Source organism: Budvicia diplopodorum, from assembly GCF_009800925.1.
GTDB classification, from domain to species: Bacteria; Pseudomonadota; Gammaproteobacteria; order Enterobacterales; family Enterobacteriaceae; genus Budvicia; species Budvicia diplopodorum.
Genome location: NZ_WOYF01000006.1, coordinates 1 through 115,343, shown reverse-complemented (window position 1 = coordinate 115,343; position 115,343 = coordinate 1). Strand labels below are relative to the sequence as shown.

Below are 115,343 nucleotides of genomic sequence, written 5' to 3'. Positions count from 1 at the left end.
CAAGGCTGCGTCAGCGTACCGGTTTGCCGGTATTTATTCAGCAAGACGTTTGCGCCTGGACCATCAGCGAAGCGCTATATGGCGCTTCTCAGGGCTGCCAGAACGTGATTCAGATAGTGATTGATGACGTAGTCGGCGCGTCGGTTATTAGCGGTGGTCGGGTGCTTCATATTGATTCCAGCAGCCGCATTGAAATCGGCCACACCCAGATCGATCCTAACGGTAAACCCTGTTATTGCGGTAATCATGGCTGCCTCGAAACGATCGCCAGCATCGGTAGCATTCTTGAGCGCGCCCAGCAACAGCTGCCGCTATACCCGAAATCACTGATGCATTACCGTGCCGTCACCATAGAAAATTTATGCGATGCCGCCAACAAAGGCGACATTTTGGCGCAGAATATCATCAACCATGTTGGTACTAGCGTAGGGCAAATCGTTGCCGTCATGGTCAATATTTTCAACCCTGAAAAAATTCTGATTGGCTCACCGCTAAATGCGTCAGCGGCGATCCTCTACCCGGCGATTGAAAAGTGTATTCACCAACAGTCGCTGCCCCAGTACAGCAGCCCGATTCATATAGAACCCACCCGATTTATGAATAAAGGCACCATTCCCGGCGCTGCATTAGTCAAAATGGCTTTATATAACGGTTCGCTATTAGTGAAATTACTTCAGGGATAATCTGTTTTAGCTCGGTCAAACAGTCCAAACACTGCGTATCTATATAACGTATTGTTTTTAAGAATTTTATTTATCTGTTTTAGTAAAAATTGAGCTAACGCAATCTATTGAACTGAGGCATAGCCTAGACTTTTGCTATTAGGACTGCCTCTGTTAGTCCATTCACCCCTGAAACGTTGATTTAAACCCCGTGGATTATTTTCATCAACCGTTTCGATTAAAGGTTCCGGAGCAATTCTTTTTATGCAGAATCGATTTTTTGTTACCGGTACGTGTACTGAAGTAGGTAAAACGGTCGTTTCCCGAGCCTTGCTACAGTCACTGATTAAGCAGGGTAAGCGCGCCATTGGCTATAAGCCTATTGCCATTGTTGCCTCACACCACACTGATGATGGCAGCCGCAATCGTGATGCGACGATCCTTCAGGCATCATCATCCGTCAATGTACCTTATAAAGACATTAACCCAATCGTGATTAAAGATCATGCCGCGCTGACCTATAGCGAGCATCCGCTGGACTATTCCCACTTATCATCAGGGTTACATAAACTACAGGCACAGTCAGACTGCGTTGTGGTTGAAGGCATTGGCGGCTGGCGTTTTTTACTCAACGGTATGCGGCCCATTTCAGAGTGGGTGATTGAAGAGCAAATACCGGTTATTCTGGTCGTGGGTATTCAACATGGCTGTATTAATCACGCCATACTGACGGCAGAAGCTATCGCTCACGACGGGCTGAATATTGCCGGTTGGGTTGCTAATCGAATTAACCCGGGTTTGTCGTATTACGCAGAAACAATTAGTGCATTGAAACAAAATATACGGGCACCGCTACTCGGTGAGCTTCCTTATATTTGCCGTCCTGAAGAGCGAGATCTCAGCCAGTTTATCGATTTAAACCTGATTAAGCGATCGTAGCGGATATGGGTTAGCTACCGGTATAGCCTATTCTCAAATCGTTTATTTTTTATTTCACCATCGGGTAATGCATTGGCTATAGTAGTTTTCTGTTGAAAATAGAACTTATCCAAAATACAAACGGGAGAAAACAGCATGATTGTTTTGGTTACCGGCGCGTCAGCCGGATTCGGTACCGCCATCGTCAGAAAATTTATTGCTCAGGGGCATCGGGTTATTGGTGCAGCGCGTCGTTTAGATCGTCTGCAGCAGTTAAAAAGTGAGCTAGGCGATAATTTTCTGCCCGTCGAGCTGGACGTTAGCGACCGTGAAAAAGTGCTGAGCGTACTGAAAAATCTCCCTGCTGAATTCAAACAAATCGATTTACTGGTGAACAATGCAGGGCTGGCCTTGGGCCTTGAGACGGCAGATAAGGCCAATTTTGACGACTGGATGACCATGATTAATACCAACGCTATCGGTCTGGCCTCGGTCACCCACGCGATTCTGCCGATAATGACCGCCCAGAACCGCGGCCACGTTATCAATATTGGCTCCGTGGCCGGAAGTTACGCGTATCCGGGCGGCAATGTATACGGTGCCACTAAAGCCTTTGTGAAGCAGTTTAGCCTGAATTTACGCGCTGATCTTGCCGGTACGGCTATTCGGGTAACCGACGTAGAGCCCGGCCTGTGCGGCACGACCGAATTTTCCAACGTACGCTTTAAAGGCGATGACGATAAAGCCGCCAAGGTTTATGAGAATGTTCAAGCGTTAACCGCCGATGACATTGCTGAAACCGTATTCTGGATCGCTACCCAGCCAGCTCACGTGAATATCAACCGCATTGAGATGATGCCGGTGGCACAAAGCTTTGGCCCAATGAACGTGTCGAGAGCGAAGTAAGCTACAACACACGATTTAATCGCAAAACGGGGCCTTGCTATCAGATTCGGCAGGCGCTCTGTATCTTTTATACGCTGCAATATTGGGTTTTAGATAACGCTCAGACTTCGAGCCGAGAGGCCTGAGCGTTATTAGCGTTGAAAACACCTCTAGTGACAATGTCACAAAATTGCGTTAACGCTTCATATTCACCGCTACGGCCATTGGTCAACGCATCGCCCATAGATTTGCGGTGGTTATTTGGCGCTTTCACGACTAATCTACTAATTTAATATTTCGCTGAACAACTTCTCTGAACCGTGATGAAGTTCCGCCGCAGGCGGCCCAAAGCTAAGAGGTAGCAATCGATGAGTGACAGCATTCGCGTAGGGTTAATCGGTTATGGCTATGCCAGTAAAACGTTCCATGCTCCGCTAATTTCAGGCACACCGGGAATGACGCTGGCGGTGGTATCCAGCAGTGATGCCGCCAAAGTCCATACGGACTGGCCCGAGGTGCAGGTTTGTTCTGACCCGGATGATATTTTTAACGATCCTACGATCGATCTGGTTGTGATCCCAACGCCGAACGACAGCCATTTTCCGCTGGCAAAAGCGGCGCTGAACGCCGGTAAACACGCGGTGGTTGATAAACCATTTACCGTGACCTTAGCGCAGGCGCGTGAGCTTGATGCACTGGCGAAGGAGAAAAAACGGCTACTTTCGGTATTTCATAACCGCCGTTGGGACAGCGACTTCCTGACGCTTAACGCGTTATTACAGCAGGGATCACTCGGCGATATTGTCTATTTTGAATCGCATTTTGATCGCTATCGCCCGCAGGTACAAAAGCGCTGGCGTGAACAGGCCGGCAAAGGAAGCGGCATCTGGTACGATATTGGCCCACATTTGGTCGATCAGGCCATTAGGCTTTTTGGTTTGCCACAAAGCCTTACCGTTGATTTGGCCCGGCTGCGCCCCGGTGCTGAAACCAGTGATTATTTCCATGCCGTACTGGCTTATCCTCAACGTCGGGTGGTGCTTCACGGCACCATGATGGCGGCGGCGGAATCAGCGCGTTACATCGTTCACGGCACTCAAGGTAGCTACGTGAAATACGGTCTCGACCCGCAGGAAGATCGGTTGAAGTCAGGAGTACGCTTGCCGCAAAAAGGCTGGGGCGAAGATACGCGCGACGGAATACTGACCCTAAACCAAGGTGATGCGATGACCCAACGGTCACTCAAAACGGCGGACGGAAACTACCCGGCATATTATGCCGCTATTCGCGATGCAGTAATGGGTAAGGGTGACAACCCCGTCACGGCTAACGAAGCGATTCAGGTAATGGCGTTGATTGAGCTGGGGTTAGAGTCGGCAAAGCTGCAGGCTACGATGAACGTTGTTTGAATAAATAACGACGTACGTTTGGTTCGAGAAGGGCTGAAAATGAGGGGAAGGGCTAAAGTCCCTTAATCAAGGGACCTTAGATTAGCGGCTTAACGGATTATTGTACCGGCTGAGGCTGTAAATCTGGATGTTCGGTATCGTCTACCTTAGGTCCATGGGCCGGAGTTGTTGCGCTATTTTCACTACCAGCACCGTGACGAACATACACTACCCGCTGGGTGCCGCTATCACAGCTTCCAACCACTTTCCCTTGAGTTTGTGCTGCCTCAGATTCAGGAACAATCGTTAATTCAAATCCGGATTCAGGTACGCCGTTATTGATAATTTTCGCCGCGATGTCAGCCTTAACGGCATCGCAGGTTGACTCAGCGGCAAAGCTCATTAACGGTACAGAGGTCAAAAGGGCGGCGATAGACAAGGTTAAAATTTTCTTCATTTCTATTTTCCTCAACGTAATAAGATCAAACGATATTTTAGTTAATTCAGCAACAATACAGAAAGAAAATGCGGCCAGTCAGCCCCATCAATGTTGTACCCCGTCGTCATCCCAGCGAAAGCCGGGACCCAGGTTTTCGCTAACAATTAGCGCTTGGCTTAAAGGCTAGACCCGGTTTGCACCGGGGTGACGATGGGGAGGGGCGATGATAATCGAGCTGATTATCATCGCCTTTTTACAAAGCTAACGTTTTTAACGCACTGAGCAAGGCTATCGATGCGCCAGTTCGCCTTCATCTTCCGATTCAAAAATCTGCTTATCCGTTTGTTTCAGAATTTGGCTAGTAATAGTACCTGCCGTCATTGAACCGCTAACGTTTAGCGCTGTGCGGCCCATATCGATTAATGGCTCAACGGAGATGAGCAGGGCAACCAGCGTGACCGGCAAGCCCATTGTCGGTAACACGATCAGGGCGGCAAACGTTGCACCACCGCCGACACCGGCAACGCCGGCAGAACTGACGGTGACGATGGCTATCAGCGTAGCAATCCATAACGGATCAAACGGGTTGATACCTACGGTCGGGGCAACCATAACCGCCAACATGGCAGGATAAATACCCGCACAGCCATTCTGACCAATCGTTGCGCCAAAGGATGCCGAGAACCCGGCGATGGTCTCAGGTACGCCTAAACGTCGGGTTTGGGCTTCAACGTTTAACGGAATGCTGGCGGCGCTTGAGCGGCTGGTAAAGGCGAAAGTTAATACCGGTAAGACTTTCTTAAAGAACTTAAGCGCATTAATACCGCTAAAGGTCAGCAGAATACCGTGTACCACAAACATCAGGCCCAGCGCGATATAAGAGGCAACGATAAAGCTGCCTAGCTTAATCAGGTCTTGAATATTTGAACCGGCAACCACCTTAGTCATCAGCGCCAGAACGCCGTATGGCGTTAGCTTAATCACTAAGCGAACCAGCTTCATTACCCATGATTGCAGGGTATCAATCGCGGTAAGAACTCGTTTACCCTTTGCTTCGTCATCTCTAAGCAGATGCAGTGAAGCAACGCCCAAGAATGCGGCAAAAATCACCACGCTGACAATCGACGTTGGGTTAGCCCCGGTCAAGTCGGCAAACGGATTTTTAGGAATAAACGAAAGGATCAGCTGTGGAGTGGTTAAGTTCGCCACTTTTCCGACATAGGTAGATTCAATCGCGCCTAAACGAGCGGTTTCTTGAGCACCCTGAACTAAACCTTCAGCGGTAAGACCAAAGGCCAGAGTAATCATCACGCCGATAAAAGCGGCAATCATGGTAGTAAACAGCAGAGTACCGATGGTTAAAAAGCTGATTTTTCCCAGAGAGGAAGCGTTATGCAGCTTAGCTACGGCACTCAATATAGATACAAACACTAACGGCATAACGATCATTTGTAACAGCTGAACGTAGCCATTACCAACGATGTTAAACCAGGATACTGACTCTTTAAGCACTGAACTGTCAGCGCCGTAAATAAACTGTAATCCTAGCCCAAACACCACGCCAATCACCAAACCCAGCAAAACCTTTTTAGCCAGGCTCCATTGGGTATGGCGCGTTTGCGCTAATAGAAATAACAGCGCAATAAATACCAGCACATTAATAATAAGCGGTAGATTCATTCCCAAGACCTCAGTAATAGTTTTTTATTCTGTAGATATAGTGAGCAATAACAATTGCATTGCCATATTGTAACAGCGATGCAATGCATTCCTTATAACAAAGTTATCTTGTTTATTCCGTTTAATTGTAGACAAAAATGGAAAGTTCTTTTGACTTTATAACCCGAGGTGTATTTTGGTGATAAAACCGTCTCAATGATTAGGATTTACACATAAATAGCCTGAAAATGCGCTTCACGGCAGATGAGCTAATTTTGGCTAAACTTACCTTATTGAGTGTGCTAACAAAAAGCAGGGTAACAACATGCTAACAGTCTGGGGCAGAAAAAATTCATCTAACGTTCAGGCGTTGATGTGGTGTATTGGGGAGATGGGCTTAGCCTATAAGCGCATTGATATTGGCCACAAATATGGCGGTAACGATACGCCAGAATTTTTAGCCATGAATCCTAACGGTACCGTTCCCGTTCTTCAGGACGGCCAAAGCGACTATCTTTGGGAAACCGGCGCTATTTTGCGATATCTTTCGGGCCGATACGGCAATAGCCATTTTTGGCCCGCAGAACTAGGGCTGAGAACGCAGGTTGATATGTGGGCTGAATGGTCAAAACTGAATATCACTCTCAATTTTTCTGGGCCGATTTTCTGGCAGGTCATCAGAACCGCACCGCAGGATCGCCAATCCGAAAAAATAGCCGAAGCCATTAAGGTATTAACCCATAAATTGACCATTGCAGAGCGCCGGTTAGAGCAGCATCGGTTTATGGTTGGTGACTATTTTACGCTGGCAGACATTCAGTTTGGTCATTTGCTTTATCGCTATTTTGATATTGATATCGAACGCCCGAACTTGCCCTGTTTAAAGAAATACTATGACAATCTCTGCCAGCGCTCAGCATATAAAGAACATGTAATGGTCTCTTATGAGGATTTAAAGGTTACATTGTAACGTGATTAAGCCAAATGTTTTACAACCAAGACCGAAGAATAGGGGTAAAATGCGTGAATATTCTTCTAATTAACCAGAGATTACATGAAATTACTCAATGCGCCACTGGCGCTTATGCTTGCCATGTTTCTGTTACCCACGACGGTATCAGCTACAACCACCCTTAGATATACCGATCACGAACCGTTGGGCGGCATGCGTACCCGTTTTATTAAAGACGTTTTTTTTACAGCCATTGAGAAACAGTCCAACGGACGCCTGAAGATAGAAGAACATTGGAACGGCGGTCTGGCGGTAGGCTATGACGCCTTGCGAGTGATTGGCGACGGTTCCGCGGCCGACATGGGTATCGTCGTGCCGGAATATACCGCCGACAAACTGCCGCTGCACCAGATTTTTAAAAGCTTTCCGGTTGGGCCATCGGGCGATAAGCAGATTGAGTTCTTCAAACGTGTTTACGCCGAAATTCCTGCTTTCCCGGCAGAGCTAAAAAAAGAAAATGTGGTGAACATCTTTTTCGGTACCGGATACCCAGTGGCATTCTTCGGCACCCGGCCCCTGAAAAATCTGGAAGATATAAAAGGAACCAAGTGGCGATCGGCGAGTTTCTGGCATCAAGATTTCCTGCGAAATGCCGGTGCAACACCGTTAACGATGCCTTGGGGACCAGAAACGGTTAACGCTTTTAAGAGCGGTGCGCTGGACGGCATCATGGTGAACATCGACAGCGGGTATGACCTTAAAGTTCAGGAGATGGCGCCAAACGTTTTAGTTTCTAACGAGCTATGGCTCGGGCACGTTTATCTTCTGGTGATGAATAAAGAAACGTGGGATAAGCTGGCACAAGAGGATAAAGAAGCCATTCAGCGCGCGGCCAAAATCGCCTATAAAACCGCTGGCTCAGTGATGGATAACGCCTTAGTGCAACAAATAGACACGCTTCGTAAAAGCGGCGCGAAAGTTCGCGCTTTGCAACACAAAGAAGTGGAACACTGGCAAGACGTGACGCGCTATCAGGAAATTCAAGCCAAATGGGTGAAAAAACAGGAAGCCTTGAACGTTAAAGATGTGTCACCAACGATGGAAAAAGTTAGTAATATTATGAGTGATGTAATGAAATAAAATAGCCAATCACTGTACGCCTGACTGACCATTTACTTATTATTTTGAAAAGGCAGCTGCGGGAATTGATTCCACGACTGCCTGATTAGCATAAACTGTATTACACACACCGCATTATTTCTTTTCTAAACTCGGAATTCCAGCAAGTAATTTGCCAGCATCGCTATGCTTAGTATTTGGAGGCAGGTGACTTTGCAATAGCTTCCTGTTTGCTTCAGTTTCACGGTAACCATGCTTACTTAGAAGATCGTTCAGTTCATAGTCTTGGCTCTTATTAACGAAATCGCGATCGGATTTTGGCATTTTGTAACCCCAGATATTATTTACGGATATTTTATCCAGTTAGGCTGGATAATCTCAGCCCTGAGTAGGCAATTCGGACAAACTAAATCACCATAAATTATATATGGGTTCTGATTCCTACAATTCAAGTTACTTTTATATTAAAATCAATTGGTTAATGCATTCAATGTATTGTCTTTTTGGCTTTGTAGTAGCCAGCTTGGCTGCATGATAGTGACGTAGGATAGGGAGCCTCTTTACCTCAGCCTCCGCCAGCATGATGCACAAGGTCGGCTCATGAACTACTTTATGAAGACAGCAAAATTGTCGTGATTTATGTGATAAGAATTGGATAAGTGATTATCCAGGAATAAGATTTTGCAGATCGTATGGTCTCAAAACACAAGTGCGTAAGCTGTTATACATAACCGTGATGCCGATGGAATTGCATTTTTGGTCAGCAATAAACCGTTCATATATTGATAGCGAATTTTTTACGCATGAAAATATATGCACGATCACCAGAAATCATTTATTCACTTTTTGCTTTTGATTGTAATACCGGTCAGTAGCAAAACTTGTTTTGTTGTTTTGGCCAAACCACAGCGGTCAATTTAAAAAGAACTGATATTGAATGATCGTTGACAATGAATGAGCCTCAGACTGTTTAGATATGGGCCATAACAGGCAATCCTTAGAACATCAGACAGCATAAGATTAGCCACAGAACGCCAGAATCCTTCAAATAACACATAGGTGCGCATAATGTATATTATGTTAAATATGCTGCTACAGTAAACATGACGACCTTCCTCGGTGGCGCAGGAAATGAATTTATACGTGAGCAAACATAGATCCTGACTGAACAACCCTAACCTTTGAATCTAATAAAGCCTCAAGGTACGCATTAGTTCTGGGGTAATGTACAATTTAAATGTACACTTATCTTGTACATATCAGGAGAGATCCATGCAAACCTACACCTCCACACAGGCCAGAGCCAATATTTCCACCGTACTGGATACCGCGTTAAATGGTGAGCCGGTTGAGATCACACGCCGTGACGGCAGCGCCGCCGTGCTTATCAGCAAAGCCGCATTTGAGGCCTATCAAAACGCCAAACTGGACACGGAATTTGATGCCATTATGCAACGTCATGAACATACCATCAAGGCGCTGACTGACCGATGATTTGGTATACCGTTTATAGCGGCTACACCCTTTCCCCGCTCAGCTCAACAACAACTTATTCTGCTGATAAACCTCATTCAAACTACGGCTAATCATTTTTGTCGTCGCCGGTGAAATATTTAGCTCTTTAGCAATTTCCGTCCAATTACTCAATGCTGCCACAATTTCTTCAATTGCCGCTTGTGCTGAAGCCCAGCTATCAAAATTTGCCTGTTCGGCTAATCGTTGGATTGCCTTGATCGGCGGTGCTTTACCATAACCATTAAACGCAGTGGTATGTTCACCATACGGATTGGGACTGTATGTCACATCGTAAAATGGTGAAGGCGTCCAGTTACCGCGATCGTCCTGTAGGAACGCCCAGTTCTTGGTATGGTCATCTTGGTTGAGTGAAAATAAGTTAAACATTGCACGTGAGAACTGTAATTGCCCTACTGCCGGGCTTTTGCACAGCACCTGAGAAGCCTTGATCAAGGTTTCATAGTCAATGGATGGCGCACGGAAATCTGCATCTAAAAGGCCGCATAGGCTATGCAAATGATATCGACCATGTTGTTCGGTACAGTCAAAACGCTTCATGGCTAACCATGCGATCGCCTGTGAGCCTTGCGGAGGAGAAATCAGCTTCCATTCAGGAACCTTCAGCCCTGCTCGCCCCGCCATTCGTAGATATGCCGCTTCACACAGGCCTTCTTCATGTTGAAGCTGAAGGGACTTCGAGGTAAATTTAACTAACCAGGGCGAATATCCGGGAGTGGCTATTGTGCTGGCCTGATTAGGGTTATCAGGGCTGATATAAATCAGTGACTTTGGCCGGGCCCCGCCCGATCCGCCAGCGTTGGCCAACTGCGCTAATACCACCTCCGTTTGACCTTCAAAAAGAGAGCAGGCTTCCTCTGCTAAGGTTGCAATATCAATGGTATCAGGGGGGAACGTGAGGCGATAATCGGACGTTGGCGTATATTCAAGCGCACCGGATCCTTGGCTACCCACATAGGCCAAACGGTCCATTGCCGTTAGTAAGGTCGGCGAAACACCCTGCTGCCGAAATACCCGGTCCATCAGTAATAGGCCCCAACCGTCAGGCAATGAGTCAGCAAAGGTACCAAATAGTCCACCGTGAATCGGTGATGTCGCCTGTTGGAGCTGGGCGTTAAACGCAAGTTTGAAGGGCGATAAGCTGGAAAAATGGCTGATATATTCATCACTATACTGGAAATAGATTCCTCTGGCGTTCTGTGCCAGAGTACCAACCAAAACCCTTTGACCATCGCTCATGCGCCGATGTACATCAAGTCGCCGAACCGGATGAAATACATTCATGAATTGATCACCTCTTCAATCGAGGTTGGTCGGCTTAGCTTCGGCTTGGTCAGGTCATATAACGAGTCTAATGAATCAAGGCTTTGCCACAGCAATAGGAATTGGCGTAACGAGATCTGCCCGGTAGTTTCAAACTTTTTGATGGTTGATTCAGGAACAGTGCTGCGCTTGGCTAAATCGCCTCGGGAAAGCTTGGCGGTTTTTCTACGCGACTGTAAATAGTCAGCTAGCCTTTTTTGTACGTCGTTAGCACTGAGCAAAGAGAGTAAGTCCATAGCCGCACCCCTGATTTATAATAGATATAATTATATCCAATTTTGCCAAAAAAAGCCATTTTTAGACACAACTGTATCTATTTGATGTTTTGGTCTGATGCGTATCAAAGCCGCTAATTTGATAACTAATAACAACGGGATTGCCGGTGAGCAGCAATTGCCCTCCTCGCCCGCTTTTTTTGATGATGGGCATTCCCGTCACATTTCGAATTGTTCGTTATTGATAATTCTCGACGAAAAATATACCCTGCTTAAAATACAACCACATTTTTTATTATCAATAAGTTAGAGGGATTGCGTAATGAGACATACCAAAATCGCACTGTTAACGGCTGTCGTACTCTCGGCCAGCTTTTATTGCGCTGCTGCACCGACAGCAACGCAACCAACTCAGGTCATAACGTTTAACTATCAGACCAGTAATACCCAGCGTGACGAAGTGCATAATCTGCTAAATCAGGCACATCAGGCGTACGTTGTCTGGGATATGCCAAAGCTTGAGAAGAGCCTGAAAGCCGCATATCAACTCGCTCCGACCCGACTGGATATTCTGTACAGTATCGCCGCCACTCAGGTATGGGCAAGCCGGATGGACGAGGCCATGGCCACCTACGATCAAATTCTCAAACTGGCGCCAAACGATGCTGATGCGTTAACCTACCAAGCGTTATACACCCACGCTCAGGGTAAAAAAGATGGCCCCGCTTTATTTGCGTTGAAAAAAATCCATCCGGCACGCGCCAATGACATTGCCAAAATTTTTACTACCGTTGACAGCGTACTGCGAGCCCCAGTTGTTGACCAGCTCCCCGCTTCGTTCAAAGCGGATACGCCGGCCGTGATTGTGACGCTGGGCTATGCTCTGCAAGATAACGGTACCATGGCGCAAACGCTGATTGACCGTCTCAATAAAACCCTTGAAGTGGCGAAAGCCCTTCCCAACGCCAAAATTATCGTTACCGGCGGCGTGCCGAAGAGTGGCCAAAACGAAGGGATTGAAATGAAGCGTTGGCTGATTGAAAAAGGCATCGATTCAACGCGGATTATTGACGAGAACTACGCCCGCGACACCGTCGAGAATATGATTTATTCCAACTATATTATCAATGAGTTAGCTATAAAAAACGTGGTGCTAATCAGTTCCGGTACCCATGTCCGCCGCGGCCGTGCCATTTTAGAAGTTCTGGGCTGGAGTACCGGGGCCAAATTTAACGTGCAGATGGTAGCCGCTCCTGATAAGCCGCTGCCAGAACTACAGGATGAAGGCACCAGAAAATTGGGTATTTATCGCGATGCACTGCGCGCCTATGGGCTGTATATGATGCGCTCAGCACCAGAATTACTGGAAATCTGAGTTAATGGTTATCGTAGGCCGCTTCTGTCAGCGGCCTACGTAGAGCGAGTTAATTAATGTTTAAGGCGTAGCAAAACGCAGCCCCAGTACGTTACCGATTGGCCTCAGTCGGGGTTGCCCTTCATGAAGATCGCCCGGAACCGTACAGTACAGATCGGGGCGATCGCTACATTGAGTCACTGCGCTACCGCCCGACGTTGGCGTTTGATTTGAAACCAGCTGGCTAGATCCTGAACCATCCAATAAGAACACATCGGTGGCGCCATATTGACTCATCAGAAAATAGGCCGCCTCTGCGGTATTGAGGCCCTGACCGGAAGTCCGCCCCCCTTGCACTACCACCATCACCATGCTTTGCTGCTGATTTGCGCTGTCATAGCTAAGCCCAACCACGGTTCGTGCTGCCTGTTTATCAGGGCTGGCACTGGTGGGCACACAGCCCGTTGTCACCGAACTTGAACACGGTGGATAGATTAATCCGTCTTTGGCGATCAGTAATCCTGATAATGCCCATTTAGCCCCGTTTGCTATCAGCGTTTGAGTATCCATACTCGGGTTTGACGGATTGTATTTTTTCGGGTTCTCGGCAATGCTTACCTGATAATAATTCACCTTATTTTCATAGGTTGTGTGGAGGGTTGAAAACACCAGTGAATCCAGATAAGAACGGGCTTCCCCAGATGAATCATAATCACGGTCATCGGGGCTAGACAGCTGAGTGCCATTGGCATATTGCCAACCGAAAAGTCGGGTACAGGGTTCCGTGTACATAACTGCAGGCTGTTCCGGCGGGTAATTAGCTCCGCGTAAATCGTACCAACTGCCGTTTATCATGTAGTTGAAATTCTGATCTGACATGGTATTGAACATCTGTTCAACGGTATACATCGGTTGATTGATATACCGATAGTTGTCGCCGGTTCCCACGCCATTTGGGTACAGAGTGCTACAGGTTGCCTTCGCTTCGCGACAGCTCTCCGGTGTCCATCCGGGGACAACATCGCTGGTTGCTACATCGCAATTTGCGGGTATTGTCTGCGTGTCGGGCGTTGCCGGGTAGATGTACTTGGTATCACCAAGCCTGACGGCATAGCCCTGGAGGTTACTCAGAGTAGCGTCTTCGGTCGGAAAATAGAACGATGCCGGAATAGTGGTAAAGGCCGCATTGCTGGGGCGATGGCCGGGTACCACTGAGCCGCTGACTTGCCAGTTTGAGTAACTACTAGTGCAATCGCTGCCGTATGAAGTATAAGCCAGCCCATAGGCCTGCCCATACCATAAGCCAGTGTAGCCAAAGGTGACGCATTCATTTTCATTAGCGCTGTAGAGAAGCGTAAAATCAGCATTGTTATTGCTGTATAAATACCACTTTTGGCTCAGACTGCTGTTGCAGCTTCGAAGCTTTAAGTTGGCATTGCTTCCGGTGGAAGTGACGCACATTTGATCATAGCCAATGGGCGTAATTGTTCCATCAGCATGAAAATTGAAATCGACGTACCCTTCCGAACCGTCACAGGCATAAGAGAATATGGTGTCATCAGACGGATAGTTATGGCGAAGGCATACATATCCTCCCCACGATCCCGCGCTAGGAACATTGTTCCAGGCCCAAAATTGGGTCTGACTGACCTCATCAGATTTGGCTTGTGAATCCGCGCTGGTTTTTAATAGATCTTTTGGAAAAGGTACCGATTCTTTTGGTGTGGCTTTATTAATCGAAGTGCCTGACGGTGGCGATTGCTGCCCCGCCGATCTAGCCGAGGGTTGATCTCCTTTTACATCGCGAGAATAGCCGCTGGGAGATAAAACTATCGATAGTAGTAATATAACGAAGTATATGATTTTCATATAGAACCTCACGTATTTTCAATGAAATGAGCTATTTGAATACCGCTACACGAGCTTACTTCCGAGAAATGGATACAGTTTCCATAATGTGGCGTACTTCCTTTCAACAACTGCCACCTGTGATTTCTGGTTATTGTGTCATGTAGCGTCGGCTACAATCGTTAGATATGGTTTATGAAAATTAATATTATCTACTGCTAAATAACGATGAAATTGAAGTTTTGCTTCAGTGATAACGCCAATAGATAAAATCTTCTGGACTATTTAATCAGAAAATTAGCAGTGTACACTGTTGAAAAATTCAATATTGGGTGAGGATTATTTGATAGGAAAAACCAAGCGATTACAGCTAGCATAATTACTAGAAAATTCCGGTTTCGGTTTTATAAGTGTGATCTGAATCACGGTGTCTAATTTCCTGCAGGGAATGGGTACAGAGCGTTGCGGTGTTATGGTCGATGACGACTCATTTTCCAGCCCTCACGCGCCAATATTAAGTAACCGGTTCTGATGAACGGAAAGCGCAATACCATCAGGCAATGTTTCGGACGTCCTCCCGCCCTGAATGAAGAACAAAAACAGGCAGCGATTAAACGCCTTAATGCAGGTTTTAGCGTCAACACAGTTGCTCGTGACGGCAAACCATTCTCAGGGTGAAAGCTGCACATTCAACACCTGAGAATGATTCTTCAGGTTCTATTTGATTCGTTTACCTTTTTCATCAGTGACTTTTTCACCATCTTCTTTTGTGAATGCTCCTTTCTGTGACTCCGGAAGAATATCCAGCACGACTTCGGAAGGTCGACACAGCCGGGTTCCCATAGGGGTCACGACGATGGGACGGTTAATCAGGATTGGGTGCTGGAGCATAAAGCCAATCAGCTGTTCGTCAGTTAACTGCTCATCGGCAAGGGTAAGCTGCTCATAAGGCTCAACGTTCTTACGCAGCAACGCCCGCACGGTAATCCCCATATCTGCAATAAGTTTAACCAGCTCATCATGCGACGGCGGTGTGTCGAGATAGTAAATAATTGTCGGCTCATTGCCGCTATTGCGGATCATCTCCAGCGTGTTGCGTGAAGTGCCGCAGGCCGGGTTGTGATAGATAATAATGTTGCTCATATCGGTATCCCATTACAAAGTGACAGAGAGCCGCAACGCCAGCGCGGCCAGAGTGACAAACAGCACAGGCAGGGTCATGATGATGCCTGTGCGGAAGTAGTATCCCCAGGAGATCGTCATGTTTTTCTGCGAAAGCACATGCAACCACAGCAGTGTCGCCAGACTGCCAATAGGGGTGATTTTAGGGCCTAAATCGCAGCCAATGACGTTAGCATAAATCATCGCCTCTTTAACGACGCCGGAAGCCGTGCTCCCGTCAATGGACAATGCGCCAATCAGCACTGTAGGCATATTGTTCATGATGGAGGATAGAAATGCCGTTAGAACGCCGGTGCCAAAAGTTGCAGACCATAATCCTTTATCCGCCAGCACATTCAGTACACCAGAAAGGTATTCCGTCAGTCCGGCGTTGCGCAGACCGTAGACTACTAGGTACATTCCCAGCGAAAAGATGACGATCTGCCACGGAGCGCCCCGCAATACTTTCCCGGTGTCAATAGCATGACCTTTCTTCGCCACCGCAAACAGGACAACAGCCCCCGTTGCTGCTATCACACTGACAGGGATACCCTGCGGCTCAAGAACAAAGAAACCCGCGAGCAGCAGCACAAGGACAATCCAGCCTGCCCTAAATGTTGCCGGGTCCTTTATCGCGCTGGCAGGTAATTTTAGCAGTGCAACGTCATACGTCGCCGGAATATCCCTGCGAAAGAAGATATGCAGCATGCCCAGCGTGGCTGCGATGGCTGCAATATCAACGGGGATCATAACGGAAGCATATTCAGTAAAGCCCAAACTGAAGTAATCGGCAGAGACAATGTTCACCAGATTGGACACGATAAGTGGCAGGCTGGCGGTATCGGCAATAAACCCGGCGGCCATAACAAAGGCAAGCGTAGTACCCTTGCTGAACCCCAGCGCGAGTAACATGGCAATCACTATCGGGGTCAGGATCAGCGCGGCACCGTCGTTGGCAAACAACGCAGCGACAGCTGCGCCAAGCAATACAATCAAGGTGAACAGCAAGCGCCCGCGCCCGTTGCCCCAGCGGGAAACATATAGCGCAGCCCATTCGAAAAAGCCCGACTCATCAAGCAGTAAGCTGATGATGATCACCGCGATAAACGTCGCTGTCGCGTTCCAGACGATATTCCAAACAACCGGAATGTCACTTGGATGAATGACGCCGAAAATCAGCGCCAGCACTGCGCCAATACTCGCACTCCAGCCAATGCTGAGGCCCCTAGGTTGCCAGATCACCAGGATCAGAGTCAGTAAAAAAATACTCCCCGCCAGTAACATCTCAGACTCCATTATATATGATTTTAAGAATATGTATGCGTGTCAGTTAACAGGACAACGACGCAGACTTTGCCAGCCATTTGCGGACATCCTCCCGCAGGCATAGCCAGGCCGTGGTGATAGATTCAGCGGCCCAAGCCGGCATATGCGGGGACAACCGATAGTGGATCCATTTCCCTTCACGACGGTCAAGAACCAGCCCTGACTCGCGCAAAATTGCCATGTGGCGGGATATTTTAGGCTGTGACTGTGAGGTGGCCCCGCAGATATCACAGACGCATAGTTCACCGGACTCCCTAAGAAGCATAATGATGGCCAGCCGGGTTTCATCCGACAGAATTTTGAAAAGCTGAACAGGCTGTAGCATTTTTTCGCCCAATGAACTCAGAATATACATATGATAAAGCATATGTGTTTTTTTGAGAATCATAGATCTTTAAAGAAGGAACAAAAATGGAACGATTTCCAACCCTGAGAGCCGAATGTTTTGATCACGGAGTGGCTAAGCAGCTACAGGAACCGCCACGGATTCTTATCCTTTACGGTTCCGTTTATACAGCCGTTTTGCAGCTGAAGAAGCTGGCCGCTTACTGACTTCGATGGACCAGTCAGCTAAAGCAGGCATCATCATGTCAGTTGTACAAAAAACAGTCTTAGCGTGGAATAACTTCCGTTTTCCAAGCGGCCCTCTCCCCCTAAACTAACGCCTCAACGGAACGGCGGTTCGTTAAAGGTGCGTAGCTTACGGGAATGCAGCTTGTCGCCTTCTGCACGCAGTAAATCAATCGCCCGGATACCGATTTGCAAATGCTCTGAAATCGCCCCTTCGTAAAAATGGTTAGCCTGCCCCGGGAGCTTAATTTCACCGTGCAGCGGTTTATCCGATACGCACAGCAGCGTGCCGTAAGGTACGCGAAAACGATAGCCCTGAGCGGCAATGGTGGCGCTTTCCATATCTACCGCAACCGCACGGCTAAGGCTAAAACGCATGGCGGAAGCGGAAAAGCGTAGCTCCCAGTTACGATCGTCTGAGGTGACTACCGTGCCGGTGCGCAGCCGCTGTTTTACCTCTTCGCCCGGCATACCGCTCACCGCTTTGGTTGCGTCGTAAAGTGCGCGCTGAACTTCTGCAATGCTTGGAATGGGAATATCTGGCGGAAGAACGGCATCCAGTACGTGGTCGTCACGCAAATAGGCGTGAGCCAGCACATAGTCACCGATGGCCTGACTTTCACGCAGCCCGCCGCAGTGGCCAATCATCAGCCAGACGTGCGGGCGAAGCACCGCCAGATGGTCACAAATGGTTTTGGCATTCGATGGCCCCACGCCAATATTGACCAGCGTGATTCCCTGCCCGTTTTTCGCAATCAGGTGATAAGCCGGCATCTGGTGCTTTTTCCACGCCAGATCGGAGGTAGTCTTTTGCGGATCGGCATTCTCTGCCGTGATGTAGCCACCACCGGCACAGGAAAGCGCCTGATAAGGACTGTCAGGATCCAGTATTTGCTCACAGGCCCAGCTGACAAACTCATCAACATAGCGGCTATAGTTGGTAAACATAATGTAGGGCTGAACGTCTTCAACCGGCGTGCCGGTATAGTGTTTTAGCCTGGCGAGGGAGAAATCGGTGCGCAGTGCATCAAAATGGGATAGCGGAAAACTGTCGATAGAATTATCAATGCCGTCGGTGATGCCATCGCCTATTTTGGCTAAATCCGTGGTGGGGAAATGCCGGGCAAGATCGGCAGTCATTGAACGGTTAAGTATCAGGTCTGAGCCATCAATCACAAACGGATAAGGCATTTCTTGTAGTGACGGTGTCACTTGAAACGTGGCGTCATACTCGTTTTCCAGCAAAGCCAGCTGTTCTGATAGGTAACGCCGGAACAGCGATGGGCGGGTAACGGTGGTGCTGTACTGCCCGATGCGAACAAAGCGGCCAAAGGAGCGGCTCCGATGGTGGTCTTGATATTCACCGTTCCAGATCACGCTGAGCTGCGGGTAAGCAAATAGCCCTTCTGCTCTGGCCTGTGGGTTAGGCAGCGTACCGTCTTTAATAAAATTGCTGATAGCATCGCGCAGCGCAGATAATGCCGCTTGGTATAAAACTTCAAGTCTATCAATAGCCTCAGCGGCAGTAAGGTGACGTGTTGCGGGTTGTTGAATCAAAATATTTCCTTTATTCAGAACGGGCAGCCGTGTTAATAAGCAGTCGTAGCAATAATAGCCTATTCACAGAATAAGCTTGAATAAATATCAACCGGTTAGCCGATTAGAACATTGTTGGGCTTATAGAACTCATGTAAGCCGACGCTCTGTCGCCATTCTTACTCTATGTCGTCATCCCGGCGAAAGCCGGGACCCAGGTTTTAGCTAACAAGTCAGCACTTAGCCTAAAGGGCGAAGATGACAATTTGACGATAATTGAGCTGTCTCGTTGCTATTACGCCGCCGCTCGCTCAACGGCGCATTTATTGATAGCCATCATGCAGATTAGTATTATGATCCGGCATAATAATCGGGTGATTTCATTCCACATCCTATCCTGTTGGCGTAGATGGGGATAAACAACGTCAACAATGGGAGTGGTATGAGTACCAAAGACAGGCTGTTAGCCCTTTGCGTGGTGATCGTTTGGGGCGTGAACTTTGTGGTGATCCGATTTGGTTTAGACGGTATCCCTCCGTTCTTACTAGGCGGGCTACGGTTTCTATTCGTACTGTTTCCCGCCCTGTTTCTGGTTCCGATACCGAAAGCCCCGCTCAGATTACTGGTGATGTATGGGCTAATGATAAATTTCGGCCAGTTTGCCTTTCTGTTTAGCGCAATCAAACTGGGGATGCCGGCAGGATTAGCCTCACTGGTTTTGCAGGCTCAGGCCTTTTTCACCCTACTGCTATGCGCGCTGTTTTTCCGTGAAAAAATCAGAATCAATCATCTTTTGGGCATCACCATTGCCGGTGCGGGCATTGTGGTATTGGCCATGGGTCAGGCACCGACCGCTAACATCACCGCCATTGGATTTATTCTGACGCTGTTCGCCGCGCTGTCGTGGGCCAGCGGTAATATAGTCAATAAACGCATTGCCAGCGTCTCACCGGAAGACAATATCCTGAGTGTGGTGGTATGGAGCGCTGCGATCCCGATCCTGCCATTTTTCCTGTGTTCGTTTTTGTTTGAAGGACCGGCCGCGATCGTTGATAGCCTGACAAATATCAATGCGAAAGGCGTTCTGTCTATTGCCTACCTTTCCATCATTAGTACCATTTTTGGCTACTCTGTCTGGGGGCAGCTGCTGTCTCGCTATGAAACGTGGCGGGTTGCCCCGCTAACGCTATTGGTTCCGGTGGTTGGCATGACCGCTGCTTGGCTGGTATTAGATGAAACCCTGTCAATGGTTCAGATTATCGGTGCCGCGATGGTGATGTTCGGCCTGCTGATTAACGTATTTGGCTCGCTGGTTAACCGGCTCAGAACGCCACGGGCTTCAGGTGGTGAGAAGTAGCATCGAAATGGGCGGATTAATGCGTGGGGCCTGTCAGTCAAGGGTAATCAATATACTTGAAATGGTAATCTGCTTGATTATCCTCAGCTCTTCTCCGTCGCCACAGGGGTGACGATATGATAGGGCCACATTATGTAAGAATGCTTAGCTGACGCGCATTAATTCGCCCATTGGGACCAATTTAAACGCTACTTCTCCATCATCTCTTGGATATCCTCAGATTTGACCTGATGCTGGTCGCCAGCCTTGTCGGTATAGCTAATCATGCCGGTCTCTTCATCCATCACCGGTTTATCTTTTGAAATAAGCATTTCGCCACTCTTAGTGGTGATAACGTATCCACTTGAACAGGCAGAAAGCACGCTTACCATTGCCAGCGCGGCTGTCAGTATGGCTAATTTTTTCATCATGGTTGTTTTCCTCGGATAGATAAACGGAATAAAGACGGGGAACGGCTAAAACTCATCACTAGCGGCAAAAGTAGCACCTCGGGTTACTCTTCTCGCTTGGCTGAATAGACAACAGGCTGATGGTCATCGCCGTGGCGCTAATCTTTTGTCCGGGCAAAAGCCGTGAGTGAATGAGTTCGATTACCGAGGCCAATAAGCATGGCCGACGTTCCCCGATAGTGACTGCTACAACAAGTATAGACAGCGTTATCCGCTCTTGCCCTTCCTTGGCTATTTCTGCTTGGCTGCGATGTCTACAGGGATCTGTTCCAGTTCGTTCAAGGCGCGGCGAATATTGGCTTGTATTTCGCGACCGGCCAGCGTGAGAACCAGCCCGTGCGGAGAACGTTCCAATAGCGGCGTTCCGGTTCCTTCTTCCAGCACGTTTAACGCTGCGCTAACGGCGGGCTGGCTGAGGCCTAACTGATTGGCAACGGTTTGCATGTGCCCTGTTTCACTCAGGTAAACAAAAATTTGCAGCCGACGAACGTTATACAAATAGATTGGCTCCGCATCGTTTCGCGGGTGCCCCGGCCGGGCCAAAAGCTTATTTAACAGCGGCGGGATTTGATGAAGTTCGTCAAGGGCGCGGGTTACTCTGGGTAAGATGCATGCGCCGAAATCGGTGATCAGCATGCCGTTGGCCTGGCGCTGAAACAGCGAAACGCCAAGCGCCTGTTCTAAATCCCGAATGGAACGGGTGATGGCTGACTGGGTTCTGAATAGCTGTTCTGCTGCCTTTGAAACACTCCCCTGAGCAACAACCTGACTGAACGCTCTGATTTGAATCAGGTTACTCAGATTTTCTTCTTTGTATTTCATCGCTAATCTCCCAGCCTCTGACCAATAAATATGCATACAAGATAAATAAAACTCATATCTACTGCAATCAAATGAAGCATTGAGATGTGAATGAAATGGCCAGGCGGTAGCGACGGTGCTTTGCATCAATGGCCACCGCTACTTCACAACAACTTCATCCAGCCCGCGTATTGTCTCGCGCTATACCACCCTCTATTTTTTACAGCGGTTAATCATGGATTACGATATTGCGATTGTTGGATTAGGCCCGGCCGGTTCCACCTTAGCCCGGCTACTTAACCCTGACCTCAAGGTTATTGCTTTTGATAAGAAACAGCCGAGCGGTGAAGACGGGTTTCAAAAGCCCTGCGGCGGCCTGCTGGCTACCGATTCCCAGCGATCTTTTGTGCGTTCTAATCTCAACTTACCGGTCTCGGTGCTGGCTAATCCGCAAATATTTAGCGTGAAAACCTTCGATCTGCAAACCTCGATGATTCGTAACTATCAGCGCACTTACGTCAATATCAATCGCCATCGTTTCGACCTTTGGCTCAAAAGCTTAATCCCCGCCACGGTGGATGTCCTCCACGACACGCTGTGCAAGCAAATCGTCAGGCAAGGTGACGGATACCAAATTACCTTCGTTGAGAACGGAATACAGCGGCAGGTTTCAGCCCGCTATGTGGTCGGTGCCGACGGCGCTAATTCGATAATCAGGCGTAGTCTGTATCCTGAGCGTCAAATTCGTAAATATCTGTCTATTCAGCAATGGTTTGAAGACCGACACCCGGTACCGTTCTACTCCTGCATTTTCGATAGCGAAGTAACCGACTGTTACGCGTGGAGCATATCTAAAGACGGCTATTTTATTATCGGTGGCGCGTTTGACATGAAAAATGCTAACCAGCGCTTTGAGCGGCTAAAACAGAAACTGCTGCCCTATTCATTTAGCTTCAATCAGGTACTCAAGACTGAGAAATGCGTGGTGCTGTGCCCTTCTAAATTCAGCGATTTTTGCTGCGGCAAAGACAATATGTTTCTGATTGGCGAAGCCGCCGGCTTTATCAGCGCCAGTTCGTTGGAAGGGATAAGCTATGCGCTGGACAGCGCTGAGATACTCAGTAAAGTGCTTAACGCCAGAGACACAATCCCAAATCATACTTACCGTTGCCGCACGCGAAAGCTAAGAATCAAGCTGTTTAGCAAAATTGTAAAAGCCGCCATTCTGACAACGCCGTGGCTCCGAAAATGGATCATGAAAAGCAAGATATCCCATATTCCGGTAGAGCATCCGCTCGGTAAATAAACGAGGCCCAGCCTTTAAGCTCAGTGCTAATTTGTCGATCCCGGCTTTCGCCGGGATGACGAAGTCTTGGTTTGTCACCAAGAGACTGTGCTTAATCACCAATATGCACAGAAAACCCGGTTTTCCCCGGCAAAATATCGGGGCGTAATACCAGCTCAGGAATAGCATAATCCCCCGCATTTTGTTGACGATAGGCTATCGGCGGCGTCAAGCTTAGGGTATCAAGGCGTTCACCCAGCCGCTCCGTCAGTTGATTAAACCCCGCTTCATCAACTTTGTGGGTCTGATAGACCACAAACGGCGGTAATACATCGAAGCCGGGGTAATACAAGATCCCGTGCTGAATTGGAAAGAGAAGATCGTCAATAGGCCCGTTAATCCCTCTGGGCTTATAGTGCGACTCCCAGCCACCGGCGGTAACAACCAGCATGGCCCGCTTTCCGGCCAACGTTCCTTCACCGTAGCGGTCACCCCAATGTCTGTCTGAGTGTTCTCCAACGCCATAGGCAAAACCGCTGGCATAGACTCGCTCTATCCAGCCTTTTAAGATGGCCGGCATGGAAAACCACCACAGGGGAAACTGCAAAATCACCGTATCGGCCCAGCGTAGTTTATCCTGTTCGGCGGCGATATCTTGGCTCTGTAGCCCATTAGCAAACGCGTGCTGAGATTCGAGATACGGGTCAAACCGCTGGCTATCTAAAGGCTCCCGACTGTCACTGGCATCTATGGTGGTTTTCCATTTCATGGCGTATAAATCGGATACCTGAACGCGGTGCCCGCTATCTTCCAGCCGTTTTACCGTAAAGTTTTTAATTGAACCGTTGAGTGACTTGGGCTCAGGGTGCGCATAAACCAAAAGAATATTCATTGCTTCTCTCTTTGATTATTGATCAGAGCGGGCAAGATAATCACTTCTCAGGTATATTAAAAATGAATAATAAATATAGCAGGTATTACTATGAATAATCTCAGGCGGCTGGACCTCAATCTATTAGTGACGCTTGACGTGCTTCTGGCAGAACAAAACGTGACCAAGGCAGCCCGGCGGTTAAACTTCTCTCAGCCTTCCGTTAGCGTTCATCTGGCCAAACTAAGGGATATTTTTGACGATCCATTATTACTACCCGGGCCACGGGGAATGCGGCCCACCTCTCGGGCTGAAGAACTTCGTGAACCATTGAGGCAGGTTCTTGAAGCCCTTGGCCGAGTGGTATCACCGGCCAGCCCGTTTGACCCGGCGCAGGCTACCAATACTTGGCACATATCTGCCTTTGATTACGGTGAATCGACCATTGTGCTACCGGCGCTGGCGGGGCTGCGTGCCGCCGCGCCGGGAACCCGGCTGGCGGTGGTTGAAGTGACGCCGTCACGGTTACCCCGGCTCGCCGAACGGGGCGATATCGATCTGGCATTTCATACCGCAGAAGGCGCTCCGCCCGGCCTCCATCGCCGAATCCTTTTTTCTGAAAGCTACGTTTTGGTGGGCCGTCAGGGGCATCCGGCGTTAAGCAACCGGCTTACCCTTGAACAGTTTTGCCAGCTTGAGCACGTATTGGTATCGCCGGAAGGCGGTGGGTTTCACGGCGTCACCGATCGCATATTGGCCGAGGCTGGTATGAAGCGCAACGTGGTGCTTTCGGTTCCGCACTTTCTGTTTGTCAGAGAGGCGATACGGGCTACCGATTTGGTGGCCATGTTACCTTCACGCTTGGTGCGTAACGCGGATGGGCTGCAAATTTGCCCGGCTCCGGTCGAGGTACCCAGCTATGAAATGGCGATGCTATGGCATGAACGATGTCATCGCGATCCGGCCCACCGCTGGCTGCGCGAGTTTATTGCTAACTCAGTATAGGCATTGCTAGAGTTGCATTTCAGGCAGCAGATACCAAAAGCGGGCGGGCATATGCTGTCGTTGCTGGCGCAGGTTCTTTCTCTCTTTAATGGTTATCGCCTTGAAATACCCTTTCCATAGCGTTTGAAACAGCGCTTCATCGGCGGCAAGCAGCGCGGGATTAAGCCTACCGGCTATCAGGCTATCGTGGTCGGGCAAGGTTATCTGTTCGACCTTATGTAGATCGTAATAAAAGCCATAGCCTCGCCGGGTGTCATACAGCGCCCACTGTTGATCGGAAAAACGCTCGGTAAAATGGCGAATAGCCAACGGCAGCACGTTGGAATCCGGTGCAACCACGGAGAAAAAAATGTTCTGTTTGGTTTTCTGAAAGCGGACAAACTCAATCAGATACATCTGATCTTTGCTGACCTTCTTCGCCAGCTTGAGCATCGCCATTACGTCATCGTCGCTAAAATGGGTTTCGATCGGCTGGGGTGAGTCGATAGCTTTGCGGATATAGCGAAACAATAGTGAATCAGCGCCCCGTTGTTCCGACTGCCAAACGTACATCATATGGTTCAGCGCCTGCTTTGACAGCTTCTTCTGCAACGCCTTCCATACGCGATCGGACTTATGAAAGTCCGTCACCGTGGTGTGAAGCCGCTGCATAAACATCGGCTCAATGTCGCCCTCTGTCAGTAACAGCTCGGGGAAGAGCTTGAGCTTATAGGCATCAAACACCACGCTGAGCAAGCCGTCAAAGGTCTTATCGTAGTAGAAGATCGACATAACGCGCGCTAAAAGCCCAATGAAAGCTGCTGTGCAGCATAGGGTTGAGGGCTGGGATCGCGCAATACCTGCCTCACATACTCCGGCGTGGCTTCATGAATGGTGTGTAGCGGCAGCTCGTTGTTAGTAATGAAATACTGCGCCCGCTTCAATACTACCCCGATCTTTTTCAGCCCGGCTAGGCTAAGTCGCCCGTGCTTTCTGGCCGCGACGATCAGATTAGCCGATTTAATACCAATGCCCGGCACCCGCAAAATAGCGGCATAGCTGGCGGTATTAACGTCTATGGGAAAACGCTCCGGATGCCGGATAGCCCAGGCCAGCTTTGGATCCATATCCAGATCGAGATACGGCGAGCGGTCGTCCAGAATTTCATTGGCGCTGAACTGGTAAAAACGCATTAGCCAGTCTGCTTGATATAGACGGTTTTCTCGCTTTAACGGAGTTTCAACCGTGGCTGGCAAACGTTTGTCGTAAGCGTTGACCGGAATATAGCCAGAATAGTAAACGCGTTTCATGCTTTGGCGCTGATAAAGCGCCGATGATAGCTGAAGAATGTCTTTATCATTATCGTTGGCCGCACCCACAATCAGCTGAGTGCTTTGCCCGGCGGGAACAAAACGCGGGGCTGAACGATATTTCCGCCGATCCTCAAGGCTTTGTATCATTCCCTGTTGAATAAAATTCATTGGCTTATACACGCTTTGATGATCTTTTTCCGGCGCCAGCAGCTTCAGATCGGCTTCAATGGGGACTTCCAGATTGACGCTTAAGCGATCGGCATAAAGCCCGGCTTGATAAACCAGTTCCTGACTGGCACCGGGAATGGTTTTCATATGAATATAGCCATTGAAATGGTGCACGGTTCGCAGCTCTTTAATCACCCTGATCATTTTTTCCATGGTGTGATCGGGGCTTTTAATCACGCCAGAGCTGAGAAACAGCCCTTCTATATAGTTACGTCGGTAAAATTCAACGGTGAGTTCAGCCAGCTCTTTTGGCGTAAACGCTACGCGTTCCACATCGTTACTGCGGCGGTTAATGCAATAGGCGCAGTCATACTGGCAAAAGTTGGTCAGTAAGATTTTCAATAAAGAGACACAGCGCCCGTCTTCGGTGAAGCTATGGCATATTCCCCACCCGCTAGTACTGCCGATGCTACCGGCTTTCTTGCCACGGGTGGTACCGCTGGACGAACAGGACACATCATACTTTGCCGATTCGGCCAGAATCGTCAGCTTATGCAGTACGCTCTCTTTCATTTGTTATCTCTCCGAATCACCGTTTTCATATACATCCGTATAATACTGTATGTTTGTACAGTTAATCAACGATTCTGATACGAAATGAGATCCGGAGCTAAAAAATGGAATTCGCTTATCGGACGCTTGGGATTAACGTTTGAGCATTCAGCTTGAGTTTAAACATTGAAATAGTGATTGACTGCGGGGCGGAGGCATCATGGTCAAAGGGCCGGGGTCGGTCGCTTTGACCATTTTTTTAGCTACTTATTAACTACTTATGGGGGTACGTCATGACTGTTGTTCTTCACATCCTTTGAGTATTTTATATAACTCGTCTTTCAACCGAAGTTTCTCTTTCTTCATCAACATAATGTCGTTGTCATACATGGCTCCCGGCTGCTGTTCAGCCCGCCGAATGTCATGATCCAACTGGTTATGTCGTTGAAACAGTGTGCAGAACCGTGGATTATCCGTTTTTAACTGGGTAATCAAATCTCGATATTCTGGAAACACAGCGTCTTCTCCTATTGGTTGCTACGGTCATCACCAGACTATCACGACCAGAAACGTATAGAAATTGATCATAATAAGAATATTTTTCAATCAATAAGAAGCTTGATTTGGCTAATAATTATTGGCGGTTGGCTAAACCTCGCAGGCGTTTGATTATTATAGCTATGCCGTAGATTATACCCGCCGATTTACTGTATCCTGTTGAGATTATTTTTATTAAACCACTCTGCTATCCGGCTTTTCCGGTGTTTATATTTGGGTATAAAAATGAAATTGAAATTGCCATTGAAGGTATTAGCGCTGGCGCTACTTTTTAGCTCAACCTCGGCGTTAGCCACCACGATAACCATGCATAAATCCGCTACCTGCGGCTGTTGCTCCAAGTGGGCGAAAAAAATGGAAGAAAGCGGATTTACCGTAGAAACCGTTATCGCTAACGATAGTGAGTTTTATCAGTTCAAGCAAAGCCACAAGATCCCAATGGAATATATGTCTTGCCATACCGCGTTGGTTGACGGCTATGTGATTGAAGGGCACGTTCCGGCCGAAGATATTAAGCGCCTGTTGAAGGAACGCCCGAATATCATTGGTTTGAGCACGCCGGGCATGCCTGTCGGTAGCCCGGGAATGGAACAAGGTGATGAGAAAGAGGCTTATTCAGTCATGACCTTTGACGCACAGGGTAAGCGCACGGTTTATAGCTCGCATTAAGCCTGTGAGCGCCGCTGCCCGGCTTTTTCTAAGCTATCATTTACTCGTCCGTTAGCGGTTCTACAATCACAATTTTTAATCATCGTTATCGCATGTTAGCGGCTAATTAGCCCATCAAAAGCAGGCTCTTGCGCAAATAAAAATCATTAAATGCAAGATTTTTACGAAAAATGTATAGTGCACATCGTTTTTTTATTTTTTATGCGTTTACTGTGCTCAAAATTTTTTGAGCAATCCTGTTTTGGAGATAATCAGATATGCTAGAAGTTCCTTATACCGTCAATTTGTTGATCGGAGCAATTATCGCAGTAGCCGTTGGTTACTACATTATGAAAGGCTACTCAGCCACTGGCGTACTGATGATTGGCGGTATTGCTCTGTTGCTGATTAGCATTAGTCTTGGCCGCCCGGTTATTGCCGCTAAAGACACTACCGGCATTCTACTGCTCGACGTGTTTGAATTTATGAAAGGATTGCTCAGTAACCGAGCCGCTGACCTCGGTATGATGATCATGATTTTATGCGGTTTTGCCGCGTATATGTCCCATATCGGCGCTAACGATATGGTAGTTAAACTGGCCGCTCATCCGCTTAAATACATTAACTCGCCTTATATTCTGATGATCGCCGCCTACTTTGTGGCCTGTCTGATGTCCCTTGCGGTTTCATCGGCAACCGGTCTGGGCGTGCTGTTAATGGCAACGCTGTTTCCGGTCATGGTCAACGTGGGAATTAGCCGGGGCGCGGCAACGGCAATTTGTGCTTCACCGGCCGCCATTATTTTATCGCCAACGTCCGGCGATGTGATTGTCGCGGCAGAAGCCTCTAAAATGGGCGGACCCAAGCTGATTGAGTTTGCTTTTCACACCACGCTGCCGATTTCAATTATGGCTATTGTGGCCATCGCCATTGCCCATTTCTTCTGGCAGCGTTATTTAGACAAAAAGCAGAATGCGGTCAGCGAAAAGCTGGACGTTTCGCACATTGTTACCCGCGTACCGGTGTTCTACGCCATTTTACCGTTCCTGCCAATTATTGGCGTACTGATCTTTTCCGGTAAAATCAGCCTGCCGTTCGCTAATGCTGCGGGCGTGAAGCAAGTGATTCCGAGTTTGAACATCATCACCATTATTATTATCTGTATGGTGTTAACCGCGCTGATCGAATTTATTCGTTCCTTTAAGGCCAAGCAGGTATTTGACGGTCTGGACTCAGCGTATAAAGCGATGGGCGAAGCCTTTTTCTCGGTGGTTATGCTGCTGGTTGCCGCGGGAATTTTTGCCCAAGGCCTGAGCACTATCGGCTTTATCTCTGGGCTGATCCACTTGGCCGAAACCTCAGGCGGTGGCACTATCGTGATGATGTTAGTACTGGTTGTGATCACCATGCTGGCAGCCATTGCGACCGGTTCCGGCAATGCGCCGTTTTATGCCTTCGTGGAGTTTATTCCTAAACTGGCCGATCAGATGGGCATTAACCCGACCTACCTGGTTATCCCGATGCTGCAAGCGTCTAACCTTGGCCGCTCGATGTCACCGGTTTCCGGCGTTGTCGTTGCGACGTCGGGTATGGCAAAAATATCGCCGTTTGAAGTGGTTAAGCGCACCTCCGTGCCGATGCTGGTTGGCCTGGCGGTCGTGATTATCGCTTCCCATATGATGGTTCCGGTGCATACTCAAGAGCAGCTTGAGCAACAGCGCGTTGCTCAGCAGGCCCCGACGGCGCCGTAAATTTAGCGTTTATTGCACGATAGAAAATCCCGCCGAATGGCGGGATTTTTATTTCTAACCATCCCCAATTTTGAGGTGTCTACCAACCCTGATTAAAACAGTTTTCCGTTTTTAACCAACGGGCGTATCATCCTTGACCAATCCCTTATTACCGTAGCCAGTGGCCCATGCGCATGTTCTCCGTTTCATTCAGAAAAATGGCCGATGTCACCTCACTGGCCTTTCTGTTTATTGCGTTTCTGACCGGCATGGCTTCAGCCCTTCAGACCCCCACTCTTAGCCTGTTTTTAACCACTGAGGTACAAACACGGCCGTTCCTGGTCGGGCTGTTTTATACCAGCAGCGCCATTATTGGTATTGTTATTAGCCAAATAATCGCCAGCTATTCGGATCGCTCCGGCGATCGAAAAAAGCTGATTATTCAATGCTGCCTGATAGGCGCTTTGGGTTGTATTCTCTATGCCTTTAATCGCAACTATTTTGTGCTGTTAACCATCGGCGTGGTGTTTTTGACCTTTGGTTCAACCGCCACGCCACAGCTGTTTGCCCTTGCCAGAGAGCATGCCGACAAGAACGGGCGTGAAGCGGTGATGTTCAGTTCAATATTACGGGCTCAAATTTCACTTGCATGGGTGGTTGGCCCACCGCTGGCTTTTGTTTTAGCGCTCGAATATGGCTTTACCATCATGTACATCGCCGCGGCTGCCAGCTTCGCTATTTGCGCACTGATAGTCTGGCATACCCTACCGGCCATGCCGAAGATCAAAACCGCTAACGCTTCATCGGTTCAGGCTCCCCGTCAGCATCGCCGCGATATTCTATTGCTGTTTGTCGTTTGCTCCCTCATGTGGACCTGTAACGGCATGTATTTCATCAATATGCCGCTGTATTTAATCCAAGAGCTGCAGCTTCCCAAAAAGCTGGTCGGTATCATGATGGGCGCCGCCGCCGGGTTGGAAATTCCGGTGATGCTGATTGCCGGTTATTACGCTAAACGTTTTGGAAAACGCTTTCTGATGGGGCTGGCTATTGCGTCGGGCCTGATATTTTACCTCGGGCTGATGGTATTTACCCACACCGGGCTACTGTTGGGGCTACAGCTTTTGAACGCCGTCTTTATTGGTATTTTAGCCAGTATTGGAATGCTCTATTTTCAGGATCTAATGCCGGGTCAGGCAGGTTCAGCCACCACGCTGTTTACCAATACCGTGCGCGTTGGCTGGATTATTGGCGGTTTAGTGGCGGGACTAGTCACTGAAGTATGGCAATATCATTCCGTTTTTTACATTGCCGCACTGATGTGCATTGTGGCCATCGTCAGCCTGTTTAGAATCAAATACCCCTGAAATGGGTGACTAAGTCACCGTCAAAATAAACTTATCGGCTTCGCCAATGCTGTCTATAAAACCATTTATTCAGGCTACGGATTAACCGCAAAATGTTTGATATGTAATCACGCTTAACGTGAATAAGAATTATTATCAAATGCATTGATTAATAAGCACTTTTTTCTTGGACACTCCACGCATTGGTGATAGCATTTCGCGGTCATTGGGGAGTAGCCGGCTTTCGTTATTGCAACGCAAGCGCCCGTATCAACATACTCGCATGAACCGGATAAGTTCAGCGTGGTGCGGGCAACCAATTAGGTAGGCGAGACCATAGACATGTGCAGCGCCCAATAGTCCGGGTGATGTGAATGCATGTTATGGGATCATCCCTGCCGGAGATATAAAACACCGTGAACCTTTCAGCTACGCTTATTCTTGCCTTTGGTATGTCGATGGACGCGTTTGCCGCGTCAATCGGTAAAGGGGCAATACTCCACAAACCTCGTTTTCGTGAAGCGTTCCGTACTGGGCTAATTTTCGGCTGCATTGAAGCCATTACGCCCCTGATTGGCTGGGCTATGGGCCTCATGGCCAGCCAGTACATTATGGAATGGGACCACTGGGTAGCCTTTAGCCTATTGCTGGTTTTAGGTTGCCGAATGATCGTCGAAGGTTTCAAACAGCCGGATCAAGATGCGCCAAAGTTACAACGTCACTCATTCATGATGTTGGCAACGACGGCGATAGCAACCAGTCTGGACGCGATGGCGGTTGGCGTTGGTTTGGCTATATTGCAGGTTAATATTATTCATACCGCGATGGCTATTGGCATGGCGACCATGATAATGGCAACGCTGGGGATGCTACTCGGTCGCTATATCGGCCCTATTCTGGGCAAACGGGCTGAAATCATCGGCGGCGTTATTCTGATTGGCATCGGGTTTAATATTCTGGCGGAGCACTTAGGTTGGATAAGCTGAGAGCCTTCTGGCTCTCAGTTGGACAGAAATCGAAACCGTCTATTGTTTTTGCTGTTCTGCGTCAGCCTTAGCCTGATTCAAAATTGCTTTAGCCATCCACTGGCTAATAGACTGAACCTGATCGTTGTCTAACTGCCAGATGTCTTTAAACACCATAAACATTTCAGAACCGTACACCAGTGACAGTGAATGGATCACTCTTTCATGCACCTCGGCAGGAAGCTGCTCCTTCAGCGGTTCGGTCACCAGCGACAGAATCTGCTTTCTGTGCCCTCGAATCAGCTTTTCATTTATTACGGCTCCCGGCTTAGCGTTAGTCTCCTGCGAGCGTTTTTCAGCCCACTGCTGTAAAGACAGTAACAGCGCGGCCCGCAGTGCGCCCTCATGCTTGAACATTTGCGGATAGGCAAACTTGAGCAATTCCTCAACCCTCTCATCGGCATCGGTTTGTAGAGGCCGCCAAGAGATAATTGGTTGAAGAATTTCATCAACGACGATAGAAATCAGCGCGCTTTGCGTTGGAAAATACCGATATGCGGTTGCCCTTGATACTTCAGCCTCAAGGGCCAGCTCGGTTACGGATGGGAACGCCCCTTCCTCAAACATTTTTAACGCATGCTGGATTAACACTTTGTACTTTCTTTTTTTGAGCTGAGTTAACGGTATTTTTGGTTGTTCAGATTCCATGTTCTTGTCCTATAAGAGCCATCTTCTTAAGCTATTGAAAAATGATATCATACTAAGATATCGATTTTACCACCCCTGCAGTTTCTATTATAACAATTATCTACCAATATTTTAACATCTCAATAAATATATATCCCCCTATATTTATTGGTTTTTATCGTTGTTGCCACTTAATAATTGATTAAGTATTGCGTGGTTAACTCTCTTCATTGTCAATCCAGCAGATTAACTTTGAGGCAGATAGCGCGCATGAACATTAAGACCCGCCTACGGTGTAGTGATACGGTATTCATTCTTTGCGTTTCACTTTTTATTACGCTATTTCAAAATACGCGTTTCTTTTATCAATCTTGGCACATCGTCGATGTCGACTCATTTCGGTCGTTTCTGTTTTCAGCCTCGATGGTTGTTTTACTGTTTTGCTGCCTGAACATGATTTTCAGCGTTCTGCTGCTACCCTATTTGCGTAAGCCCGTTGCTATTGTGCTTATTTTAACCGGTGCAGCGATTAACTATTTCATGTATAGCTTTAATACCGTAATTGATGCCAACATGACGGAGAATGCGCTGGAAACCAATCTGAATGAAACGCTGAATTTAGTTTCGTTTAAAATGGTGCTGTGGTTTACGCTGCTGGGTATTATTCCTTCTATTATTGTCGCGCTGACTAAGGTAAAACCTTCATCCAGCGTGGTTAAATTTATCGGTTTTAAAGCGATTAACATCGTTGCCTCTGCGCTAGTTATTGTGCTGATTGCCCTGCTCTTTTTTCGCGACTACGCCCCGTTTTTTCGTAATAACAAAGACACGGTGAAAATGTTGGTGCCGTCTAACGTGGTCGGCAGTCTGATAAAAAATGTCTCGAATGACATTGAGGCTAACAGGCCTTTTGAGGCTATCGGTCAAGACGCTAAAAGAGGCCCGAACCTAGCCCAAAGGCCAAAGAAAACCTTAGTGATTCTGGTATTGGGCGAAACGGCCAGAGCAGAGAACTTCTCGCTTGGCGGCTATAGCCGTGACACCAACCCGCTGTTATCTAAGCGCAGCGACCTGACCTACTTTGACAACGTAAGCTCCTGCGGTACCGCGACCGCCGTTTCCCTGCCGTGCATGTTCTCTAATATGACCCGTAAGGATTACAAAGCGAGCGCGGCTAAACACCGTGAAAACGTACTGGATATTTTACAACGGGCTAAGGTTAGCGTGCTGTGGCGCGATAATGACGGCGGCTGCAAAGGCGCGTGCGACCGCGTTCCAAATGAAAACTCCACCAAGCTGATGCTACCGGAGTTTTGCAGCGACGGAGACTGCAAGGATGAGGTCCTGCTGGATAAGCTCAATGACTATATTCAGAAGCTGGATAACGACGGCATCATCGTGCTTCACCAGATGGGCAGCCACGGGCCAACCTACTACCAACGCTATGCGGACGCTCAGCGCAAGTTTGACCCTACCTGCGACACCAAACAGATCCAAGACTGCGACAGAGTCAGATTGGTCAATACCTACGACAACAGCATCGTCTATACCGACTATATGGTCGATAAAACCATCTCGTTGCTGGAGAAAAATAGCGATAAGTTTGCTACCTCGCTGATTTATGTCTCTGACCACGGCGAATCGCTGGGTGAGAATGGCATGTATCTGCACGGCGCTCCTTACGCCATTGCCCCTTCACAGCAAACCCACGTTCCGTTCCTTCTCTGGACCTCGAAGGATTATCGTCAGTATCAGAACTTGAACGCCGACTGTTTAGCCAAAGAGGCCAAGCAGGGTAACTTTAGCCATGACAACCTGTTCCACTCCCTGCTGGGCATATTTGATATACAAACCGGCGAATATAAACCTGAGCTGGATATGTTTCGCACATGTCGGCAATAATCGAGAATAAGCTGATGACTAAGCAACAGGCCGTGGGTATGACACGAATTATTCGCGCCGCCGGATATTCACTTGCAGGGCTAAAAGCCGCATGGAAGAACGAAGCCGCCTTTCGTCAGGAAAGCCTGCTGTGCTTGGTAGCAACCGTGCTGGCTATCTGGCTCGATGTCTCTTCTATCGAACGGCTGATGCTCATTGGCTGCGTGGTACTGGTGGTGATTGTTGAACTACTCAACAGCGCCATTGAAGCGGTGGTTGACCGGATTGGCTATGAGCACCACGAGCTTTCCGGCCGGGCCAAAGACATTGGCTCGGCGGCGGTACTGGTCGCCCTGCTGCTCAGCGCCATAGTATGGGCTGTAATCGCCCTGCCAAGGCTATTTTAAGCCAGCCGGTATAATTGATGACGCGCTCCCACCCGGTTTTAGCTATGATAGCGCAACTAACTATGCCTATCCTGATTGACCTGATAAGGGGCCCGTGCAATGAGAATTCTTTTAGTTGAAGATGACATGCTAATTGGCGATGGCATTAACGTTGGCTTAGCCGAACTCGGTTTTTCCGTTGACTGGTTTACCGATGGCATTCTGGGCCAAAAGGCGATTACTGCGGCACCCTATGATGCGGTAGTGCTCGATTTAAGCCTGCCCGGCATTGATGGATTAGACATTGTTCGCCAATGGCGACAGCAAAAAATCGATACGCCGGTTCTGATACTCACCGCACGGGATGCGTTAAAAGAGAAAATTAGCGGCCTGCAGTTCGGTGCCGACGACTACCTGTGTAAGCCTTTCGCGCTGGAAGAAGTTGCCGCACGCCTACAGGCACTGGTTCGTCGACGTAACGGCCAGTTGAGTTCCCAACTCCAGTATGCCGACATTGTGTTTGACTCATCGAACTACACCGTAACAAAAGCTGGCGTGCCGGTGGTGTTAACCTCAAGGGAAATAAAGCTGCTGGAACTGTTCTTATTGAATCGAAATCGGGTGCTGAATAAATCAATTATTCAGGAAAAGCTCTATTCATGGAGTGACGACGTAAGCAGTAATACCGTTGAAGTCCATATTCACAACCTTCGGCATAAGCTCGGCAGGCAGCTTATCCGCACCATCTACGGTATTGGCTACATTTTGGGTGAGGAAGCATGAAAAAAAGGAGTTTGCGTACCCGGTTGATCGTTATTTTCACCCTGCTACTGGTGCTGGCGTGGGCAGTCTCCTCGGCCATTTCTTACGTTAAAATCCGCCATCGGGTACGGCTCATTTTTGACAGCGAACAAATCATGTTCGCCCAACGGCTGGAACAGTCGCAGCTCTCAGACTTACTCAAAGGCGGCTATTCAAACGAGCGCACCGCGTTCAAAAACGGTATCTATAATCAGGCCCGTGAAATTTTCTCTTTTGCCATATTTTCCAACGACGGCAAGCTGTTGCTCAGTAACGTAAAAAACGTTGCCGACTATAATCGTTCAAAAGGCCTGCTGAACTTAGACAATGGCCCGGTATTTGAAGAAAATCCGCTATGGCGAACCCTGTGGTTAAGGTCAATGGACGGCCAGTTTATTATTGCTATCGGTCAAAAAAATGCCTACCGCAATATGCTGTCTCGCCGTATCGTCATTGACCATGCGCTTACCCCGTGGGCGATGATCCTGCCGATTATGCTGTTGATCATTATTCTCATGATCAACCGGGAACTAGCTCCGTTAAAACAGATGGCCAGTTCGCTGCAAACGCGAGCGCCCGACGACGACACCCCGCTCAACGACCAACGGCTGCCCAGCGAGATAAAGCCTTTTGTTGATGCGCTTAATGGCCTGTTTGCCCAGATTGGTAATATGCTGCGCCGGGAACGCCGCTTCGTTTCCGATGCGGCCCATGAACTTCGTAGCCCGTTAGCCGCCCTTCGCGTACAGGCTCAGGTGGCTCAGTTAGCCATTAATAAACCGGAAGTACAGCTACGGGCGCTGAATAACTTAACCCTCGGTATCGATCGGGCTTCGCGATTAATTGACCAGCTTTTAACGCTGTCAAAGCTGGATGCAGAAGATTCAATTCCCGATCCGGTCGTGATTAACTGGCAGCAAATGGTTCAGGAAATGCAGCCTTCATTTTTTACTCAGGCCCAAAAGAACAGTCTTGAACTGAAGGTGAGCTATCAGGGTACTCCCCCTGACTCTCAGGGTAATTTGTTACTGCTTTCACTGCTTATTCGCAATCTGGTCGACAATGCGCTGAGCTACACCCAGCCCGGCGGTGAAGTCTCCATTACCTTAACCAACAGCGCCTTTATTGTGGAAGACAGCGGCCCCGGCGTTACCGAAGAACAGCTGATACGGCTGGGCGAACGCTTCTATCGCCCGCCGGGCCAAACCCAAACCGGCAGCGGTTTGGGCATTTCTATTTCACAACAAATAGCCGGGCTACACGGTTTACGCCTGAGCTTTAATAACCGGGATGAAGGCGGTTTTAGCGCCAGAATTGAGATCGGTTAAGCACTGGCCGTGAAGCTATGGCCAACGGACCCTGACCACAAATCCGCCCTGCTGCCGGTTACCGAACGTCACCGTCAGGCCGTGTAGCCGGGCAATGCGCTGCACGATGGATAACCCCAGACCGCTGCCGGTTTTTTCCTGCCCCGGAGGGCGAAAAAAACGCTCGCCAATACGCGGCATAAATTCATCGCTGACCCCGGGGCCGTTATCCTCTACGCTAAAGCCGCTGGCGTTCAGGGTTACCGTTACGCTGCTGCCGCGATGGCTATAGCGCACCGCGTTATCAAACAGGTTTCGGGTCAGAACAGAAAGCAACAGCCCATGACCCTGAATTGACTTTGGCGTTTGTTGAATGTCTAAGCGAAACTCAACCCCCTCACTGCGGGCCTTATGGTAAATGTCAGCCACGCTGCTTTGCAGCAAGCCGGGCCAGTCAACTTGCTCTAATTCATCCAGTTCAGATAAAGAATCTAAACGCGATAAGGTCAAAAGCTGATCGACCACCCGGGTTGAACGATCAATGCCATCGCTCAGGTTCATCAGCGCATGGTTACGCATCTGTTCATCATCACCGGCTAATTGGGCAACTTCCGTTTGTACCTTCAGCGCGGCCAGCGGACTGCGAAGTTCATGGGCCGCATCGGAGGTAAACCGGCGCTCTCGGGCCAGCATACTGCCTATGCGGGAGAACAAATTGTTAAGCGCCGTCACCATCGGCTTAACTTCATTAGGAACCTGACGGGTGGTTAACGGTTGCCGATCGTCAGGCTTACGCTGGCTTAACTCTACGGCAATTAAACGCATCGGCAGCAGTTCGCGGGTAATCAACAGTGCCATCAGTAACATCATAATGGGCAATGCAATGGTCCACGGCATTAATTGGGAAGCCACAATGTCCTGAGCCATCTCGGTGCGATAGTCCAGTTCCTGACCGACCGCCACAATATGGCTTTTATCGGCAGAGGCCAGCCAGACCAAGCGCCATGGGTCATCGCTGCCCTGTAGCTCTGCGTGGACAAAGCCATCACCCTGATAGTTAAAAATAAGCTTGCGGCCATTGTCGCCGTCGTTGAGCACCATTTTTCCGTCGGCGGTAAAAATGGCAAAGGCCAGCGCATCATCGTCCTGTTTACCGCGGTTATGATGAACTAGTGTTTTGGTTTTTAGCAGGCTGGCATTCTCACTGAGGGTGCTGGCATCCAATACCGATAAACGCTTTGCGAACACCATTTGCTGGGTATCAAACAGTTCATTGATCGTGTCGCTGGTTTGCTTCCATGCCAGTAAGCTGGCGATCCCCCACGTCGTCGTGGCCAGAATAACCAACATTAGAATCAGCCGCAGCCTCAGGCTTAACCGTTTCATTTGGCCTCTCCCAAGGTGTAGCCAACGCCGTGAACCGTACGAATAAAGTCATTACCAAGCTTGCGCCGCAAATGGTGGATATGAACTTCCACCGCGTTGCTGCTGACCTCTTCATCCCAGTTATACAGCTTTTCCTCAATCAGCGTTCGTGCAAGCACTCGGTCAGCGTTGTGCAGAAACAGCTCCAAAATGGCTAACTCTTTGGGTTTTAGGATTATAGGCTCGCCGTGGCTGGTTACTTTGAGCGTTGAAGGGTCAAACGCTACGTGGTTATAGCTTAAGGTTGGCGTTATCTGGCCGTGTCGCCGCCGGATAAGCGCCTGTAGCCGGGCCGCTACCTCAACCAGCGCAAAGGGTTTGCATAAGTAGTCATCGGCACCGTTTTGTAACCCGGCTACCCGTTCGGTTAAAGCGTCTCGGGCGGTCAGGATCAGAACCGGCTCATCATGGCCGCTATTACGCCACTCCCGTAGGATGTCCATGCCGTCAATTCCCGGCAGGCTCAGGTCTAAAACTACGGCATCGTAAGGTGCAGAATCTATCGCGCGCTGGCCGATTTTGCCCTCGGTAAACCAGTCAACGGTGAACCCCAGCTTGGTTAAACCCGCTTTTAAGCCATCGCCAATTAACTTATCATCTTCGATTAGCAAAACCCGCATAGCCACCCTCCTTTATAGTTATTGGAGGTACTATTACAGTATAAATCTGCACCTGACTATCGCCGGTTTCGCTTTGAGTAAAAAAACTTTTTATATACGGGTTCTTAAGATCTTGTTAAGAAGTTATTGGTTTAATCGTTGCCAAGAAGGCGGCATCCGTCGTCATTTATTCGATGCTAAATCGTATTTATCAGGAGAAATTAAATGAAAAAGATCGCCATGTTAGCCTTACTTACCGCCTTAGCCAGTACTACGGCGTTTGCACAGAAATCCGGTGGTTTAGTCAATCCGCATGCCCCGGCAACCAACCACGCTCAATCCGGAGGGTTTTCTGGTCCTAAAGCCAGCAGCACCACGGTTGAGCAGGCAAAGACCCTGGGTGATGACACTTGGGTTACGCTGCAGGGCACCGTTGAAATGCAAATCGGCAAAGGGCTTTATCAGTTCCGCGATGCCTCTGGCACCATTAACGTTGAGATTGACGATAAGCGCTGGAATGGTTTGATGATTACGCCGAAAGATAAAGTAGAGATTCAGGGTGAAGTGGATAAAGACTGGAACTCGGTAGCAATCGACGTAAAACAAATTAGTAAAGTTCAATAATCGCATCCGGGCAGCGGGCGTTTGTCACCGATAATAACCCCTACTGCCCTGATTCTTTCTTTGCTGCCGATTCGCACTCTGCGCACTACTTTGCAAATTTACCGGCCAGCACTTGTTTTTTAGCCGATGTCTGACATTATCGGCTGATAAATTTTAGCGCATAAGGTCATGACTATTCATGTTAGAAAGCATGCTAGAAACGTCTCTGTTTATCGCCACTATTGCCACGCTGGGCATGATTTCTCCCGGCCCGGATTTCTTTCTGGTAGTAAAAAACGCCGCCCGCTATCGTCGCCCGGTTGCCATGATGACGGCCTTTGGCATCATTCTCGGCGTAGCAACCCATATGGCCTATTGCGTTGCCGGTTTGGCCGTGGTGATTACCGCCACGCCGTGGCTTTTCAACCTGTTGAAATACGCGGGTGCAGCCTATCTGATTTGGATTGGTCTTCAGGCACTGTTTGCCAAGGGGGGAAGTAGGCTCGATGTGACCGGCGTAACGCCGCAGCAAACCAGCTATAAAAACGCCTTTATACAGGGCTATTTGTGCAACTTACTCAATCCTAAAGCGACCCTGTTTTTCCTGTCGGTGTTCACTCAGGTGCTTAGCGTCGATTCCAGCATCGGCGTCAAACTGTGGTACGCCTTTATTATCTTTATTCTTGCCGCTGTCTGGTGGCCGATACTGGTGTTTCTGATCCAAAGCGCACCGGTGCGCCGTGGGCTGGCAAAGGCCCAAAAGGTGGTCGACAAGGCGCTTGGTGTGGTACTGATAGGATTGGGAATCAAAGTGGCGTGGGGTGGTTAGCCTTTCCACCCCTGTTTACCGATTATGGCTTCAAGCCCGGCTCAATCAGACTATAGACGCTATTGCCCAGCTTATTCGCGACCAGCCGTTCAATCACCAGTGCAATATCGCTACGGTTAACAAAGCCGTGAACTTCCTGCCCGACATACAGCTCGGCCTTGCCGGTGGGTTCACCGTTCAACAGCCCGCCGGGGCGTAAAATACAGTAGTCCAGCGCGCTGGTTTGCAGCCAGCTTTCCGCCAGCGACTTTTCGCGAACTGACTGACCAAAGGCCGCCTTCGCCCTATCCGACAGCGTTGGCCAACTGTCACCGCAGCCTAGCGATGTCACCATGACCATCCGTTTAATACCGCATCTTTCAGCGCAGTCTATGACGGTGCGGTGTGCCAAATAGTCATGACGCCCGCCAATGGTGGAAATAATCACCGCGTCTCGCCCCGCGGCCCGGCAGGCTTTCTCTACCGACGGCTCATCACAGGCATTGCCCTGAACAACCCGAATGCCCCGTGCTTCTAGCCGTAAAACGTCCTGCTTCTGGCGCACAAATGCCACCACCGGCTGGCCGCTGTCAACCGCGCGCTGTAACAAAAGCGCTCCGGTTCCCTGAGCGGCTCCGAAAATTAGCCAGCTGCTCATCAATTTAGTCTCTTCAATTTTTCAGCCAGCTGGCGGAACGCGATGACCTGATCGGCCAGTAGCTGGCGATGGCTATCTCGGCCCAGAAAAATCTTAAACATCGCCTTCTGTTCTTGATTGAAGAACACAATAGAAGCCGTTGCGATACCCATGAAGTTACGTTCAATCAGTGCGATATGGCGACAATTCTCCGCTTTAATATGCCCGCTTAAGCCGTTTTTGCCGCGAAGGTTGAAGTAGCCATGGCGATGGAACCCGGTAGGCAGCTCGCCTTGAAATTCAAGAATAACGTCGCTGTTGTGTACCAGCGTAGTGACGATTCCCCATGTGGCGACTTCATCCCAAACCGTATCAAACTGCTCACCGCCGGTCAGTACGTGGGTAGGCAGCGTGGCAACCACGTCCAACAATGACACATTATATTTTAGCGCTATGTCTTCCAGCGTACCGTCCGGGTTAGTTTTCATCAGTTCATCTAGGGTCATATCAGTCATTGAATTACTCTCTTTTTGAGGCTTAGTGATAGAAAAAATCAGGCATTAACCTGCATAATTACCTGCTGGAGCGATTGTAATAAGTTACTGGCCCAGAACCGGCCGTTGTCGGTTAAGCGCATACAGTCACGGTTGTCTTTAATCAGCCCTGACTGATGCCATTGGTCAATCAGCGGCTGAAGCTTAGCGCTGTGCGGCGTTAACTGGGGCAAATTGATACGGCCGATCTCGACGCCCTCCTGTAACCGATGTCGCCACATATAGCCGGGATCGGTGACTTTAGTCATCATCATGATCGGCTTTTGTCCGCTACTCAGCGTTTGGTAATACTTCTCCAGACTGCGCTCCATCATATAGGCCTGACCGTTCAGATTACCGCCAGCACCGGAACCCATCGCCAGGCAGTCAGCGCCCTGCTTGATCAGCAGGTTATAGAGATTACGTTCGCGGGTGGTTCTCGCCCAATGGCTGTTGCTTAGCTGATGCCAGCCGTAGTCCGCCAGCGCCGACGCACCCTGTAAATAGAAATCTCTACGCTGGGCCACGTCTGGCAAGGTTACACGTTGATTCTCAGAGGCTTTTGCCAATGGCGTGGTGGACAGTAAATTAAGCGCATACAGGTCAACGCCGTCTATGCCCAGATCGCGCACGATGGCTAAGTCTTCAGCCCAATTTCCTTTCGTTTGCCCCGGTAGGCCAAAGATCAGATCGCAAACTACCGCCGCCCGGTCGCGGGAACAGAGGTTTTTCATAAAGCTGATGGACTGCTGCTTGTCTGAGGTACGGGCCATTTTCTGGCGTATTTGGGTATCAAAGGTCTGAATGCCGATAGAAAAGCGGTTAGCGCCGGCATCAAGGCAGGCATCAATTCGGCTATCGTCGAAATTCAGGATCCGCCCTTCGATAGTAATTTCACAGTCAGGAGCCAGCGGAAGCCGCGTTTTTAACGCGCTGATAATGCGGTAGAGTTCATCGGCAGCCAGCGATGTCGGGGTGCCGCCGCCAAAGTAGATGGCGTGAATCGGAGCCGACTGATGAAGCGGGCTGTCGACTTCCATTTCGATCTCTTGCAATAAATGATCGACGTACTTTTTGGTGCTTTCAGGCTGTAGCCGGTTTTGGTAAAAGCCGCAAAAGGTACAGTGAGTGGCGCAAAACGGGATGTGTAAATACAGGAGCCGTTTACGCGCAGGTAGCTGACGCTGGGTTAACGCCAGCCATTCATTCTGTATTTGATCGGGGGCTAACGGCACACTGCTTCGCCACGGCATGGTTGCATGTCGGTCGGTAAAAGGTAACGAACCGGGTTGAGCGTAATAAGGCGATAAATCGATAGTCATGGACCTCATGCCTGATTGGGAGTCAAATTCCGCTAAATTAAATGATAATAATAATCATTTATCAAATGGTATTTTTCTCATTTATGACTCAAGTCCACATTTATAAAGGGTTTAATTCTGCCGCTCTTCAATTTTTTAACAAACAATGCCAAGGGCAGAACGGCGTTATTTATATTAATTATCATGAAATTATCTATTCGCCCTGCTGGCCATTTGTTAATGAAATGAAAACGAATTCGATGGATGTAAAATATTAACTAACTGATATAAATCTATTTTTTCAGAACATCATTTTGTTTTTTTATGACACGGATCATAAGTTGACTAAATTTAGCCGCACGCGCGGCACCGTTGAACAGTCGGTGGCCGTAATGACGACGTAACAGGCAGAAAAGCAAGAGGATGCGCAAAGAGATAAGATCAAGGCCGAGCGCCAGCAGGTGACTAAAGCCCGTGAGTTAGCCGGTAATAATAACGCGCTACGGCACTGGGCTGGCGCTCAGTGCCGTAGTCAACGCGGCTACTCGTCTTTTGGACCGTTGTCCGAATTGCCCCGCTCGTTTTGGATCATCAGGCTCTGCGGGCTAGATAGTTTAACTTCGGCAGCCCGCAGGCGTTTGAGCAGATCAAACAGCAGGTCGCTCTTGGTGCGGCTAACCATTCTCGGGCTATTCACATAGCCGGTGACGCTCAAGGCAATGCCGTCAGGGGTTAGCTGGCTAAAGCTAACGGATGGAGCCGGTATATCCAGAACGGATTCATGGGTGTGATACGCTTCCAGCAAAATGGTACGCACCTGTTCAGGGTCGATATCCAGCGGGAAGGTTAATGGAATGGTAACTACGCCCTGCGCACTTCCCATGGTGACGTTACGTACGCTTTGGGAAATAAACTGAGAGTTGGGCACAATTACCGTCGATTTATCACCAAGCTGAATCTCCGTTGCCCGTACATTGATCCGGCGAATATCCCCTTCCACGCCAGCAATGCTGACTAAATCGCCCACCTTGACCGGGCGTTCGGTTAGCAGAATCAGGCCTGAAATAAAGTTTTTTACGATTTCCTGTAAACCAAAGCCGATACCGACCGATAGCGCACTCACGATCCATGCCAGCTTATTCCACTCGATACCCAGCAGCGACAGCGTCAGTAAAATAACCAGCACATAGCCAATGTTGCTAAATAGCGTGACCAGCGACATCCGCATTCCGGTGTCCATGGTGGTTTTTGGCAAGAACTTGGCGCTTAGCCAGTGTCGGGCGGTTCTCAGTACGTACAGACCAAGCCCCATGCTGATTAATGCATTCAATACGTTAGCAGGGACAATGTTAATCTTACCGAAACCGTCGCTCCCCATGATATCTATCACTTTATTGATGATAGTCATCGGCGTGGTGGCGCCATAAGTTCCGGTAAGCAGCGCAATGGCTGCCAATAAAATCAGTAAAATATGGCCAACGGCAGAGAACAGAATCGTCGCCTGCTCTAAGTATCTGACATCCAGGTTAAACGTCTGCTTTAACCACTTGCCGCTGGCGGTATGGGTGGAAAACAGCGCTTCACAGAAATCGCCGACAAACTTAAACATTAGATACAGGCTGGATAACACGATGCCAATCCAAACCAGTTCATAGGTCAGGAAACGGGCCAGTGGAATATAGCCGATCAGCAGTGAAAGCAGGATGCCAATGGCAATGGCGGACGCGACAATATGCACTAATCCGGTCACGGTTGAACGGGCCTCAATTGACTCGCCGTTCAAGGCCAACTGGCGCCGGACCCGGTTAGTTTTCATCGGGGCCAGACAGGCCAACCCGCCAACCAGCAGCGAAACCAGCCCGTTGCCAAAAATCGACATTGGCACGCTGCTGCCGACGTTGCTGGTAACCTGCTCCAGTACGCCAAAAATCATCAATATAATGGCTAAGGCCGGCAGGAATACGCCAAGTGCTTTAGCTACCGGATCCGGAATTGGAGCAAGACGCCACGACGGGCGCTGATTAGACAGCATCGCCCTTCCCAATCCGATAATCAGTGCCGAGAAGACAACCAGCGTTATCATACCGTCGGCAAAGCTTTGGAGAGACGGCGTCAGCGTATTTTTCCGTGCAAATACCTGATACAGCAGGCTAGCGCCAGCCCAGCCGGTCAGTAACGCGGTTAATACCGTGGCGCAGGAAAAAAAGCTGCGCCGTAAACGCCCGTCGGGCATCGCGTTGGTACAAATCCAGATGATAGCCCGATCCGTGACGCGCAGGCCATATCCCCACACCGCCAGAGCCAGTATAGATAACACAATCGACCCAAACAGCGCCTCGGGCTTCCATGCGTCATCCCAAGCCTGCTTGGCCTGTTGGATAAAATCGTCGATCCGCGCCACGTCTTCGCGCTGAGGATTAAATACCGGAGACCAAAAGCGCGCGCCTAAGATACTGCCAGAATTCAGCGCCAGCTGGGTTTTCAGCGCATTACGCCGCAGGGCAATAATTTGATTGGCAAGATTAGCGGCGTTGGTTTTTAACGTTTGGGCGTGCTCAAGCTCTTTCTCTAACAGCGCCTTTTGAGCGTTTAAGCTATCGCGTTGGTTAGTTACCTCAGGTGACTCAGGCATTGCGCCTTCCGCGGGAGGTGCTCCAATAACGTCTATCTGAGTCTGAACCTGTGCCAGTTCGGGCAGCAGCGCCGTAATAAAGTCATCGGTTTTGCTCACCAGATCGAGCGCCTGGATGTTTAATGACGTGAGTTCGCCGTCTTTAGTCGACGCTGAAACGTTCTGTTTAATCTCGCTGAGTTTCTGCTGTAGCTTTTCCAGCTCGCTGGGTTCAATCTTTTTTGCATTTTTAGACAGCGTTCGCGGCTGCGTTTTCGCCATGGTATCGGTTTTAGTCTCTGCCCACGATGCCGCAGGGAATAGACTCATGACCACCAATGGAAATGCTAATAACAGCGCCTGTGACAGTTTACGCATAGAAAAAGATGCTCCAGAAACATCATGATGTTCAAGCCGGAGCGCTATCGCGCGGCTCCGGCGTGGTATGACAAACTACGAATGAAAAACTACTTAATGGTCTTCTTTAATTCATCAACTGAAATTGATGCCACAATACTACCGGACGGCGGCATTTTCAAAACGTGCGGCTTAATTTTACTCCACACCTGCATCTCGCAAGGTTTACAGTCAAATTTTAACGTCAGTATTTCATCATTATGGACCAATTGCATTGGCGTTGCCCGACCTTTGACGCCCTGTACGCCTTTGGCCTGCTTGGGGCACAAATTGAAGGCAAAGCGAAGGCAGTGTTTGGTAATCATAACCGGCACCTCGGATTTCTCCTGATGGGCTTCATAGGCGGCGTCGATCAGCTCAACGCCAAAGCGTTGATAAAACTCACGGGCTTTATGATTATAAACGTTGGCTAAAAAGGTCAGATGCGTTTCAGGGTAAACCGGCGCAGGTACCGAAACCGCAAGGCGCTCAGCCCGTTGATAATGTTGAATGCGGGCGGTCGTTAATGCATCAATCGCATCCCGGCGCAGCTGATTAAGCTGAGCGCTCGGTATAAAATAGATCGCCGGTAAATCGATAGTGACGCTGCAAGCCGTATACATAGTCTGCCCCAGCTTGGCCAGATTCTCTTTTAAACCGGCTAACGCTTTATCGGCCTGATTAGCAACCTCAAAGTGGTTGCTAAGTGACGCCGTCACTGAAATACCCTCTTCACTGGTGGCACAAAGCAGCAAATTTTCGGCGTCAGTGCTTAAGCGTAGCTCAACGTGAATGCGGCGATCGCTGGACGACTTAAGCAACAGCTGCTGCCAGACATGGTCCAGATTGCGGTTTAACGGGTGATGCTGTCGCAGCTGGCTCAGCTCCGGCAGCATTTCATTGGGATAAACCCGATAGCGCAAGTGGGCAACCTTCTCAACCTTACTCGCTCTAAAGCCGACAATTTCACGCTTGATCAGCACGTTTAGGCCATCGCCGTTGCTCAACGGTTCAGTTACTTCAACCTCTAAATAGGCGGAAGTGACCTTAAGCACTTCACCGATCGGTAAGCCAACAAACTTGGGTGAATCAAAAGCGCCTATGTCTATCTGGCGCTGATTAACGAAATAATCAGTGCTGCCACGGTGAAAGGTTTTTTCAGGATTGGCAATAAAATGGTGTTGAGTTCTGCCGCTGGACGCCGGAGATAAATCTGAGCGCCGCTCTAGGATGGCATCAAGCCGTTGGCGATAGTAAGCGGTAATATTTTTGACATAGGCCATGTCTTTATAGCGCCCTTCAATCTTGAAGGATCGCACGCCGACGTTAACCAGATGGTTTAAATTCGCCGCTTGGTTATTGTCTTTCATCGACAGCAAGTGCTTGTCATAGGCAACGATACCGCCTTTATCATCTTTTAGCGTAAACGGTAATCGACAGGCCTGAGAGCAGTCACCGCGGTTGGCGCTACGGCCTGTCTGAGCATGAGAAATATAGCATTGGCCAGAAAACGCCACGCACAGCGCACCGTGAATAAAGAACTCAATCGACGAGCTGACGTTTTGCTTAATTTGAGCAATCTCATTAAGGTTTAGCTCTCTGGCTAACACCAATTGAGAAAACCCGACGTCCGACAGAAATTTGGCTTTCTCGACGGTGCGAATATCGGTTTGAGTACTGGCGTGGAGGTCGATGGGCGGGATATCTAACTGTAAAATGCCCATATCCTGCACAATTAGCGCATCAACGCCAACTTGATAAAGCTGATGGATCAACCGGCGCGCGGGCTCCAGCTCATCATCATGCAGAATGGTATTCAGGGTAATAAACACTTTTACATAATAGCGATGGGCAAACTCAACCAGATCGGCGATATCCTTCAGGCTATTGCCTGCATTATGGCGAGCGCCAAAACCGGGGCCGCCGATGTAAATTGCATCAGCACCGTGCAAAATAGCTTCACGGGCAATGTCAACGTCGCGGGCCGGGCTAAGTAGTTCAAGCTGATTATCTAAAAGTCTCATAGGTCACTGCGTTATATCATGATTCAGATTATGCATTTCAGTGGACTATCTTAACATGACCAGCCTGAAAGCCGTTTATGCCCTGCCGCCGTAGTAGCAAGAAATAGCAGTAAATACGGCACAACACGGGCTATTGTATCTTAGATTTAACGCGTAACGCACTAGGGAGCTTAGAAAGAATAAAGTAGATTTACTTATCATGCGGGTAGAGAGCTTAGCTTAAGTGTATTAGTCTCGACCTAATCTGACACAGCACCTTGAAAAGGTGAGAGTTACCGGTTTTGATATGGGTGTCGAATCCTTATTCAAAACACAAAAGGTAACTCTCATGTTGCATACTAACAATCCCATTATTAAACACAAAGCCGGTTTATTAAATTTGGCAGAAGAACTTAAGAATGTTTCCCGTGCCTGTAAAATTATGGGCGTTTCACGAGATACGTTTTATCGGTATCAAGAACTCGTTGAAGATGGTGGTATTGATTCGCTCATCAATCAAAGTAAACGTGTTCCCAATCTAAAAAATAGAACTGACGAAGCTACAGAGCTTGCTGTTACGGAGTATGCCGTCGAGTTTCCCGCTCATGGCCAACACAGAACCAGTAATGAGCTTCGTAAAAAAGGCGTCTTTATTTCCGGTAGTGGTGTGCGTTCTGTTTGGCTCAGACATAATCTGGAGAACTTCAGTAAGCGCCTAAAAGCACTTGAAGAGCAGGTCGCCAGAGATGGGATCATTCTTAATGATGCGCAAATCGCTGCACTGGAAAAGAAAAAACATGATGATGAGGCTTGTGGTGAAATAGACACAGCCCATCCAGGTTATCTGGGGTCTCAAGACACCTTTTATGTGGGTAACCTGAAAGGTGTCGGTCGAATTTACCAACAAACGTTTATTGATACCTACTCCAAAGTCGCTCACTGCAAGCTTTATACCAGTAAAACGCCGATTACCGCAGCCGATATCCTCAATGACCGCGTCTTACCCTTTTATGAAGCGCATGGTTTACCGATGCTGAGGATATTAACCGATCGAGGAACGGAGTACTGCGGGAAGGTTGAGCAACACGATTATCAGCTTTATTTGGCGATAAATAATATCGACCATACCAAGACAAAAGCGATGTCACCACAGACAAATGGTATCTGTGAACGGTTCCATAAAACAATCTTACAGGAGTTCTACCAAGTCACCTTCCGTAAGAAGTTATACGGAGATCTTGAGTCATTACAGAGGGATCTGGACATCTGGCTATCGTATTATAATAATGAACGAACTCATCAAGGAAAAGTCTGCTGTGGGCGTACGCCGATAGAAGCTCTTCATGATGGAAAACGTGTCTGGGCAGAAAAGAATCTGAACCAGATGTAATCTGACAGACACCTATAAAAACCGGTAACTGTCAGATCAGGTCTGAGCTAGTACAGCTTAAGCCCATTAACAAGCTAATTCTGTTAATGGGCTAGCAATATCAATGTGCTCTTAGGCACTAGAATCCATTGTCAGTATATAAATATGTCGGTCAACAACGCTTTGTTCCACACCAAGCTTACGGCTGATATCAACGCGACTACCTCCATCATTAAGCCCTTTTTTTACCTGCTCCAAAATATTGTCTTCATTTCCCTGATAAAGGTACTTAACCTGAAAGGTTTTTCGACAGGCGGAGCAGTAGTAACGCTGAATGCCCGATCGTGCTTTTCCATGTTTACGCACGCTATTTGTCTCATCACAATGATGGCATGCGGATGGATTATCCTTCATTTCAACTTCTCCAATAGTTCCTATTTTAACAAAAGGCAGATGAATGTTGCCATTTTGCTAATCTTCCCTGTTAACGTTCAATCCGAACGTTAAATAAAATAATGTTAATGAAGAGTGATTCTCAATAATAAACATTATGTAACTATTATCTTATATTCTGACACGGCGATCTACTCTTCCCTGTTATTTTTTAATTTTCGTTATGCTTAATTTACGTCACTCGATTAATCGGCAGCATTATCCTAAGTATATTACTTAAAAGAATAAGTATTAATAATATCAATCCTGCGTTTGCTGACTCACTCTTTTAGTAGACGATAGATAAAGGACTTTACCATTGCGCTATTTTGTTCCGATAATTCAAAACGACTAAAATTCGTAATGAAAGGGGTGTTTTTTTTGAACCCTGTCGAAAATGTAAATACCGCGAAGCGGCTACTGCCACCTAACTCCAAGTAGGTATGCGAATGACAATAAATAAGGCATTATTGTTAATAACCAGTTAGCAATTTGAGTGACCTGCTGAACGATAAATTTTGTTACCTGTACTTTAGCGCAGCTTTGTTTTCATTAATTACCGATATTATTGACTATCAGTCTGTTAAGGGACTACGGTTTTAGAGGCGCATTTACGATATATAACCACACTTTGAAATGAATATATTTATAATGAAAGGAAAAAATATTAAGAATTAAAAATTTCTTAACAAGAGAATAAAAAAAACAATGAATTTGATGCAGAGTCGTAGCAAAAAGCGACGAATCAAATAGGGTATGCAACAGATCTCTTAATTGACTTTATTCCGCCAGCAACCATCAATGTTACCCATGCTGGCGGAACACAAACATCAAGGCATGCTGATGATAAACAGCGTTGAATAGAACGCTAGCAGAATGAAGCCGGTAACGGTTAGTAATACTTTCATGAGAGGTTCCTCGCTGCTTGGTTAACATTTAGGTATCAGCTAATTACATCACTGAACCTGTTATAGATTAGCTTAGCAACGGCTATCAAATTTTCCACTCTAAATGTGAATTTAATGTTAATTAATTATTAATTCAATGATTAATTAACATTAATTATTGGAGTTTTATATTTAATTTATCTCATTTTTTGGAATTTAACGTTGAGTATTTTGAACTTAATGCATTTTATGGCATTTAAATATTTTTTAGAACATCATGCTCTCTTGATCTTTTTAAGCTGAAATTTATACGGTGCGATTATTCTTTCGGTTGTACACACCTTCAGTACTAAGCCATCTAAACGCTGAATCCGTTTGTCAGCGGAATGACCGCTTATGCCAGCAAAGCGAATTGATTTGCTGATTGGGAAAAATGGGCTACGTTCATGCCACAAAAAATGCGCCTATCGGCGCATTTTTCTATTTGAGAGACTCTAACTATTTTTTGAATCGGGTAATATCTGATGCCATATCCGTTACGATCTTTTTCAGATCGTCAACGGTTACTTTTTGTGCATTATCATCCAATGGCTTACCAAAACCTTTACGCACAACGGTAAATACCGGTTTACCGGTTGAAGAGTCAATTAACTCACCTTCAAAGAACAGTTCAGTATTCTGATCGCGCTCACCCGTTGCCGCCATCGTTCCGGCTATCACTAAAGCAACTGGAACAACTTCATAGAAATGCAACCCTTCATTGGCAGTTGCCACACCGGTAATCGCACCGCGGAAGATCAGGGTGTTAGGCGCTTTTGGACTATTAACCAGAGTGAATCGTTGACCAAACGCCGATTTAATATTTTGGTTAGTGTAGTTCAGCACCTGATTTAGCGTATCTTGGCTAATCTGTGCCGTTGGCTTAGGAGCGGGGTAAAACGTAATCGGTTCATAGTAGAGATTAGTATAATTTTTAGTATCAACGGTAGAATCCATCCAGCGTAGTACCGTTTGGCCAGAAGAACTTTCAGCTTTCTGTAATTTTGTATAATCAGGTAAAAATCCGGAAAATTCGTTGCTATCTACCACTTTTGAAGTACACCCGCCTAATAGAAGGCTGCCAATCACGATACCTGCAGAAATATGTTTCATCGTTAACATTCTTCAAACCCCTATGCATAAAATTTTATGAAAAAAGAAATTGTTAAAAAGGTGGATACTAAGCATAGAACCTTTAACCGCACAGCATCTTTAACTAAGACTAAGGAAAAGCCAGTCAAATATCGAACATTTCTGTTTTTTTGTTCTTAATATCCGTTATCAAATCGATATGGTTAATACTGATAACGCTGAATTTTCTACTAAAGTATAGAAGATAAAACCAATTTAACAGAGACATTTTTATCTCTGGCAATAAAAGAATTATCACCCTCGAGCGATTAACCGTTGGGAAGACTTAGTTTCATCTTGCTCCTACGGTCATCAATGATGGTAGTAACCGATAACAACAAATAAATCATCGAATTATGGCCCATTTGTTTTATCATAACTACTTCAGCATGCCATCAGTATTGGCCTGCTTCATTCATTATTAAATAGGTTGTTTATGATTTCAGTTTTTGGTCACCTTAACCCAGACAGCGATAGCATATGCAGCGCGCTGGTTGTTACCGACTGGTTGAATTTTTTAAACCGAAATGCTGTTGCCTACAGGCTTGGTGAGATAAACCCTGAGACGCAATTTTTGTTAACGCAGGCAAACCTTCAGCCGCCGACTTTATTAAGCCACGATATTGAGGGGCAGGACGTTTGGCTGGTTGATTTCAGCGAACTGGAACAGGGACCTACCGGATTAGAAAAAAGTAACGTGATTGGCCTAATCGATCATCATCGAATGGGTTCATTAATCACCGCAGAGCCATTGGATGCGTGGATCCGAAAAGTGGGTTGCTGCGGCACTATTGTGTTTGACATTGTCTCGAACCAGGCAGGTTACACCCTGTCATCGGCTCATTCTCTATTATTGTTAGGCGCAATCTTGAGCGATACCGTGGGCTTTCAGTCCCCGACAACAACAGATCAAGATCGCACCGCGGCCGAAGCGCTGGCGGTTAGTGCCAACGTTAATCTGGCCGATTTTACCCTCAGCCTGCTTAACGCTAAAACCGATATCAGCGGCCTGAGCATTGAGCGCCTGCTGCAAAAGGATGAAAAAAACTACACCATTGCCGATAACAAAATGATTCTGGCACAGATTGAAGTCAGTAGCTTTGCCGCGATTGATGACAAAATAGCCGATTTAAAAGCAGAGATGGAAAAAAGAGTTGTCACCGATAAGTTGGATTTTTACGTTCTGATGGTCACATCCCTTTCTACCTCACAAAGCCAGATCTATTTTTCTAACCACAACCCGGTCAGTCAGGTCCCGGTACTAATGGAAAATACCATCAGCCGTAAAAAGCAGCTGTTACCGTGGCTGACCCGGGCATTGGCTGAATAGACTTGGATGCGCGTGCACCTCGGTGGCCTTATCGGCACGCGTATTGTCTCAGAATGAGTACGGCAAATACGGCGCACTTCTATTTTGAAAGGTACTGATTCCCGGCGGCAATTTAGCCATAAATGGTGTCAAAATAGGATTCTCGCCTTTTTCGGCCATTAATTTCACCACCATTGACTGATTCATCGATAAAGACTGAGCTTTTTCACTTTTCCGCGTTACACTAAAAGCGATAATTAAGCAGAGGGCATTTATAATGAAAAAGTTAACGCTACAAGATTTGAACGAAAGCCAGCTGCAACGAGTAAGAATGCGGCAGGCTCAGGCAAAAAAGAATCTGGAAAGAAACTTAACCAACAATGAACAAAATAAGATTAAAGACGAAGTTATTGGCGAGATAATGCAGGAGCTGGAAAAAGAGGCTAAAAAGCTCCGGGCAGAAAAGAAGAAAAACAAGTTTGTTCCCAGCGATGAAACCTTCGACTGGTCAAAGAAAAACCATTCACGCGGTATTCGTTAAACGCTATTCCCCCTCTAAACTCGCCCATGACCGCTTGGCCGTGGGCGGTTAATTAGCCAAAAGTTACAACGTAATTCACACCTATCGCTTCAACGTCACGACAAACTCAGCCAACGCGGTAATATCCTCATCGGTCAGCCGTGCTTTGACTTTATTCCCTGCCCCTTCTATTTTGCCTGCTTTTCGGGCAGTTAGTCCGTCGGCGATTTCCTGCTGGGTTAAATCGGTCAGCGGGCGGGATTTACCCAGCGCCGTTTTTTCACCAAAGCGGCCATGGCATGACGCGCAGTTATTTTTATAGAGCAGATTTGGAGCCATTGTTGTCTGAACCGGCGTTGTCTGAGCCAGAACCGGCGTACTGCAGACTAATAGGGCTAATAACAGCCCCGCACGTTGCTTATTCATGAGTTAACCGCCTTTCTGCCTAGATTTCTCAAAAATCGCTTTGAGTTCTGGTTCGCGTAACATGCCAACGTACTGAGCGGTAATCTTTCCTGCTGGATCGATCAGAAATGAGGTTGGCGTACCGGTCACCCGATAACGTTCCTGAGTGATCGAGAGTTGGTCTCGCGCGTTAGGAAAAGAGATCTGGTGCTCGTCCAGCAAGGCCTTAATGTTCATATCGTCTTTATCGGTATTAATGCCAACCACCACAATGCTATCGCCAAACTCTTTACTCAACTTCTCCATCGACGGCATTTCGGCCAGACAGCCACCGCAGCTTGACGCCCAGAAATTAAGATAAATATATTTACCTTTCCACTGCTCAAGAGAAACCTGATTTCCCTTTAAATCATAGGCGGCCAACTCCGGTGCCGCTGCACCCACCTCGGCTTTTTCTTCTTTACAGCCATTCAGCAATAGCGCGGCACCTATCAGTAGAATACCAACGACTTTTTTCAGGTTAACGGACATGTTCTACCTCATTAAACGCGTTGGTATCACCGCTACGAGAGTTGACTTCTTCGCTCAAATATTTACCGTGCTGTAAGCGTATAATCCGATCGGCAAAACGCCCCAGTTCAGGGTTGTGGGTCACCATCACAATGGTACGCCCCAGCTTATGCAGGTCGGTTAACAGACCGAGCACTAACTGCTCATTTTGCTCATCCAGATTGCCCGTCGGCTCGTCGGCAAAAATCACCGGAGGTTCATTGACCAACGCACGAGCAATGCATACCCGCTGCTGTTCGCCGCCGGAAAGCTGGCTAGGCAAATGGTCAAAACGGTGGCCTAAGCCGACCTGATCCAACACTTTGCGGGCAGCGACTTCATCAACAACGCTATGGTAATGCTGTGCCAGCATCACGTTTTCTAACGCGGTCAGGAATGGAATCAGGTGAAACTGCTGGAATACCAGACCAATCTTGTCTGAACGGAAGGCTCTGCGCCCTTCTTCATCCAGCCCGGCCGCGTCAACGCCGTCGAGTAAAACCTGACCTTCACTCACCGTATCCAAACAGGTGAGAATATTCATCAGCGTGGTTTTGCCTGAACCCGAAGCGCCCATAATGGCAACAAACTCACCGCGCTTAATCTTAAGGTTAATATCGTCCAGCGCGACCACCTGACCAAAGCGTTTGTACAGGTGACGGGTTTCGATCACCCATGGCGATAATTGCTGGTCGTTTATCGGTTGCTGTTGAGTCACCGTTACTCTCCTTTTAATACTTTAGCCGGTTCGATATTCACGGCTCTATAGGTTGGCAGTACGGCTGCAATCAGGGCAACCAGCAGTGAAAGCGCTAAGGTTAGCGGAAGAACCGGTGCCCGTAGCCCGATGGAGGCTGAAAACACCGTTTGCCCCAGAATTTGGGCCAGAATATATCCGGCAGCAATGCCGACCACTACCGCAAATAGCGCAATAATCAGGGTTTCGGCCATAATCTGACGCACAATATCGCCGCCTTTTGCCCCCAGCGCTTTCTGTAAGGCAAATTCCCTAGAGCGTTCGCTAACGATTGCCATTAGCGTGGTATTTACGCACAGCGTAGACAGCACCAGAATCACGATCGAAACCAGCCCCATCAGCCCTTTAATTTTATCCAAGACCTGACCTTCAGAGGCTGAGACTTTACGAATTGGGCGAATTTCCAGACTGGGGTAGCTTTTCTGCAGCTGCTCCGCATATCGATCGACCTGCCCAAGCTCATTGCTTACGCTAAATAGCCCATGGCTGATGACGTCGGGCTGATGAAGCCAGCTTTGGGCCAACGACAGGTTGATAATCAAAACGTTATCCGTGGCGTCTCCGGCTTCAACGATGCCTTTAATCTGTAGCTGCTTTTTCTGATCCCCTTCCACTAACACCACCGAATCACCCACTTTGAGCTCAAGGCGGTTCGCCAGCTTATAGCCAATCATCGCATTACGATCGTCAAAACTCACGCCGATCCAGTTGCCGGTCACCTGCCAATAAGGGGCTATCTGCTTGAGCGACTCAAACCATACGCCCATGACCACCACTTTCTCTAATTCAGTACGGGCCATGCCGTATAAATAAGGGCTATTGGCGGCGATCAGCCCCTGCGGTGCGCTATCAACAATTTGCTGATAATCATTTAGCGCCATGGCGCTGCCGTGGCCCGGGCCAATATAGAAGTTAGCTCCAAAGGTGCGTAACTCTTGGCTCATTTTGGCGTTAATATCAAAATAGACGGCTGACATGGCGGTAACGATCGCCGCGCCCACCGCCAGTGCGGCAAACACCACGATCACCCGTTGCATGCGTAGCTTTAAAGCCCGAAACACTAAACGCCAGAACATGCTTTGCTGATGATTAGCGGCCATACAGCACCTCCACCGGATAAAGATGGACAATGCGCCGGGCCGGGAACCAGGTTCCCGCCAGCGCAATCAGTACCGATAGGACTAATACGCAAGGTACCACAATCCAGGCGAAGCTTAGCGGTGCGCCAAACAGCATTAAGCCGATAGCCTTCGCTAAACCCCATCCGGCAATGCAGCCTAACAAACCGCCGATAACGCCGCTCATCGAGGCCTCTAAATAAAACAGCATCATAATTTGCCACTGTCTGGCACCCAATGCCTTCATCAGACCAATCTCTTTAGTGCGTTCCATAATGTTACTGGTCATCAGCGAAGCAATACCCATCGCCGATGCCAGCAGCGCCGCCAGCGTAACGACCGCCAGTAGCAGCTGAATCTTCTCAATAATGATGCCTTCCGATGCGGCAACCTGCCAGATTGGGCGAACGCCAGAGCCAGAGATAGCCTCTTCAAGCTGATGGGCGATGGATGAAACATAGGCGGTGCAATACCACAGGTCATACTCTTCGGCGTCTAGCGATTCAAGGTCAGCGCGGGCCTTACGCGATAGCTCATTTTCAGGAACCGTCAGGGCCGAAACCCGAATAGCCTGCACTTTACCCTTCAGCCCTAGCAGGGTTTGAACCTGAGCCAACGGAAGGACAAGTTGCTGTTCTTCATCACCGCCGCTGGCCAGAATGCCGCTAACGGTAATATCCAGCGTTCCTTTTGGCCCTTTAACGTTAACGGTATCGCCAATTTTCCAGCCGGTTTGCTGGGCTAACTGTTGGCCGACCAACGCCTGATTTTGTGCACCTGATTCATCCGGCCATTGGCCGGTAACCTGCCAGTATGGACTAATGATTTTTTGCCCGGTCTGGTAGTTGTCTTCGTCGGGTACGTCAACCTTTTGCTCAAAGAAGGTTCCCAGCACCGGCACGCTCTTGCCCTGAACCGTGACTTCACCGCTGAGCAGTGGCGCAAATCCGATAATGTTATTGCGCCAGAAGATATCTTTAATATTGGGCAATTCCGCTTCATCAAGGAAGTCTTGACCGGCCAGCGGATTATTCTTCTCGCCAAACAGTGAGGGCAACGTTGCCTGACCGGCCGGTTCGACTAAAATATTAGCCCCGTAAGACTTCATTTCGCGGGCCATTTTATCGCCAATATCAATCGATACCGCCAATAGTGCGGAAACCAGTCCAGCGGCTAGAAAAATGGTGATCACCGCCAGCGATTTTTTGCGGACATTGCGGTACCACGACTGCTGTAGCATGCGCCATAGCATAGTTATTCCCCCTCCTTGACGAACTTCTCTGGGGTATCCCGGAAGGCTTCATAGTTAGCCGCATTCGAGAAGAAATAGGTTTTACCGGCATAGTTATAGCGGTGTTCAGCTTTGGTGTTGGTCAGCTTGCTGCCGTCGACGGGATCTGTCACTTCTAGCGTAACAATGGTGTTGAAATAGCTCAGGCCGGACTCCAGCGATTTTTTGCTAATCACTAAGTCGGTGTCGGTGGTTTCCCATTCATCGATCGGCACAGGGTTACATCCACCCGGTTTGCCAATAGACGGAATAAATATCCGTACGCCGCAGGCCACGCAAATGACCTGATTACCTTCCATCACGTAGCCCTGATCGCCACACAGCAGGCAGGCATCAAACACGACGCCTAAGCGCAGCTTGTCTTGATAGCGGTTTATCACAAAGAAACGCACCGCTTTGCCGTCATCGGCGACCCAAACGAAACGATGTAGCTTACCGTCTTTTACCTGTTCCAGCGGAATATGTACCAGACCGTCGGCATTCAGAGTCACCGGTAATGCTTCAGATAAACGCGGTGGTTGAGAGGCGATTTTATCCCAGTAGAGTTGAGAACCGGCAATAATCAACGCGAAAGCAACGGTCATCAGCAGCACGCGGCGGGCGTGCTGATAGTGCGCAACCGCTTTACGGTGCTCAATCGGCCGCCGTTCAGCCTGCGCCGCACGGAGGGGTAAAACCATTCTAACCAGATAAATCAGAGCGGACAGCAATAGCAATCCGCCGCAAATACAGTTAATCAGCCCGCTGGCATTGGTGACTTTAGCCACATAGCTCAGCATTGGCTTGGTCAGGCCGATGGTCTGTAGCTTCATTAATACCAGCATCAGTTCGCCGGACAACGGGGCCAGTAATAGCAAGGCTAACAGTAACAGCAACGACCAGCGCAGGCCGCGAACCTGACGCACAACGTTGGCCAGCAATACGCCAGCAAACGCCACGATAATAATGCCGGTAACCACGGCGCTAACGTTAAGCAACAGGTCGGTATTAATCACGTTAGTGGCGGTAATCGCGCCTAAATTCGGGGTTTTCCCCCAGCGCAGCGAGGCAACAAAAATCAGGGTGAACTGCCAAACATAGCCAGAGCGAGAGCCGGAAACCAACTGGCTCAACAAAAATAACAAGATCAGCGCTATTTGTAGCCCGGTAAAGAACAGTATCCATTGCTGTGAATCAGGAAGGTGGGTCGCAACGAGGGTCCCGCCTAAAAAACCAATCAGGCTTAATAGTACCGTCGGGCGAACAGCGGGCGTTTGGCGTAATGACCAGCTTAGCCCCAGCAGTAAGGAGACCGGCAGAAAGGATTGCAATACCGAAACAAGAAAATAGCTCATGATTGGCGTTTACCCCGCTCATTGACAAGCTCTGCCTGAGCGGCAATTTTTTATTAACCGTTATCCGTCAATGATGAGCTTGTCCAATCATAAAAACAGGCGGAAAACGTTGAAAGTAGCCGTCAGTTTAAACACAACGGTCGGGATGCATTACTGCGCTCCCGACCCGAGAATATTAACCAGATATCCAAAGTCATTGACGCCGTAGCTAACGCAGCCACGGCGTCAAGAATAACGAATATATTAGTTTAGACCAACGTATTTAAAGTCAAAGCTTACGTCAAACGGTTTCCACCAACGGCCAACGCCGGTTTCGGTATCAGTGTGACGGTGTAACCCTGCCTTTGACGGCGGATCGATATGATAGGTGACTTTGTAGTTACCCACGCCCATCATTTTAATATTGGCGCCGTAGTGAGGACCGTCACCGGCCACCATTGGCATGAAGGTACCTTCTTGCTTTTCACCGGTATCGGTGTTGGTCAGGGTATAAGCAATCGTCAGGTACGGCATCCACTCACCGGCGCCGAAACCATTTTTGTTTCCTTCAACCGCGTGGATATCCGCTTCTAAATGGATGTCAGCTTTAGCCGCCGGCAGGCCCATTCCACGAGGATCCATGTCGATTGGCTGTAAATAAACGGCAGCAATTTCCAGTTCATTCATTTTTACCGGCTCACCGGCAGGATACTCTTTAAACGCAAACGCGGCTGGAGCAGTGAAGATTCCGGCAATCAGTGCACCGGTGATAAACGCTTTTTTCATTACCATGTTCCTATAATCCTCTGTCAATAAACGATCCACGATTAAAATAGTTATCGGTATTTTAGCTAACCGCCCTGAGCGCTGGCGGGGTCGTACAAAAATCTGCAATGGCTTGGCCTTATGCCTGAGCAACGCTCGCCGTTGAACTACGTTTCATTACCCACAGCGCCACCAGTGCGGCGACCAGCAGTCCGGCCTGAGGAATCAGCGTTTCGACATACGGGTAAATGCCCAGCCAGGAAATTTCTGGCATTCCGGCCAGCAGCGTTGGTTCAAACAGCTTACCTTCGATCAGTTCCAGCACACCCTTACCCGCAAAAACGAAGGCCATCAGATACATAAAGCCGCCGGTAAACATAAAGAAAGGCTTAAGCGGTAACCGGACCACGCTGTAACGCATAATGAAATAGGCAATTATTAGAATGACGCAGCCAATCAGGAACCCGCCAAAAATGGACAGGTGCCCATTCATATCGGTTGAGTCGCCCATCAGGGCAAAATAGAACAGAACGGTTTCTGCGCCTTCACGGTACACCGCTAAGAAACAGGTGATCCAAAGGCCAGCCATTGAACCAACGCTGAGAGAATGGGATAGCTTCCCTTCCAGATAAGCCTTCCAGTGTTTTGCCTCAACTTTTGACAGCAGCCAGTAGCTCATAAAGAACAGCATGACCACCGCAATCAGCATGGTTATGCCTTCGAGCAGTTCGCGGCTGGCTCCCGAGTTGGCAAACAGCCACTGGAATATTACCGCCGTCACCACGCTGGCCAACAGCGCCACGTACACGGACTGGCGGATTAACGGCAGTTTATCCTTATGGTTGTTTTTCACCAGATAGGCCACGATAGCGGCAACGATCAGTAATGCCTCTAGCCCTTCGCGCACAATAATTAATAGGCTATAGATCAGCAGGCTCCAACTGGTCTGCTCGCCGCTTCCCAATATTTCTACTGCGCTGGCTAAATCAGTTTGTAACGCCTGTGACTGCGCTTTGACGGTTTCTACCGGCTGGCCCGCTTTAATTTGGCTGACCATGCGGGTGAAGTAGCCTTCAATTTTGGTCTTGAATGCCGAGTCGCGGGAACCAATTTTGTTCTCCATGCCGCTGGCTTCAAACAGGTCAAAGTAGGCATCCTGAATGGCCATCATGGCGCCTTTACTATCACCGGCCCCGTACTGAACCAGAGCGGCATTGACCGCCGTATCGATGTCAGATACCACTTTTTTCCAGTCGGCATCCGGCGTGGCGTCGTCGGCGTTTGGATTAGCGGCCGCCTTCTGTTCGTCTCGAACGGTCGGCAGGCCCGGCAGCAGGTCTTCGACGTCTTGTAATAAGGTGGAGATGCGGTAGCCGACTTCGTTCATTTGGTCAGGCTGGGCGCTAATGGTGATTAACTCAGAGAACTGACGGTTAATTTCACCGGCCTGTTGGGAAGAGCGATTCTGGCGAACCGACATTTCCATTTCTGAGTTTTTAAACCCGTCATATTGTGCCAGCTGTATTTTCTTACTGGCTTCAGCGTAGTTATTGCTTTGATACAGGCCGATGGCTTCCGCCAGCCGGTCGTCAATGGTTTTAAAACTCTGCTGCCAGTATGGCGCTATTTGATCGTTATCATAAGCGCCGTGCTGTTGTTCAGCGGTTAACTTATGCCCGTCGGCCAGAACCGGAAGAACGCTGTTCAATTCGCTTTTCAGCCAGTTTATTTTGGCATTCACCTCTGCCAGCGGTTTTCCATCCGCGATCATTTTACGAATTTCGCCGAAGGCGGCTTCCATTTGATAGCTTTTTTGTGCGGAGATATTAATGCGGATCGGGCCTTCAAGGTTCTCAAACACCTCGAAGTAGGCCATCTGAACTTCAGTGCGGGCTTCAGCAATTTGCTGTTGTTGATAGAACTGAGCGGTTTTATCCAGCCTGTGCTGAATATCATCGCTTAACGCTTTATAATCGGTTGCGGCCAGCGCAGCAAAACTGAGAAAGAGGCATCCGGCACAGAGTAAAAAGATCCGCTTGGCAATACGCATAATCATAGTTGGCGTCTAAGAATGAGATTAATTCTCATTGTACTCTTTTAAACGACAAAAATAATCTGATCTTTATCAAATTATCAGGAAAAGCAGAAGGATCCGCCTAAGATGGAAATTCAACGATAGGAAATGGTGGCGGGAATGCCTAATACATTGATTATATCGGTTTAAACCAAGGAGGCGCGGTCAGGAAACGATCAAAACGGAGGACCGATCCCCTGCCCGCATTAAGGTTATTAAGCAAGATAACAGAAACGATTAATAACCATATCCGTAAAACGGGTAGTGATTATAGTAGTACACCGGCGGCCTAACGCTCTGCTTTCCGGTTCTTTCCAACACCGCACAGCGCCCTTCATCGATGCTATCGTATCTTAATTTATATTCATCAAGTAACAGCGTTACGGCCTGAGCATTACCGGTCTCAACCGCAGAGCCCAGTCGGGTACAAAGCTCATCGTTGGTCATTGCCTTAACGGATTCGGACGTCATTTGCCAGCTGGCGCATCCGGCCAGACTGAACGAGATAATAGCCAGTAGTATCAGCCTTTTCATGTGACCTCCTTCGCTTGTCGCATAATTATCGAACTTTATTTTTTGAACGCTCTTTTTTTAGTTTAGACCAAAGTTGCGCCCTATAGCTATACCTTCGGGTGTTTGAAAAATGCTCACCCGGTAGCTGAATTGCTTTACCTCATTTTCGTTAACGAAAGCCATTATTTCATATGAACATCATCATTATGTTAATGGAAAATTAAAATATTAAGATTATCAGCGTGGTTGCTTAGCTTTTTTTCTGCCAAAAATAGATAATTTTGGTGTAAACATCCGTTTATTGACTATTTTTAATAATTAATTGAGATTTGGATCCAAAAAATAAACAAGCGGCTATTTTTTAACCACTTAAGTAAATCGCCACTTTACTGCACCACAGCTTTAATTGATTATAAAACAGGCCATTAGAGTTTTATATGCTGCACGGTTCACAACTCAAAGGTCCACTTTTGGACAAACCTTACCTATTTCAAGAAAAACTGTTAAAATTGACACATATCAAATAAATTGAAGAGCGGTATTCTATGATTCCGGAAAAGCGAACAATTCGGCGCATACAGTCAGGCGGTTGTGCAATTCACTGTCAGGATTGTTGCATCAGTCCGTTGTGCATTCCTTTTACGTTGAATGAACACGAACTGAACCAGCTCGACAATATTATTGAACGCAAAAAGCCTATCCAAAAGGGTCAGGCGTTGTTTAAAGCCGGTGACGATCTGAAATCACTGTATGCCATTCGCTCTGGTACCATTAAAAGCTACACCATCACTGAACAGGGTGATGAGCAAATTACCGGTTTCCATCTGGCTGGCGATCTGGTCGGCTTTGATGCTATCGGTACCCATATGCACCCGAGCTTTGCTCAGGCATTAGAAACCTCAATGGTGTGTGAAATTCCTTATGAAGTTCTCGACGATCTGTCTGGGAAAATGCCGAACCTCCGCCAGCAAATCATGCGCCTGATGAGCGGTGAGATTAAATGCGATCAGGATATGATCCTGCTGCTATCGAAGAAAAATGCTGAAGAGCGTTTAGCCGCGTTTATCTATAACCTCTCACGCCGTTTTGCCCAGCGCGGTTTCTCGCCAAGAGAATTTCGCCTGACCATGACCCGCGGTGACATTGGTAACTATTTAGGGCTGACGGTTGAAACCATCAGTCGTCTGCTTGGCCGCTTCCAAAAAAGTGAAATTCTGAGCGTAAAAGGTAAATATATTACCATTCAGGATATCGACACGCTGTCTACGCTGGCCGGTCAGAATATCAACGAATAATTATTCATCCGCGGGCCGGTATTTCAAAAAATGCCGGTCTGACTAGCCCTCTTAAAACGTTAAATCACTCAGCCTCTTATCAAATAAATCGTGTCTATTTAGTGCGTTAAGCGCAACTTCATCAAAATCTTGATCCTCGTCCCGTTCCTACCCTGTTCTGTTGTTGTTATATGGTTTACTCTTTAGTTATATGATTTATTCACAGGCGGAGGCGCTATGACACACTATCAAAACCTTATTGTTGCAATCGATCCGAATGAAGAAGATCAGGCAGCCCTGCGGCGCGCCGTTTATCTTGTTCGTCGCAACGGTGGCAAAATTAAAGCATTTCTGCCTATTTATGATTTTTCTTACGAGGTGACCAGCCTGCTGTCGCAGGACGAGCGAATGGCCATGCGCCAAAGCGCTATCGATCAGCGGGTGGCTTGGATAAGGCTGCTGAGCCATTACTATATTGAATCCGGCGTTGAAATCGAGATTAAAGTGGTATGGCATAAACGCTATCACGAAGCGGTGATTGAAGAAGTTGCCGCCTTCGGGCACGACCTGTTGCTAAAAGCCGCGCACCAACAGGATCGCCTTGAAGCCGTTATTTTTACGCCGGTAGACTGGCATCTGTTAAGAAAGTGCCCTTGCCCGGTTTGGATCGTCAAAGATCAACCTTGGCCTGAGCACGGTAAAGCGCTGGTTGCGGTTAACCTGTCCAGTGAAGAGGATTTTCACGATGAGCTTAACGATAAACTGGTGAAGGAATCGCTCAAGCTCGCCGCTTTTGCTGACAGCACCGAGGTTCAGTTGGTTAGCGCCTATCCGTCCACCTCAATCAATATTGCGATTGAACTGCCCGAGTTTGACCCAACGGTTTACAACAACGCCATTCGCGGCCAATTCTTGGTGGCGATGAAAGCGCTACGACAAAAACATGGCATTGCGGAAGAACTGACCCACATTGAGAAAGGCATGCCGGAAGACGTTATTCCTGCCGTGGCACAGTCGATTGATGCCGGTATTGTGGTGTTGGGCACCGTAGGCCGCACCGGACTATCGGCCGCGTTTATCGGCAATACCACTGAACGAGTGATCGGTCATCTGAAATGTGACCTGCTGGCAATTAAGCCTGACGATCGTGATTTTGATGAGCACGATGATGAAGATTAACTAACTCTGCATTCAGTTAGCTAACGCTAAGGGCTGCATTTCATATGGCGGTCCTTAATATTTAGAACTTTCGGCAAATAAGGTTTTTCTTTAACAAACCAATGTTAGCTGGTTTAAGTATTCTGAAATTGTTCGGCTCGCCTTTCTAACTCAGCTAAGAATGATGTTCTTGCCAGTTCATGTGCATTTGGACTCATAATGCTAATTACTTGATAACGTTCATTATCAAGCCAGTGCTGGGTATATACCAAGTAGTTATTTGAGACTCGATCTATCTGCGGTTTATGCTTTTTCCAAGGCACATCATCTAATAAACGAATATGCAGCTTATATATCAGTGAATCTCTAGTCCTGTTGTTCAGCTCCCACATGCCATCCCGACCAAATACGGACGGCAGTATTGAGGTTCGCTTCCAATCTTGTAATAGTTTGGCATAGGCTTTTGCTATTTCAGAGTGCTCCGTATCACCATGCACGGAAACACTTGCCTTCATTACACAAACTCCGGAGCTGACAGTCCTAAATTTTTATGTTCTGCCGCTATCATAGCCTTAACTGCATCAGCCGAAGGCATATTATCAGGCTGGTAAGTTTTCTTTGGCGCTACACTTTGTTCAATAGCCGAAAGAATGTCTCGAGCAATGTACTCTGATAAAGCAACAGCTCTACCAAATTTTACTAATTCGGCCTTGAAAAACTCTCTTTCAGATAAATCAGGAAAATGCGCCATCAGGTTTTCATGTGTCAAGACAATGCGAATTGCGTCTTTTACTCTTACACACTGAGAGATATTCTCATTCGCTAACGAGATCATTTTTGATGAGCGTGAAAACAACGGGCCTTTGCCTCTCTCCGCTCGAGCCTCTATCGACTCAGACAACAGCTTACGTTTATGATCGTTCAGACTGTTCAAATAAGCTGTAGCCTCCGCCAATGGCAAAAATACCTGCTCACCCTCTAGGTTAAAAGTGAGCGTAGAGGTCAAACCTTCCCGCTTTTGTACTTCTATTGCAGTTCCTGGAAGTACTGTGCTTTTGGCGGGCACTGGAGCAAGAGAGGCCATAAGCGCAGCAACTATTGCCGGTATTGCCATCTTTTTTGCTTGTGCTTTCATTTTTCATTACCTCTAATCTTACTATGAATCAATTATGCCCCCTGAGAGCTAAGCGATCAAATTTTACTGGGTTATTATTTATTCAATTTCTATTTACCACCCAAAAACGCTCTCAAGAAACTAAATGAAACCGACGAGAAGAGTCTAACTGCAAGGACACTAAAACCCTAAGTAACCGTGCAAGCCTTACGGCTAAAGGTTTTGGTAACATTTAGCCAAACTTCAAAAAGTGCGGACAGATCCTTTTGAAACATACAGTTAAGAAATCAGCCAAGGACTAGCGGTACTCTTGTTCTTGCAAAACGCTACAATATTTTGCAGGCGGTGAAATATTGAGTTCAATCAATAGCCACCTTTGGTGGCGCTATCTGAGCCTATGTTTTGCACATAAATATTATTGCAAAATTTTTTAACCCAAAGTGTGCTGGCGGAGGCGGTGTAGTTCCTTTTCCGTCCTGCGATGCGTTTCGTCAGTGAGATCCAAATCGGCTTGAAATCCGCGCCAACAGCATAGGTTAATGGGGATGGCGTGAAAGTATTAAGCGCTGAATGTGTCACCGCGGCGTGTTATTGGGTATATGAGTAGCTGAGAAGGTGCCTGAAAAGCGAAATGGCGTTGATGGGGAAAAATATCGCGACCTGCAGTCGCTGAAAAAACGAACCCCACAAAAAGCGTGGAGTTCGTCATCAATCAGAGGCCGCTTGCTCGACCTTTTTAAACTTTAGCTAAATGATTACAGCGCGCGCAGGATCTTATCTACGCTCTCTTTCGCATCACCGAACAGCATCTGCGTATTCTCTTTAAAGAACAGCGGATTTTGAACGCCAGCGTAACCGGTATTCATTGAACGTTTGAATACGATAACGTTTTGCGCTTTCCAAACTTCAAGCACGGGCATACCGGCAATCGGGCTGCGAGGATCTTCTAATGCCGCCGGGTTAACCGTATCGTTAGCGCCGATAACCAACACCACGTCGGTGCTGTTAAAGTCATCGTTGATCTCATCCATTTCCAGCACGATGTCGTAAGGCACTTTCGCTTCGGCTAACAGCACGTTCATGTGGCCCGGTAAACGACCGGCAACGGGGTGAATACCAAAACGAACCTTAATGCCCCTTTCACGCAGTCTGGCGGTAATATCCGCAACCGGATACTGAGCCTGAGCAACCGCCATACCGTATCCCGGCGTAATAATCACCGAGCTTGAGTTTTTTAGCAGTTCAGCCACTTCTTCCGCCGACACTTCACGGTGCTCGCCGACTTCATCCGTTTCACCGGTAGACGAACCATCGGTGCCGAAGCCGCCAGCAATCACGCTAATGAACGAGCGGTTCATGGCCTTACACATAATATAAGACAGGATCGCACCGGAAGAACCGACCAGCGCACCGGTCACGATCAACAGGTCGTTGCTTAACATAAAACCCGCTGCTGCCGCTGCCCAGCCGGAGTAGGAGTTCAGCATTGAGACAACAACCGGCATGTCAGCACCGCCAATAGAGGCAACCAAGTGCCAGCCAAAGGCCAGAGCAATCACGGTCATGATCAACAGCGCAACGATGTGGACACCCGCGCTGTCGCTGCTAACAAACCATAACATCAGGACAAAAGAGACAACGATAGCGGCCAGATTCAGCTTATGGCGGTTCGGCAGCATTAGCGGTTTAGACGAGATAATGCCGCGTAATTTACCAAACGCGACGATTGAACCCGTAAAGGTTACCGCACCGATAAAGATACCTAAGAACACTTCAACGTTGTGAATATTCAGCACAACCTGTAAGTCTTCGGGTTTCACCCCTGCCATGTGCGGGCCAACGATATAGCTGTTGAAACCCACTAGAACCGCTGCCAGACCCACGAAGCTATGTAAAATAGCCACCAGCTCAGGCATTTCAGTCATCTCAACCTTTTTAGCCAGATAGATACCGATGGCTCCGCCAACGATCATGGCCAAAATTATCCATGAAATATTGCTGGAGTCAGGTCCGAAAATGGTCGCCACTAGTGCGATAGCCATTCCCACTACGCCAAAGGTATTACCCTGTCTTGAGGTTTCGTGTTTAGACAAACCGCCAAGGCTGAAAATAAATAGAATTGCGGCAACAATATAAGCGGCCGTAACTAATCCTCCAGATAACATTTATAACTCCTTAGTTCTTCCGGAACATTTTCAGCATGCGCTGGGTGACGGTGAATCCACCAAAAATATTAATGCTGGCAATCAGCACCGCGATGAAAGAGAAAAATGTCACCCAACCACCGTGACCAATCTGCAATAACGCCCCCACCACGATGATACCGGAGATAGCGTTAGTCACAGACATTAGCGGCGTATGCAGCGCATGGCTCACGTTCCACACCACGTAATAACCCACGATGCAGGCCAAAGCAAACACCGTAAAGTGCGACAGGAATGAAGCCGGAGCAACGCTGGCTAACCAGCCAAACAGAATAATCGCTAAGGCTAATATGCCGTATTTTTTCACCGGTGAAGCAGGAGCCGCTGCAACTTTAGCGAACGGTTCTGCCGCTTTAGGCTGCTGTGGCTGAGCTGAAACCTTGATCGGCGGCGCAGGCCAGGTAATTTCGCCGGTTTTAACTACGGTAACGCCGCGAATAACGTCATCTTCGAAGTTAATATCCAGTTCGCCATCCTTCTCTTTGCACAGTAGTTTTAATAAGTTAACTAAGTTAGTGCCATAGAGTTGAGAAGACTGGGTAGGTAAACGGCTTGGCAGATCGGTATAACCAATGATCTTCACGCCGTTTGGCGTTTCGGTAATTTGGTCAGCAATAGTCAGATCGCAGTTGCCGCCGTTTTGCGCAGCAAGGTCAACGATAACGCTGCCCGGCTTCATGGTTTCAACCATCTCTTTGGTGATCAACTTCGGTGCCGGTTTGCCCGGAATCAGCGCGGTCGTCACGATAATATCAACGTCTTTGGCCTGAGCGGCAAACAGCTCCATCTCGGCTTTAATAAAGGCCGGAGACATCACTTTTGCGTAACCATCGCCGCTGCCCGCTTCTTCCTCGAAGTTCAATTCAAGGAATTCGGCACCCATACTCTGAACCTGTTCTTTCACTTCTGGTCGGGTGTCAAATGCACGCACGATTGCGCCTAAGCTACCGGCGGCACCAACGGCGGCCAAACCGGCAACGCCGGCGCCAATAACCATCACTTTCGCCGGTGGAACTTTACCCGCAGCGGTAATTTGTCCGGTAAAGAAACGGCCGAATTCATGAGCAGCTTCAACAATCGCACGATAGCCAGCAATGTTAGCCATTGAGCTGAGTGCGTCCATTGATTGAGCGCGGGAAATTCGAGGAACAGAGTCCATCGCCAGCACGGTCACTTTTTTATCCGCCAGCTTTTGCATTAGTTCAGGGTTTTGAGCTGGCCAAATAAAGCTTACCAACGTTGTCCCTTCACGAAGCAATTCTATTTCGTTTTCTTGCGGCGCGTTGACCTTAAGAATAATGTCTGACTTCCAGACATCGTCCGTAGAAACAATCGTTGCGGCTTCGGCTTCAAAGGCTGAATCCTCGAAGCTGGCTAACTTTCCAGCTCCTTGTTCGATGACCACGGTGAAACCCAACTTAACCAGCTGCTCTACCGTTTTCGGTGTTGCAGCCACTCGGGCTTCATTGGCCAACCGCTCTCTTGGTACACCAATTTGCATAATATTCCCTTTCATCTTGTCGTGGATGATAAGTGTGTAGTATTCCCTTTATACTCAGCGCTGGGAATACTCAGAACTACTCAGAACTATATTTAACTACAATGTCATTTGAGCCGAGAACGCGGGTGGCACAACGAATGTGTGGACAAACAATCACCCCGGTTAATTCAGCTGCCTATAAGCTACTTAAAATGTAACGGGCGATCCACCGTTCTCTTTCTTTATATTCAAGTTTTTATACTGTTGGTATAAAACTTGTGTAATTCAGCCCTGTTTCTGAGCTACCCTAGTTATAACTTGAAATGATAAAAAATGCTAAAGCATCCCATGTAAATACATGACATAATCGGTCGATACCGCTGGTACTAACTGATGGGTACCGACTGATGCATTCGTTAAAAATGTTAATAAATAAGGCGTAAAGGATCCTTTTATGAAGCTGAAGACAACGCTAATTACGACCGCACTACTTTCCGTAATGACTTTTTCTACTTTTGCAGCCCAAGAGCTGACGCCAGAAAAAGCTGACCAAATTGTTCCTTTCGATCGTATTACATTCTCCGGGCGTTACGACAGTATCTACGAAGCTAACCAAGAAGCCTCTAAACGTGCCGATAAAATGGGCGCAGCCTCGTTCTTCGTTCGTGATATCAACGAGCAAAACGGTAACAGCGGTAACCTGCGCGTGATAGTCGATGTTTATCGTGCCGATGCAGCACCTGCCAGCACTGAAACCAAATACCGTATGTTTAACGGTCTGCGCGAATTACCAAGGCAAGAAGCCAGCAAGCTAGAACCTTTCGACACCGTATCCATTCGCGGTGCCTACACGGTAGACAGCGACATTAACAATGAGATTTCGAAGCTGGCTAAAGAGAAAGGCGCTTATTCTTTCTTTATCGTCAGGCAAATAGACGCTAACCGCGGCGCTAATCAGTACATCACGGCCTACATTTATAAGAAAGATGCGCCGGTACGTAAAGTGCAGACTAAAGATGATCCTATTCCAGCAAACTCTGAAGCAGGTAAAGCGGCACTGGCTGCCGGTGGTACTGCCGCCGCAGACGTTGAAGTACCAAACGTTGCGTCTTCAACATCGTTCAGCGATAGCGTGGGTCGGTTTTTTGAAACGCAAACTAGCGCTGAAGGTTCCCGTTACACCGTAACGCTGGCCGACGGAACTAAGATTCAAGAGCTCAATAACGCGACCGCAGAAAAGATGACGCCGTTTGATTCCATTACCTTTACCGATAACTTTAGCAACAGTACTGACATGTCCGAGCAAATTGCTAAACGGGCACACAAGAAAGGCGCTAAGTTCTACCATATCACCCGTCAATGGGAGATAAACGGTGGTAACGTAACGGTTACGGCTGATTTATATAAATAAGCTTTACGCCACTGAGCGACAGCAATATCTAAAAAGGGCGATTTTATCGCCCTTTTCTATTTTTAAAACCACCAGCAATGGCTACTGTGGGATCATGTCAGGGACCATACAACCAGAGTTTCGGCCTGAACGCTGTAAGTAGCTAAGCAAAGCCGCTTGATTATCATCGCCCCTCCACGTCGTCACCCCGGTTTGCTTCCGGGATGACGACGTGATAAGGCCCCTTATCATCCGAACGGCTATCCCTTCACGCAAACAACCTGCTTCAGGGTATGCACAATCTCGACCAGCTCGGACTGTGCAGCCATTACCGCATCAATATCCTTATAAGCCATGGGAATTTCGTCGATAACGTCGGCATCTTTACGGCACTCAACGCCTTCGGTGGCTTTAACCTGATCGGCGACCGAGAAGCGGCGCTTAGCCTCGGTTCTACTCATGGTACGGCCCGCGCCGTGGCTACAGGAGCAGAATGCCTCCTCATTGCCTTTTCCGCGAACGATGAAAGACTTCGCTCCCATAGAACCGGGAATAATTCCCAATTCACCGGCCTTCGCGCTCACCGCACCTTTACGGGTGATCAACACGTCCTGACCAAAATGAGTCTCTTTTTGCACGTAGTTATGATGGCAGTTCACCGCCTCCATCTCTAAGGTAAACGGCTTCGCAATCACGTTACGAGCAGCGGCAACCACGCTATTCATCATGGTTTCACGGTTCAAACGGGCAAAGCGCTGTGCCCAGTCAACGGCAAAAACGTAATCATCATAATGCTCGCTACCGTCAACCAGGTAGGCCAGATCTTTATGCGGCAGGTTAATGAAGTGGCGTTCCATATCCTTTTTGGCTAACTCAATAAAATGGCTACCAATCGCGTTACCTACGCCGCGAGAGCCTGAATGCAACATAAACCATACGGACTGATTTTCATCTACACAGACTTCAATAAAATGATTACCGGTTCCCAACGTTCCCAAATGCGCACGGTTATTGGTATTCTTCAGCCTCGGGTGCTTATCGATAATCCGTTTAAAGTCAGGATCCAACTGCAACCACGCCTTATCAACCGAATCTGGTACGTTTCCCCATGCGCCTTTATCGCGCTTAGAACGATTCACTACACGCCCGTGCGGAACCGCCTGTTCGATAGCGTCACGCAGTGCAGAAAGGTTATCGGGCAAATCGCAGGCGTGAAGCGAGGTTTTTGCCGCCATCATTCCACAGCCGATATCTACGCCCACGGCGGCGGGAATAATGGCGCCCAACGTAGGAATAACCGAACCGATAGTCGAGCCTTTACCCAAATGCACATCGGGCATTACCGCCAAATGCTTAAAAATAAACGGCATTTTCGCCGTATTTTCCAGCTGGCGTTTAGCCTCTTCTTCAACCGGTACGCCCTGAGTCCACATTTTTACCGGGCGGCCATTTTCTACGTTAAGAACCTGAATGTTCTGCTTCATTATCTATCCTTACTTTCTTTTGTATGTTGGTATACCCCTCTGTTGGTATACCCCATACATATAGCGATAAGCGTGCCAGCTTTTATATTTAGCAAATATAATTATTTATCGGTATGATTTTAAATGAATTTAAACTTTAAATAGAAATAATTTAGAATATCAACCTTAGCGCACCGCCAAAATATTTATACCTTAATATCTTTATTTATATTTTGAGATAAAGCACGTCAGAAAACTAGCCAACGCAAGAGACGCCGTGTGAGTCAATACTGGAAACAAAAAGCCCGGTCAATAGGCATCACGCCTGACCGGGCTAAACCATGAAACGTATAGTCTACGCTGTTAAATCATGACATTAACTGCTGAATCTGTTGCCACACTTGGTTAAGCGACTCGACTTTAGCATCCGCCAGCGCAAAGCGCGGATCGCTGTACTGGTCTTCGGCAGGCATAACGATAACTTTCATTTCGGCCGCTTTTGCCGCTACCATACCGTTAACCGCATCTTCAATCACAATGCAGCGATCTGCCGTTAACCCTAGCTTTTCGGCCGCCAGTATAAATACCGCCGGATGAGGCTTACCGTTTACCAGCCCTTCGGCTGAGACCTGATGAGAGAAGTAGTCGGTAATGTTCAGCGCTTCGAGCACGCTGGCTATCTGCTTTTTGGGTGACGATGACGCAACTACCATCGGTAAACCGTGCTGTTTAATGGTTTCTAACAGTTCGAAGACACCACGCATCGGTTCGGGCGACGTTTGTATCCGGCGGCCAACCTCGGTCACGACGTCTAGTGCCCGTTGGGGAACGTCTTCCATCGGCAGTGAATAACGCTGATGGTGGGTGGTAAGCAGCCTATCAACCCGAATACCGGCTGAATCTTTAAAGTCGTCGATGGTCAGATGAACGCCGTAGTGTTTTACATATAGCTCCTGTTCAACAACCATCCATACCGGCTCTGAGTCAACCAGTACGCCGTCCATGTCAAAGATAATGCCGTAACTCATGCGTTCTCCCTTGCTCGTATTATGTTGATCCCTGCTTTTCGATAGCGCTGGAACGTCTCTTCCGGCAATAAAGCGTCGGTAATAACGCAGTTTACCGACAGCAGCGTTGCGATGCTATGGGATTTTATTTGGTCGAATTTACTGTGATCGGCTAACAATATCACCTGACGGGCACGCTGTATAAGCATCTTTTTCACCCCAACTTCAAACATGGTGGCATTGGTAATACCGCTTTCCAGCGACAGCGAATCGCAAGACATAAAGGCTTTATCGGCAGAAAATAGCTTGAGCATATCAACCGCCAGGCTTTCTCCGACGGTAAAATAGCCGGAGCGGATCATGCCGCCGACAATATAGCTTTCTAGCTGGTTGAAACAGCCAAGCTGATTGGCAATTTTGACGTCGGTGGTAATCACTTTGGCCGGAATATCTGACAATAGCTTAGCCAGAGCCAGACAGGTTGAACCTGAGTCCAGCAGAATGCAGTCGTTAGCCGAAATCATGCTACGGGCTTCCGCCGCAATATCCTGCTTCGCCACCCGCTGAATGCTTTGTTTTACGTCAAAGATATATTCCTGATCCACCGTTGACTCATCAAACACCACGCCGCCGTGGCAGCGGATCATACCGGGATAACCATCGGCAATCATCTGGAAATCACGGCGAACCGAGGCGGGCGAATAGCCAAACAGCTCCACCGCCTGTCGGGTATCCATTTTTTTATGCTGCCACAAATAGTGAAGAATATTACGCATTCTGTCCGAACGTTTATCACTCATGTTCCAGTCCCCTGAACTTCGCTGCATTGGCGGCATAGTTATTAAAACCGTTATCAGAACCGAAAATTGCCCGCCCCAACACCAAGTGCTGCGCTCCGGCCTGATAAAGCAGTTTGGCTGACGGAAGATCGATGCCGCCGTCGGCCCAGATTTCACTCTGCCTGAATAAGCTTGCCGCCTGCTGCACTTTCTCAACTAAGCGCGGGTTAAATGCCTGACCGTAGCCATCCGGCTCGCTGGTCATCACCATAATGCTATCGGCAAACGAGGCTAAATAGCCATAGCAACTCAGCAAAGTCACCGGATTAAACGCCAGCCCGGCTTTCGCGCCGGTAGCGCGAATCAGCGTGAGAATTTCTGCCGGATTGGCTAACGCTTCGGCCTGAACAAATATCCACGCCGGATTAAGCGGCTTTAGCCATTCTACCCATGGAAAAGGATTGGCAACCATCAGGTGAATTGAAAGCGGGATCCGAGTGGCGGCGGCAACCTGAGCTACGGTTTTTAGCCCGAAGGTGATATTGCGGATAAAGCTGGTGTCTTCGATGTCCAGATGAACCGAGGCCGGTGCCAGCGTGGCAAGCCGTCGCAGCGCAGTGCCTAACTCAAGCTGATTAGCCGAGGCCAGTGACGGATGAATCATGATATCCATTTTAGCCGTCCGCTTTTACGCTGCTCAGTAACTGGTACAGCTCACCGTCCGTGGTGGACTGCTTGATAGATTGAATAAACTCAGACTGCTGCAATAGCTCGGCCAGCTGCTGAATGGTCTTAATGTGTTGTTCAGCGTCGGTGGCGCTGATGGCAATTAACAGCCAGACCGGATCGCCCTCTTCGTGTCCGAACGCTATCGGCTGGGCTAAGGTAGTAAACACCACGCCGTTGCGCAACGCCCCTTGTTCAGGCCGGGCATGAGGCAAGGCAATGCCCGGCGCGATAATGTAATAAGGTCCGTACTCTTTGGTATTATCAATAATTCCCTGAATATACTCCGGTCTGGCATGGCCCAATTCAATCAGTGGCCCGGCGGCCACGGTGACCGCTTCCTGCCATAATGCTGCATGGCGACGTGCCTGCGCCGCCCTGCGATCTTCAATCAACATCGTTGAATCCTCTGACCGTTTCGCGATGGTAATGCGCCCCGAATCAAGGCTTCGGGGCATGTTTAGTGCTGTCTATACCGTAAACTGAAGGAGATGCAAGCTGCTGTTCTCTCTCACTGATGCCCATCCCTACCTCGTCATCCCGGCGAAAGCCGGGACCCAGAATTTAGCCTATCAATTAACGCTTGGCTTAAGGGCTAGACCCCGTTTTTCAACGGGGTGACGGCCGGTGTGATTGGTCAGCAGCCTCGAGAAAGCACCTTGCTTATCCATCTTACTGACGAATATGCCGCACCCGCTCCATAAATCTCGCCACCCTATCGCCATCGACAAAGTTGTCAAAGATACCGTCTTTCTTAAAGTGCGTGGCGGTAACGCAGCCGTCCGCAATGGCTAATTGCTCATCGACGTTTTCTAAACACACGCCGGTATTGGCCAGCACCACGGTACTGGGCACCGTGTCTTTAACCTGCTTTAGCGTCGCCGAGTCGGTTTTACTGCCGGCGGTTAACCCTGAAACGCACAAAGCATCCGGCCGGTTATTGAACACCGTTGATTTGGCAATGGAGCAGATATCTCTGTCACCCATATATACCGCGGCTTCCGGCACAATATTAAACAGGGTTTTGACCTTTCCGGCACCAATCCGATGCTGATGGCGAATGGTTTCACCGACGTTGGTATCCCACACGCCAAAATCGCTGGCGTAAGCGCCGGTAAAGATTTCACGAATAAATAGCGCATCGACCGCCATGGCTAAATCAAAAGAGGCAACCGGATCCCACAGTACGTTAACCCCGTAAGGTATGCGAATTTCCGTGATTAACTGACCGATAACCCGCGCCATGGCGACCGACGTTTCCGCTTTTACCTTGGTCAGATACGGCATACTGAACTCGTTGGAAAACATAACCGCATCAACGCCGCCGTTTTGCAGTGCCATCAGGTCATCGTAGGCGCGATCGATAACCCAGTTCATCCCTTTGGCGCTATCAAAGCCAGGATCGCCCGGCAATGCCCGTAAATGACACATAGCGATAACCGCTTTCTCGGTTCCAATCACATCTTTAAGCCAACTCATTAGACATACTCCTGTATTAATAAACAAAACTACGTGGCATCAACCCGTTAAGCCGATAACTCTTTGGTGCGTAACCACAGCACCACCGCTGAAACTACCCCGACGGCAATCACCACGCCGATAATGCCCATGGCCATCAATTCTGATATTGACCAGCCAAACATATTGCCTACCGATAACGCACTGATTTGCGTGCCGTCTGCGGCAAAGCTAAACCCGCCGTTGCGCGCCATTTCCGTAAAGAACGGGGCAAAATGAGAGGCAATCAACAGCACGGTGACCATCACAATCACGCCGCTGATTAAGGTGCGGATTAGATCGCCGCGATGAATAACGGTCGCCATACAGATAAAGAACGGTGCAACCGGCAAATCGGCCAGCGGCAATACCGTATTGCCCGGCAGAATGCTGGCAATCAGTAACATGATAGGAATGAGCAGAAGACCCACCGCAATGGTGGTCGGATGGCCCAGCGTAACGGCGGTATCAAGCCCAATATATACTTCACGGCCGTGAAGATACTTTTGGAAGAATTTGCGTGCGCCGTCTGAGATCGGCATCAGCCCTTCAACAATCAGCCGGATCATGCGCGGAAACAGCACCATAATGGCGGCAACCGTGACCATCAGCGTTGCGGTACCTTTGAAGTTCTCACCGGCGGCTAGGCCAAATAGCAGGCCGAGGAAGATACCGATAATCACCGGATCGCCCACCATACCAAAGCGTTTCTGCACCTCTGAGGCATCGATATTTCGCCCCTTGAGGAAAGGAATATAGCCGTAGACTTTATCCAGCAGGATAAACAGCGGTACCGAGCTGGAGCCGTATCCCTGCGGTATAGAAATACCGTCCAGACCGACAATGCTTTGTACCCGCTTGGCGGTCAGATCGGCCATTTTTAGCGACAGCGCCGCGTGGCATATAGCGCCCAATACGCCATAAACCATACTGCCGGTTATCATCTGCACTATTGAACCGGTGATAGCAAAGTGCCAATAGTTGTAGATATCAACGTTCATAGTTTTGGTCAGGCGGGTCAGTAACATGCCGATATTGAGCAAAAAAATCACCGGAATGATAATCGCGCCAATGGCCGTGGCATAGCCAACGCCGGAAGCCGGACCAGCACCCACGTCAAGCACGTGTAGGTTAAGGCCGAAGCGTTCGATCATGATTTTAATCGGCGGGCTAAGGCTATCGATCGCCATCACGATAACCAACCCCATACCGACAAAACCAATGCCGACCGTTACGCCGGCTTTAATCGCCTGAAACAGCGGGATCCTGAAAATCAGGCCGATAACAATCATTACAATCGGGACGAAAATGGTTCCGCCCAGAGACAAAATGTAATCAAACATGGAGCCTCCTGAATATTATTGGCTGAGCAGCGTTTTAATTTGCTGCTTCAGCGCATCGTCATTAATACCGATTAACAACGGCGCGCCGTTTAGCGTTGGAATGCCATAATCCTTATCCACTTTCATCGAGGTGACGATCAGGTCGATACCGCTACAGTTATAAGGAATTTCATTCAAACAGCATTGGGATGTGATAACGCTAATGCCCTGCTCACTCAGATACGCCTGCAATCGTTGGGCGATCATGGTTGAGGTGGACATTCCTGTTCCGCAGGCGACAAGGATCTTCTTCATTGTTATTAACCTCTCTGTGGGAATTGTATTGAAAACCGTGTAATCACCGACCAAGCGCATTGATTGAGCGGCAAAACGGTTAGTCTGGCTGTTAACGTGGTTGAATGGGAAATGCCGAGCCGTTTGAGCGGACGACCGCCACCAGTAAACGGATGCATTCGCTTAAATCAACGGTGCTGGCAACCTCAGCCGGTGAATGGGTGTAACGACAGGGAATCGACAGGCTGGCGCAGGGGATCCCATCCTGTTCGACCTGAATATATCCGGTCTCGGTAATCACGCCCGGTGCGACTTCACGCTGTACCGGAATATGGTGCCGTGAAGCCGTGCTTTCTAAAAAAGCAATTAGGGCCGGAGGGGTAATTAAGCCGGCCAGCGTACCGCGACCGTGGTAGTTCAGGCAGGTAATGCCGGGGCCTTGATTAATCACTACGTCGGAATATCCGGCGAGATCGGGGGTGTCACACGACGGCGTAATATCAATGCCGATGGCCATATCCGGATTGATTTTGCGCAATACCGGCAAAATGCCGCGAATATTGAACTCTTCCTGAACCGAGGCCACCAGATACAGGGCGATGTTCAGCGCTTCACCGGCAACAGCATCGGCAACGCCGAGCAGCGCGGTACACCCTAAACGATCGTCCAGCGCTTTACTACAAATCAGGCCGTTGCCCAGCGCCTGCGGTGGGTTATACAGGCAAACCGGCGTACCGACCTTAATGCCCATGTTCAGCGCATCCTGTTTATCCGCCGCGCCAATGTCTATCCATAAATGGTCAATAGACGGCGACTGGGTGCGTTCATCACCTTTGCTGAAGTGGTAAGACTTAATGCCAATACAGCCGTGAACCGGCCCAAATTCGCCCGCCAGACGTACCGTTGAGCCAGGCATGGTTATCTGAGCGGGTCCGCCAACGCGCTCAAACCGAATAAACCCGCCGTCTTCAATTTTTCGAACCATAAAGCCGACTTCGTCCATATGGGCAAACAGCATCAGCCGAAACGCGTCGGGTGAACGACTACCGTAATGAGCCACCACGTTGCCTAACCTATCTTTCCACACATCGTGAGCGCTACGGTTAAAGCTCTCCTGCATCACGGACGCGATGTCTTGTTCGTGGCCGGAAATGCCGTCCAGCACCAGCAGCGACATTAAGGTATCTTGAACATTAAAGGTCATGGTTTGCTCCCATTGGGTTATTTGGCGTTCAGTGGTTTTTCAACCATTCAATCAACTGATGAACGTTTATAGGCGCTGGGTGGCGTTAAAATTGTGATGAACATCACTGCTAAAGACGGGAATATGGACAGATATCTCACTCTGTGAGCGAATTCAAAATAAAATAATCAACTAAAATGATTGTTAGCATAAAACGCTCACCACAGCTGATTGTTTGGCGTTATTCGTTGTGCGGTGATCAAGGCTAAAGAAAACAGCGGCACGTCAGCGATGCTGACCACGATGGAGTGGCCCGGTTCTCTATTGATATGATGATGAATTAACAGATTAAACAGAGAAATACCGAAATAAATTGACGCTCATCTATGTATAAAATGAGCAAACGGCGTATTGTTTAAGGCTAAATTTGCGACGGGCCCTTGGTGGCCCGCCATTTTTTCATATTTTCTGTCAGGTTATTTTGAAATGAAAACGCATAGCGTTAACAGTATCAGGCCATTTAGCGCATTAATCGACGCATGTTGGCGCGAACCCTACAGCTTACATCGATTCCTCAAAGATATTATTGCCGGTATTACCGTTGGCATTATCGCGATCCCGTTAGCCATGGCGCTGGCGATTGCCAGCGGCGTACCGCCGCAGTATGGCCTATACACCTCGGCGATTGCCGGTATTGTTATTGCGCTAACCGGCGGCTCCCGGTATAGCGTTTCTGGCCCGACCGCGGCCTTTGTGGTTATTTTATATCCGGTTTCCCAGCAGTTCGGCCTGTCGGGTTTATTAATCGCTACCCTGATGTCGGGCGTATTTCTCATTATGATGGGGCTGGCCCGCTTTGGCCGCCTGATTGAATATATTCCCATTTCGGTCACGCTGGGCTTTACCTCCGGTATTGGTATTACCATTGCCACCATGCAGGTTAAAGATTTTTTCGGCCTGACGCTAAACGTGCCCGAGCGCTATATTGATAAAGTTGTAGCGCTGGCTTCGGCGATGCCCACCATCAGCTGGGCAGATACCCTGATAGCCACCGTTACGCTGGCAGTATTAATACTTTGGCCCCGGCTGAAGCTACCGGTTCCCGGCCACTTACCGGCGCTGTTAGCGGGTACGGCCGTTATGGTAATTCTGGCCCACTTTGACCATCAGGTCGCCACCATTGGTTCACGCTTTAGCTATATGATGCACGACGGCTCAACCGGTCAGGGGATCCCCCCCATTCTGCCGCAGTTTGTTTTGCCATGGAACCTGCCGGACGCTGTCGGCAAGCCCTTTAACCTGAGCTGGGATACCGTTTCAGCCTTAATGCCCGCGGCGTTTTCTATGGCGATGCTGGGTGCCATCGAGTCTCTACTGTGTGCCGTGGTACTCGACGGTATGACCGGTAAAAAGCATCACTCTAACGGTGAGCTTATCGGTCAGGGCTTGGGCAATATCACCGCTCCGTTTTTCGGCGGAATTACCGCCACGGCGGCCATTGCCCGTTCGGCGGCTAACGTCCGCGCCGGAGCAAGCTCTCCAGTGGCCGCCATTATTCATTCCATTATGGTGATTCTGGCGCTATTGGTGCTGGCGCCGGGCCTTTCGTATTTACCCTTGGCGGCTATGTCTTCGCTGCTATTGTTGGTGGCGTGGAATATGAGTGAAGCCCGTAAGGTGGTGGATATACTGCGGCGTGCGCCAAAAGACGACATTATTGTGATGCTGTTTTGTATGTCATTGACGGTGCTATTCGATATGGTTATCGCCATCACGGTTGGCATTGTTCTGGCTTCGCTGCTGTTTATGCGCCGCATCGCCCGCATGACAAGGTTAAGCGAAATTCAGCCACAGTCTGACGCCGACCGCTTGGTTATGCGCGTTAGCGGCCCGCTATTCTTCGCCGCCGCCGAGCGGATTTTCAACCAACTTACGCTGAAAATCGAGGCTCAGAAAACCATCATTTTGCAGTGGGATGCGGTACCGGTGCTCGATGCCGGTGGGCTCAGCGCCTTCCAGCGCTTTGTTGAACTGTTGCCGCAGGGCGTGATGCTGATTAACTGCGATATTCAATATCAACCGTTAAAAACGCTGGCGCGCGGTAGAGTCAAGCCCATTCCCGGCAAGCTGGCGTTTTGTTCTTCCATAGAAGAAGCGCTGGTAGTCAGCGGCACCGTGACCGGCGAGTCATTTTAATCCTCAATAACATAAAGCCCGGCTAAATAGCCGGGCTTTAGACTGCTGACAAAGTAGTTTAATTTAGTATTCTCGTAAATTTCGTCCGCATAAGCATTAATGGAATATTAATTTTTCCTAGCGGCCGAAGAGCGGCGTTTTAAGCTCGGTGAGCTAGCCATTAACGCTGTTTTAGTTGCTGGTATCTAGCTCAGGAAAGCTCTTAACCAAATCATCAATAGCTTTAATCTGCTTTAAGAACGGCTCTAGTTTATCCAGCGGTAACGCTGACGGGCCATCGCACTTAGCGTTAGCCGGATCCGGATGAGATTCAATAAATAGCCCGGCAATACCGATAGCCATACCTGAACGGGCAAGCTCAGTCACCTGAGCGCGACGACCGCCAGAGGCTGCACCAAACGGATCGCGACACTGTAAAGAATGGGTCACGTCAAAAATAACAGGATGACCACCGGTTGCCTGCTTCATCACGTTAAAGCCCAGCATGTCGACGACCAGATTGTCATAGCCAAAGTTACTGCCACGATCGCACAAAATAACCTTATCGTTGCCGCCTTCTTTAAACTTATCAACGATATTGCCCATTTGCCCCGGGCTCACAAACTGTGGCTTCTTCACGTTAATTACCGCGCCGGTAATCGCCATCGCTTCAACCAGATCGGTCTGACGGGCTAAAAACGCCGGAAGCTGAATAACATCAACCACTTCTGAAACCGGCTGCGCCTGAGAAGCCTCATGCACATCGGTAATCACTTTCACACCAAAGGCCTTTTTCAGCTCTTCAAAAATCCGCATACCCTCTTCCATACCCGGGCCACGATAGGAGTGGATTGAAGAACGGTTAGCCTTATCGTAAGACGCTTTAAACACGTAAGGAATACCCAGCTTTTGCGTTACGGTCACGTAATGCTCGCAAATACGCATGGCTAAATCCCGTGATTCCAGCACGTTCATACCGCCAAACAGCACAAACGGAAGGTCGTTTGCTACATCAATATTGCCAATTTTAACCACTTTCTGACTCATACCGTTTATTCCTTAGTCTTTAATAAACTTAAACTGGATGACTTCTTAGTCTCTAAAGTCTTTAAATAGAGTTAAACCTGAGGGAGAGTATGCCGTTGGGGTCGTAGCGGCGAAAGCCGCCCGAGCGCCCCTAGGCATGCTAGGCCCTCGGGCCCACAAAACTACCAAACTTCGCCCCTCGCCGCATCTACCATGCAACAAAAGCATTCGGCCCTATAGCGGCGAAACCTGCACAAAATCTAATCCAGACAAACGCAAACACCATTAGTGCAGCGTCACATTCCCTTGCTCAATACTACTCAACTGCATCTTAATAATCTCAGCCACCGGGTCGTCCGGGCAGTGCTCAATAAAATAGCTAAGATCCGACGCCGCGGCTTTATTACAGTCAAGCTGTGCGTATATTAGCCCCCGATCCCGGATCTCATACGGGTCCTCTGGATCAAAGCTCAATGCCAGTTGACTCGCCCTGAGCGCCATTTCAGGCTGATTTTCCTGCATTAGCGCCCCTTTAAGAGAGCCCAATAGCTTGATAATAATATGGCTGTTGTCCGCATCGCCTAGGTCGTCATTACCCAGATTGGCCGTAATGCCAAAGTGGCCTTTTAGCCACACGTCTAAAATCCGGCAGGTCAGGGTTTCACCGTCTAACGGATTAATCACCCAGCAGTCGCCGTCTAGCCATTCGGCTTTAACCAACAGCTGAGTTGGAAATATGACGGGATATAGCGCGATATCCAGACGCTCAGCGATATACATCAGGATCAATCCTAGCGATGACGGCGCGCCCTGATGGGTTTTCAATACTTTGTCTATCCATAGCGTGTCCGACAGATTATACACGCCGCCCGCCGCGCCAAATCCCCAAGTATGATAGAAAAGGTGCAACAACTGTTCTAACTGCTGCTCTTCGGCAATATCATTGGGAATAATACTTTTAGCCCGTTCGGCAAGCACATCCAGTTCACGGCGAACTTCCTCTTCAGGAAAGTCATCGCGAATAAAGCGAGTAATCCGGCAGATCCCTTCATATAACGGATGTTCGTCAAATTCAAAATCAGTGACGCTGTCGTGATTCATGCCTACCCCATTACTAACGGTATTTTATTCATAGCCAAAATAACAATGAAATATAAACACAAAATAGCCGCCATAAAGGCCGTGGATCTGACCATCTGATTCGGCGCTTTTTTACCTAAAGCAACGTGGCCTAGGCCAATGTAAATAATCACCGCAATCAGTTTTTCCGTCATCCACACGCCCTGAACGGTAAACGGATAAAACTGTGTCAGGTAGATCAATACAATACCGGTAACGAATAAAACGGTATCGTTAACATGCGGCGTAATCTTAACCCACCGGCGTTGCATAACCGCTGTACCGCGCCACTTCCAATAAAAACGCAGGACAAATAGCGTAATACTGATAACGGCAGTGAGAACGTGTAGCTGCTTTATCCATATATACATAAGGAAATAGTCCTATTTATCGAGCGTTCGACGGTAATAAGTATCAATGTTTGAACCACCGGCCTAGCGTAACCCGCTCATTGCCGCCGTAGTCTTGGTGGGTGGCAATAAGCTCAAAATCATATTGCTTAAATAGCCCCCGCACCTGCTCGCCCTGCGACCAACCGTGCTCTAGCAGTAGCCAACCGCCCGGCTTAAGGTATTCAGGAGCGTGTTCAATGATGTGCTGCAGATCGGCAAAACCTTTCTCTGCTGAAATCAGGGCGCTGTCAGGCTCATAGCGCACATCCCCTTGAGCAAGATGGGGATCCTGTTCATCGATGTAGGGCGGATTGCTGACAATCATATCAAAATAGCATTCACTCAGCGGAGTAAACCAATCGCCCTGCACAAAATGAACGTTGTTAATATTCAGACTATCGGCATTATCCTGCGCCAAGGCAATAGCCTCTGGCTGATAGTCAATACCGGTAATCAGGCAGTCGGGTCGCTCACTGCCCAGAGCCAGCGCAATCGCACCGGTTCCGGTTCCCAAATCTAAAATATCGCAGTCAATGGTCGGTAAACGCTCAAGCGCCAGCTCAACCAGTTTTTCGGTATCCGGGCGCGGAATTAACGTTGCCGGAGACACTTTGAGCATCAGCGACCAAAATTCGCGGGTGCCGACCAAATAAGCAATCGGCTCACCTTTCTCACGCCGGGCCAGCAGTTCGTCTAATACCGATCGCTGAGCCGGGGTTAATAACGTTTCACTAAACGCCATCAGAAAGGTGCGCGTTTTTCCGGTAACGAACCCCAGCAGAATTTCAGCGTCCCGCTTCGGACTGTCGCCACCTTCTAATCGGGAGATGGCCTGTTCGAGCCATTGATTAAACGTCATGCGTCTTGATCGGACAGCGCGGCCAACTGGTCGGCCTGATACTCTTGGACGATTGGCTGGATTAGCATATCCAGCTTGCCTTCCATCACTTCATCCAGCCGGTATACCGTTAGGTTAATTCGGTGATCGGTCACCCGACCCTGCGGGAAGTTATAGGTTCGGTTACGATCGGAGCGATCGCCGGTTCCTAGCAGGTTACGACGCGTTGACGCTTCTTCTGACTGGCGCTTGGCTATTTCCGCCGCGCGAATTCTGGCACCCAGCACCGATAGCGCTTTGGCCTTGTTCTTGTGCTGAGAACGCTCATCCTGACACTCCACCACAATACCGGTTGGTATGTGGGTAATACGGATAGCTGAATCGGTGGTATTAACGTGCTGACCGCCAGCACCGGACGAGCGGAAGGTATCAATTCGCAGGTCTGACGGATTAATGTCTGGCAGTTCGGCCTCTGGAATTTCAGGCATTACCGCAACGGTACAGGCCGAGGTATGAATACGCCCCTGCGACTCAGTTTCAGGAACGCGCTGCACCCGGTGACCGCCGGATTCAAACTTCAGGCTGCCGTAAACGCTATCGCCAGAGACTTTAGCAATCACTTCTTTGTAGCCACCGTGCTCGCCTTCGTTAGCGCTAAGGATCTCTACCCGCCAGCGGCGTGCCTCAGCGTAGCGGCTATACATCCGGAATAAATCACCGGCAAAAATAGCCGCTTCATCACCGCCGGTACCGGCCCGCACTTCCAGAAAGCAGCCCCGTTCGTCGTTAGGATCTTTTGGCAGCAGCAATACCTGTAACTGCTGCTCCAGTTCCTCAGTTCTCTGTTTTGCCTGATTAATCTCTTCCTGCGCCATATCGCGCATTTCAGGATCGCTTAACATCATCTCAGCGGTTGCCAGATCGTCCTGAACCTGCTGCCACTGGCTGAAACAGGCGGTAACGTCGCCTAACTGTGAGTATTCGCGGGAAAGTGCCCGAAAACGGTCCTGATCGGCGATAACGCTTGAATCGCCTAAATGCGCCTGAACTTCTTCGTGGCGCTCCTGTAAAGCTTCTAATTTAGCAACAATAGAAGGTTTCATGCGTAGCTAAACCCTATGAATAAAAGGAAACTAATAGTGTTCCAGCCCAAGGCTGTCACGTAGTAAATGTAACTGTTCCAGATCGCCATTACCGGCCGCTTTCTGAAGGGATTTGGTTGGTGCATGAATAAGGCGATTGGTCAGCTTATGGGAAAGATCGTTAATCGCGCTTTCGACATCGGCTCCCTGTTGAATCGCGGCGAGGGTTTTTTCAACCAACTCTTCGCGAATACTATCGGCCATTGTGCGGTAGTCACGAATGGTTGAGACCGCAGACTGCGAACGCATCCATTCCATAAAATTAGAACTTTCTTGCTGAATAATCTCTTCTGCCAGCACGGCCGCCGCTTTACGCTGGGACAGGTTATGCTCAATAATCGCATGCAGGTCGTCAACGGTGTATAGGTATACGTTGGGTAGCTTGCCGACTTCCGGCTCGATATCGCGCGGAACGGCAATATCGATAAATAGCATGGGCTGATTGCGGCGGCTCTTGAGCGAACGCTCAACCATTCCTTTACCAATAATCGGCAACGGGCTGGCGGTCGAACTAATAACGATGTCGGCTTTATACAGGCGCTCGTCAATTTCAGACAGCGTAATCACTTCGGCCTGAACTTCATCGGCCAGCACCTGCGCCCGTTCACGGGTTCGGTTAGCAATCACCATTTTCTTCACCTGATGCTCACGCAAATAGCGCGCAACCAGCTCGATGGTTTCGCCAGCGCCCACTAATAACACTTTCACCTCAGCCATGGATTCAAATATCTGGCGGGCTAAGGTGCAGGCAGCAAAGGCGACCGAAACGGCGCTTGAACCGATTTCAGTTTCGGTTCTAACCCGTTTAGCCACGGAAAATGATTTATGAAATAGCCGTTCCAGCTCGGTGTTGAGCTTGTGTTGTTCCTGCGACTCGGCAAAGGCTTTCTTTACCTGCCCCAGAATTTGGGGTTCACCAAGAATTAAAGAATCTAACCCGCTGGCAACGCGCATTAAATGGTTAACCGCGTCGACGTCTTTATGCCAGTACAGGCTGTTTTTCAGGTCATCGATCGACAGGTGATGATATTGGCACAGCCAAAGCATTAGCTGCGACAACGCATTGTCGTCTTTTTCTACGCTGAGGTAGAGTTCGGTTCGATTACAGGTAGACAGCACAACGCCGCCCTGCACCAACGGCTGTTGATGAAGACTTTGTAATGCCTCGCCCAGCGTATCCGGAGAAAAAGTTACGCGTTCTCTTAATGATACAGGGGCTGTCTTATGGTTGATTCCAAGTGCAAGCAGGGTCATTAAACGGCTATAATTATCGTTCTTAATGGATTGAGTCACGCTTCGGGCGTTTATTCTACTTGATGCGGACAATCAATAAAAGCGACAGATACCCCAGTCGCACCCTGATATGATTAAATACGCCCAAATGGGTATACTTTGCCCCAGTTTAATAATCCAATTGACGTTTAGCCTTCAGGCTATTAGCGTTACCAGTTACCAACAGGACAGCGGCGAAAACTTCATGACTTTTATACGCACTTCTACACTTTTAAAACTTGTTCCACTGGCAAGCTTATTGCTAACCGCTTGTACCCTGACCGGCCAGTCGGGTAAGCCGCCTGCTGCCGTGACTTCACCCGAATGGCAACAGCATGAAAAACAGGTTGAAGCGCTCACTCAATACCAAACCCGCGGTTCATTTGCCTATATCAACTCCACGCAAAAGGTGTATGCCCGTTTCTTCTGGCAGCAGGATCAACCCGAGCGCTATCGCCTATTGTTAACCAACCCTTTGGGTAACACCGTGATGGAACTTAACGTTCAGCCAGGTCTGGTTCAGTTAACCGACGATAAAGGCCAGCGTTATGTCAGCGATGACGCAGAGAAAATGATTCAAGAAATGACCGGCATGAACATTCCGCTAAACAATATGCGTAAATGGATGCTGGGCCTACCAGCGGGCGCTAAAGACTTTACGCTGACGCCGGAAGCCCGGCTGAAAAAGGTTTCATTAGATCAGAACGGTGAACTGTGGGTTGTTGACTATCAGAAATACGATGCCAATAGCCAACCGACGCTTCCTAGCCTGTTAGAGATTGTTCACGGCGACGATCGCATCAAATTAAAAATGGATAACTGGACGCTGCAATAAATGGTGAACTGGCCTTCTCCTGCCAAACTCAATTTGTTTTTATATATCACCGGCCGTCGCTCAGACGGCTACCATGATTTGCAAACCTTGTTTCAGTTTGTTGACTATGGCGATACCCTGAATTTTAGCCTGCGCCACGATGGCACCATCCGTCTGATAACCCCGATTGACGGCGTTGAGGACGATCGGAACCTCATTATTCGAGCGGCCAAGCTGCTGAAGTCCGCCAGCGGCAGTTCATTCGGGGTTGATATATCTATAGCTAAGATTTTACCCATGGGCGGTGGCTTAGGCGGAGGTTCATCCAACGCGGCAACGGTATTAGTCGCACTGAACCATCTGTGGCAATGCGGCCTGTCGGTTGAGCAGTTGTGCAAACTTGGCCTGACGCTGGGTGCCGACGTTCCGGTTTTCATCTATGGCCATTCTGCATTTGCGCAAGGCGTTGGTGAGCAACTTCAGCCGGCTAATCCACCTGAAAAATGGTATTTGATTGCTCATCCGGGAGTACATATTCCCACCCCAACTATTTTTTCAGATGCGGAATTAGTCAGAAATACGCCAAAACGGTCATTATTAACGCTTTTAAGTAGCCCTTTTTCAAATGATTGTGAACCAATCGCAAGAAAAAGGTTCCCCGAGGTTGAACAGCTCATTTCTTGGCTGTTACAATATGCCCCGTCACGTTTAACCGGAACCGGTGCTTGTGTATTTGCCGAATTCGATACAGAATCTGCTGCCCGTGACGTATTAAAAAAAGCCCCTGAGTGGTTACATGGATTTGTTGCGCGTGGAGTGAATGCTTCCCCGTTGCAGACCTTACTCTCAAGGCAAGTATGAGATCTACTTTAATGCTGTAACCAAAGCTAAGCTTGGAGTCAGCGCTGTTTACAGCATTAGTGTTCTCTATTTTCGCATATCATCAATGAGTTAAGTTTACTCTATGCACTCGATGATATCTTTCTGGATGCAAGCCTGAGGTTGTTCTCGTGCCTGACATGAAGCTCTTTGCTGGTAACGCTACGCCGGAACTAGCACAACGTGTAGCCAATCGTCTTTATACTTCTCTCGGTGACGCCGCTGTAGGCCGTTTTAGCGACGGTGAAGTGAGTGTTCAAATTAATGAAAACGTACGCGGTGGCGATATTTTTATTATCCAGTCCACCTGTGCGCCAACCAACGACAATTTAATGGAATTGGTCGTCATGATTGATGCGCTTCGTCGTGCATCAGCCGGGCGTATTACCGCCGTAATTCCTTACTTTGGCTATGCCCGTCAAGATCGCCGCGTGCGCTCTGCCCGCGTACCGATTACCGCAAAAGTTGTTGCTGACTTTCTTTCCAGCGTTGGCGTTGACCGCGTATTGACCGTTGATCTGCACGCTGAGCAAATCCAAGGGTTCTTTGACGTACCGGTTGATAACGTTTTCGGTAGCCCGATCTTATTAGAAGATATGTTGCAACAGAATCTGGAAAGTCCAATCGTAGTTTCTCCAGATATCGGCGGCGTTGTTCGCGCCCGCGCCATTGCTAAACTGTTAAACGATACCGATATGGCTATTATTGATAAACGTCGCCCTCGCGCTAACGTTTCTCAGGTAATGCACATTATTGGTGACGTAAACGGCCGCGACTGCGTGTTAGTTGATGACATGATTGATACCGGCGGTACGCTGTGTAAAGCGGCTGAAGCGCTGAAAGAACGTGGAGCTAAGCGCGTATTTGCGTATGCGACTCACCCTATCTTCTCCGGCAACGCCGTTGAAAACATCAAGAACTCGATGATTGATGAAGTGATCGTCTGCGACACTATTCCGCTCTCTGCTGAAATCAAAGCGATTAATAAAGTTCGCACGTTAACGCTCTCTGGTATGTTGGCTGAAGCTATTCGCCGCATCAGCAATGAAGAATCAATTTCTGCTATGTTTGAACATTAATAGAAATTAGTGCTGACAAAAAGCCCGTTATTCATTTTGTGAATAACGGGCTTTTTACTGTCATTCGGCTCGCCCATTTCATTTGGTGCAGCAAACCTTCATTAATCACCCACAGTCACTCATCAATAAGATTAATGCTTAAAGCCGTCATTTCGGCCACCGTGCTTGATCCACCAATAGCGGTCCTCTATTTTTTCACGACCGCCAAGGCGTGCGCCAATCAACCAAACTAATGCGCCGATAAAGATGCCCACAATGGGTAAATGAGCCTGAGCCCCCGGTAAGAAAAAGTCCTTCAATAACCCCAAAACGGTAAAAGCAATGCTGCCGATCATAAGGACCAATCCAACGCCCATCAAAACATTGCCTAATACCACTGCGGTTTTGCGTTTCATAAGAACCTCCATTAAGGGCTGGCTAACATGACTGTGCGATAGAGTTAACCCACACATTTACTCTGAGTATAGGCCCAAGAGCCTATTTTGGAAGTGTTACCGATCACAGACTTAGGATGTTCATTACAATTTACTTACATTTTTATTGACTAAATTTGACAAAATCAACTAACGGTGCAAAACGTGCCTATGATTGGTTTAGCCTGTTGAAAACAGCCTATTTGTCATAAGAAGGCATAGCGTTACACGGTGAACTTTGCGATTCAGGCCTGAGAGGGTAAAATAGCCCGCTTGATATTTTGCATCTCTTCCCTATTGTGCATAGGGATGCGCCCTGCGCACCAAACTTAGTAGGAAAAGACCGTGAGCAGCATTAAATTAATTGTTGGTTTAGCAAATCCGGGAGCGGAATATGCCCAAACCCGTCATAACGCCGGGGCTTGGTATGTTGATCTACTGGCCGAGCGTTACAATCAGTCGCTGAAAGAAGAAGCTAAATTTTTTGGCTATACCGCGCGATTAAGCATCGACGGTCAGGATATTCGCCTGCTGGTTCCGACTACCTTTATGAACTTAAGCGGTAAATCAGTACTGGCAATGGCCGGATTTTTCCGCATTGCTCCCGAAGAAATTCTGGTCGCACACGATGAGCTAGACCTTCCTCCGGGCGTAGCTAAGCTGAAACTGGGCGGCGGTAACGGTGGGCATAACGGTTTGAAAGACATCACCAATAAATTTAGTAATAATCCCAATTTCTATCGGTTACGAATTGGCATTGGTCATCCGGGAGATAAAAATAAGGTTACCGGATTTGTGCTGGGTAAACCGCCGCAAAGCGAACAAAAGATGATTGATGACGCTATCGATGAGGCCGTTCGCTGCACGGATATTCTGATTAAAGACGATATGACAAAGGCGATGAACCGATTGCATGCATTTAAAGCACTCGCCTAGTTTATTCAATAGATAACGTTCAGCAATAAATAAAGCCGCCGGGTTCAACAGAAACCGGCGGCTTTATTATTTTAAAACTAAAACTTAGCTTCGTATTTTACGGTAGACAAACAGTACTAGCAGAGCGCCGAGAACGGCAATGACCATACTGCCAAAATTGAAACCGTCTACGGTACCAAAACCAAAGAATGAGCTGATAAACCCACCGACCAATGCGCCGATAATTCCCAGAATAATGGTCACGATAAAGCCACCGCCGTCGCGTCCTGGCATCACCCATTTAGCCAAAATACCCACGATTAGCCCTAGTACGATCCACGTAAGAAAACTCATATATCCCCCTAAATCATTTCATTCAGAAAATTCATTGAAACCAGATTCAACGCTTTAATGCGTATTATTCGACTAAAATGACTAAAAATTTCGTTACAACAGGGTAATTGTAGGCGCTGGCGGAGGGAATTTCTAATTATTGACTAATTAATTTTAAATGCGGATAGGCTAATAAAATATGAATTAGCTCAGTAATACCCCGAAGTTGTTCAGGGTATTAAGCCAACTTAGATTTCCATATCTACGGCTATATATAGGCTATACAACGCGCCGCGGCCGATTGGTTCAGCTACAATCAGCCGTAAGTCCACGCGGTTACTACCGTTTTTTTCCTCTGATAAGAGGGCCTTGCCTGTACCCTATTTCGAACGCTAAATCGCCAAATCGTAAGGCATCCAACGGGCTATCTTCAAGAAGGAGTGTGTCAACCTGCTGAAAAGATGAGATTTGCGACGGCCTGAACGTTAGAAAAAACCGCCTAAAAAAGCCCGTTTAACTCACTTTCTTCGACTTATTGGCGTGGTGAGTATTTATACCGATAACTCCATATAAGCGCCCTACTCAATTTAATTGATAATCAGCATGGTTAAATATAATTAAGTTAATTGGCTATTCATCTTTCCGTTATTCATCTATATAAAAATAAATAAAATAGCTCCGACCCAATAGAATTAATAAATATAAAAAAAGCGCCTTGAATAGCAAAGCGCTTAGTCAAACAAATGCAAACAGTATATAAACGACTATTGGTCGCAAAAAGCGGTCCAAGCGTCTTCAGATAGCTGATGGATTTGGATAAATTTTTTAGTTTTACATAACGATTTTCGTAAGGCCTTCTTAGCCTGTTCATTTTTAATTCTCGTTGCCGGCGAACTAACCCGCTTAGAAGCCCGCAGATGAACGCCCAGTATATAGACGCTATAGCAAATATCGGTACTCAATCCGTCGTGATCGGTTTCGTTGTAAAACTTCATAAACGCTATTGCTCCCTAGCTAAAACCATTATTCTCCTAGTATATCATTGACTACCAATAAATAAGTAGGCTGATTCTCTATCACCCTCATCAAACTCGGCCCCGCATATTAATCAATGGAAAATCCTGAGCGACGATGGTCATTATTTTAAATCATCTTTTACTGCCAGCTCTGATTCTGTATGCTTATTGAGCAATTAGAATTAACATTCGATGAAATTAATCGTTGCCATTATCGTTGAGTGGTATATTGACCACCGCTAAATTTAATCACGGAAGTACACCCATGAAGCCAAGCCACACGCTGGTACATAATGATAATATGAAATTACTTGGCGAAGCTGTTTACGCCCTGATAAAGAAAGAAGCGCTTATAAACAGCGATGCGATAAAATCAGAGCTTCAAGGCATGATTAGCACTACACCGCAGAACAACATCGGAAAACTGAAGTTGATCTCTGGCGTTTTGGCTCTGCTGGATTAACTCCAATAAATTTGCCTAATATTTGGACATTAAGATAATTGCGGCTAGTCTTAATAGTGAATCCTATTTGTCTATTACAAGGAATCACTGCAATGATAAAAAAACGCATGGCCGTTATCGCTTCGTTACTCGTTCTCTGCGGCCTGCTGTCGGCCTGTAACACCACTCGTGGCGTTGGGGAAGATATCAAAGCTGGCGGCGAAGCAATACAGCAAAGTACCTACTAAGCCCTGTATCTGCATGACCACAAAACCCTCTATCGAGGGTTTTGTTTTACTTAACACCCACCCCGGGCTCGCTTTGCATATGCTCTGAATCAATCGCCTTGATGCAGAGTTATTCTCCATATATTTAAATTAATACAGTTTGAATCACTATTAACTTGAGATTGCATCCTGATTTTATAAAACCCCAGCAGCCCGCTAATTTTAAAAATATATAATCAAAAAATAGTAATAATTAGATATTTTATCTGTTTTAATTTGACAGATGACCAGACCATTAAATACTTAGCATGCATTACTTTTTATTAATCGTTATCTAACCATTACTAAGGAATAATCATGAAAGCGTTAAAAACGTTAGCAGTTGCTTTAATTGTCGGCACATTTTCACTAAGTGCATTGGCTGCCACTGAAATTACCAGAGAGCAGGCTAAAGAAAATAAATATCAATTGATTGGTGAAGTGAGTACGTCGGGTGAAGCGAAAACGTCTGACACAGCGATAAAGCAATTATCTAAGCTAGCTGACGAAAAAGGTGGAACTTACTTTGTAGTTATTGCTATGAACGAAAAAGGCAAAGTTTTCGCTTCTGCCGAAGTGTATAAATAATAAATGAAATAAGGTGTAAAGCCTTTAGATTCGTTATGTAAGAATTTACGCCTGTATTGTCATCAATATGAGGATTCTTAATATTAAGAATCCTCATCATAATAAACAATCAGCTTTATTACTTAAAATTAGGCTTAGCTACAGCCTAAAAACTCAAGCGCTAACGTAGCCGTTCTATTCCTTTCCGATCCGGCAGGCTCTTTACGCGTCACCCTCAATAATTTTTCTGATATTGAATCTTTATCTATTGGTAATTTTGCATCACACAGCTTAACAACCATTTCACCGATAATTTGTCGTATTGGGTCCATTTTTTGAGACATAAATCACCTATCAATTAACTAGCCTACCCTCATTAAGCTATAAATCCCTACCAGACTCAAGGTGAAAATTGCAGAAACATGCGTTATGTTCAAGTGTGAAATTAAACTGAGAAAACGCCCCTTCCTTGCTATCTGGCCTAAAGCTGGCGAATACCACAGCCTGAACGGCCGTAGTGGATAGAGATTAAAACCGCATAATGTGTATAATAGCGCAATAATTTAGAGCGCATTTAGAAGAACTTATCTAACGCGCTGATTTCAAACAATTTTAAGGTAATATGAGTTATGGGATTCAAATGCGGTATCGTCGGGCTGCCTAACGTTGGTAAATCAACCCTGTTTAATGCGTTAACTAAAGCGGGTATCGAAGCAGCTAACTTTCCGTTCTGTACCATCGAGCCTAATACCGGCGTTGTTCCTATGCCTGATTCGCGTTTGGATCAGTTAGCTGAAATCGTTAAGCCTCAGCGTATTCTACCGACTACGATGGAATTTGTTGATATTGCCGGTCTGGTTAAAGGCGCCTCTAAGGGTGAAGGCTTAGGCAATCAGTTTCTAACTAACATTCGTGAAACTGAAGCAATTGGCCACGTAGTGCGTTGCTTTGATAATGACAACATTATTCACGTTTCAGGCAAGGTCGATCCGGCGGAAGATATTGACACCATCAACACTGAACTGGCCCTTTCCGATTTAGATACCTGTGAACGCGCTATTCACCGCGTGCAGAAAAAGGCAAAAGGCGGCGATAAAGACGCAAAAGTTGAACTGTCAGCCTTAGAAAAATGTTTACCACAGTTAGAAAACGCTGGCATGTTACGTGCGCTGGATCTGGACGCGGAAGAAAAAGCGGCAATTAGATACTTAAGCTTCCTGACCTTAAAGCCAACCATGTACATTGCCAACGTTAATGAAGACGGCTTTGAAAATAACCCTTATCTGGATCAAGTACGCAAAATCGCCGCGGCGGAAGGTTCCGTAGTGGTTGCCGTATGCGCTGCCGTTGAGTCCGACATTGCTGAACTGGAAGATGACGAACGCGAAGAGTTTATGGCTGAACTGGGTATTACCGAGCCGGGCTTAAATCGGGTTATCCGCGCCGGTTACGAGCTACTCAATCTGCAAACTTACTTTACCGCTGGCGTTAAAGAAGTTCGTGCTTGGACTATCCCCGTTGGCGCTACCGCCCCTCAGGCGGCCGGTAAAATTCATACTGATTTCGAAAAAGGATTTATCCGCGCCCAGACTATCGCCTTTGAAGATTTCATTACCTACAAAGGTGAACAAGGCGCAAAAGAAGCCGGGAAAATGCGTTCAGAAGGTAAAGAGTATATTGTTAAAGATGGCGATATCATGAACTTCTTGTTTAACGTTTAATTTTTACGCCTGCCGGGTATTATTACTATGCCCGATAGACTGATTCCTGATTTAAAATCCACGCAATGGCGTGGATTTTTGCTTTTTAAGCATGAAAAAACGCCTCAAACCATTTTCAGCTTTTGCTGTTGCTCCAGTTCTCGTTTCAAAACCACCAGAGCGCGCTGAATATCGGCCCGGTTAATCCCGCCGAAGCCGAAGAACATCAGTACCGCGCCGCTTTCTTTCTCATAGGCCAGCTCGGAACCATTACCCAACTGCTTAAGGGTATCAAAGCGAACGCCAGCAGCCAGACATCGGGCTCGTAGCTGTTCAACACACTGAGGTGAAATATGGGGATCCAGCGACAAATGCAAACCTGTTTGAGAATTCAAAATCCTGCCGTCGGGGAACAGTTCAAGCAGCCCACTTTGCAATTCACTGCGCCGTAACGCGTACTCTTTCTCTAAACGCCCTAACTGATAGTTATAGCTCTGGTCGTGGATATATTCAGCCAAAAACTGCTGATATAGCCAGCTACTGCCATGATTATTCAACGCTTTCATATTTACCACCGGCCTCAGCAGCGCCTGTGGGCATACCATATAGCCAAGACGCATTCCCGGGCCTAGAGTCTTAGAAAAGCTGCCGAGATAAATCACGTTATCGGCGTAATCCAGCGACTTTAACGCCGGAAGCGGTTGGTTACCGTATAAAAAAGCCGAGTCATAGTCATCTTCAATAATATAAGAGTTTACCCGTCGAGACCATGCCAATAACGCTTCACGCCGCGCTAACGATAGCAAACTGCCGGTCGGATATTGATGAGATGGCGTGACATAGCATAAGGTTGTTGGCTTTTCGGGCAGTTTATCGGTCATGATCCCCTGTTCATCAACCGGTATACTGACCCGATCGTTGGGCGCTGACTGGAATAAGTTCCAGGCACCGGAATAACAGGGTGACTCAAGAACCACGCTCCCTTCACCGCTGTGGGAAAAGAACAGCTGCGCAAGCAGCGACAGCCCTTCTTGCATGCCGTTAATAATCACAATACTTTCGGACTCGGTCTGAATTCCTCGGCTGTGGGACAGATAGCGGGCAATTTCATAACGCAGGCAGCTTAGGCCTTGAGGATCCTGATAACGGGTCATCATCAGATGCTTCTTTTTAGACGCGGTATTATTCCACTTACGCCAGACAGACCACGGAAAAGCGCTCTCATCCGGCTCACCTAGCCTAAAGTAGAGCCTATCCTTTTCAGGAACAAATACGTCTGCCGATGGTTGCATTAATATCGGTAGCGGAGGCATTGATAAACTGGTCGAAGCCTGTTCCCGATTGTTGGTTTTTATCACGGCATCAAAAATCACCTTGAATCCAATACCGGGAAGATTCACAACGTAGCCAGCATGTACTAGCTTTTCATACACCGCGGTAACGGTATTGCGAGCAATGCCCAGTTGACCTGCCAGTACCCGAATCGACGGTAACATATCACCATATAGTAGTTCACCCCGAAACAGGGCTTCACAAACCTGCTGGTAGATCTGCTTTTGCAGCGTGTATGAAATATGGCGGTCTAGTTTAATCTGCATACGAAATAACCCTCCTCGCAATAAGTCTATTGGCCACATTTACCAAGCAAACTCAGTTATATAAGGCAGTTAGGATAGTAACAATTCACCGCTCATTAACCTTAGTTATTGTATATCTGTCCCCATTCATTTGTTTATTCCGTCACTATTTTGTCTACAGGCGAGTTGTTAGCGTGTCGAAAATTTCAGCAGGAGTAATGCAAACATGTCTTTGTGGCGAAATAAAAAGAAATGGGGACTGATGCTTGCCGGTGCCTTAGCTATGCTGATCGTTATTGCCGCTGGCTATCAAGGCGTTCGCCACACCAGTACCACCGAATTTTGCCTTTCCTGCCATTCAATGAAGACGGTAGGCGTGGAATATCAACAAAGCATCCATTTTAAAAATGCGTCCGGCGTCAGGGCGGAATGTGTCGATTGTCATATTTCGCCGGGCATTATCCCTACCCTGATCCGCAAAGCCCAAGCCCTTAGCGAGCTATATCATGAATATGTCTCACCCACTATAGATACACCGGAAAAATTCGAACAGCGGCGCGAAACTCTGGCAAAACGCGAATGGGACCGGATGACCTCAAATGGTTCAGCCGCCTGTAAGTCTTGCCATAGCTACAACGCAATGGATCACGCCAAACAATCGCCTCAGGCGTCAGAGCAGATGACCAAGGCCGCGTTAGACAACGGCAACTGCATAAGCTGTCACAAAGGAATCGCGCACCACCTGCCGGATATGTCCGGTAACTTTCGCAAAATCTTTAGCCAGTTAGAACAGCAGGCCGCCAAGCCGCCTGAGCAATCAGAGCTTTATACCCTGATAGAGAAACCCATTACCGCCACCCAATCGGGCAAAGCCGGTAGCGCCAAACTGATGCCCGCTTCACAGGTGAAAGTTCTGAGCAGCGACCAAGACCAATTACAAATCGAAATTACCGGCTGGCGCGAGGTTCAGGGGCGAGGTCGGGTCATTACCCAATATCCGGGAAAACGCATATTTACCGCCGTGCTAGACGACACGCTTCAACAAAACGTCAAAGTATTGCAACAGCAGACCGATCCGGTTTCTCACCAAGACTGGCAACAGATCAGCATCACGGTATGGACCAGCGGCAGCGGTTTTACCAACTCACTGGAACCCGTGTGGCAAAACGCCAGCGATATGTTGCAGGCAACCTGTAGCTCATGCCACAGCGCACCACCCACCTCGCGTTACAACGCGAACGGCTGGATTGCTGGCCTGAAAGCCATGTCGACCTACTACCGGTTAGAAAAACAGGAAGAGTTTCGCTTACTGAAATATTTACAAACTCATGCCAGCGATATACCAAATCAGCCAAATTAATTAAGGAATAATTATGGATATCAATTGTTTTAGCCATTCAAGACGACGCTTTCTGACCGGAATTATGGCCGTATCCGCGGTGAGCTTTATCACCCCGGGGCTATTAACCCGTAAAGCTTGGGCAGCAGAAAGCAGCGCGACCAGTTGGATCCAGTCTGGCTCCCACTTCGGTGCTTTTGAGGCCAAAGTGGTTAACGGCGAATGGGTAGAAACTCGCCCTTTCAAACTGGATAAATACCCCTGTGACATGCTTCAGGGGCTCAAAGAGATTGTCTATAATCCGTCCCGCGTTCGTTACCCGATGGTTCGCCTTGACTGGTTGCGTAAGGGCCATCAGTCAGACCGTAGCCAGCGCGGTGATAACCGTTTTGTCCGAGTCAGTTGGGACAAGGCGATAGACCTGTTTTATCAGGAACTCGAGCGGGTGCAAAAAACCTACGGTTCTTCCGGCCTGTTTACCGGGCTGGCCGATTGGCAAATGGTGGGGAAATTGCATAAAGCCGGTGGCGTACTCGATCGAGCGTTGAGCCTGCACGGCGGCTATGTCACTACGGTTGGCGACTATTCAGCCGCCGCCGCTCAGGTGATTCTTCCTCACGTTATTGGGTCATTAGAGGTCTACGAGCAGCAAACCTCCCTGCCGCTGGTGATCGAAAATACCAATACCATCGTTTTGTGGGGTTGCGATCCGATAAAAAATCTACAAATCGAATATTTGGTACCCGACCATGACGCTTTTGGCTATTGGGCTGAAATAAAACTGCGGGTAGCGCAAGGTAAAATGCGCGTTATTAGCGTAGACCCGGTGATCAATAAATCACAAAACTATCTGGCCGGTGAACAACTGGCTCTCAATCCACAAACCGATTTACCGCTGATGCTGGCTATTGCCCATACGCTGTATCAGGAAAATCTGTACGACAAAACCTTTGTGAAAGACTACAGCGTCGGTTTTGAGGCCTTTCTGCCCTACCTGCTTGGTACCGCGGACAAACAGCCTAAAGATGCGGAATGGGCTGCAAAAATTTGTGGCATAGACGCTAACGGCATTCGCGACTTTGCCCGAGTATTGGCCAAAGGACGCACCCAGTTTATGGGCGGATGGTGCGTTCAGCGCATGCATCATGGGGAACAATATCCATGGATGCTGGTAGTGCTGGCCACCATGCTGGGCCAAATTGGTTTACCCGGCGGCGGCGTTGGGTTTGGCTGGCACTACAACGGCGGCGGAACCGTTACCTCTAAAGGCCCAGTGTTATCCGGCTTTGGCAGTCTGTCTAATCCACCGGCTCCGATTCATACGGTCGACTTTCGCGGCGCATCGCCGCACGTACCGCTTTCTCGCTTTATTGATTGCCTGTTATCACCGGGTAAAACCATGGCGTTTAACGGCGAAACGCTGACCTTACCCGAGATTAAAATGGGGATCTTTACCGCCTCCAACCCTTACCATGCTCAACAAGACCGGAACAAAATGATCGAAGCGTGGAAAAAATTCGAAACCGTGGTGGTTCTCGACCATCAATGGACCGCCTCGTGCCGGTTTGCCGATATCGTTCTGCCGGTAACAACCCGCTACGAGCGTGACGATATTGAACAGTATGGAACCCATTCGAATAAAGGGCTCATGGCTATCCGACAGGTGGTTAAGCCCCAGTTTGAAGCCCGTGACGATATCGCGATTTTCACCGATTTGTGTAAACGCTTTGGCCGAGACGAGGTGTACACCGAGAAACTGACTACCGGCCAGTGGATAAAAAAAATCTACGAAGACGGCAGAAAGCAGGCTCAACAGCAAAATATCGCAATGCCTGATTTTGATACCTTCTGGCAGGGTGACGGCTACTTTGAATATCCGGCCGGAACGCCGTGGGTCCGCCACGGTGATTTCCGCGACTCGCCGGATCTTAACCCGCTGGGTACGCCTTCCGGATTAATTGAAATCTATAGTAAAACCATCGCCGGTTTTCAGTATGCCGACTGCCCGGGTCACCCGGTGTGGATTGAACCGTTTGAGCGCAGTCAGGGCGGCACCGGTTCAGATAAATACCCGCTACATTTGCAATCCTGTCATCCGGATAAACGGCTCCACTCTCAGCTATGCTCCAGCACTAGCTTAAGAGAGACTTACACCGTTAACGGGCGCGAACCGGTGTATATCAACCCTACCGATGCCGAAGCCAGAAAGCTGAGTAACGGTGATATCGTCAGGGTGTATAACGATCGCGGGCAGATACTGTCCGGCGTCGTTATCAGTAAAGACTATCCGGCCGGCGTTATCCGCATTCAGGAAGGTGCCTGGTACTCCCCGCTGGAAGGTGGAAAAAGCGGTACGCTCTGTACCTATGGCGATCCTAACGTGTTAAGCGCCGATATCGGTACGTCACAGCTTGCTCAGGGGCCATCGGCCCATACGGCACTGGTTCAGATTGAGCGTTTTACCGGTAATATTCCGGCACCAACGGGATTTCATGGCCCAGAAACCGTTACCCAATAGTCTTTAGCAACGGGCTGATAAGCCGAATAGCCCGTTGAGTTTATCTAACGACTACCACATCACAGGTCTTACTATGCCTTCTATTGACCAGATATCCCGACAGCGGGCTGAAATATACCGCTGGTTCTCCGTTTTCTTTGCTCAGGAACTAAAGCAAGAGCAAATCGACGTATTGCAACAGCCGTCAACGGTTCAGCATTTACTCGCGCTGAAACTGACCCCGCCGTTAGAGCAGCCCGTTAGTCAGTTTCAAGGTTTTCTTAACCAAGCCCTCAAGCGACTGGATAATCAGCTCGAGCTGGCCGCTGACTATGGCACCCTATTTTTAATGCCGCCACCGGAGGGCGTATTGTTGTACGCCGGTTACTATCCGCCAAACACGCCGCAGGATAGCCGTTTAGCCATGTGGGAATATTTACGCTACATCGGCTATACCTGTAGCCAAAACGAGCCCCCCGATCATCTGGCGATTCAACTAGAAGTGCTGGCAACGCTCATCACCACTGAACCACCACTGGCTCAGCTAAACTTTATTCAGCAACGGTTACTCAACTGGCTGCCCCTGTTCGAACGGCGTTGCCAACAGCAGGACAAATTTGGATTCTATTCATCACTGTCATCTTTACTGGTGGCCTTTATTCAACAGGACATCATCCTATTAGACGAATGGGTAAGCTTAGAGGCACCGTGCCAATAAGCTCCTGAGAGAAGCGACTGATTTATTCCCGCTAACGGGTTATACTGCCGGTCGCTTTTATCCGAAAAATAGAGAATAAAATAATGGACGTGGTGAAGTACTCCTACAAAATAAACCGATTTTTCGTCCTGATGGTTGCCTGCTTCTTTGGCGGGCTCGCCAACTTCACCATCAACCGAATAGGCACCGCTGAGAGTGAATTGGCCGTTGGCAAATTAATAACGCTCACCGCCGGGCAAACTAAAAGCCTGCTAATTGTGGTGGTGGCAATATTTATCTTACTGGCATTGATGTCATTGACGGTGCTGGTTATCAGCTTTCTTCCCCGCCAGAACGTTGTTTTTTCTGCAGACGCGGTTAGCTACCCGACCAGCACGCTGCGTAACAAAACCGCCGTAATAAAATATGACGACATTCAGCAGCTACAGCGAGTGAATTCCCAGCATAACGAGGCCCTACAGATAACCACGACGCACGGGAAGTTTATGATTTTAAGAAGCATGCTGAAGAACGATAAAACCTTTGCTGAGATTTATGATTTACTCAAAAAAAGAACGGCAGTTTAATCAACTCGGGTCAGATTATTAACGGCCGCTATTAGTGGCGCGGGCGATAGGATAAAAAACCTTTGCCCGTTCGCGCTCAGCATAGCTTACCCCAATACCACGTTAGCCGACGGGCGCTGGCGAATGCGGTTTAAGTAAGGCAATAAATACCGTTGTTCTGCAAACAGTCTGGCGGAATGCGGTAGCTTCTCAAGATAGTCAAGCATCGGGATAAGGATCGCATCGGCAATGGTAAAATGCTCGGTTCTGAAAAACGGCTTAGCCCCTAGCTCTTTATCCAGCAACCCTAACAGCTTAATCACTTCAGGCTCGGCTGCCTGCACCGCCGCGGCATTAACGTTGCCATCGGCCCCTTTTGGAAACGCAAACTCTAACAAATAGCTACGCACCAAAACACGGTCTACGTATAAAGACAGACCGCTGGCCCACTGGTCAACGTCGGCCCGTTCGAGAGCCGAACCCGGCTGTAAATCAACGCCGTCGAAGGCGGTATCCAGATAGCGGCAAATTGACGCTGTTTCAAACAAACGCCGGTCGTTATGAATCACTACCGGCGCTTTGCCAAACGGGTGAAACTCAAACAGGCTTCCGTCACCAAAGCTTACCGTTTGTTCGCCAAAGGTGGTACCAAGGGTATAGCTTATCCCTTTCTCTTCACAACAAAGCTGAACGCTGCGCACAAACGTACTAAACTGCGGACCTAAAATATGTAACGGCTTTTCCATTAATGGCTCCGATATATTGGTGAATCGTCCTGGGGGCATTTAGTGACACTGTGACTAACATTAATCGCATCAGACGTTCGCCCTGCGCAGCCCGTATTCAGAGGAAATCGTGGGTTACATTACTTTTTATTCATCATTGCCTTTAAGTCGGCAAACGGATTATGGGTGGCTAACCCCTGATCTTTTTGGGCATCTTCACCGGCAATTACCGTCGAACCGTACAAATCAGCTTCGGTATATTTCGAGTGCTCATGGTCATGGCAAAACAGGCAAAGCATCTCCCAGTTACTTCCGTCTTCCGGATTATTCCCGTGGTCGTGATCGATATGGTGAACCGTCAGTTCACGTAGGTTGGAATAGACAAACTCTCGCGAACACTTACCGCATACCCACGGAAATAATTTCAGCGCTTTTTCTCTATAGCCACTCTCAAGCCTGACGTAGTTTTTTGGTATATAAGCCATCGCAAATCCTAAAGTTAATCGGTTTAACAAGCCCTATGACATAGGGCAAAACGGCGGCCTGATAAAGTCGTCAGGCCGCTAAACGGCAAATCACCTCTGCGCTATCACTGTACGGCGGCAAACGCTTCAGCAACGCGCTCAACGTTACTATCGTTAAGCCCGGTCAAACACATACGGCCATTCATTACTAAATAGATAGCAAACTCATTGCGTAGCCGAGCCACCTGATCCGGCGTTAATCCGGTGTAGCTGAACATACCGGTTTGCTTGACTAAGAAGCTTGGGTCCTTATCCGGCAGCGCCTTACTCATCACTTCAACCATTTGCTTACGCATTTTCAAAATACGCAGGCGCATCTCTTCAACTTCGGCTTCCCATGTGGTTCTTAGCAGGGGATCGGACAGCACCAGTGAAACAATTTGCGCACCGTGAATCGGTGGGCTGGAGTAGTTACGACGCACCGTTGCCTTTAGCTGGCCCAAAACTCTGGCCGCTTCATCGGCATTATTACAAAACACCGACAACCCGCCGCAGCGCTCGCCATAAATAGAAAAGTTTTTGGAATATGAATTGGAAAGTAAACAAGGCAAACCGGCCGCAGCTACCGCTCTGATTACATAGGCATCCTGAGCCAGACCGTGGCTAAAGCCCTGATACGCGATATCCATAAAGGCAATAAGTTGGCGCTCGGCCAGAACTTCAATGACTTTGTCCCACTGTTCAGGCACCAGATCGGCACCGGTTGGATTATGGCAACACGGATGCAGTAAAACGATGCTGTTAGCCGGCAACTTTTTCAGCGTAGCTAACATCAGTTCAAAAGCGACGCCTTTGGTTTCACTGTCGAAGTAAGGGTAACGGTTAACTTTGATCCCCGCCCCTTCAAAAATGGCTACGTGGTTATCCCAGGTCGGATTGCTGACCCATATTTGAGAATCGGGAAAATAGATTTTCAGAAAATCAGCGCCGACTTTAAGCGCTCCTGATCCGCCTAGGGTTTGTATGGTTGCCACGCGGTTCTCTGCCAAAGCCGAACTTTCATCACCCAACAATAATCTCTGAGTGACAGAACGGTATGAAGCCAGACCTTCCATTGGCAAATAAACTAAAGGATCGTGGTTAGTTTTAAACAGGCGCTCTTTAGCTTCAGCCACCGATTTCAGGATAGGGATCCGCCCTTGTTCATCGTAATAAAGGCCAATACTCAAATTGACTTTATTATCACGCGGGTCTTTACCAAAATCTTCCATAAGTGAAAGGATCGGATCACCGCCATATGCATTCACGTGTTCAAACATTCCCTACCCCTTAAATTAACTATTTCTTATTGACTGCGACGCTGGCTGCCAAACGCTTAACGTCATCATCGCCGTGACTGTTGTATCCGAAGAGTGTCTATTCAGGCTACTTTAATACATAACTGTCTAATACTACAAAAATTGAACTGATAACAAAGCGATATGTACAACATAGCGATAAAAAATGGGTCAGTCGCTTCCTGTGGCAATAGTGCTGGATAATTGATAACACAAATTGCTACCCTTATCACTTCGCATTATCAAAAGAAGCGCATTGTCATGGCAACTCCAACGGACGCTACCCATAGTCGTTATCAGCAACGCCAACGGCGCTTAAAAGAACACATTGATCGACAGGTCGCAGCGGCAACGGAAAGCCGCGGATTATTGCTGATATTCACCGGAAACGGTAAAGGCAAAAGTACCGCCGCATTCGGGACCATCGCACGGGCGGTTGGACACGGGCAAACAGCCGCCGTGATACAGTTTATTAAAGGCACTTGGGAATGCGGTGAACGTAATTTACTCGCCCAGCACGGGGTTGAGTTTCAGGTTATGGCAACCGGATTCACTTGGGATACCCAAAATAAAGCGGCCGATACGCTGGCCGCTCAGGCGGTATGGCAACACGGTAAACGCATGTTGGCCGATGAGTCACTTAGCCTAGTGGTATTGGACGAACTGACCTATATGCTGACCTATGGCTATATTGAGTTAGATGAAGTCATTGATGCATTAAACCGGCGTCCGACCGATCAGACCGTGATTATTACCGGCCGGGCATGTCATCGTGAATTAATTGAAATGGCCGATACCGTCAGTGAGTTAAGGCCGGTAAAGCATGCTTTCGAAGCGGGAATTCAGGCGAGACAAGGTATTGATTGGTAGGCAGACAGGGTAAAAATAGTCAGTAATCTAAAGCGGTTACTTAGATTACTGACTATGGATACTACCGATACGATGTTAAAAATCCACGTTATGCCAGATCGATAATGCAGGCAATCACCGGATGACCGTCAACCAGCACCGGTGGTCCACCACGATGTACTTTGTAGCCGAGGCCTTTAATAAGTCGTTCTACGGCCAACGGTGACACCGTAACTATGGTGGTGATATTGTATCTGGCCAGATAATTAATTGATTCTTTCAGTAAGCCAGCGGCAACAACTGATGAAAGGCTTCCTTTTTGCTTTTCCAGACTTGATGCATTTAAATCCAGAGCGGAAAACCGTGATATTTCCCAGACTGTTGGCGAACGAGGCGGCGGATTGCCGTTCAATAAATGAGGAAACACTTCGCTTAATAGATAGGGTTCAACGGTTGGCAATAGCCTAGAGCAGCCAATAATCTCTTTATCGCTATTTCTTGCTACAACATACACCGTATCAGGTTTATCAAACTGATCTCTTTCGTACCCTTTCGGGGTGTCTAACTCCCAACCAAGCTTCTCGACAAACACTTTATAGCGATAAACTGCCAGCTCATTTTCTAATCCATTGGGTAGGTCATGCGTAGATCCTGATATAAATTCCATATTCTGTATTCCTGCGTTATTAATAGGTAAAAATATATTAATAACATTGGATTACAGATAGTAACCTGACAGATCTACCAGCTATAAATGGGCTTTACCGGGTGATATTCTGAAGAATTTTACTCTCCCAACCAATCAGGCTGATTTTATGATCAATTAGCATCTGAGTATAAACCTCTTCATCCTCTGTAAGACCTTCATATTCATCAAGCAGAAAGGCAATATTGGTGAATGCAGGGCCGGTCTTTACATAACGGCATATCGAATTTTCATAGCGCAGCTCCCAATCCCAACCAATTGATACAATAGGGGAACTTTCACTTACCCATTCAGTATAGCCATTTATTACCGTCTCAATCCCGCCACTAAAGTGCGTACTTCTTGGCTCTTCGTACGCCGCCGAATAGAGGTGAACCAGCTCAAGATCTCTAAAAAAATCGGCGCTAATATTGATACGAAAGTCTTGCTTTAAAAACGTATTTCCATCAGTATTTTTTTTACAGATATTTTTTTTATCTTGCATTTCATCCCCTATTTTGTCCGATTTATCATTATCGACCAATATTCATTACTTAATTCATTTACAGCTTTCCGCTAAGCTATTAGTATAATAGCTAACTTAAATTGCCTATAACGCAGATTAATTAACCAATTAATTAGCTGAGTTTAGTTTATATGGCTATATGGTTGCAAAGAATCACCATATAATATTTATCTATATCTAATTTCCCGTATGAGTTTATTGATGTCAAAGGAAGGATTTTGAAAATTAATCTCTACAAGACCTATGAAAATTTATCAAAAACCAAGGATAAGGACGCATTTTTTACTGCATTACAAACCGCGGTCCATAGTTTAGGTTTTGAATATTGCGCTTATGGCATTAGGTCCATTTATCCCATCTCATCACATAAGACTTACGTCATTAATAACTACCCAGAAGATTGGAATCAAACCTACGTTGATAACAACTATCTGGAAATAGATCCTACCGTCAAACACGGATTACGTTCAACTCAAGCCTTATTCTGGGCCGACGACGTATTCAGAGAAGCGCCTTACTTTTGGGAGGAAGCCCGCTCTTTTGGTATCAAACAGGGAATATCTCAATCACAAAAGGATGAGAATGGCCGTATCAGCATGCTAACCTTTGCCAGCGATAATCCTGAACTGACCCAAAAAACGCTGATACTACAGGCCCCTTCTCTGATTTGGTTATCACAGCTGGCACATACCGGTTTGGCCGATAAAATGATGCCGCTGGAACCTATTGAAACTGAGCATAAATTAACCAAGCGGGAAATCGATATTCTCCGCTGGACGGCTGAAGGTAAAACGTCGAATGAAATCTCTATTCTGATGTCTATCAGCGACCGTACGGTCAATTTTCACATAAATAACGTGTTGAAAAAGCTATCCGCTTCCAATAAAACGGCGGCAACGGTAAAAGCAATGATGCTTAACCTGCTCTAAAACACGCTAGCCGGCATAATATAATTTCTGTTGAAATACCGACAGACTTATTAAGTCTTCTTCAATTCAATATGATTTTCAGCATAATATTTTTAGTTATACCAAAATAACGATCGATAAGATCGAATTAAATCAACTCCAACGCCTATCCCAATTATGTTTGATAAATGAAATCGGCCAGACTGTTTTTAGTATAAATATTGTAGAGCCTGATTCTAAAGGTCCTAACGCTGATTTAATCATAAGAAATTGGCTATATCATTGAATAAAAGCATAGGTTATTAAGACAATAATTCAATATTAAATGCTGCCCATGACGCCCTTTCCTACATAGAAATCAGTATCATGCAATATGATTGATATAATGTAATAAAATAAGTCAGTAAACTTTTGTTTGCCTAAGAATTGGCGACCATCTCAACTTAGGCTGACATTAAATGGATAATACGACCCGATACGACCATAATTTGGCTTTATTCATTTAGTTTTTAGTCATCATGCTGAGGAGCAAACCATGCCTTATGTCAACATTAAGATTACCAATGAAGGGGCAACTGCCGAGCAAAAAAAACGCTTAATTGAGGGCGTCACGGAACTGTTAGTCAAGGTGCTGAATAAAAACCCGGCTACAACGGTGGTTGTTATTGATGAAGTAGAAACCGATAACTGGGGAATTGGCGGCGTGCCGGTAACTGAATTAAGAAAGACAAAATAGCCAATCAGCGGTATCAATCTTGTTGACCGTTTACCGTTGGAAAAAACCTTCAATACGCCTTATGGAAGTTGAACCATCTGGCCGTTGATAAACGCAATAATATTATATTATTACGCTATCTCACATCAGGCGTGGAAACTCAGCTACGCCTGACGTAACAATAAATCACAGCATCCCCCGCCGCGAACTGCATGCTTTTTTCTCCTTTTCGCATAATTACTCATTGCAACCCACTGCACTGCTCCGTAAAATCAGCGCCTGCTTCTTATACCCGTATATTAAACGCCATAAGACCGCTTATAACGGCTAACCAGCCATCAAGTATCATCCGCTTTCTCAGGAATCTGACGTTGGAAAAAAAACTCGGCCTTACTACGCTAACCGCGCTGGTATTAAGCTCCATGCTGGGAGCCGGTATATTTAGTCTCCCGCAAAATATGGCTGAAGTCGCCAGCCCTGCTGCACTATTAATTGGTTGGGCGATAACCGGAACCGGAATCCTGTTTCTGGCCTTTGCACTCTTGACGCTTACCCGAATTCGCCCCGATCTGGAAGGCGGCATTTTTACCTATGCTAAAGAGGGTTTTGGTGAGCTGATTGGCTTTTGTTCGGCCTGGGGATATTGGGTTTGCGCCGTTGTCGCCAATCTGTCTTATCTGGTGATTGTTTTTGCGGCATTAAGCTTTTTTACCGATTCACCGGGCAACGTTATTTTTGGTGAAGGCAACACCTGGCAGGCAATGGTCGGCGCCTCCATTTTACTGTGGACCGTTCATAGCCTGATTCTGCGCGGCGTACAGACTGCGGCATTAATCAACCTGATAGCAACGCTCGCCAAGCTGTTGCCCATCGTACTGTTTATCATTCTAGCCTTATTAATATTCAAAATAGACACCTTTAAGCTCGACTTTACCGGTGTAGAATTGGGCACCCCCCTATGGCAGCAGGTAAAAAGTACCATGCTAATTACGCTGTGGGTGTTTATCGGCATTGAAGGTGCAGTTGTGGTTTCTAGCCGGGCACGGAATAAATCAGACGTAGGCCGCGCAACGGTTTTGGCGGTGCTGATGGCGCTGGTGGTTTATTTACTGATCACGCTGCTGGCACTGGGCGTGGTGCCGCGTACTGAACTGGCTGAAATGCGTAACCCGTCGATGTCGGGCGTAATGGTTATGATGATGGGCCCGTGGGGCGAAATTGTTATTGCCGCCGGGCTAATTATTTCCGTCAGCGCAGCCTACCTGAGCTGGACAATTATGGCGGCAGAAGTCCCGTTTCTGGCCGCTCAGCACGGCGCTTTTCCTCGAATTTTTAGTTACCAAAATGCCAAAGGGGCGTCATCGTCGTCTCTGTGGCTGACCAATGGCACCATACAGATTAGCCTGCTGCTAATTTGGCTGACCGGCAGCAATTACAATACGCTGCTGATTATTGCCTCTGAAATGATCCTGATTCCCTATTTTCTGGTGGGTGCATTCCTATTAAAAGAGGCCATTAAGCGCCGGAATTCTCGCTTATGCTTTGCCGCCGCCGGAGCCAGTATTTATGGCCTGTGGCTTATCTATGCATCGGGCTTAGATAACCTGTTTATGTCGGTCATGTTATACGTTCCGGGCATTTTAGTTTTCCTGTATGCTCGCTATAGCACGGTGGATAAGAAAAAGACCTTCAATATTGCGGAACGGGCGGTCATCCTTTCGCTGTTTATTCTGATGGTTCCCGCCGTCTGGATGACCGTTAAGATCTAAGCAAAAAATAACGCTCCCGGTTGTTAACCGCCGGAAGCGTTATTAGTCCTCGATTACTACTGGCCGCACAAGGCTATTAGTTACACCGTCACCTGCTCTATGGCCTGCGAAATCCGTTTCTCTGAAATGGGATATGGCGTTCCAAGCTGCTGAGCAAAAAAGCTCACCCTCAGTTCTTCTATCATCCAGCGAATATCTGTAATTTCAGGGGATACCGGCTTATGAGGCGGTAGCTTATTCACCAGTTGCTGATAGCTTTTCTGTACGTTCTCAACCTTAAGCATATGGGCCCGATCGCGGTGTGGGTCTATCGGTAGCTTTTCCATTCTGCGTTCAATGGCCTGCAGGTAGCGCAAGATATCGGGCAGATGTTTCCAGCCGCTTTGACAGACAAAACCGGGATAAATCAAACCATTTAGCTGAGCTTTAATATCGGACAGAGCCAGTGCCAGCGACATGTCTAAACGCCCTTTAAGCCGCTTATTGACGTTATGAGCAGTAGTCAAAATTTGCTCCACCTGCTGAGCAATTTCGACTACCGTTTCATTGAGTTCGGCGCGAATTTTCTCATGCAGATCGCTAAACCCCTGCTCCTGCCATGCCGGACCACCGTGCTCAGCAATCAGCTTATCTATGCCACAGGCAATACAGTCATCAATCAGATCCAGTACTTTGCCGAACGGATTAAAATACAGCCCCAGCTTGGCTTTATTTGGCAGCTTCTCATGCAGGTACTTCACCGGAGATGGAATGTTCAGTAGCAGCAATCGGCGGGTACCTTGCCACATTGCCAGCTGCTGTTCCTGCTCGGTTTCGAACAGCTGAATGCCTACGCTGCTCTTTTCATCAATCAGCGCCGGATAAGCCTTCACCGCATAACCGCCGCGCTTTTGCTCAAACACACCAGGCAGCGATCCAAACGACCATTCCTGTAAACCGTGCTGTTCAATGCCGTCATCGGCCACGGCGGACAGCGTTTCCTGTACCTGACCTTTAAGCTTTTGTTTCAGCGCCGGCAGATCGCTACCTTCGGCCAGCGTCTTGCCTTTATCATCAATGACCCGGAAAGTAATTTTCAGATGATCGGGAATCATATCCATTTGCCAGCTGTCGCGTAGCACCGTAACGCCCGTCATTCTGCGCAGTTCACGCTCCAGCGAATCCAGCAAACTCATCTCAAACGGCGTTGCCCGTTCCAGAAAAGCTTCCGCGTAGTTGGGTGCTGGCACAAAATTACGCCGGATCGGTTTAGGCAATGATTTAATCAATGCAATTATCAGCTCCCGGCGTAATCCCGGAATTTGCCAGTCAAAGCCCTCTTCCTGTACCTGATTAAGTATGGGCAGCGGAATATGCACCGTTACGCCATCGGCGTCGGCTCCTGGCTCAAACTGATAAGAAACCTTCAGCTTAACGTTGCCCTGATGCCAGCTATTGGGGTAGTCCAGCTCACTGACGTTACCGGCACCTTGTTTAATCAACATTGATTTCTCAAAGTTCAGTAAATCAGGCTGCCGTTTGGCTGTTTGCTTCCACCATTCGTCAAAATGGCGGCTAGAAACAACCTCTGCGCCAATACGCTGCTCGTAAAAGCCAAACAGAGTGTCGTCGTCGACCAGAATATCCCGGCGACGAGATTTATTTTCTAGCTCTTCCACTTCGGAAAGCAGGCGTAAATTAGCCTTGAAGAACGGATGGCGGGTTTGCCAGTCTCCTTCAACCAGCGCATGCCGAATAAACAGCTCACGGCTGACCTTAGGGTCAATCGCGCCATAGTTCACCTTGCGCTCCGCCACGATCGGTAGCCCGAACAGCGTGACCTTTTCGCTGGCGATGACGGCACCCTGCGATTTTTCCCAATGCGGTTCGCTATAAGAGCGTTTAATCAGGTGCTGAGCCATCGGCTCAATCCATTCAGGGTCGATGCGTGCCGCAATGCGCCCCCACAGGCGAGTTGTCTCAACCAGTTCAGCGACCATGATCCACTTAGGCGGTTTTTTAAACAGGCCTGACGCCGGAAATATTGAGAACCGGGCGTTACGTGCACCAGAAAACTCATGATTCTCAACGTCTTTTTGACCAATATGCGATAACAAACCCGACAATAACCCGATATGAATACTGCGAAAATCGGCCGGTATGCTGTTAACGGCAAAGCCCAGCTCTTTGACTACCTGCCGTAGCTGGGTGTAAACGTCTTGCCATTCCCGAACCCGTAGATAGTTGAGAAAGTCGGTTTTACATAGCTTGCGAAACTGACCGGAAGTGAGCTCGGTTTGCTGTTCTTTGAGATAATTCCATAGGTTTACAAAAGCAATAAAGTCAGAATCTTTATCGCTAAATCGCCGGTGTTTCTCATCGGACGCCTGCTGTTTCTCCAACGGGCGTTCGCGCGGGTCCTGAATCGACAGCGCAGAGGTAATAATCATCATCTCACGCACGCAGCCGTTCTTTTGCCCTTCTATCACCATTCGGGCCAGGCGCGGGTCAATCGGCAACTGAGCAAGCTGACGGCCAACCGCAGTTAATCGACTCTGCCCGTTACTTTGCTGAGTCATTGCGCCCAGCTCTTCTAACAGGCGAACGCCGTCGAGAATATTGCGTTTATCCGGGGCCTCAACGAACGGAAACGCGGCGATATCACCCAGCCCGATTGCGGTCATCTGCAAAATTACCGAGGCCAGATTGGTGCGCAATATTTCAGGATCGGTAAACTCAGGGCGGGAAAGGAAATCCTGCTCATCGTAAAGACGAATGCATACGCCGTCAGAAACCCGGCCGCAGCGCCCTTTACGCTGATTTGCCGAAGCCTGAGAAACCGGTTCGATCGGTAAACGCTGAACCTTAGTTCTGAAGCTATAGCGGCTAATACGGGCGGTGCCCGGATCGATAACGTATTTAATTCCCGGCACGGTGAGTGAGGTTTCGGCCACGTTAGTCGCCAGAATAATGCGCCGCCCGGTATGGGACTGAAAAACCTTATTTTGATCGCTATTCGACAAGCGGGCATACAGCGGCAGAACTTCGGTATGCGGCAGATCCTGCTTATTCAGCGCATCCGCGGTATCGCGAATCTCTCGCTCCCCGCTCATAAACACCAGAATATCGCCGGGAGCCTCATGCATTAGCTCATCAACCGCGTCGAGAATAGCCTGCTGTTGATCTCTGTCACCGTCGTCAGAATCATCAACAATCGGTCGATAGCGGACTTCTACCGGATAGGTTCGACCGGATACTTCAATAATTGGCGCTTGGTTAAAATGGCGGGAAAAGCGCTGAGGATCGATCGTCGCGGAGGTAATAATGACTTTCAGATCCGGGCGTTTTGGCAACAGTTGACGTAAATAGCCCAGAATAAAGTCGATATTTAGGCTGCGCTCGTGGGCTTCATCAATGATGATGGTATCGTAGCGGCTGAGGAAACGGTCTTGCTGAATTTCAGCCAGCAAAATACCGTCGGTCATCAGCTTAACCAGCGTATTTTCACCCATCCGATCGTTAAAGCGAACCTTATAGCCAATACTGCTGCCCAACGTCACGTCCAGCTCTTCAGCTATACGGCTGGCAACCGATCTGGCAGCCAATCGCCGCGGTTGAGTATGGCCAATAATGCCTTTTACTCCGCGCCCTAACTCCAGACATATTTTGGGGATCTGAGTGGTTTTACCTGACCCGGTTTCGCCGGCAATAATCACTACCTGATGGTCGCGAATGGCGGCCAGCAGCTCATCTTTTTTCTGACTAACCGGTAAATTTTCCGGATAGCTGATTTTGGGGCAGCTCGCCCTGCGGGTTGCAACGCGCTGCATGCCTATATCAAGGTCGCGCTGAATTTCGGCTACGGCGGCTAGTAGTTTATCTTGGTCAGTTATTTTGCGGGCGTTCTCTATGTTACGATATAAACGCCGCTGCTCGTGGAGCATCAGTTGACTAATTTGACCGGACAGTCCGGCAAGCGGGGATTTCACTATCTACAATCCTGGATTCTTATTCATTTATTGACTGCTATTAGCGCTATATTACCACAATCCTGAGATCTGAATTGATTCATCAATTTGCCCATTCATTCAAAATAATCGAATAAGCATGTCTAATTATTAAACTATCAAGTTCATTTTAATGTGAATATTATGTTTTCAATATTGGAGAATCTGTCATTGATCAACACAATCAAGGAAATCAATCATGAGTAAAGTTCTAGTTATCAAATCAAGCATTCTGTCTAATTATTCTCAATCGAATATCTTAGCTGATTTTTTTGTAGAACAGTGGAAACAAGAACATCCGGCTGACGTTATTACCGTTCGCGATTTAGCAGCTAACCCAATTCCGGTGTTAGACGGTGAGTTAGTTGGAGCCATGCGCCCTTCTGACGTACAGCTGACTCCACGCCAGCAAAGCGCGCTGGACCTGTCTAATACGCTGATTGAAGAGTTAAAAAATACTGACGTTATCGTAATGGGTGCGCCAATGTATAACTTTAATATTTCGACCCAGCTTAAAAACTATTTTGACCTGATTGCTCGTGCCGACGTTACCTTCCGCTACACCGAAAAAGGTCCTGAAGGTTTGATCACCGGTAAGAAAGTTTATATCCTGACTAGCCGCGGCGGTATCCATAAAGACACGCCTACCGATTTAGTCGCTCCGTATTTGAAGCTATTCTTAGGTTTTATCGGTATCACTGACGTTGAGTTTGTGTTCCAAGAAGGTATCGCTTACGGTCCTGAAGTTGCTCAGAAAGCACAGGATGACGCCAAGTCCCATATCCAGCAACACGTTAGCGCTTAATATATTTGCTGCTTGAACGTAAAAAAGGCCCCTGAATTTCAGGTAATGCCAGTCAGTTAAGCAACTGACTGGCTTTTTTGTTCCTAGCTTTGCCATATTTATGCGGCCTTTCCTTCACCACTCTAGAAAAGGCCCTTTCTCTTCGTACCGGCAGCTTCACCATTTTTCCCATACTCTCCAGATCCCGCATCAACTCAGGGATACGGCCCGGTGACGCACCCTGTAACGTCATCAGCATCCGCATCACCATCCCA

General features: G+C 48.1%; 108 protein-coding genes, 4 pseudogenes and 1 riboswitch (1 of these 113 running past the window's edge). Of the genes and pseudogenes, 47 read left to right on the top strand and 65 right to left on the bottom strand.

Going from position 1 to position 115,343, the window contains the following annotated elements:
- The 3 genes from mlc to GVI43_RS08130 all read left to right on the top strand — a co-directional run.
- Window positions 1-683: the 3' portion of a sugar metabolism global transcriptional regulator Mlc gene (gene mlc / locus GVI43_RS08140; protein ID WP_159566366.1), read on the top strand. The gene continues 535 nt to the left of window position 1, outside the view; 683 of the gene's 1,218 nt are visible here — the last part of the coding sequence; the start codon falls outside the window, past its left edge; it ends in the stop codon at window positions 681-683.
- A 243-nt stretch (window positions 684-926) separates the two neighbouring features.
- The gene (gene bioD / locus GVI43_RS08135) at window positions 927-1,601 is read left to right on the top strand and encodes a dethiobiotin synthase (protein WP_159566365.1); all 675 of its coding nucleotides are present in this window, start codon (window positions 927-929) and stop codon (window positions 1,599-1,601) included.
- A gap of 135 nt (window positions 1,602-1,736) precedes the next feature.
- Window positions 1,737-2,486 carry an SDR family oxidoreductase gene (locus GVI43_RS08130; protein WP_159566364.1) on the top strand — a complete coding sequence of 250 codons (750 nt, stop codon included), beginning with the start codon at window positions 1,737-1,739 and terminating at the stop codon, window positions 2,484-2,486.
- A 100-nt stretch (window positions 2,487-2,586) separates the two neighbouring features.
- On the opposite strand, the gene GVI43_RS08125 is transcribed toward GVI43_RS08130, so the two are convergent.
- Complete coding sequence (locus GVI43_RS08125) at window positions 2,587-2,739, bottom strand: hypothetical protein (RefSeq protein WP_159566363.1); 153 nt, start codon at window positions 2,737-2,739, stop codon at window positions 2,587-2,589.
- Window positions 2,740-2,833: 94 nt separating this feature from the next.
- On the opposite strand from GVI43_RS08125, the gene GVI43_RS08120 reads away from it, so the two are divergent.
- Window positions 2,834-3,874, top strand: coding sequence for an oxidoreductase (locus tag GVI43_RS08120; protein ID WP_159566362.1), 1,041 nt, complete (start codon window positions 2,834-2,836; stop codon window positions 3,872-3,874).
- A gap of 97 nt (window positions 3,875-3,971) precedes the next feature.
- On the opposite strand, the gene GVI43_RS08115 is transcribed toward GVI43_RS08120, so the two are convergent.
- Complete coding sequence (locus tag GVI43_RS08115) at window positions 3,972-4,310, bottom strand: DUF1161 domain-containing protein (RefSeq protein WP_159566361.1); 339 nt, start codon at window positions 4,308-4,310, stop codon at window positions 3,972-3,974.
- Between the two features lie 270 nt (window positions 4,311-4,580).
- A complete protein-coding gene (locus tag GVI43_RS08110) occupies window positions 4,581-5,972 on the bottom strand; it encodes an L-cystine transporter (protein WP_159566360.1) in 1,392 nt (463 codons plus the stop codon).
- A 304-nt stretch (window positions 5,973-6,276) separates the two neighbouring features.
- Here GVI43_RS08110 and GVI43_RS08105 point away from each other — a divergent pair, with 304 nt between their 5' ends.
- From GVI43_RS08105 to GVI43_RS08090, 3 genes are all read left to right on the top strand, one after another.
- Complete coding sequence (locus GVI43_RS08105; protein WP_159566359.1) at window positions 6,277-6,921, top strand: glutathione S-transferase family protein; 645 nt, start codon at window positions 6,277-6,279, stop codon at window positions 6,919-6,921.
- An 84-nt stretch (window positions 6,922-7,005) separates the two neighbouring features.
- Complete coding sequence (dctP, locus tag GVI43_RS08100) at window positions 7,006-8,043, top strand: TRAP transporter substrate-binding protein DctP (protein WP_159566358.1); 1,038 nt, start codon at window positions 7,006-7,008, stop codon at window positions 8,041-8,043.
- A 1,251-nt stretch (window positions 8,044-9,294) separates the two neighbouring features.
- Window positions 9,295-9,516, top strand: coding sequence for a type II toxin-antitoxin system Phd/YefM family antitoxin (locus GVI43_RS08090; protein ID WP_159566356.1), 222 nt, complete (start codon window positions 9,295-9,297; stop codon window positions 9,514-9,516).
- Window positions 9,517-9,555: 39 nt separating this feature from the next.
- Here GVI43_RS08090 and GVI43_RS08085 read toward each other — a convergent pair whose 3' ends face one another.
- Together GVI43_RS08085 and GVI43_RS08080 are read right to left on the bottom strand one after the other, a co-directional pair.
- A complete protein-coding gene (locus GVI43_RS08085; protein ID WP_159566355.1) occupies window positions 9,556-10,839 on the bottom strand; it encodes a type II toxin-antitoxin system HipA family toxin in 1,284 nt (427 codons plus the stop codon).
- Window positions 10,836-11,114: a helix-turn-helix domain-containing protein gene (locus GVI43_RS08080; protein WP_159566354.1), complete on the bottom strand. Its 279-nt coding sequence runs from the start codon at window positions 11,112-11,114 to the stop codon at window positions 10,836-10,838. Before GVI43_RS08080 ends, GVI43_RS08085 begins: the two co-directional genes overlap by 4 nt.
- A gap of 301 nt (window positions 11,115-11,415) precedes the next feature.
- Between GVI43_RS08080 and GVI43_RS08075 the strand changes: the two genes are divergently transcribed.
- Window positions 11,416-12,468: a YdcF family protein gene (locus GVI43_RS08075; protein WP_159566353.1), complete on the top strand. Its 1,053-nt coding sequence runs from the start codon at window positions 11,416-11,418 to the stop codon at window positions 12,466-12,468.
- Between the two features lie 60 nt (window positions 12,469-12,528).
- On the opposite strand, the gene GVI43_RS08070 is transcribed toward GVI43_RS08075, so the two are convergent.
- Window positions 12,529-14,316, bottom strand: coding sequence for a phosphodiester glycosidase family protein (locus GVI43_RS08070; protein WP_159566352.1), 1,788 nt, complete (start codon window positions 14,314-14,316; stop codon window positions 12,529-12,531).
- A gap of 543 nt (window positions 14,317-14,859) precedes the next feature.
- On the opposite strand from GVI43_RS08070, the pseudogene GVI43_RS15890 reads away from it, so the two are divergent.
- A pseudogene (locus GVI43_RS15890) lies at window positions 14,860-15,020 on the top strand (helix-turn-helix domain-containing protein); the annotation flags it as partial.
- Here GVI43_RS15890 and arsC read toward each other — a convergent pair.
- From arsC to GVI43_RS08055, 3 genes are read right to left on the bottom strand one after another with little or no spacing between them, the layout of a single operon-like run.
- A complete protein-coding gene (gene arsC / locus GVI43_RS08065) occupies window positions 15,013-15,438 on the bottom strand; it encodes a glutaredoxin-dependent arsenate reductase (RefSeq protein WP_159566351.1) in 426 nt (141 codons plus the stop codon). The pseudogene GVI43_RS15890 and the gene arsC sit on opposite strands and share 8 nt — an antisense overlap.
- 12 nt (window positions 15,439-15,450) lie before the next feature.
- Complete coding sequence (locus GVI43_RS08060) at window positions 15,451-16,740, bottom strand: arsenic transporter (RefSeq protein ID WP_159566350.1); 1,290 nt, start codon at window positions 16,738-16,740, stop codon at window positions 15,451-15,453.
- Window positions 16,741-16,786: 46 nt separating this feature from the next.
- Complete coding sequence (locus GVI43_RS08055) at window positions 16,787-17,107, bottom strand: transcriptional regulator (RefSeq protein WP_159566349.1); 321 nt, start codon at window positions 17,105-17,107, stop codon at window positions 16,787-16,789.
- Window positions 17,108-17,193: 86 nt separating this feature from the next.
- Between GVI43_RS08055 and GVI43_RS08050 the strand changes: the two are divergent.
- A pseudogene (locus GVI43_RS08050) lies at window positions 17,194-17,357 on the top strand (arsenical resistance protein ArsH); the annotation flags it as partial.
- A 91-nt stretch (window positions 17,358-17,448) separates the two neighbouring features.
- Here GVI43_RS08050 and GVI43_RS08045 read toward each other — a convergent pair.
- Window positions 17,449-18,909: an AMP nucleosidase gene (locus GVI43_RS08045; RefSeq protein WP_159566348.1), complete on the bottom strand. Its 1,461-nt coding sequence runs from the start codon at window positions 18,907-18,909 to the stop codon at window positions 17,449-17,451.
- Window positions 18,910-19,330: 421 nt separating this feature from the next.
- Here GVI43_RS08045 and GVI43_RS08040 point away from each other — a divergent pair, with 421 nt between their 5' ends.
- Window positions 19,331-20,245 carry an EamA family transporter gene (locus GVI43_RS08040; RefSeq protein ID WP_159566347.1) on the top strand — a complete coding sequence of 305 codons (915 nt, stop codon included), beginning with the start codon at window positions 19,331-19,333 and terminating at the stop codon, window positions 20,243-20,245.
- 188 nt (window positions 20,246-20,433) lie between these two features.
- On the opposite strand, the gene GVI43_RS08035 is transcribed toward GVI43_RS08040, so the two are convergent.
- Window positions 20,434-20,655, bottom strand: a complete 222-nt coding sequence (locus tag GVI43_RS08035; RefSeq protein WP_246201645.1) for a YgdI/YgdR family lipoprotein — start codon at window positions 20,653-20,655, stop codon at window positions 20,434-20,436.
- A 279-nt stretch (window positions 20,656-20,934) separates the two neighbouring features.
- Window positions 20,935-21,516 (bottom strand): annotated as a pseudogene (locus tag GVI43_RS08030) (LysR family transcriptional regulator); the annotation flags it as partial.
- Window positions 21,517-21,730: 214 nt separating this feature from the next.
- Here GVI43_RS08030 and GVI43_RS08025 point away from each other — a divergent pair.
- Window positions 21,731-22,801, top strand: a complete 1,071-nt coding sequence (locus GVI43_RS08025) for an FAD-binding protein (RefSeq protein ID WP_281351002.1) — start codon at window positions 21,731-21,733, stop codon at window positions 22,799-22,801.
- A gap of 91 nt (window positions 22,802-22,892) precedes the next feature.
- Here the strand turns inward: GVI43_RS08025 and GVI43_RS08020 are convergent, their stop codons facing one another.
- Window positions 22,893-23,672, bottom strand: a complete 780-nt coding sequence (locus GVI43_RS08020; RefSeq protein ID WP_159566345.1) for an NAD(P)H-dependent oxidoreductase — start codon at window positions 23,670-23,672, stop codon at window positions 22,893-22,895.
- A 90-nt stretch (window positions 23,673-23,762) separates the two neighbouring features.
- Between GVI43_RS08020 and GVI43_RS08015 the strand changes: the two genes are divergently transcribed.
- Window positions 23,763-24,656: a LysR family transcriptional regulator gene (locus GVI43_RS08015; protein WP_159566344.1), complete on the top strand. Its 894-nt coding sequence runs from the start codon at window positions 23,763-23,765 to the stop codon at window positions 24,654-24,656.
- A 6-nt stretch (window positions 24,657-24,662) separates the two neighbouring features.
- On the opposite strand, the gene GVI43_RS08010 is transcribed toward GVI43_RS08015, so the two are convergent.
- The 3 genes from GVI43_RS08010 to GVI43_RS08000 all read right to left on the bottom strand — a co-directional run bounded on the left by GVI43_RS08010 (window position 24,663) and on the right by GVI43_RS08000 (window position 27,184).
- A complete protein-coding gene (locus GVI43_RS08010) occupies window positions 24,663-25,427 on the bottom strand; it encodes a TIGR03915 family putative DNA repair protein (RefSeq protein ID WP_159566343.1) in 765 nt (254 codons plus the stop codon).
- Window positions 25,428-25,435: 8 nt separating this feature from the next.
- Entirely contained in the window at window positions 25,436-26,689 is a 1,254-nt protein-coding gene (locus tag GVI43_RS08005; RefSeq protein WP_159566342.1) for a putative DNA modification/repair radical SAM protein, read from the bottom strand.
- Window positions 26,690-26,959: 270 nt separating this feature from the next.
- The gene (locus tag GVI43_RS08000; protein ID WP_159566341.1) at window positions 26,960-27,184 is read right to left on the bottom strand and encodes an HP1242/YdcH family protein; all 225 of its coding nucleotides are present in this window, start codon (window positions 27,182-27,184) and stop codon (window positions 26,960-26,962) included.
- Window positions 27,185-27,451: 267 nt separating this feature from the next.
- On the opposite strand from GVI43_RS08000, the gene GVI43_RS07995 reads away from it, so the two are divergent.
- From GVI43_RS07995 to mntP, 4 genes are all read left to right on the top strand, one after another.
- A complete protein-coding gene (locus GVI43_RS07995; RefSeq protein ID WP_159566340.1) occupies window positions 27,452-27,895 on the top strand; it encodes a DUF411 domain-containing protein in 444 nt (147 codons plus the stop codon).
- A 257-nt stretch (window positions 27,896-28,152) separates the two neighbouring features.
- Window positions 28,153-29,625, top strand: a complete 1,473-nt coding sequence (gene dcuC, locus GVI43_RS07990) for an anaerobic C4-dicarboxylate transporter DcuC (RefSeq protein WP_159566339.1) — start codon at window positions 28,153-28,155, stop codon at window positions 29,623-29,625.
- 167 nt (window positions 29,626-29,792) lie between these two features.
- On the top strand, window positions 29,793-30,971 hold the full coding sequence (locus GVI43_RS07985; RefSeq protein ID WP_246201637.1) for a sugar efflux transporter: 1,179 nt from the start codon (window positions 29,793-29,795) through the stop codon (window positions 30,969-30,971).
- Between the two features lie 195 nt (window positions 30,972-31,166).
- Window positions 31,167-31,353, top strand: a riboswitch (yybP-ykoY riboswitch).
- Between the two features lie 13 nt (window positions 31,354-31,366).
- Window positions 31,367-31,936 carry a manganese efflux pump MntP gene (gene mntP / locus GVI43_RS07980; protein WP_159566338.1) on the top strand — a complete coding sequence of 190 codons (570 nt, stop codon included), beginning with the start codon at window positions 31,367-31,369 and terminating at the stop codon, window positions 31,934-31,936.
- 39 nt (window positions 31,937-31,975) lie between these two features.
- Here mntP and GVI43_RS07975 read toward each other — a convergent pair whose 3' ends face one another.
- Entirely contained in the window at window positions 31,976-32,623 is a 648-nt protein-coding gene (locus GVI43_RS07975; protein WP_159566337.1) for a TetR/AcrR family transcriptional regulator, read from the bottom strand.
- Window positions 32,624-32,872: 249 nt separating this feature from the next.
- Between GVI43_RS07975 and eptA the strand changes: the two genes are divergently transcribed.
- From eptA to qseC (GVI43_RS07955), 4 genes are all read left to right on the top strand, one after another.
- A complete protein-coding gene (gene eptA / locus GVI43_RS07970) occupies window positions 32,873-34,504 on the top strand; it encodes a phosphoethanolamine transferase EptA (protein WP_159566336.1) in 1,632 nt (543 codons plus the stop codon).
- Window positions 34,492-34,890 carry a diacylglycerol kinase gene (locus GVI43_RS07965; protein WP_281350998.1) on the top strand — a complete coding sequence of 133 codons (399 nt, stop codon included), beginning with the start codon at window positions 34,492-34,494 and terminating at the stop codon, window positions 34,888-34,890. The genes eptA and GVI43_RS07965 overlap by 13 nt, the downstream gene beginning before the upstream one ends.
- 99 nt (window positions 34,891-34,989) lie before the next feature.
- Window positions 34,990-35,652 (top strand): response regulator, encoded by a 663-nt coding sequence (locus tag GVI43_RS07960; protein WP_159566335.1) that lies wholly within the window; start codon window positions 34,990-34,992, stop codon window positions 35,650-35,652.
- Window positions 35,649-36,998: a quorum sensing histidine kinase QseC gene (gene qseC / locus GVI43_RS07955; RefSeq protein WP_159566334.1), complete on the top strand. Its 1,350-nt coding sequence runs from the start codon at window positions 35,649-35,651 to the stop codon at window positions 36,996-36,998. Before GVI43_RS07960 ends, qseC (GVI43_RS07955) begins: the two co-directional genes overlap by 4 nt.
- A gap of 15 nt (window positions 36,999-37,013) precedes the next feature.
- On the opposite strand, the gene qseC (GVI43_RS07950) is transcribed toward qseC (GVI43_RS07955), so the two are convergent.
- Both qseC (GVI43_RS07950) and qseB read right to left on the bottom strand, forming a co-directional pair.
- A complete protein-coding gene (gene qseC, locus GVI43_RS07950; protein WP_159566333.1) occupies window positions 37,014-38,363 on the bottom strand; it encodes a quorum sensing histidine kinase QseC in 1,350 nt (449 codons plus the stop codon).
- Entirely contained in the window at window positions 38,360-39,022 is a 663-nt protein-coding gene (gene qseB, locus GVI43_RS07945; RefSeq protein WP_159566332.1) for a quorum sensing response regulator transcription factor QseB, read from the bottom strand. Before qseB ends, qseC (GVI43_RS07950) begins: the two co-directional genes overlap by 4 nt.
- A gap of 204 nt (window positions 39,023-39,226) precedes the next feature.
- Between qseB and GVI43_RS07940 the strand changes: the two genes are divergently transcribed.
- Together GVI43_RS07940 and GVI43_RS07935 are read left to right on the top strand one after the other, a co-directional pair.
- Window positions 39,227-39,625 carry a YgiW/YdeI family stress tolerance OB fold protein gene (locus GVI43_RS07940; RefSeq protein ID WP_159566331.1) on the top strand — a complete coding sequence of 133 codons (399 nt, stop codon included), beginning with the start codon at window positions 39,227-39,229 and terminating at the stop codon, window positions 39,623-39,625.
- A gap of 190 nt (window positions 39,626-39,815) precedes the next feature.
- Window positions 39,816-40,433: a LysE family translocator gene (locus GVI43_RS07935; RefSeq protein WP_159566451.1), complete on the top strand. Its 618-nt coding sequence runs from the start codon at window positions 39,816-39,818 to the stop codon at window positions 40,431-40,433.
- 22 nt (window positions 40,434-40,455) lie between these two features.
- Here GVI43_RS07935 and GVI43_RS07930 read toward each other — a convergent pair whose 3' ends face one another.
- The 5 genes from GVI43_RS07930 to GVI43_RS07910 all read right to left on the bottom strand — a co-directional run bounded on the left by GVI43_RS07930 (window position 40,456) and on the right by GVI43_RS07910 (window position 47,914).
- Complete coding sequence (locus tag GVI43_RS07930; RefSeq protein WP_159566330.1) at window positions 40,456-41,070, bottom strand: SDR family oxidoreductase; 615 nt, start codon at window positions 41,068-41,070, stop codon at window positions 40,456-40,458.
- Window positions 41,070-41,564, bottom strand: a complete 495-nt coding sequence (gene hutX / locus GVI43_RS07925) for a heme utilization cystosolic carrier protein HutX (RefSeq protein ID WP_159566329.1) — start codon at window positions 41,562-41,564, stop codon at window positions 41,070-41,072. Before hutX ends, GVI43_RS07930 begins: the two co-directional genes overlap by 1 nt.
- A gap of 38 nt (window positions 41,565-41,602) precedes the next feature.
- Entirely contained in the window at window positions 41,603-42,904 is a 1,302-nt protein-coding gene (gene hutW / locus GVI43_RS07920) for a heme anaerobic degradation radical SAM methyltransferase ChuW/HutW (protein WP_159566328.1), read from the bottom strand.
- 520 nt (window positions 42,905-43,424) lie between these two features.
- The gene (locus tag GVI43_RS07915) at window positions 43,425-45,872 is read right to left on the bottom strand and encodes a DUF3772 domain-containing protein (RefSeq protein WP_246201629.1); all 2,448 of its coding nucleotides are present in this window, start codon (window positions 45,870-45,872) and stop codon (window positions 43,425-43,427) included.
- A gap of 89 nt (window positions 45,873-45,961) precedes the next feature.
- A complete protein-coding gene (locus tag GVI43_RS07910; protein WP_159566327.1) occupies window positions 45,962-47,914 on the bottom strand; it encodes a peptidase U32 family protein in 1,953 nt (650 codons plus the stop codon).
- Window positions 47,915-48,242: 328 nt separating this feature from the next.
- Between GVI43_RS07910 and GVI43_RS07905 the strand changes: the two genes are divergently transcribed.
- The gene (locus GVI43_RS07905; protein WP_159566449.1) at window positions 48,243-49,283 is read left to right on the top strand and encodes an IS481 family transposase; all 1,041 of its coding nucleotides are present in this window, start codon (window positions 48,243-48,245) and stop codon (window positions 49,281-49,283) included.
- A 111-nt stretch (window positions 49,284-49,394) separates the two neighbouring features.
- Here GVI43_RS07905 and GVI43_RS07900 read toward each other — a convergent pair whose 3' ends face one another.
- Both GVI43_RS07900 and GVI43_RS07895 read right to left on the bottom strand, forming a co-directional pair.
- On the bottom strand, window positions 49,395-49,676 hold the full coding sequence (locus GVI43_RS07900; protein ID WP_159566326.1) for an IS1/IS1595 family N-terminal zinc-binding domain-containing protein: 282 nt from the start codon (window positions 49,674-49,676) through the stop codon (window positions 49,395-49,397).
- Window positions 49,677-51,079: 1,403 nt separating this feature from the next.
- Window positions 51,080-51,742: a DUF3313 domain-containing protein gene (locus tag GVI43_RS07895; protein WP_159566325.1), complete on the bottom strand. Its 663-nt coding sequence runs from the start codon at window positions 51,740-51,742 to the stop codon at window positions 51,080-51,082.
- A gap of 445 nt (window positions 51,743-52,187) precedes the next feature.
- Here GVI43_RS07895 and GVI43_RS07890 point away from each other — a divergent pair, with 445 nt between their 5' ends.
- Together GVI43_RS07890 and GVI43_RS07885 are read left to right on the top strand one after the other, a co-directional pair.
- Complete coding sequence (locus GVI43_RS07890) at window positions 52,188-53,081, top strand: manganese-dependent inorganic pyrophosphatase (protein WP_159566324.1); 894 nt, start codon at window positions 52,188-52,190, stop codon at window positions 53,079-53,081.
- A 256-nt stretch (window positions 53,082-53,337) separates the two neighbouring features.
- The gene (locus GVI43_RS07885; RefSeq protein ID WP_159566323.1) at window positions 53,338-53,601 is read left to right on the top strand and encodes a YjbD family protein; all 264 of its coding nucleotides are present in this window, start codon (window positions 53,338-53,340) and stop codon (window positions 53,599-53,601) included.
- Between the two features lie 81 nt (window positions 53,602-53,682).
- On the opposite strand, the gene GVI43_RS07880 is transcribed toward GVI43_RS07885, so the two are convergent.
- From GVI43_RS07880 to GVI43_RS07840, 9 genes are all read right to left on the bottom strand, one after another.
- Complete coding sequence (locus GVI43_RS07880; RefSeq protein WP_159566322.1) at window positions 53,683-54,006, bottom strand: c-type cytochrome; 324 nt, start codon at window positions 54,004-54,006, stop codon at window positions 53,683-53,685.
- 3 nt (window positions 54,007-54,009) lie between these two features.
- Window positions 54,010-54,516: a TlpA family protein disulfide reductase gene (locus GVI43_RS07875; protein WP_159566321.1), complete on the bottom strand. Its 507-nt coding sequence runs from the start codon at window positions 54,514-54,516 to the stop codon at window positions 54,010-54,012.
- Entirely contained in the window at window positions 54,506-55,252 is a 747-nt protein-coding gene (locus GVI43_RS07870; protein WP_159566320.1) for an ABC transporter ATP-binding protein, read from the bottom strand. Before GVI43_RS07870 ends, GVI43_RS07875 begins: the two co-directional genes overlap by 11 nt.
- 2 nt (window positions 55,253-55,254) lie before the next feature.
- Window positions 55,255-56,367, bottom strand: coding sequence for an ABC transporter permease (locus tag GVI43_RS07865; RefSeq protein WP_159566448.1), 1,113 nt, complete (start codon window positions 56,365-56,367; stop codon window positions 55,255-55,257).
- A 13-nt stretch (window positions 56,368-56,380) separates the two neighbouring features.
- Window positions 56,381-57,661 (bottom strand): ABC transporter permease, encoded by a 1,281-nt coding sequence (locus GVI43_RS07860; RefSeq protein WP_159566319.1) that lies wholly within the window; start codon window positions 57,659-57,661, stop codon window positions 56,381-56,383.
- A 2-nt stretch (window positions 57,662-57,663) separates the two neighbouring features.
- Window positions 57,664-59,034: a Fe-S-containing protein gene (locus tag GVI43_RS07855; protein ID WP_159566318.1), complete on the bottom strand. Its 1,371-nt coding sequence runs from the start codon at window positions 59,032-59,034 to the stop codon at window positions 57,664-57,666.
- 243 nt (window positions 59,035-59,277) lie between these two features.
- A complete protein-coding gene (locus tag GVI43_RS07850; RefSeq protein WP_159566317.1) occupies window positions 59,278-59,805 on the bottom strand; it encodes an iron transporter in 528 nt (175 codons plus the stop codon).
- A gap of 112 nt (window positions 59,806-59,917) precedes the next feature.
- Entirely contained in the window at window positions 59,918-61,828 is a 1,911-nt protein-coding gene (locus tag GVI43_RS07845) for an FTR1 family iron permease (protein ID WP_159566447.1), read from the bottom strand.
- Window positions 61,829-62,089: 261 nt separating this feature from the next.
- Window positions 62,090-62,386, bottom strand: coding sequence for a hypothetical protein (locus GVI43_RS07840; protein ID WP_159566316.1), 297 nt, complete (start codon window positions 62,384-62,386; stop codon window positions 62,090-62,092).
- A gap of 524 nt (window positions 62,387-62,910) precedes the next feature.
- Here GVI43_RS07840 and fnr point away from each other — a divergent pair.
- Together fnr and uspE are read left to right on the top strand one after the other, a co-directional pair.
- Complete coding sequence (gene fnr, locus GVI43_RS07835) at window positions 62,911-63,660, top strand: fumarate/nitrate reduction transcriptional regulator Fnr (protein ID WP_159566315.1); 750 nt, start codon at window positions 62,911-62,913, stop codon at window positions 63,658-63,660.
- Between the two features lie 216 nt (window positions 63,661-63,876).
- Window positions 63,877-64,818 (top strand): universal stress protein UspE, encoded by a 942-nt coding sequence (gene uspE / locus GVI43_RS07830; RefSeq protein ID WP_159566314.1) that lies wholly within the window; start codon window positions 63,877-63,879, stop codon window positions 64,816-64,818.
- Window positions 64,819-64,931: 113 nt separating this feature from the next.
- Here uspE and GVI43_RS07825 read toward each other — a convergent pair whose 3' ends face one another.
- From GVI43_RS07825 to pntA, 4 genes are all read right to left on the bottom strand, one after another.
- On the bottom strand, window positions 64,932-65,312 hold the full coding sequence (locus GVI43_RS07825; protein ID WP_159566313.1) for a type II toxin-antitoxin system YafO family toxin: 381 nt from the start codon (window positions 65,310-65,312) through the stop codon (window positions 64,932-64,934).
- Window positions 65,312-65,932, bottom strand: a complete 621-nt coding sequence (locus GVI43_RS15750; RefSeq protein WP_170324318.1) for an iron-sulfur cluster assembly scaffold protein SufA — start codon at window positions 65,930-65,932, stop codon at window positions 65,312-65,314. The genes GVI43_RS07825 and GVI43_RS15750 overlap by 1 nt, the downstream gene beginning before the upstream one ends.
- Before the next feature lie 734 nt (window positions 65,933-66,666).
- A complete protein-coding gene (gene pntB / locus GVI43_RS07815) occupies window positions 66,667-68,076 on the bottom strand; it encodes a Re/Si-specific NAD(P)(+) transhydrogenase subunit beta (protein ID WP_159566312.1) in 1,410 nt (469 codons plus the stop codon).
- 10 nt (window positions 68,077-68,086) lie between these two features.
- The gene (gene pntA, locus GVI43_RS07810) at window positions 68,087-69,616 is read right to left on the bottom strand and encodes a Re/Si-specific NAD(P)(+) transhydrogenase subunit alpha (RefSeq protein WP_159566311.1); all 1,530 of its coding nucleotides are present in this window, start codon (window positions 69,614-69,616) and stop codon (window positions 68,087-68,089) included.
- A 433-nt stretch (window positions 69,617-70,049) separates the two neighbouring features.
- Between pntA and ydgH the strand changes: the two genes are divergently transcribed.
- A complete protein-coding gene (ydgH, locus tag GVI43_RS07805) occupies window positions 70,050-71,006 on the top strand; it encodes a DUF1471 family protein YdgH (protein ID WP_159566310.1) in 957 nt (318 codons plus the stop codon).
- 239 nt (window positions 71,007-71,245) lie between these two features.
- Here ydgH and GVI43_RS07800 read toward each other — a convergent pair whose 3' ends face one another.
- From GVI43_RS07800 to GVI43_RS07760, 9 genes are all read right to left on the bottom strand, one after another.
- A complete protein-coding gene (locus tag GVI43_RS07800; RefSeq protein WP_159566309.1) occupies window positions 71,246-72,469 on the bottom strand; it encodes an RtcB family protein in 1,224 nt (407 codons plus the stop codon).
- Between the two features lie 347 nt (window positions 72,470-72,816).
- Window positions 72,817-73,476: a hexitol phosphatase HxpB gene (gene hxpB, locus GVI43_RS07795; RefSeq protein ID WP_159566308.1), complete on the bottom strand. Its 660-nt coding sequence runs from the start codon at window positions 73,474-73,476 to the stop codon at window positions 72,817-72,819.
- Entirely contained in the window at window positions 73,473-74,255 is a 783-nt protein-coding gene (locus tag GVI43_RS07790) for a DeoR/GlpR family DNA-binding transcription regulator (protein WP_159566307.1), read from the bottom strand. The genes hxpB and GVI43_RS07790 overlap by 4 nt, the downstream gene beginning before the upstream one ends.
- The gene (locus tag GVI43_RS07785) at window positions 74,248-74,901 is read right to left on the bottom strand and encodes a beta/alpha barrel domain-containing protein (RefSeq protein ID WP_159566445.1); all 654 of its coding nucleotides are present in this window, start codon (window positions 74,899-74,901) and stop codon (window positions 74,248-74,250) included. Before GVI43_RS07785 ends, GVI43_RS07790 begins: the two co-directional genes overlap by 8 nt.
- 7 nt (window positions 74,902-74,908) lie before the next feature.
- Entirely contained in the window at window positions 74,909-75,355 is a 447-nt protein-coding gene (locus tag GVI43_RS07780) for a PTS sugar transporter subunit IIA (RefSeq protein WP_159566444.1), read from the bottom strand.
- Window positions 75,356-75,632: 277 nt separating this feature from the next.
- Window positions 75,633-76,439 carry a BtpA/SgcQ family protein gene (locus tag GVI43_RS07775; RefSeq protein ID WP_159566306.1) on the bottom strand — a complete coding sequence of 269 codons (807 nt, stop codon included), beginning with the start codon at window positions 76,437-76,439 and terminating at the stop codon, window positions 75,633-75,635.
- A 47-nt stretch (window positions 76,440-76,486) separates the two neighbouring features.
- A complete protein-coding gene (gene sgcC, locus GVI43_RS07770; RefSeq protein ID WP_159566305.1) occupies window positions 76,487-77,800 on the bottom strand; it encodes a PTS sugar transporter subunit IIC SgcC in 1,314 nt (437 codons plus the stop codon).
- Window positions 77,801-77,815: 15 nt separating this feature from the next.
- On the bottom strand, window positions 77,816-78,094 hold the full coding sequence (sgcB, locus tag GVI43_RS07765; protein ID WP_159566304.1) for a PTS sugar transporter subunit IIB SgcB: 279 nt from the start codon (window positions 78,092-78,094) through the stop codon (window positions 77,816-77,818).
- Window positions 78,095-78,185: 91 nt separating this feature from the next.
- Window positions 78,186-79,277 (bottom strand): zinc-binding metallopeptidase family protein, encoded by a 1,092-nt coding sequence (locus GVI43_RS07760; protein WP_159566303.1) that lies wholly within the window; start codon window positions 79,275-79,277, stop codon window positions 78,186-78,188.
- A gap of 465 nt (window positions 79,278-79,742) precedes the next feature.
- On the opposite strand from GVI43_RS07760, the gene dauA reads away from it, so the two are divergent.
- The gene (dauA, locus tag GVI43_RS07755; RefSeq protein ID WP_159566302.1) at window positions 79,743-81,452 is read left to right on the top strand and encodes a C4-dicarboxylic acid transporter DauA; all 1,710 of its coding nucleotides are present in this window, start codon (window positions 79,743-79,745) and stop codon (window positions 81,450-81,452) included.
- Between the two features lie 171 nt (window positions 81,453-81,623).
- Here dauA and kdsA read toward each other — a convergent pair whose 3' ends face one another.
- The 6 genes from kdsA to hemA all read right to left on the bottom strand — a co-directional run bounded on the left by kdsA (window position 81,624) and on the right by hemA (window position 87,202).
- Window positions 81,624-82,478, bottom strand: coding sequence for a 3-deoxy-8-phosphooctulonate synthase (gene kdsA / locus GVI43_RS07750; protein ID WP_159566301.1), 855 nt, complete (start codon window positions 82,476-82,478; stop codon window positions 81,624-81,626).
- Between the two features lie 264 nt (window positions 82,479-82,742).
- Window positions 82,743-83,558, bottom strand: a complete 816-nt coding sequence (locus GVI43_RS07745; protein WP_159566300.1) for a transglutaminase family protein — start codon at window positions 83,556-83,558, stop codon at window positions 82,743-82,745.
- Between the two features lie 2 nt (window positions 83,559-83,560).
- Window positions 83,561-83,947, bottom strand: a complete 387-nt coding sequence (locus GVI43_RS07740) for a SirB2 family protein (RefSeq protein WP_159566299.1) — start codon at window positions 83,945-83,947, stop codon at window positions 83,561-83,563.
- Window positions 83,948-83,990: 43 nt separating this feature from the next.
- Window positions 83,991-84,827, bottom strand: a complete 837-nt coding sequence (prmC, locus tag GVI43_RS07735) for a peptide chain release factor N(5)-glutamine methyltransferase (protein WP_159566298.1) — start codon at window positions 84,825-84,827, stop codon at window positions 83,991-83,993.
- Window positions 84,824-85,909, bottom strand: coding sequence for a peptide chain release factor 1 (gene prfA, locus GVI43_RS07730; RefSeq protein WP_159566297.1), 1,086 nt, complete (start codon window positions 85,907-85,909; stop codon window positions 84,824-84,826). Before prfA ends, prmC begins: the two co-directional genes overlap by 4 nt.
- Before the next feature lie 30 nt (window positions 85,910-85,939).
- Window positions 85,940-87,202: a glutamyl-tRNA reductase gene (gene hemA / locus GVI43_RS07725; protein ID WP_159566296.1), complete on the bottom strand. Its 1,263-nt coding sequence runs from the start codon at window positions 87,200-87,202 to the stop codon at window positions 85,940-85,942.
- A 223-nt stretch (window positions 87,203-87,425) separates the two neighbouring features.
- Here hemA and lolB point away from each other — a divergent pair, with 223 nt between their 5' ends.
- The 3 genes from lolB to prs all read left to right on the top strand — a co-directional run bounded on the left by lolB (window position 87,426) and on the right by prs (window position 89,992).
- Window positions 87,426-88,055: a lipoprotein insertase outer membrane protein LolB gene (lolB, locus tag GVI43_RS07720; RefSeq protein ID WP_159566295.1), complete on the top strand. Its 630-nt coding sequence runs from the start codon at window positions 87,426-87,428 to the stop codon at window positions 88,053-88,055.
- Window positions 88,056-88,895: a 4-(cytidine 5'-diphospho)-2-C-methyl-D-erythritol kinase gene (gene ispE / locus GVI43_RS07715; RefSeq protein WP_159566294.1), complete on the top strand. Its 840-nt coding sequence runs from the start codon at window positions 88,056-88,058 to the stop codon at window positions 88,893-88,895.
- Window positions 88,896-89,044: 149 nt separating this feature from the next.
- Window positions 89,045-89,992 carry a ribose-phosphate diphosphokinase gene (gene prs, locus GVI43_RS07710; RefSeq protein WP_159566293.1) on the top strand — a complete coding sequence of 316 codons (948 nt, stop codon included), beginning with the start codon at window positions 89,045-89,047 and terminating at the stop codon, window positions 89,990-89,992.
- 131 nt (window positions 89,993-90,123) lie between these two features.
- Here the strand turns inward: prs and ychH are convergent, their stop codons facing one another.
- The gene (gene ychH / locus GVI43_RS07705; RefSeq protein WP_159566292.1) at window positions 90,124-90,387 is read right to left on the bottom strand and encodes a stress-induced protein YchH; all 264 of its coding nucleotides are present in this window, start codon (window positions 90,385-90,387) and stop codon (window positions 90,124-90,126) included.
- 363 nt (window positions 90,388-90,750) lie between these two features.
- Here ychH and pth point away from each other — a divergent pair, with 363 nt between their 5' ends.
- Window positions 90,751-91,341 (top strand): aminoacyl-tRNA hydrolase, encoded by a 591-nt coding sequence (pth, locus tag GVI43_RS07700; RefSeq protein ID WP_159566291.1) that lies wholly within the window; start codon window positions 90,751-90,753, stop codon window positions 91,339-91,341.
- A gap of 84 nt (window positions 91,342-91,425) precedes the next feature.
- On the opposite strand, the gene GVI43_RS07695 is transcribed toward pth, so the two are convergent.
- Complete coding sequence (locus GVI43_RS07695) at window positions 91,426-91,674, bottom strand: GlsB/YeaQ/YmgE family stress response membrane protein (protein ID WP_159566290.1); 249 nt, start codon at window positions 91,672-91,674, stop codon at window positions 91,426-91,428.
- A 1,260-nt stretch (window positions 91,675-92,934) separates the two neighbouring features.
- Here GVI43_RS07695 and GVI43_RS07690 point away from each other — a divergent pair.
- From GVI43_RS07690 to GVI43_RS07680, 3 genes are all read left to right on the top strand, one after another.
- Window positions 92,935-93,132 (top strand): hypothetical protein, encoded by a 198-nt coding sequence (locus GVI43_RS07690; protein ID WP_159566289.1) that lies wholly within the window; start codon window positions 92,935-92,937, stop codon window positions 93,130-93,132.
- Window positions 93,133-93,224: 92 nt separating this feature from the next.
- Window positions 93,225-93,359, top strand: coding sequence for an entericidin A/B family lipoprotein (locus tag GVI43_RS07685; protein WP_159566288.1), 135 nt, complete (start codon window positions 93,225-93,227; stop codon window positions 93,357-93,359).
- 336 nt (window positions 93,360-93,695) lie between these two features.
- Entirely contained in the window at window positions 93,696-93,965 is a 270-nt protein-coding gene (locus tag GVI43_RS07680) for a YdgH/BhsA/McbA family protein (RefSeq protein WP_159566287.1), read from the top strand.
- Window positions 93,966-94,099: 134 nt separating this feature from the next.
- On the opposite strand, the gene GVI43_RS07675 is transcribed toward GVI43_RS07680, so the two are convergent.
- Window positions 94,100-94,288 carry a hypothetical protein gene (locus GVI43_RS07675; RefSeq protein WP_159566286.1) on the bottom strand — a complete coding sequence of 63 codons (189 nt, stop codon included), beginning with the start codon at window positions 94,286-94,288 and terminating at the stop codon, window positions 94,100-94,102.
- 285 nt (window positions 94,289-94,573) lie between these two features.
- Here GVI43_RS07675 and ychF point away from each other — a divergent pair, with 285 nt between their 5' ends.
- Window positions 94,574-95,665: a redox-regulated ATPase YchF gene (gene ychF / locus GVI43_RS07670; RefSeq protein ID WP_159566285.1), complete on the top strand. Its 1,092-nt coding sequence runs from the start codon at window positions 94,574-94,576 to the stop codon at window positions 95,663-95,665.
- Window positions 95,666-95,769: 104 nt separating this feature from the next.
- On the opposite strand, the gene pdxR is transcribed toward ychF, so the two are convergent.
- Window positions 95,770-97,242, bottom strand: coding sequence for a MocR-like pyridoxine biosynthesis transcription factor PdxR (gene pdxR / locus GVI43_RS07665; protein ID WP_159566284.1), 1,473 nt, complete (start codon window positions 97,240-97,242; stop codon window positions 95,770-95,772).
- Window positions 97,243-97,447: 205 nt separating this feature from the next.
- Here pdxR and torC point away from each other — a divergent pair, with 205 nt between their 5' ends.
- From torC to GVI43_RS07645, 4 genes are all read left to right on the top strand, one after another.
- Entirely contained in the window at window positions 97,448-98,581 is a 1,134-nt protein-coding gene (gene torC / locus GVI43_RS07660) for a pentaheme c-type cytochrome TorC (protein WP_159566283.1), read from the top strand.
- Window positions 98,582-98,594: 13 nt separating this feature from the next.
- On the top strand, window positions 98,595-101,078 hold the full coding sequence (torA, locus tag GVI43_RS07655; protein ID WP_159566282.1) for a trimethylamine-N-oxide reductase TorA: 2,484 nt from the start codon (window positions 98,595-98,597) through the stop codon (window positions 101,076-101,078).
- Window positions 101,079-101,151: 73 nt separating this feature from the next.
- Window positions 101,152-101,775, top strand: a complete 624-nt coding sequence (gene torD / locus GVI43_RS07650) for a molecular chaperone TorD (RefSeq protein ID WP_159566281.1) — start codon at window positions 101,152-101,154, stop codon at window positions 101,773-101,775.
- A gap of 83 nt (window positions 101,776-101,858) precedes the next feature.
- Window positions 101,859-102,341, top strand: coding sequence for a hypothetical protein (locus GVI43_RS07645; protein ID WP_159566280.1), 483 nt, complete (start codon window positions 101,859-101,861; stop codon window positions 102,339-102,341).
- 86 nt (window positions 102,342-102,427) lie between these two features.
- Here the strand turns inward: GVI43_RS07645 and GVI43_RS07640 are convergent, their stop codons facing one another.
- The 3 genes from GVI43_RS07640 to GVI43_RS07630 all read right to left on the bottom strand — a co-directional run bounded on the left by GVI43_RS07640 (window position 102,428) and on the right by GVI43_RS07630 (window position 104,828).
- A complete protein-coding gene (locus GVI43_RS07640) occupies window positions 102,428-103,066 on the bottom strand; it encodes a glutathione S-transferase family protein (protein WP_159566279.1) in 639 nt (212 codons plus the stop codon).
- 119 nt (window positions 103,067-103,185) lie between these two features.
- Entirely contained in the window at window positions 103,186-103,530 is a 345-nt protein-coding gene (gene yajD / locus GVI43_RS07635) for an HNH nuclease YajD (protein WP_159566278.1), read from the bottom strand.
- A gap of 104 nt (window positions 103,531-103,634) precedes the next feature.
- On the bottom strand, window positions 103,635-104,828 hold the full coding sequence (locus tag GVI43_RS07630; protein WP_159566277.1) for an amino acid aminotransferase: 1,194 nt from the start codon (window positions 104,826-104,828) through the stop codon (window positions 103,635-103,637).
- A 279-nt stretch (window positions 104,829-105,107) separates the two neighbouring features.
- Here GVI43_RS07630 and cobO point away from each other — a divergent pair, with 279 nt between their 5' ends.
- Window positions 105,108-105,716 (top strand): cob(I)yrinic acid a,c-diamide adenosyltransferase, encoded by a 609-nt coding sequence (gene cobO / locus GVI43_RS07625; RefSeq protein WP_159566276.1) that lies wholly within the window; start codon window positions 105,108-105,110, stop codon window positions 105,714-105,716.
- A gap of 88 nt (window positions 105,717-105,804) precedes the next feature.
- On the opposite strand, the gene GVI43_RS07620 is transcribed toward cobO, so the two are convergent.
- Both GVI43_RS07620 and GVI43_RS07615 read right to left on the bottom strand, forming a co-directional pair.
- Window positions 105,805-106,362 carry an acyl-homoserine-lactone synthase gene (locus GVI43_RS07620; protein WP_159566275.1) on the bottom strand — a complete coding sequence of 186 codons (558 nt, stop codon included), beginning with the start codon at window positions 106,360-106,362 and terminating at the stop codon, window positions 105,805-105,807.
- Between the two features lie 94 nt (window positions 106,363-106,456).
- Window positions 106,457-106,885, bottom strand: a complete 429-nt coding sequence (locus GVI43_RS07615; RefSeq protein ID WP_159566274.1) for a DUF4902 domain-containing protein — start codon at window positions 106,883-106,885, stop codon at window positions 106,457-106,459.
- Between the two features lie 239 nt (window positions 106,886-107,124).
- On the opposite strand from GVI43_RS07615, the gene GVI43_RS07610 reads away from it, so the two are divergent.
- The 3 genes from GVI43_RS07610 (at window position 107,125) to GVI43_RS07600 (ending at window position 110,298) form a co-directional block, all read left to right on the top strand.
- Complete coding sequence (locus tag GVI43_RS07610) at window positions 107,125-107,835, top strand: autoinducer binding domain-containing protein (RefSeq protein ID WP_159566273.1); 711 nt, start codon at window positions 107,125-107,127, stop codon at window positions 107,833-107,835.
- A gap of 514 nt (window positions 107,836-108,349) precedes the next feature.
- Window positions 108,350-108,550: a 2-hydroxymuconate tautomerase family protein gene (locus GVI43_RS07605; RefSeq protein WP_159566272.1), complete on the top strand. Its 201-nt coding sequence runs from the start codon at window positions 108,350-108,352 to the stop codon at window positions 108,548-108,550.
- A 350-nt stretch (window positions 108,551-108,900) separates the two neighbouring features.
- Window positions 108,901-110,298 carry an amino acid permease gene (locus GVI43_RS07600; RefSeq protein WP_159566271.1) on the top strand — a complete coding sequence of 466 codons (1,398 nt, stop codon included), beginning with the start codon at window positions 108,901-108,903 and terminating at the stop codon, window positions 110,296-110,298.
- Between the two features lie 80 nt (window positions 110,299-110,378).
- On the opposite strand, the gene hrpA is transcribed toward GVI43_RS07600, so the two are convergent.
- Entirely contained in the window at window positions 110,379-114,233 is a 3,855-nt protein-coding gene (gene hrpA, locus GVI43_RS07595) for an ATP-dependent RNA helicase HrpA (protein ID WP_425482135.1), read from the bottom strand.
- A 250-nt stretch (window positions 114,234-114,483) separates the two neighbouring features.
- Between hrpA and GVI43_RS07590 the strand changes: the two genes are divergently transcribed.
- Window positions 114,484-115,089, top strand: coding sequence for an FMN-dependent NADH-azoreductase (locus GVI43_RS07590; RefSeq protein WP_159566269.1), 606 nt, complete (start codon window positions 114,484-114,486; stop codon window positions 115,087-115,089).
- Window positions 115,090-115,141: 52 nt separating this feature from the next.
- Here GVI43_RS07590 and GVI43_RS07585 read toward each other — a convergent pair.
- Window positions 115,142-115,343 (bottom strand): annotated as a pseudogene (locus GVI43_RS07585) (IS4 family transposase); the annotation flags it as partial.

What these genes read in the sequence shown, in the direction of transcription:
- bioD (WP_159566365.1), top strand. Translation starts at nt 927, where the DNA reads ATGCAGAATCGATTTTTTGTTACCGGTACGTGTACTGAAGTAGGTAAA.
- GVI43_RS08130 (WP_159566364.1), top strand. Translation starts at nt 1,737, where the DNA reads ATGATTGTTTTGGTTACCGGCGCGTCAGCCGGATTCGGTACCGCCATC.
- GVI43_RS08120 (WP_159566362.1), top strand. Translation starts at nt 2,834, where the DNA reads ATGAGTGACAGCATTCGCGTAGGGTTAATCGGTTATGGCTATGCCAGT.
- GVI43_RS08115 (WP_159566361.1), bottom strand. Translation starts at nt 4,310, where the DNA reads ATGAAGAAAATTTTAACCTTGTCTATCGCCGCCCTTTTGACCTCTGTA.
- GVI43_RS08110 (WP_159566360.1), bottom strand. Translation starts at nt 5,972, where the DNA reads ATGAATCTACCGCTTATTATTAATGTGCTGGTATTTATTGCGCTGTTA.
- GVI43_RS08105 (WP_159566359.1), top strand. Translation starts at nt 6,277, where the DNA reads ATGCTAACAGTCTGGGGCAGAAAAAATTCATCTAACGTTCAGGCGTTG.
- dctP (WP_159566358.1), top strand. Translation starts at nt 7,006, where the DNA reads ATGAAATTACTCAATGCGCCACTGGCGCTTATGCTTGCCATGTTTCTG.
- GVI43_RS08090 (WP_159566356.1), top strand. Translation starts at nt 9,295, where the DNA reads ATGCAAACCTACACCTCCACACAGGCCAGAGCCAATATTTCCACCGTA.
- GVI43_RS08085 (WP_159566355.1), bottom strand. Translation starts at nt 10,839, where the DNA reads ATGAATGTATTTCATCCGGTTCGGCGACTTGATGTACATCGGCGCATG.
- GVI43_RS08080 (WP_159566354.1), bottom strand. Translation starts at nt 11,114, where the DNA reads ATGGACTTACTCTCTTTGCTCAGTGCTAACGACGTACAAAAAAGGCTA.
- GVI43_RS08075 (WP_159566353.1), top strand. Translation starts at nt 11,416, where the DNA reads ATGAGACATACCAAAATCGCACTGTTAACGGCTGTCGTACTCTCGGCC.
- GVI43_RS08070 (WP_159566352.1), bottom strand. Translation starts at nt 14,316, where the DNA reads ATGAAAATCATATACTTCGTTATATTACTACTATCGATAGTTTTATCT.
- arsC (WP_159566351.1), bottom strand. Translation starts at nt 15,438, where the DNA reads ATGAGCAACATTATTATCTATCACAACCCGGCCTGCGGCACTTCACGC.
- GVI43_RS08060 (WP_159566350.1), bottom strand. Translation starts at nt 16,740, where the DNA reads ATGTTACTGGCGGGGAGTATTTTTTTACTGACTCTGATCCTGGTGATC.
- GVI43_RS08055 (WP_159566349.1), bottom strand. Translation starts at nt 17,107, where the DNA reads ATGCTACAGCCTGTTCAGCTTTTCAAAATTCTGTCGGATGAAACCCGG.
- GVI43_RS08040 (WP_159566347.1), top strand. Translation starts at nt 19,331, where the DNA reads ATGAGTACCAAAGACAGGCTGTTAGCCCTTTGCGTGGTGATCGTTTGG.
- GVI43_RS08035 (WP_246201645.1), bottom strand. Translation starts at nt 20,655, where the DNA reads ATGATGAAAAAATTAGCCATACTGACAGCCGCGCTGGCAATGGTAAGC.
- GVI43_RS08025 (WP_281351002.1), top strand. Translation starts at nt 21,731, where the DNA reads ATGGATTACGATATTGCGATTGTTGGATTAGGCCCGGCCGGTTCCACC.
- GVI43_RS08020 (WP_159566345.1), bottom strand. Translation starts at nt 23,672, where the DNA reads ATGAATATTCTTTTGGTTTATGCGCACCCTGAGCCCAAGTCACTCAAC.
- GVI43_RS08015 (WP_159566344.1), top strand. Translation starts at nt 23,763, where the DNA reads ATGAATAATCTCAGGCGGCTGGACCTCAATCTATTAGTGACGCTTGAC.
- GVI43_RS08010 (WP_159566343.1), bottom strand. Translation starts at nt 25,427, where the DNA reads ATGTCGATCTTCTACTACGATAAGACCTTTGACGGCTTGCTCAGCGTG.
- GVI43_RS08005 (WP_159566342.1), bottom strand. Translation starts at nt 26,689, where the DNA reads ATGAAAGAGAGCGTACTGCATAAGCTGACGATTCTGGCCGAATCGGCA.
- GVI43_RS07995 (WP_159566340.1), top strand. Translation starts at nt 27,452, where the DNA reads ATGAAATTGAAATTGCCATTGAAGGTATTAGCGCTGGCGCTACTTTTT.
- dcuC (WP_159566339.1), top strand. Translation starts at nt 28,153, where the DNA reads ATGCTAGAAGTTCCTTATACCGTCAATTTGTTGATCGGAGCAATTATC.
- GVI43_RS07985 (WP_246201637.1), top strand. Translation starts at nt 29,793, where the DNA reads ATGCGCATGTTCTCCGTTTCATTCAGAAAAATGGCCGATGTCACCTCA.
- GVI43_RS07975 (WP_159566337.1), bottom strand. Translation starts at nt 32,623, where the DNA reads ATGGAATCTGAACAACCAAAAATACCGTTAACTCAGCTCAAAAAAAGA.
- eptA (WP_159566336.1), top strand. Translation starts at nt 32,873, where the DNA reads ATGAACATTAAGACCCGCCTACGGTGTAGTGATACGGTATTCATTCTT.
- GVI43_RS07965 (WP_281350998.1), top strand. Translation starts at nt 34,492, where the DNA reads ATGTCGGCAATAATCGAGAATAAGCTGATGACTAAGCAACAGGCCGTG.
- GVI43_RS07960 (WP_159566335.1), top strand. Translation starts at nt 34,990, where the DNA reads ATGAGAATTCTTTTAGTTGAAGATGACATGCTAATTGGCGATGGCATT.
- qseC (WP_159566334.1), top strand. Translation starts at nt 35,649, where the DNA reads ATGAAAAAAAGGAGTTTGCGTACCCGGTTGATCGTTATTTTCACCCTG.
- qseC (WP_159566333.1), bottom strand. Translation starts at nt 38,363, where the DNA reads ATGAAACGGTTAAGCCTGAGGCTGCGGCTGATTCTAATGTTGGTTATT.
- qseB (WP_159566332.1), bottom strand. Translation starts at nt 39,022, where the DNA reads ATGCGGGTTTTGCTAATCGAAGATGATAAGTTAATTGGCGATGGCTTA.
- GVI43_RS07940 (WP_159566331.1), top strand. Translation starts at nt 39,227, where the DNA reads ATGAAAAAGATCGCCATGTTAGCCTTACTTACCGCCTTAGCCAGTACT.
- GVI43_RS07935 (WP_159566451.1), top strand. Translation starts at nt 39,816, where the DNA reads ATGCTAGAAACGTCTCTGTTTATCGCCACTATTGCCACGCTGGGCATG.
- GVI43_RS07930 (WP_159566330.1), bottom strand. Translation starts at nt 41,070, where the DNA reads ATGAGCAGCTGGCTAATTTTCGGAGCCGCTCAGGGAACCGGAGCGCTT.
- hutX (WP_159566329.1), bottom strand. Translation starts at nt 41,564, where the DNA reads ATGACTGATATGACCCTAGATGAACTGATGAAAACTAACCCGGACGGT.
- hutW (WP_159566328.1), bottom strand. Translation starts at nt 42,904, where the DNA reads ATGACTATCGATTTATCGCCTTATTACGCTCAACCCGGTTCGTTACCT.
- GVI43_RS07915 (WP_246201629.1), bottom strand. Translation starts at nt 45,872, where the DNA reads ATGCGTAAACTGTCACAGGCGCTGTTATTAGCATTTCCATTGGTGGTC.
- GVI43_RS07910 (WP_159566327.1), bottom strand. Translation starts at nt 47,914, where the DNA reads ATGAGACTTTTAGATAATCAGCTTGAACTACTTAGCCCGGCCCGCGAC.
- GVI43_RS07905 (WP_159566449.1), top strand. Translation starts at nt 48,243, where the DNA reads ATGTTGCATACTAACAATCCCATTATTAAACACAAAGCCGGTTTATTA.
- GVI43_RS07900 (WP_159566326.1), bottom strand. Translation starts at nt 49,676, where the DNA reads ATGAAGGATAATCCATCCGCATGCCATCATTGTGATGAGACAAATAGC.
- GVI43_RS07895 (WP_159566325.1), bottom strand. Translation starts at nt 51,742, where the DNA reads ATGTTAACGATGAAACATATTTCTGCAGGTATCGTGATTGGCAGCCTT.
- GVI43_RS07890 (WP_159566324.1), top strand. Translation starts at nt 52,188, where the DNA reads ATGATTTCAGTTTTTGGTCACCTTAACCCAGACAGCGATAGCATATGC.
- GVI43_RS07885 (WP_159566323.1), top strand. Translation starts at nt 53,338, where the DNA reads ATGAAAAAGTTAACGCTACAAGATTTGAACGAAAGCCAGCTGCAACGA.
- GVI43_RS07880 (WP_159566322.1), bottom strand. Translation starts at nt 54,006, where the DNA reads ATGAATAAGCAACGTGCGGGGCTGTTATTAGCCCTATTAGTCTGCAGT.
- GVI43_RS07875 (WP_159566321.1), bottom strand. Translation starts at nt 54,516, where the DNA reads ATGTCCGTTAACCTGAAAAAAGTCGTTGGTATTCTACTGATAGGTGCC.
- GVI43_RS07865 (WP_159566448.1), bottom strand. Translation starts at nt 56,367, where the DNA reads ATGTTCTGGCGTTTAGTGTTTCGGGCTTTAAAGCTACGCATGCAACGG.
- GVI43_RS07860 (WP_159566319.1), bottom strand. Translation starts at nt 57,661, where the DNA reads ATGCTATGGCGCATGCTACAGCAGTCGTGGTACCGCAATGTCCGCAAA.
- GVI43_RS07855 (WP_159566318.1), bottom strand. Translation starts at nt 59,034, where the DNA reads ATGAGCTATTTTCTTGTTTCGGTATTGCAATCCTTTCTGCCGGTCTCC.
- GVI43_RS07850 (WP_159566317.1), bottom strand. Translation starts at nt 59,805, where the DNA reads ATGGTAATGAAAAAAGCGTTTATCACCGGTGCACTGATTGCCGGAATC.
- GVI43_RS07845 (WP_159566447.1), bottom strand. Translation starts at nt 61,828, where the DNA reads ATGCGTATTGCCAAGCGGATCTTTTTACTCTGTGCCGGATGCCTCTTT.
- GVI43_RS07840 (WP_159566316.1), bottom strand. Translation starts at nt 62,386, where the DNA reads ATGAAAAGGCTGATACTACTGGCTATTATCTCGTTCAGTCTGGCCGGA.
- fnr (WP_159566315.1), top strand. Translation starts at nt 62,911, where the DNA reads ATGATTCCGGAAAAGCGAACAATTCGGCGCATACAGTCAGGCGGTTGT.
- uspE (WP_159566314.1), top strand. Translation starts at nt 63,877, where the DNA reads ATGACACACTATCAAAACCTTATTGTTGCAATCGATCCGAATGAAGAA.
- GVI43_RS07825 (WP_159566313.1), bottom strand. Translation starts at nt 65,312, where the DNA reads ATGAAGGCAAGTGTTTCCGTGCATGGTGATACGGAGCACTCTGAAATA.
- GVI43_RS15750 (WP_170324318.1), bottom strand. Translation starts at nt 65,932, where the DNA reads ATGAAAGCACAAGCAAAAAAGATGGCAATACCGGCAATAGTTGCTGCG.
- pntB (WP_159566312.1), bottom strand. Translation starts at nt 68,076, where the DNA reads ATGTTATCTGGAGGATTAGTTACGGCCGCTTATATTGTTGCCGCAATT.
- pntA (WP_159566311.1), bottom strand. Translation starts at nt 69,616, where the DNA reads ATGCAAATTGGTGTACCAAGAGAGCGGTTGGCCAATGAAGCCCGAGTG.
- ydgH (WP_159566310.1), top strand. Translation starts at nt 70,050, where the DNA reads ATGAAGCTGAAGACAACGCTAATTACGACCGCACTACTTTCCGTAATG.
- GVI43_RS07800 (WP_159566309.1), bottom strand. Translation starts at nt 72,469, where the DNA reads ATGAAGCAGAACATTCAGGTTCTTAACGTAGAAAATGGCCGCCCGGTA.
- hxpB (WP_159566308.1), bottom strand. Translation starts at nt 73,476, where the DNA reads ATGAGTTACGGCATTATCTTTGACATGGACGGCGTACTGGTTGACTCA.
- GVI43_RS07790 (WP_159566307.1), bottom strand. Translation starts at nt 74,255, where the DNA reads ATGAGTGATAAACGTTCGGACAGAATGCGTAATATTCTTCACTATTTG.
- GVI43_RS07775 (WP_159566306.1), bottom strand. Translation starts at nt 76,439, where the DNA reads ATGAGTTGGCTTAAAGATGTGATTGGAACCGAGAAAGCGGTTATCGCT.
- sgcC (WP_159566305.1), bottom strand. Translation starts at nt 77,800, where the DNA reads ATGTTTGATTACATTTTGTCTCTGGGCGGAACCATTTTCGTCCCGATT.
- sgcB (WP_159566304.1), bottom strand. Translation starts at nt 78,094, where the DNA reads ATGAAGAAGATCCTTGTCGCCTGCGGAACAGGAATGTCCACCTCAACC.
- GVI43_RS07760 (WP_159566303.1), bottom strand. Translation starts at nt 79,277, where the DNA reads ATGACCTTTAATGTTCAAGATACCTTAATGTCGCTGCTGGTGCTGGAC.
- dauA (WP_159566302.1), top strand. Translation starts at nt 79,743, where the DNA reads ATGAAAACGCATAGCGTTAACAGTATCAGGCCATTTAGCGCATTAATC.
- kdsA (WP_159566301.1), bottom strand. Translation starts at nt 82,478, where the DNA reads ATGAGTCAGAAAGTGGTTAAAATTGGCAATATTGATGTAGCAAACGAC.
- GVI43_RS07745 (WP_159566300.1), bottom strand. Translation starts at nt 83,558, where the DNA reads ATGAATCACGACAGCGTCACTGATTTTGAATTTGACGAACATCCGTTA.
- GVI43_RS07740 (WP_159566299.1), bottom strand. Translation starts at nt 83,947, where the DNA reads ATGTATATATGGATAAAGCAGCTACACGTTCTCACTGCCGTTATCAGT.
- prmC (WP_159566298.1), bottom strand. Translation starts at nt 84,827, where the DNA reads ATGACGTTTAATCAATGGCTCGAACAGGCCATCTCCCGATTAGAAGGT.
- prfA (WP_159566297.1), bottom strand. Translation starts at nt 85,909, where the DNA reads ATGAAACCTTCTATTGTTGCTAAATTAGAAGCTTTACAGGAGCGCCAC.
- hemA (WP_159566296.1), bottom strand. Translation starts at nt 87,202, where the DNA reads ATGACCCTGCTTGCACTTGGAATCAACCATAAGACAGCCCCTGTATCA.
- lolB (WP_159566295.1), top strand. Translation starts at nt 87,426, where the DNA reads ATGACTTTTATACGCACTTCTACACTTTTAAAACTTGTTCCACTGGCA.
- ispE (WP_159566294.1), top strand. Translation starts at nt 88,056, where the DNA reads ATGGTGAACTGGCCTTCTCCTGCCAAACTCAATTTGTTTTTATATATC.
- ychH (WP_159566292.1), bottom strand. Translation starts at nt 90,387, where the DNA reads ATGAAACGCAAAACCGCAGTGGTATTAGGCAATGTTTTGATGGGCGTT.
- GVI43_RS07695 (WP_159566290.1), bottom strand. Translation starts at nt 91,674, where the DNA reads ATGAGTTTTCTTACGTGGATCGTACTAGGGCTAATCGTGGGTATTTTG.
- GVI43_RS07690 (WP_159566289.1), top strand. Translation starts at nt 92,935, where the DNA reads ATGAAGCCAAGCCACACGCTGGTACATAATGATAATATGAAATTACTT.
- GVI43_RS07685 (WP_159566288.1), top strand. Translation starts at nt 93,225, where the DNA reads ATGATAAAAAAACGCATGGCCGTTATCGCTTCGTTACTCGTTCTCTGC.
- GVI43_RS07680 (WP_159566287.1), top strand. Translation starts at nt 93,696, where the DNA reads ATGAAAGCGTTAAAAACGTTAGCAGTTGCTTTAATTGTCGGCACATTT.
- GVI43_RS07675 (WP_159566286.1), bottom strand. Translation starts at nt 94,288, where the DNA reads ATGTCTCAAAAAATGGACCCAATACGACAAATTATCGGTGAAATGGTT.
- ychF (WP_159566285.1), top strand. Translation starts at nt 94,574, where the DNA reads ATGGGATTCAAATGCGGTATCGTCGGGCTGCCTAACGTTGGTAAATCA.
- pdxR (WP_159566284.1), bottom strand. Translation starts at nt 97,242, where the DNA reads ATGCAGATTAAACTAGACCGCCATATTTCATACACGCTGCAAAAGCAG.
- torC (WP_159566283.1), top strand. Translation starts at nt 97,448, where the DNA reads ATGTCTTTGTGGCGAAATAAAAAGAAATGGGGACTGATGCTTGCCGGT.
- torA (WP_159566282.1), top strand. Translation starts at nt 98,595, where the DNA reads ATGGATATCAATTGTTTTAGCCATTCAAGACGACGCTTTCTGACCGGA.
- torD (WP_159566281.1), top strand. Translation starts at nt 101,152, where the DNA reads ATGCCTTCTATTGACCAGATATCCCGACAGCGGGCTGAAATATACCGC.
- GVI43_RS07645 (WP_159566280.1), top strand. Translation starts at nt 101,859, where the DNA reads ATGGACGTGGTGAAGTACTCCTACAAAATAAACCGATTTTTCGTCCTG.
- GVI43_RS07640 (WP_159566279.1), bottom strand. Translation starts at nt 103,066, where the DNA reads ATGGAAAAGCCGTTACATATTTTAGGTCCGCAGTTTAGTACGTTTGTG.
- yajD (WP_159566278.1), bottom strand. Translation starts at nt 103,530, where the DNA reads ATGGCTTATATACCAAAAAACTACGTCAGGCTTGAGAGTGGCTATAGA.
- GVI43_RS07630 (WP_159566277.1), bottom strand. Translation starts at nt 104,828, where the DNA reads ATGTTTGAACACGTGAATGCATATGGCGGTGATCCGATCCTTTCACTT.
- cobO (WP_159566276.1), top strand. Translation starts at nt 105,108, where the DNA reads ATGGCAACTCCAACGGACGCTACCCATAGTCGTTATCAGCAACGCCAA.
- GVI43_RS07620 (WP_159566275.1), bottom strand. Translation starts at nt 106,362, where the DNA reads ATGGAATTTATATCAGGATCTACGCATGACCTACCCAATGGATTAGAA.
- GVI43_RS07615 (WP_159566274.1), bottom strand. Translation starts at nt 106,885, where the DNA reads ATGCAAGATAAAAAAAATATCTGTAAAAAAAATACTGATGGAAATACG.
- GVI43_RS07605 (WP_159566272.1), top strand. Translation starts at nt 108,350, where the DNA reads ATGCCTTATGTCAACATTAAGATTACCAATGAAGGGGCAACTGCCGAG.
- GVI43_RS07590 (WP_159566269.1), top strand. Translation starts at nt 114,484, where the DNA reads ATGAGTAAAGTTCTAGTTATCAAATCAAGCATTCTGTCTAATTATTCT.